The sequence below is a fragment of the Streptomyces sp. NPDC048521 genome, from assembly GCF_043199855.1.
Classification (GTDB): Bacteria; Actinomycetota; Actinomycetes; order Streptomycetales; family Streptomycetaceae; genus Streptomyces.
Map to the genome: position 1 here is coordinate 271,573 of NZ_JBICWR010000003.1, position 111,561 is coordinate 383,133.

A 111,561-nucleotide genomic window follows, 5' to 3' on the forward strand; every position below is an offset into this window, starting at 1 on the left:
TGTTCCCATCCCGGGCCGTCACGTGCAGCGCCTCCACCTCCGCCGGTTTCCCCACGCCGCCCAAGCAGGCCGGGCTGCAGCGCCTCCACGCCTCCACGCCCACCAGCACCAGCACCAGCACCCAGCCGGGCCAGAGTGACCGCTCCGCCCCCGACCTACACCCGCGCCCAGGTGTTCCGGTCCCGGGCCATCGCGTGCAGTGCCTCCACGTCCGCCGGTTTCAGTACCCCGCCGAGGCGGGCCAGGCCGTCGAGCTCCGGGTCCTGGAGGATGCGTACCCGCCGGGGCTCGGCGGTCACGGTCAGGTGGGCCGGGCCCGCCAGGGCCAGCACCGGGTGGACCTCGGCGGTCAGGGCGTAGGAGGCGCGGTCGGCGTCGGCGCGCAGACGGCGCAGCACCGGCTCGGCCTCGTGGCGGCCCAGGGTGACCATCGGGTCGGCGACCAGGACCCGGGTCTTGCGGGCGTACAGGGAGTGCACGGCGAACAGGCCGCCGGAACCGATCAGCAGGTGGTGGATGCGGTCGCCGCCGGGGAGCGGCACCGAGTGCAGGGTGTGCCAGCCGGCGCCCTCCAGCCGGTCCAGGGCCTCGCCGACGGTCTGCTCGGCGGCCAGGGCGCGCCGGCGCGGGTCGGGACGCAGCCGGTGGGCGGGGCCGGGGTCGCGGTCGAGGGCGACGAGCAGGGCCTCGCCGGGGCGGTTGGGCGCCAGGTCGTCGTCCGGGTGCAGGGTCAGCCGGGCGAGTTCCGCCGGGGTCGGGACCGGGGGCGGGCCCACGGTCACCTGGCCGGTCAGGAATGGTTTCAGGGCCGCGAGCACGTCGTCCCGGCCGTCCTCGGCGAGCAGGTTGACCCGGCCCGTCTCCCGGTCGTACCAGGCGACGTTGCTTCCGTCCGGGCGGCAGACGTACAGCCGTTCCCGGCCGTGCCGAAAGGCCGGCACCACGCGCAGTCCGCTCATGCGCCATCACCCCTCGACCATGGGAACAGGCGGGGTGCTCCCGGGGCAAGACCGGTTACCTTGGATGACGGCCCTGTGTGGGGAGTTGGGGAGGCGCCGTTGCGGACCCGCGGAAAGCAGCCCGACGTACCGGCTCCGGAGCGCCCGTGGAACGAGATCGTGCCCGGCCTGTGGATGGGCGGGTACGAGTTCCGGGGCCGTTCGGGGCGGCTGGAGTTCGCCGTCGTGCGCGACGAGTTCGATGTGGTGCAGTCGCTGCTGCGGCTGCCGGGGTACGGGCCCGATCCGGGTGTGGAGCACCATGTGTGGCCGATTCCGGACGGTCCGCTGGACGGGACGCAGCTCGCCGGGGTGATGCGGCTGGCCCGCGCGGTGAACGAGACGCTGGACGCCGGCCGCGGGGTGCTCGTGCGCTGCTACCACGGCTACAACCGCTCGGGCCTGGTCATCGCGCACGCCTTGGTCCAGCGCGGGCGCTCGCCCGAGGAGGCGATCCAGCTGATCCGTGCCCGGCGCTCGGCGTGGGCGCTGCACAACCAGCTGTTCGTGGAGTACCTGCGGGCGGGCCTGTCCACCGTGCGGCTGCTGGAGGAGCTGGCCGAGTAGCCTCTCTCCCGGCAGCGCCACCGGATGCGCGAAAGGGACTTGCCCGAGGATCCGGGAACACTTCCCTGCGAACCCCCGGATTAAGGTGGAGGGGGATCGACCCCGACGCCCCAGGAGCACCGTGCCACCCCGTCGTCCCGCGCGCGCCGCCTTCGCCGTGGCCGCCGTCGCCCTGCTGTCGGCGACGGCGGCGGCCTGCGGGGACACCGGCGGGCTGCGGGACGCCGGCGCCACCCCGACCGCCGACAGTCCCGTCCGGCTCTGGCCGGACCTCAGGCCGGCGTCCAGCCCGGCCTACCCCTACGACGTGGCGACCCGGGCGACCGTCAAGGGGCTGGCGCTCCCCGGTGACGACATCCGGAAGGTCGATCCGGTGGACGTCGTCGAGGCGGAGATCGCGGCGCATCCCGACGACTACGGTTCCAAGGGCCCGTACCACGCGACCGTGGACCGGACGAAGGAGTGCCGCCCGGGCGGGGACAAGGCGCGCTGCCCGCTGCTGAAGCCGTACTACCGGGACCTCACCGGGGACGGCCGGGCCGACCTGACGCTCGGCTTCCGGCTCTACCCGACCAATCAGACGGCGGTGCGGGTCTACACCGTCGAGAACCACAAGCTGGTGCAGGTGCTGGCCGACAACGACGCGATCATGGGGGTGGAGCTGGCCGGCCGGGCGCTGATCGAGCGCTCCCCGGCCGACATCTCCGGCTACGAGTACCGCACCACCTGGCTGTGGGACCCGGAGCAGCGCGCGATGGTGTTCTCCCGCGACGAGTACCTGCACACCGGTGACGGCCGGCACGGCAGGACGCCGGCCCCGTCGCCGTCGGTCAGCCCCTCCGCGAGCGTGCGATGAGGCTCGCGCTGCCTCAGTGGGCCGGGACGCTCGCCGTGAAGGCTGCCGCGTTCATCACGGTGATGTGCTGCGCGCTGGCCGCGCTGCTCGGTGTCCTGGTGCATGTCTCGGTGACCAACCAGACCGTCGGCCAGGCCCGCGACCTCGCACTGTCCCGGCTCGCGGACGCCACCGATGCGTACGAGGCCGGGGACCGGCTGCTGCCGGGCGCCGGGGTGGACCCCGAGGGGCTGCCCGCGACGCTGCGGGCGCTGGCCGTGAGCGGCAGGCGCGGCACGATGGTCTCGGCGCACGCGGGGCACCCGATCATGTGGGCGGCGGGCCCGGCGGCCGGGCACCGGGCGCTCGCCGTGGAGGTCGACTACGCGCAGCAGTCCCGCACCATTGCCGGGCTCGACCAGGCGATCCTGTGGTCCTCCGGGCTCGCGAGCGGGGTGACCGTGGTGGTCGGCGTGTTCGCGGTGACCCGGGTGACCCGGCGGTTGCACGGCACCGCGCGCGTGGCCCGGCGGATCAGCGCCGGTGACCTGGACGCCCGGGTGGACGATCCCCGTACGAAGGACCCGACCCGCCCGCAGGACGAGGTGGCCGTGGTGGCGGCGGCCCTGGACTCCATGGCGTCGTCCCTGCAGAGCAAGCTGCTGAGCGAGCAGCGGTTCACCGCCGACGTGGCGCACGAGCTGCGCACCCCGCTGACCGGGTTGCACGCGGCGGCCGAGCTGCTGCCGCCGGGCCGTCCGACGGAGCTGGTCCGGGACCGGGTGGCGGCGCTGCGCACGCTCACCGAGGACCTGCTGGAGATCTCCCGGCTGGACACCGGCCGGGAGAAGCTGGAGGTGGACACCGAGGAACTGGGGGCGCTGGCCGGGCGGGTGGTCCGGGCGTCCGGCACGGACACCGAGGTGCGGATCGTGCGGGACGCGCGGGTGGAGACGGACCGGCGGCGGCTGGAGCGGGTGCTGGGCAATCTGGTGGCCAACGCGCACAAGCACGGTGCCCCTCCGGTGGTGCTGACGGTCGACGGGCCTGTGGTGACCGTGCGGGATCACGGGGCCGGCTTTCCGGAGTACCTGGTGGCGCACGGGCCGCAGCGGTTCCGTACGGAGGGTGGGGCCAAGGGGCACGGGCTCGGTCTGACCATCGCGTCGGGGCAGGCGGAGGTGCTGGGGGCGCGACTGTTCTTCGGGAACGCGGTGGACGGGGGCGCGGTCGCGACGCTGACGTTGCCTTCGGCGGATTAGCGGGGTGGGCCGGGGCCGCGCGGGTGCGACGCGGGGTGCGGGCCGTGCGTGGTCGATCGCGCCGTTCCCCGCGCCCCTTCCGGGCGCTTGCCCCGGGCGGCCCAGTCGAGACGCTGACGCTGCCTCCGGTGCATCAGCGGCGCGGGCCGAGGGCGCGCGGGTGCGACGCGGGGTGCGGGCCGTCGGTGGTCGATCGCGCCGTTCCCCGCACCCCTTCCGGGCGCTTGCCCCGGGCGGCCCAGTAGGGCGCGCAGCTCGGCTGGAGCACTCCTAATGTGGCGGTTAATCAGGATTCGCCCGCTTTCCGGAGGTACTCCATGCCCCTGTACTCCTCCCTTGCCCGTGGTCTCGCCACAGCCGCGGTCGGCGGGGTTCTGGTCACCGGCGTCGCGGTCGGTCCGGCCGTGGCCGACAACGGTGGGGACAACGGCGATCCGGGCGTCACCCAGCAGGACAACGGCGGTCAGGGTAATGCGCCCACCGACAACACCGATCCGGGGAGCCTGAACGGAACCGGCCGCTACCAGGGGGGCGTCACGGCGCGAGGGGGCCTGTGGCTGCGCGACCGTCCGGACCGGGGCAGCCGGCGCGTGCGGTTGGTCCGCGAGGGCCAGGTCGTCTCGATCTACTGCAGGACCAGAGGCGACCTGGTGGGCGGCAACTCGCTCTGGTACCTGCTCACGGACGGCACCTGGGCCTGGGGGTCGGCCCGTTACATCGCCACCTTCGGACCAACGCCACGCTGGTGCTGACGGGCACAGCACACAAGACGCCCCATTTGGGTAAGTTCCGGGCATGACGAAGGCCGGAACCACCGTGGCGGCGGCCCAGGCTCCCGCGTCCGCCGTACGCCTCCCCCGGCGCCGAGGCATCGAACTGGCCCTGATCGTGTTGGCCGTCCTGCTGTCCGTGTACGGCTACTGCGCGGTGGGGCTGGCACGGTCCGGCACCGTGCCGCCCGGTGCCGTCGGCTACGGGGCCGGGCTCGGCGTGCTCGCCCTGTTCGCGCACATCGCCGTCCGCATCCGGGCGCCGTACGCCGACCCGCTGCCGCTGCCGATCGGCGTGCTGCTCAACGGGCTCGGCCTGGTGCTGATCTACCGGCTGGACCTGGAGACCCCGGGCGACCGGGCGGCCCCCACCCAACTGGTGTGGTCCACGCTGGGGGTGGGGCTGTTCATCGCCGTCGTCCTGATGCTGCGCGACCACCGGTTGCTCCAGCGCTACTCCTACGTGTGCGTGGTCGCGGCCCTGGCCCTCCTGCTGCTGCCGATCCTCTTCCCGGCGGTCAACGGTGCCCGCATCTGGATCCGGATCGCCGGTTTCTCCTTCCAGCCGGGCGAGTTCGCGAAGGTGCTGCTCGCGGTGTTCTTCGCCGCGTATCTGGCCGACAACCGCAACGCCCTCGCGTACACGGGCCGGCGGGTGTGGTGGATGCAGTTCCCGACCGGGCGGGTGCTCGGCCCGATCGTGACGATCTGGCTGCTGAGCGTGGGAGTGCTGGTCCTGGAGCGGGACCTGGGCACCTCCCTGCTGTTCTTCGGGCTGTTCGTGGTGCTGTTGTACGTCGCCACCGGCCGCACCGGCTGGATCGCGGTCGGGCTGCTGCTGGCGGTGCTCGGCGCCTTCGCCGTCGGCCGTCTCGAGCCGCACGTGGGCGGCCGGATCGAGGACTGGCTGCACCCCTTCGCCACCATCGAGGCCGGGCAGGGCCCCAACCAGCTCTCCCAGTCCCTGTTCGCCTTCGCGGCGGGCGGCCTCCTCGGCACGGGCCTCGGGCTGGGGCACTCCATCCTCATCGGCTTCGCCACCAAGTCGGACTTCATCCTGGCCACCGCGGGCGAGGAGCTGGGCCTGGCGGGGCTCGCGGCGATCATCCTGCTGTACGCCCTGCTGGTGGAGCGCGGCTACCGGGCGGGCCTCGCCCTGCGCGAGCCGTTCGGCCGGCTCCTGGCGGTGGGGCTGGCCTCGATCGTGGCCTTGCAGGTGTTCGTGATCGCGGGCGGGGTCACCGGGCTCATCCCGCTGACCGGCATGGCGATGCCGTTCCTCGCCCAGGGCGGCTCCTCCGTGGTCACCAACTGGGCGATCGTGGCGCTGCTGATCCGGGTGAGCGACTCGGCACGCAGCCAGTACGACGGACGGGAGGCTCCATGACCGAGTACGGCGGCGGCCGGCCGATGGCCCGCTACATCCGGCACGCCTGCGCGTTCTGCGCCCTGCTGCTGGCGGCCCTGCTGGTCAACGCCGCCCGGGTGCAGCTCGTGCAGTCCGGCGTCTACGACGACAACCCGGCCAACCGCCGTGCCACGATCGCCCGTTACCAGCAGCCGCGCGGCAACATCGTGGTCGGCGGCGAGCCGGTCACCGGGTCCGTGGACACCGGCGAGCAGCTGCGCTACGAACGCACCTACCGCGACGGGCCGTTGTACGCCCCGGTCACCGGCTTCGCCTCGCAGAAGTACGGCACCGCCTTCCTCGAGCACGCGGCGGACGGAGTGCTGTCCGGCACCGATCCGATGCTGTCGCCGCTGCCTGTGTGGAACGACGTGACGCGCAAGCGCAGTCCGGGCGGGGACGTCGTCACGACGCTGAACCGGCGGGCGCAGGAGGCGGCGTACCGGGGGCTCGCCGGGCGCAAGGGTGCGGTGGCCGCGATCGAGCCGGCCACGGGACGCGTCCTGGCGCTGGTGACCAGCCCGTCGTACGACCCCGCTGAGCTGTCCGGCAACGGGGAGGCGGTGGCCTCGGCGTGGGAACGGCTCAACCACGACCCGGAGAAACCGATGCTCAACCGGGCGGTGCGGCAGACGTATCCGCCGGGGTCGACGTTCAAGGTGGTCACCGCGGCGGCGGCGCTGGACGCGGGCGTGGTCACCGATCTGGACGCGCGGACCCACTCCCCCGACCCGTACCGGCTGCCGGGCACCAGGACCCGGCTGACCAACGAGGCCGACGGCTGCAAGGACGCCTCGCTGCGGACGGCCTTCGAGTGGTCCTGCAACACGGTGTTCGCCAAGCTGGGCGTAGACGTGGGGGTGCGGGACATGGCGGCCATGGCGGGGGCGTTCGGGTTCAACGACTCCGGCCTGCGCATTCCCTTCTCCGTCTCGCCCAGCACCTTCGACCGGCACGTGGACAAGGCGCAGCTGGCGCTGTCCTCGATCGGGCAGTACAACACGCGGGCGACGCCGTTGCAGATGGCGATGGTCGCGGCGGCCGTCGCGGGCGACGGCCGGCTGCGGTCGCCGTATCTGGTGGAGCGGACCACCCGGCGGGGCGGCGAGACGATCGCCGGGTCCGGGGCGCATCCGGCGCGGGAGGTGATGCGGCCGTCCACGGCCGCCCGGCTGAAGGAGCTGATGACCGATGTGGTCGAGGAGGGCACCGGCACCCGGGCGGCCATTCCCGGTGCCACGGTGGGCGGCAAGACCGGCACCGCCCAGCACGGGGTCGGCAACTCCGGTGTGCCGTACGCCTGGTTCGTCTCATGGGCGCAGGCCGACGGCGCCCTGGAACCGGGGGTGGCGGTCGCGGTGGTGGTGGAGGACGCCTCGGCGAACCGGGGCGAGATCAGCGGCGGCGGGGACGCGGCGCCGATCGCGCAGGGGGTGATGCGGGCGGTTCTCGGCCTGTGAGACGGGGGGTACCGGGACGACCGGGGCCGACCTACCGTTCGGTCATGACGGATACGGCAGCCTCGTACGAACTCGCCCAGGTCAACATCGCTCGCCTCAAGTTCCCCCTGGACTCGCCCGAGTTGAAGGACTTCGTCGACGGACTCGACCCCGTGAACGCGGCGGCGGACGCCTCCGACGGCTTCGTCTGGCGCCTGCAGAGCGACTCCGGCAACGCGACCGACATCCCCGTCCTCGGTGACGAGTGGCTCATCGTCAACCTGACGGTGTGGCGGGACACCAACGCGCTCACGGCGTTCATGTACCAGGGCCTGCACCGGGAGTTGCTGGCCCGGCGCAGGGAATGGTTCGAGCGGCTCGAGGAGGCGGTGACCGCCCTGTGGTGGGTGCCGGCCGGCCACCGCCCGACGGTCGCCGAGGCGGAGGACCGGCTGCTGCACCTGAGGGCGCACGGCGCGACACCGTACGCCTTCACCCTGCGGACGTCCTTCCCGCCCGGGGAGACCGGTAACGCCGGCGAGACCGGTAACGCCGGGGAGGCGGTGGCGGTCAGCCGATCGGCTTGACCGCCTCCGAGCGGATCCTGAGGGTCTGCTTCGCGAGCGCCTCCAGGTCCACCTCCGACGGGTCCTGCGTCACGCCCTCCGTGGTCACCTCGGCGACCGTGGCGCCCGTGTTGCCGTCGGCCCAGGCGCACATCGGCAGGGTGACCTTCGTGCCGACCTGGTTCTGGGTCAGCACCTCGCAGCTGATCGTGACGTCCAGGTCGAACTCCTTCGGGGGAACGGCGACCTTCGCCCCGGCACCCTGGGCGGCGCCCTTCATCATGTTCCGGCGGGCCGCGTCGGTGTTCTTGAACCGGCCGTACATGCCCGACACCACCAGGGTGCCCTTGCTCTCGTCACCGCCCAGGGTGTAGCTGCCGACGACCCCGTGCATGTCCTTGGCGTCCCAGGCCCCGTCGGCCTCGTCCTCGATCTTCTTGCCCTCGGAACCGGAGAGGTCCTGGGCGAGTTCGTACTTCCCGTCGACCAGCGTCTTGGGCAGGGTGAGCTTGTTCTCGGCCTCGGGGAAGCCGCTCTCGGCCACCACCCCGATCAGGACGAGCACCGCGACACCGGCCGCGATCACACCGCCCACGATCCCGAGGATCAAGCCGACCCGGCGCTTCTTCGGAGGCGGGGCCGGCGGCGGCGCGCCCCACGCGGGGTACGGCTGCTGAGGTTGGGGCGCCCCCGGCGGGTACGGCTGCTGCTGGGGGTACGGGGAGCCGTACGGGCCGGGGGCGGCCTGCGGGGGCTGCTGACCGTAGGGGGGCTGGCCGTACGGGGGCTGCTGACCGTAGGGCGGCTGCTGACCGTAGGGGGGCTGCGGCTGGTTCGGATGCTGCGGCTGCTGCGGCGGCGGAGGCATGGACACGCCAGCACGCTACTGCACACGGGTGAAGGGACCGGCACCGCGCCCCGCTCCGGTCAGGGCTCCCCCGCCGCCGAGTCGATCGCCTCCCGCACCTCGGCCACCCGCTCCCGCTCCTCCACGGCGAACCGCTCGGCGTCCAACCGCTCGGCCAGCTCCTCGTCCTGCGCCATCAGCAGGTCCAGGCTGGAGTCGCCCATCTCGAAGACGCCCATGTCGACATAGGCCTGCTGCAGCCGCTTGCCCCACAGGCCGATGTCCTTGACGCAGGGCACGATGCGGCTGAACAGCAGTCTGCGGAACAGCTGGAGGAACTCCGAGCGCTCGCTCAGCGCCTCGGCCTCGGCCTTGGGGATGCCGAAGTTCTCCAGCACCTCCACCCCGCGCAGCCGGTCGCGCATCAGGTAGCAGCCCTCGATGACGAACTCCTCGCGCTCACGCAGCTCGGCGTCGGTGAGCTGCCGGTAGTAGTCCCTGAGCGCCATCCGGCCGAAGGCCACGTGCCGGGCCTCGTCCTGCATGACGTACGTCAGGATCTGCTGGGGCAGCGGCTTGGTCGTGGTGTCCCGGATCATGCCGAAGGCGGCCAGCGCCAGGCCCTCGATCAGCACCTGCATCCCCAGGTAGGGCATGTCCCAGCGACTGTCGCGCAGGGTGTCGCCCAGCAGCGACTGGAGGTTGTCGTTGATCGGGTAGACCAGCCCGATCTTCTCGTGCAGGAACCGGCCGTAGATCTCGGCGTGCCGGGCCTCGTCCATCGTCTGGGTCGCGGAGTAGAACTTGGCGTCCAGGTCGGGCACCGACTCCACGATCCGCGCCGCGCAGATCATCGCGCCCTGCTCGCCGTGCAGGAACTGGCTGAACTGCCAGGAGGCGTAGTGCCGGCGCAGTTCGCCCTTGTCCTTGTCGGTGAGCTTGTCCCAGTACCTGGTGCCGTACAGGGACATGGCCTCCTCGGGCGTGCCGAGCGCGTCGTACGGGTCGACCTCCAGGTCCCAGTCGATGCGCTTGTTCCCGTCCCACTGCTTGTCCTTGCCCTTCTGGTACAGGGCGAGCAGACGGTCGCGGCCGTCGTCGTACTCCCAGCTGAACCGGGCCGCGCCGCTCGCGGGCACCTGCCAGGGGGAGTCTCCCGGGTCGTAGGCGTACAGGTCTTGGGTCGGCATACCTCGCAGGCTCACACGTAGACGCGGAGTCAACAAGTCGTGCGCAAGGGATTGACGGCCTTGCTGACAGGCAGTCTCATAAGAGGCAGGACGACTACCCCCGGGTAACGAGGTGAGGGAGCCATGACGACCCTGACGGAAGCCGACGCGCTGGACGGTCTGCGCGACGCGCTCGGCCTGCTCAAGGACCGGGAGCAGGTGGCCGAACGGCTGCTCGTCTCTTCCGCCAAGCACTCCTTCGACCCGGACAAGGAGCTGGACTGGGACGCGCCCTTCGAGGAGGGCAAGTGGTTCTGGCCGCCGGAGCTGGTGTCGCTGTACGACACCCCGATGTGGAAGCGGATGAGCGAGGAACAGCGCATCCTGCTCTCCCAGCACGAGGCCGCCGCGCTGGCCTCGCTCGGCATCTGGTTCGAGATCATCCTGATGCAGCTGCTCGTCCGGCACATCTACGACAAGGCGGCGACGAGCGCGCACGTGCGGTACGCGCTCACCGAGATCGAGGACGAGTGCCGACACTCGAAGATGTTCGCGCGGCTGATCTCTCACGGCGGCACGCCCTGGTACCCGGTGAGCCGCGTCCACCAGAACCTCGGCCGGCTGTTCAAGACCATCTCGACGACCCCCGGCTCCTTCACGGCCACCCTGCTCGGCGAGGAGGTCCTGGACTGGATGCAGCGGCTGACATTCCCCGACGAGCGGGTGCAGCCGCTGATCCGGGGCGTCACGCGCATCCACGTGGTCGAGGAGGCGCGCCACGTCCGGTACGCCCGTGAGGAGCTGCGACGCCAGATGGTGACCGCGCCGAAGTGGTCGCAGGAGTTCACCCGGGTCACCTCCGGGGAGTTCGCCCGGGTCTTCTCGGTGGCCTTCGTCAACCCCGACGTGTACACGAACGTCGGCCTCGACAAGCGGGAGGCCATGGCCCAGGTGAAGGCGAGTGCGCACCGGCGGGAGGTCATGCAGACGGGCGCGAAGCGGCTGACCGACTTCCTGGACGACATCGGGGTGCTGCGGGGAGTCGGGCGGCGGCTGTGGCGGTCGTCGGGGCTGCTGGCCTGACGCGGCCCGCGGGTGGTGGGCCGCCCGCGCTCCTGAGGTCGGGGGCGCCCCTGGCCGGAAGGGGTACGGGGATCTGCGCGACCAGCCACAACGGACCGGCGGACGACGACGGCTCGGGCCGGGCAGCGATTAGGCTGACGGCCATGACCCCGTCGGCCACCCCCGCCTACCGTCGGCTGAGCGTCGAGGAGCGCCGAAGTCAGCTCCTCGACGCCGCCCTGTCCCTCTTCGCGCACCGCGCCCCCGAGGACGTGTCGCTGGACGACGTGGCGGAGGCGGCCGGGGTCTCGCGCCCGCTGGTGTACCGGTACTTCCCCGGCGGCAAGCAGCAGCTGTACGAGGCCGCGCTCCGCTCCGCCGGCGAGGCACTCCAGCACTGCTTCGACGAACCCCGCGAGGGCCCGCTGCTGCCCCGGCTGTCCCGCGCCCTCGACCGGTATCTGACCTTCGTGGACGGGCACGACACCGGCTTCAGCGCGCTGCTGCAGGGCGGCAGCGTGGTGGAGACCTCCCGGACGACCGCCATCGTGGACGGGGTGCGCCGGGCCGCCGCCGAGCACATCTTCAGCCACCTGGGCGTCAGCGACCCCGGGCCCCGTCTGCGTATGACCGTCCGGATGTGGATCACGGCGGTGGAGGCGGCCTCGCTGATCTGGCTGGACGAGGACAAGCAGCCCCCGGTGGAGGAACTGCGCGACTGGCTGGTGGAGCAGTTCGTGGCCGTCCTCACGGTCACCGCGGGCCGTGACCCGCAGACCGCCGCTCTCGTCGGCGCGCTCGCCGAGGAAGGCTGAGACCGGAGCCGTGAAGAGCCAGGACACCCCCTTCGAAGGCGGCCCGCTGGACGGACGCGTGCTGCCCGTCCTGCTCGGCCCGACCGGGCACCCCCCGAAGACGTACCGCGTTCCAGTCCCGGACCCCGAAGGCGGCCCGCCCACGGTGCTGGTCTACCGCCGGGTGCCGCGCGGGCACAGCAGGCGGCTGGGGCTGATCCAGGGGTGGAAGTACGTGTACGACCCCGACGACACCTCCGGTGGCAGGCTCAGGTGGCCCTGGTCGAAGCCGCACATCGCGCCGTCCGGCAAGCCGGATGACGCGAACGGGTGAAAGCGTTGCGCCGAACCGCGCAGACTGGGCGCACAACCCGCACCGACACGTCTGATTATCACGTTGCGACGAGAGCCGGAGAGCCCGCTCTCCCCGCAACGGAGGTGATGACGTGTCAGGAAGGCTCCTGCGCCTGGCCTGTACGGCGGCTGTGGCGGCCCAGGCCGTCCTCGCGCCCGTGCCGGCGGTGGCCGCACCGGAACCGGAGCGGTCCGTCGCCCAGCTGCTGACGGACCTTCAGCAGCTGTACCGGCAGACCGAACAGGCCACCGAGACCTACAACGCCACCGCCGAGAAGCTGAAGCGGCAGCGCGCCGAGGTGTCCCGCCTCGACGGCGAACTGGCCCGCGCCCGCCTCGCCCTGCGCGGCAGCCGGACCGACGCCGGCCGCCTGGCCCGGCAGCAGTACCAGAACAGCACCGGACTCGGCCCCTACGTCCGCCTGCTCCTCGCCCGCGACCCGCAGCACGCGCTGGACGAGGGCCATGTCATCGGCGAGCTGACGCGCGAGCGGGCCCGGACGGTGGCACGGCTGACCGCCACGGAGAAGCGCAAGGACGCCCTGGCGCGCGCGGCCCGCAAGGCGCTCGACACCCAGCTCACCCTCGCCGACCAGCAGAAGAAGCAGCGCGACGGCGTCCACGCGAAACTCGCCGACGTGGAACGCCTGCTGGCCGCCCTCACACCCGGCCAGCTGGCCGCGATCGCCCGGCTGGAACAGCAGGGGGTCACCGAGGCCCAGCAAAGACTCACCACCGCGGGCGCCCTCCCCGCCGACCGTCCCGCCTCCACCGAGGGCGACCGCGCCGTCCACTACGCCATGGACCAGCTCGGCAAGCCGTACCGGTGGGGCGCGGAGGGCCCTTCGGCGTACGACTGCTCGGGCCTGACCTCACAGGCCTGGACCCACGCCGGCACCCCGATCCCGCGCACCAGCCAGGAGCAGTGGCGGCAACTCAGACGGGTCCGGCTGACGGAGCTGCGCCCGGGCGACCTGGTCGTCTATTTCCCCGAGGCCACGCACGTGGCGATGTACGTGGGCGGCGGCAGGGTCGTACAGGCACCGAGACCGGGCGAGCGGATCAAGGTCTCCCCGCTGGCGTCCTACCCGATCCTCGGCGCGGTCCGCCCTGACGCCGCCCCAGGGACCGGCCCCGAGGGGCGCGGAGTGGCGCACGACCGGCCAAAGCCGACCTGAAACCGCCGACGCGCCCGCGCCCCCGACGGCGATCAGGCCACGGAAGCCAAGTAGGCCGCCGTCTTCTCCGGGTCGTAGAAGAAGTTCTCGAAGTCCGACGGATCGTTGAACGCGTTGGCGAACCGATTCGCCACGGGCTGCAGCTGCCCGGCGGCGCCGATGAGGTTCAGCACGTGCTCCGGCGGGGGCGCCAGCATCGCGTTCGTCCACTTGGTGACGTGCTGGGCCGTGGCCCAGTACCGCTCGAAGGTCTGCCCCATCCACTCCTCGTCGAACGGCTTGTCCCCCCGCTCCAGGATGGACGCGAGGTAGGAGGCCGCGCACTTGGAGGCGGAGTTGGAGCCCTGCCCGGTGATCGGGTCGTTGGCGACGACCACGTCCGCCACGCCGAGGACCAGACCGCCGCCGGGCAGGCGGCCGACGGGGTTGCGGACGGTGGGGGCGTAGCGGCCGGCCAGCGTGCCACCGGCGTCGGTCAGTTCGACCTTCGTCGCCCGCGCGTACTCCCAGGGCGTGAACTTCTCCATGAGTTCCAGGGTCAGGGAGAGGTGCTCCGCGGGGTCCTTGACGCCGTTGAAGACGTCGAGCGGGCCGCCGGGTATGCCCTCCCAGAACAGGATGTCGGCGCGGCCGGACGTGGTCAGCGTCGGCATGACGAACAGCTCGCCGACCCCGGGGACCAGGTTGCAGCGGACCGCGTCGAACTCCGGGTGCTCCGGGCGCGGGCCGAGCCCGTGGACGTACGCCACCGCGAGGGCGCGCTGCGGCTCGGTGTACGGGGAGCGCTCCGGGTCGCGGGCGAACATCGACACCAGCTCGCCCTTGCCGGCCGCGACCAGGACGAGGTCGTAGGTGCGGGAGAAGTAGTCGAGGTCGCCGACCGCCGCGCCGTGGATGACCAGCTGGCCGCCGCGCTGCGCGAAGGTCTCCATCCAGCCGGCCATCTTCACCCGCTGGTCGACCGACTGCGCGTACCCGTCCAGCTTGCCCACCCAGTCGATCGCCCGCTGGGTGGGCCCCGGGTCGTGCGAGCCGGGGGCCGCGACCGAGACGCCGAGTCCTTCGATCTTCGGGGCCTGGGACTCCCAGAAGTTCAGCTGGAGATCGCGCTCGTGCTGCAGTGCCGTGTCGAACATGCACTGCGTCGACATGACCCGGCCGGAGCGGATCTCGTCCGCGGTCCGGTTCGACATGAGGGTGACCTCGTAGCCGTGCGACTGCAGGCCGAGGGCGAGCTGGAGTCCGGACTGGCCGGCTCCGACGACGAGTATCTTCCGCATGCGGGTGGTGCCTCCTACGGGTGAGGACTACTCGGGGGTTTCGTCCAGCGCGTGGGCCACCAGGGCCAGGAGGGTCTCGATGACCGAGATCCGCCGTCGCGCGTCCATGATCATGACAGGGATGTGCCCGGGTATCGTCAGCGCCTCCCGTACGTCCTCCGGTTCGAACCGCTCGCTGCCGTCGAAGTGGTTGACCGCGACGACGTACGGCAGTCCGCAGCTCTCGAAGTAGTCCAGCGCCGGGAAGCAGTCCTTCAGACGCCGGGTGTCGGCCATGACGACGGCGCCGATCGCGCCGCGCACCAGGTCGTCCCACATGAACCAGAACCGCTGCTGGCCCGGCGTGCCGAACAGGTAGAGCACCAGGTCGTCGTCGAGCGTGATGCGGCCGAAGTCCATGGCCACGGTGGTGGTGAGCTTGCCCGGCGTGGCGGACAGGTCGTCGGTGCCCTCGCTGGCCTCGGTCATCAGCGCCTCGGTCTGCAACGGCGTGATCTCCGAGACGGAGGTGACCAGCGTGGTCTTGCCGACGCCGAAGCCCCCGGCCACCACGATCTTCGTGGCGATGGGGGCCCGGGTGCGGTCCGTCTGCCAGGACTTCAGGTCCTCGTCGGGCTCGGCGTACCCGGCGGCGAGGGGGTTGCCTCCGGCGGCGGAGGCGGCGGCGTCAGAGACGGCGGAGTCCACTCAGCACCCTTTCCAGCAGAGCGCGGTCCGGGCGGCCGGTGCCGTGACCGGTTCCGGTGCCGTACACACGGATCTTTCCCTGGTCCGCGAGATCACTCAGGAGTACGCGGACCACGCCGAGCGGCATCTTCAGCAGCGCGGCGATCTCGGCCACCGTGCGCATACGGCGGCACAGTTCGACGATGGCCCGCATCTCCGGCATGACCCGGGTGGTGAGGGAACCATTCGTCAGTTCCTTGCGCTCCTCGGGGGCCTCCAGCGCGGCCACGAACGTCTCCACGAGGAGGACATGACCGAAGCGGGTACGGCCGCCGGTGAGCGAGTACGGGCGGACGCGCGCCGGTTTGCGCTCGCCGCCGCGGACGGGGAGCTTCGGTGTGCCGCTCATCGGGCGCTCCCCGCCGACTCGGACGACTGCGACTCCAGCGACTGCCGCAGTTCCGTACGGAGTTCGGGGGTGAGGACGTGACCGGCGCGGCCCACGAACAGGGCCATGTGGTACGCCACCACGCTCATGTCGCACTCGGCGGAACCGTGCACGCCGAGCAGCGAGCCGTCGCTGATCGACATCACGAACAGGCTGCCCTCCTCCATCGCGACCATCGTGTGCTTGACCCCGCCGAACTCCATCAGCTTCGCGGCGCCGACCGTGAGGCTGCCGATGCCGGAGACGATGGTGGCGAGGTCGGCGGAGGAGCCCCGGGGCCCGCTCTGCTTGACTCCGCGGGCCTGGCGGGCCTGCTCCGTGCGGCCCGGGTCGGACGAGAGCAGGAGCAGACCGTCGGAGGAGACCACGGCGACGGACTGGATGCCGGGTACTTCCTCGACCAGGTTGGTCAGCAGCCAGTGCAGGTTGCGGGCTTCACTGCTCAGTCCGTAGGTACTGGGCGCGGTCAACTGCTTGCCTCCTCGGCTGTGCCCCCCGTGGTTTCTTCGGCTTGTGCATAGGCGGTCGGCCGCTGGTGGCCGGCCGTCTGTTCGGCGATCTCCGTCTCTACGTCGCGGTAGCCGGCCTGCGCGCCTTGGCGGAAGCCGCCGAGCCTGCGGCGCAGGGCGTCGGCGTCGATGCTTGAGCTGCGCGGGCGGGGCGGGGCGGCGGGTGCGGTGATCTTGGGGGTGCGCTTGGGGAGGCCCTTGCTGGTGACCGGCTCCTCCTCGGTCGCCTCCGGCGCCTCGGCGGGCACGGCCCTGGCCTCGGCTTCGTCTTCGGCGCGGTCCTCGTCGCCCCCCGCGGCACCCGTGCGGCTTTCGTCGTCGCGCGCGGGCGACGTCTGGGGGGCGCCGGCCGCCGGGTCCGGGGACGGCGTCCGCGCTGCGTCGGTGGCGTGCCCGGTCGCGAGGTCCGGGAGCAGCAGCTCCATCGTGGTCTCGGCGTAGGTCTCGGCCGAGGCCTTCGGGCGGGTCTCCGTGTCCTCGCCGCCCTGCTCGGCCTGCTGGTGCACGTCGCTGTCCGGCGACCCGTCGGACGCGGACGCCGCCGTGTCCTCGGCCGCCCCGCCGAACGCGTCCCGCACGGCCTGATCGGCCCAGCCGGCGTCCGTGCCCCGCACGTCCTGCTCGGCCGAGTGGCCGGCGGCGTCCGGGGGCGTGGGCTCAGCGGAATCGTCCTGGGCGTCCTTCTCCGGCGGGGTGCCGGGGGCATCGCCCTCCGCCCGTTCGCCGGACGCAGCCCGGTGGTCGTCTTCCGCCGAACCGCCGGAGGCGTTCCGTACCGCCTGTTCCGCCAGGGCGACCAAGGGGTCACCCTCCTTGGTGCGGCCGTGGAGGACGTTGGAGTTGGCCTCGGCGTGGGCGCCGGGGAGGGAGAAGGTGCCTGTGCCGCCCGGGACCGTGCTCTGGGGCGGGAGAGTGGCCGACGGCGCCTCGGCGAGCAGCGGTGCGGGCAGGACCACGACCGCGGCGATGCCGCCCTGCTTCTGCTGGCGCAGCTGGACGCGGACGCCGTGCCGGTGGGCGAGGCGGGCGACGACGTAGAGGCCGAGCCCGAGGCCGTCCTCGCCCTCCTGGTCGTAGGGGGACTCGGGGTCGAAGTCGGTGAGGCGGGCGTTGAGGCGGTCCAGACGGTCCCCTGCCATGCCGATGCCCTCGTCCTGCACCGACAGCATGACCTCGCCGGACTCCAGCAGCCAGCCGGAGACCTCCACGGACAGGTCCGGCGGGGAGAACGAGGTGGCGTTCTCCATCAGTTCGGCCAGGAGGTGGGAGAGGTCGTCGGCGGCGAAGCCCGCGACATGGGCGTGCGGGGGCAGGGCGGCGATGCGGACGCGTTCGTAGCGTTCGATCTCGCTGACCGCCGCGCGGACCACGTCGACCAGCGGGACCGGGCCGTGGTGCTGCTGGACGTGCTCGGTGCCGGCGAGGACCAGGAGGTTCTCGCTGTGCCGGCGCATGACCGTGGCGAAGTGGTCGAGCTTGAAGAGGGTGGCGAGGCGGTCGGGGTCCTGCTCGCGCTCCTCCAGGCCCTCGATGACCGCGAGCTGGCGCTCGACCAGGCCGAGGGTGCGCAGGGCGAGGTTGACGAACGTGGAGCCGATGCTGGTGCGCAGGCGGTCCAGCTGGGCGGCGGAATCGGCGAGTTCGGCGCGGAGTTCCTCGCGGGCGTCGGCCATCTTCTGGCGCTGACCGACCAGGTGCTTGCGGTCCGTCTCCAGGGTCACCACCCGCTCGTGCAGCGCCGCGGCGTGCGCGTGCAGGGCGTTGACCGAGCGGACCACCTGGGCGAACTCGTCGTTGCGGCCGGTGAAGGTGATCGGTTCCTGGGCCGCCGGGTCCTCGGCCTCGGCGAGGCGGGCCGAGCCGCGGCGCAGGACCGACAGCGGGCGGGTGAGGGTGCGGGCCATGGCGGTGGCGATGCCGATCGCCACCAGCATCAGGGCGCCGAGGACGGCGATGCGGATCTCCAGGGCGGTGACGTCGTCGTCCCGGAGCTTCTCGAGATCCTTGGTGCGGTGGTCGTAGAGCGCGGACTCGGCGCCGCGCATCAGGTCGACGCGGGCGGACAGGGCCGCGTCCAGCTTCTTGGTGCTGGTGGTCAGCTCGCTGTCGGTCAGCGTCGGCTGGTCGGTGAGCGTGGCGAGGTACTTCTCGGCGGAGTTGACCTCGGGGCCGGTGACCGTGGAGTCGTAGGAGTTCACGGCCGCCTTGGGGGCGGTCCCGCGGAAGTCGCCGAGGGCCGCGTCGGCGCGCAGGCGGGCCTGCTGGGCAGCGGCCGTGAGGGCGTCGCGCTGCTTCTTGTCCGCCTCGGTCGTGGTGGCGGTCGTGGTGGGCAGGCCGGTGACGGGGCTGATCACCGTCTGGGTGCTCGACGGGACGTTCAGCGCGGCCAGCAGCAGACCGCGGGCGGCGGCGGACTGCTGGACGGCGGAGTCCAGCTCGGCGAGCGCGTAGGTGCCGGAGCCGGCCCTGGGGGGCATCTGCTCGGCCAGTTGCCCGGCGAGCCGGTGCAGCTCGGTGATCGTCGCCGAGTAGGCCTGGTGGGTCTGGAGGGCGGTGCTCTTGCCGGTGAGCGCGGACCGGCGGACGGCGGCGATCGCGTCGAGGTCGGTGCGCAGGCTCGCCGGGGTGTCGGTGTCCGCGCGCAGGTCCTCGACCTGCCGGTCCACGCGGGCGCTGCGGTCCTCGGCGGGCGCCTTGGACTTGGGGCGGCCGGCCGCGATGTAGGAGGTGACCTCGTCGCGCTCGTCGGCGAGCGCGTGGGCGAGGACGAGCGCGTCCTGGGTGCGGACGGCCAGCGTCACCAGGTCCTGGGATTCGCTGACGTCCTGGGACGCGGTGAGCAGGGCGGGCGCCCCGGCCCCCGCGACGGCGGCGGCGACCACGGCGACGGCGACGATCAGCCGGGTGCGCACATGGGTGGGGCGGCCGGTGCCCACGGGGGTCTGCGGGTCGGTCCCCGCGGGGGCCGTCTGCCTGCCTGTGCGCCGAGGCCGCTTCTTCTGCACCGGTGCTCGCAATCCTGAACTCGTATACCCAAGGGCCCGGGTGGCGCCCCGTCATTTCGGTGCCAAGCGGTGCGTACACCCGGTTCGTACGGTTCCCGACCCTCCCAGCGCTGGTGGGCAGTGGTCGCGCATCACCTGACCCGCCACCCGAAGGAGTGAACATCGGCAGGGAGTTGGCGAGCAAGTTCTCCCGGCGCGTGCGGGCCTCCTGCGCGGTGGGCCGGTTGGACGCGAGCGGCAGGCTTTGGCAATATTCGCCACCACGCTTTCCCGGAAAGGATCATTCCCTCCCAAATCAGGCCGCTGACCTGCGGGTCGTGCGTGTTCGACGGCACTTGCCAGCCTTTGGCGAAGCCTGTGAAGGCCTGGTGCAGACTGGCCGGATGCGAACTGATCTCGTCTCGGAACCCGGCAGCGCCGCCCGCCCCAACGAGGACTTCGCCGGTGTCGGACTCCCCGCATCGGGACAGGGAGGTTGCGCGATCGTCCTGGACGGAGTGACTCCGCCCAGCGGTGGAACGGGCTGTCTGCATTCCGTCCCCTGGTTCACCGCGCGGCTCGGCGGCGCACTGACCGAACTGACCCTTTCGGGCCGAGATCTGACGCTCCCGGAGGTCCTCGCGCGGGCGATCGGACGCACCGCCGAGGCCCATGCCGACACCTGTGAGCTTTCTCACCCGCGCACCCCGCAGGCAACCGTGGTCCTGACCCGCTGGTCCGCCGACACGGTCGAGTACCTGGTGCTGTCCGATTCGGCGTTGCTGCTGCGGGGCCCCGACGGCACGGTCACCCCGGTGCTGGACGACCGGCTCGACCGGCTCCCCCGTACCGCGCTCGCCACCGACGCCCGGGTGGACGCCACCCTGCGCAACAAGGAGGGCGGCTTCTTCACGGCCGCCGCCGACCCCTCGGTGGCCGCCCGCGCGGTCACCGGCACCCTGCCCCGGCGCGAGGTTTGCGCGCTGGCCGCGCTGACGGACGGCGCGGCCCGCTGGACGGAGAAGTTCCACGAGGGCGACTGGACGGCCCTGTTCGACGTGGTCGCGAAGGAGGGGGCCCGGTCGCTGGTCGAGCGGGTACGGGAGCTGGAGACGGCGGACCGGGAGGAGCGGGTGTTCCTGGGGCGGAGCAAGACGCACGACGACGCGACGGTGGTGTACGTGGAGCTGTGAGGCTCCTTCCGGGGGGTGCGGCCGGCCTATTTCTCCATGACGCCGTTCAGCTCGTGCAGCAGGCGCGCCAGTTCGGAGACCTCGTGGCGGTCCCAGTGGGCGAGCTGGCTGACGTAGCGGGCGCGGCGGGCCTCGCGGACCTTGCCGACCCGGCCGCGGCCCTCGTCGGTGAGGGTGACGAGCCAGGCGCGGCCGTCGGCGGGGTCGGGCTGGCGGGTGATCAGGCCCAGGTCCTCCAGGGCGCGCAGCTGGCGGGACATGGTGGCCTTGCCGACGCCGATGTAGGCGGCGAGTTCGGTGGCCCGCTGGCCGCCCAGCTCGTCCAGCCGGATGAGCAGTCCGTACGCGGAGGACTCCAGGTCGGGGTGGACCGCGCGGGCCATCTCGCCCTGGTTGGCCCGGGCGCGCCGGAGCAGCACGGTCAACTCGCGCTCCAGTGCCAGGAACTCCTGGTCCGCACCACTGGGCGCCACCTGTCCGGTGACGCGATGTGCGTCGCCGTTTCCGTCCTCGTGCACGTCAGCACCTCTGCTCGGTTTCGCGGTCCTGAAAGTTTCCGTCAATTGTCGTCATCGCCGCAGCTCCGTAAGTATTTCGCAGGCGTAGACCAACGGCGGTCTCCGGACCCCTTCCCACGCCCTCATCTACGTGCGTAGCTTCTTTGTCAGGCAATAAATGGCATGCCCACGCCAGTGGTGCGGCCCCCCGCCTCAACGGTCACTGCCACGGTCCCCCACCTCACTCCCGGAGGCACGTCATGCCCGTGCACAGACCCGGCCCCATCCGCCCACGCCCCCTCGCCGTCCTCGTCACGGCCCTGCTCGCGGCGCTCGCCCTCACGGTCCCCCTCACCTCCGCCCAGGCCGCGACCACGCCCAGCCGCGGCTCCGCCTACATGGGCATGGGCGTCGCCGCGCACGACGGCCAGAACGGCACGCCCAGCACGGGTGACGTCACCCAGACCGAGGGCGTGGACGTCTCCGGCCACCAGGGCAACGTCGCCTGGTCGACCCTGTGGAACAGCGGGGTGCGCTGGGCGTACACGAAGGCCACCGAAGGCACGTACTACACGAACCCGTACTTCGCGCAGCAGTACAACGGCTCCTACAACGTGGGCATGATCCGCGGCGCCTACCACTTCGCGACCCCGGACACCACCAGCGGCGCGACCCAGGCCAACTACTTCGTCGACCACGGCGGCGGCTGGTCCCGGGACGGCAAGACCCTGCCCGGCGTCCTCGACATCGAGTGGAACCCCTACGGCGCCGCCTGCTACGGCAAGACCGCCGGCCAGATGGTCAGCTGGATCGCCGACTTCCTCAACACCTACAAGGCGCGCACCGGCCGGTACGCCGTGATCTACACGGCCACCAGCTGGTGGACCCAGTGCACCGGCAACTACGGCGGCTTCGCCGCGAACAACCCGCTGTGGATCGCCCGGTACGCCACGGACCCGGGGACGCTGCCGGCCGGCTGGTCGTACTACACGATGTGGCAGTACACCTCCTCCGGCCCGACCGTCGGCGACCACGACAAGTTCAACGGAGCGCTGGACCGGGTGCAGGCCCTGGCCCTCGGTTAGTGCGACACCGTCCCGGCCGGGAGCCCGGGGTCGCCCCCCGGACCAGCACAGCAACGGAGCACCGAACCGAGCCCAGGCCCCGGCCCCCGGCCGCATCACCGTCCCGACCGGGGCCCCCAGGGTCGCCCCCCGGACCAGCACAGCAACGGAGCACCGGACCGGGTGCAAGCCCGGCCCTGCGTCGGTCGTCCGGTGCCGTGGCCCCTGTCGTGCGCGGCAGGGGCCACAGGGCTGCGGGGAGATGCCGTGACGGTCCCGGGTCTTCTCCGGTCGTGCCCCTCCGCAGCGCCCGCGATGCCCGTACCCGGCCGGCGTCATGCCGGGCCTGCCGAAGATCGGCGTACCGGCGCCGCTCCCGGTCGCCACGGGCGGCATCCGCTCTTCGTCCGTCCCTGCGTTGGTGCTCCGCGCCGGCCGGGATCATGCTGGTCAGGGAGAGCCTGCCGAGCAAGGGCGAGATGAGCGGCGATGGAGCGACAGTCGACGTACACGGCCACGGCCACCATCGATGAGCACGGCATCCTCACCAGCTGGAGCGAGGGCGCCCGGCGGCTGCTCGGCTACGACTCCTCGGCGGTCGTCGGACGGCCCGCCAGCGCGCTGCTCGCCGCCGAGAGCGCGGCGGCCCGGCGGGCGCCGGCCGGGCAGGAACGCTGGAACGGCACCGTCCCGCTCAGGCACCGGGACGGCCGGTCCCTGGAGCTGGGCGTGCTCGCGCACCGGCGGACCTCGGACACCGGGATCACCGAGTGGCTGGTGGTGAGCGCCGTGACGGCCCGTTCGCAGCCGCCCCGGGGCGAGCCCCTGGAGGAGTGGACCTTCCTGCAGTCGCCCTTCCCGCTGGCCATCTTCGACGCGGATCTGCGGCTGGTCCGCGCCAACCGCCGGATGGAGCACGCCCTCGCCCTGCCCGAGGCGGCGATGCGCGGGCTGTCTCTCGCCCACATCGTGCCCGGTGCGGCGAGCGAGGAGACCAACCACTCGATGCGGCTGGCGCTGGAGTCCGGACGGCCGCAGGAGGTGCGCCTGCGCCTCGGCCCGGGCCTGGGCCACGCCACCGTCCTCACCCCGCTGAAGGACGCCGACGGCAGCGTGCGGGCCGTCTGCCTGTCCACGCAGCAGCCCGCCCAGGACTCGGCCGCCCGGCAGCGCCCCTCGGGCGAGACCGCCTCCCGCGTCGGTACGGTGGCGGACCAGGCCCGCGCCGCGCAGGAACTCGGCGAGGTCACGGTCCCCCGGCTGGCCGACGTCATCGCGGTCGACCTGCTCGACTCGCTCCCCACCGACGCCGAGGAACCCGTCCCGCAGCCGGGCCCGGTCGTGCTGCGCCGCGCCGCCCTGCGGGCGTTCCCGGCCGGTGACGGGCCCGCGTACGGCACCGGCGTGGGCGAGGCGATCGTCTGCCCGGCGGACTCCCCTCCGGTGCACTGCCTGGCGGCGGGCCGCCCGCTCCTGTACGACACGACGGACCCGGCCGTCGTCGCGTGGGCGGCACTGGACCCGGGCGCCGCGTGGCTGCGGGCGTCCGGCGCCCATTCGCTGCTCGCGGTGCCGCTGCTCGCCCAGGGCGGCACCCTCGGCGTGGCCCTCTTCGGCCGCCACCGAGGCCGGGAGCCGTTCGGCCCGGAGGATCTGCGGCTCGCCGAGGAGTTCACGGCCAAGGCGGCCATCGGCATCCAGCAGGCCCGCGCCCACTCGCGGGCCCGCACCACCACCATGGCCCTGCAACGCAGCCTGCTGCCGCACAAGCTGCCCGACCAGGGGGCCCTGGAGATCGCCACCCGCTATCTGCCCGCCGCGACCCGGGCCGGGGTGGGCGGTGACTGGTTCGACGTCATCCCGCTGTCCGGGGCCCGGGTGGCGCTCGTCGTCGGCGACGTGGTGGGCCACGGCATGCGCGCCTCCGCCACCATGGGCCGGCTGCGCACGGCGGTGCGCACCCTCGCGGACGTCGATCTGCCGGCCGACGAACTCCTCACCCACCTCGACGATCTGGTCCTGCGGCTCGCCGCCGACGAGGGCAGCGCGGACCCGTCCGCCGAGACCGCCGGCGGCATCGGCACCACCTGCCTGTACGCGGTCTACGACCCGGTCTCGCGCCGCTGCACCCTGGCCCGGGCCGGCCATCCGCCGCCCGCCGTGGTCACCCCGGACGGCACCGTCCGCTTCCTCGACGTGCCCGCGGGACCGCCGCTCGGGCTCGGCGGCCTGCCCTTCGAGGTCTTCGAGACGAAACTTCCCGAGGGCAGCCTGCTCGCCCTCTACACCGACGGGCTGTTCGAGGCCCGCGACCACGACATCGACGAGGCGCTGGACAAGATGTTCCGCGCGCTGGGCCGCCCCGCGACGTCGCTGGACTCCGTCTGCGACCGGGTGCTCACCGAGCTGCTGACCCACCGCCCCGACGACGACATCGCCCTGCTGGTGGCCCGTACCCGGGCCCTGCACGAGGACCGGGTCGCCTCCTGGGAACTGGACAACGCACCCACCGTCGTCTCCCTCGCCCGCCACTACGCCGGCGACCAGCTGTCCGCGTGGGGGCTGGACGAGGCCGCGTTCACCACCGAGCTGATGGTCAGCGAGCTGGTCACCAACGCCATCCGCTACGGCCGCCCGCCCATCCAGCTCCGGCTGATCCACCACGACACCAAGCTGATCTGCGAGGTGTACGACTCCAGCGGCACCACCCCGCACATGCGGCGGGCCCGGATCTTCGACGAGGGCGGCCGGGGCCTGCTGCTGGTCGCCCAGCTCGCCGAGCGCTGGGGCACCCGGCACGACCGGGTCGGCAAGACGGTCTGGGCGGAGCAGTCGGTCGCGCCGGTCTGACAGGGGTCACGGCATGGCGAAGGCCCGGTCCTCCCTCACGGGGGCCGGGCCTCCACTCATCCCATGACGTCCGTCACGCCGCCACGGGAACCTCCGGCGCCGCGCCGTTCGCGGCCGGCGCGAGCGCCAGCTCCAGGACCTGGCGGACGTCGGTCACGGCGTGGACGTCGAGCTTGTCCAGCACCTCGGCCGGGACGTCGTCCAGGTCGGGCTCGTTGCGCTTGGGGATGATCACGGTGGTCACCCCGGCGCGGTGGGCGGCGAGCAGCTTCTGCTTCACGCCGCCGATGGGCAGCACCCGGCCGGTCAGCGAGACCTCGCCGGTCATGGCCACGTCCGTGCGGACCAGGCGGCCGGAGAGGAGGGACGCGAGGGCCGTCGTCATCGTGACGCCGGCGCTCGGACCGTCCTTCGGGACCGCGCCCGCCGGGAAGTGGATGTGCACGCCCCGGTCCTTCAGGTCGGCCACGGGCAGCTCCAGTTCGGCGCCGTGACTGCGCAGGAAGCTCAGCGCGATCTGCGCCGACTCCTTCATCACGTCACCCAGCTGACCGGTCAGGGTCAGGCCGGCCGCCCCGGTCTCCGGGTCGGCGAGGGACGCCTCGACGAAGAGCACGTCGCCACCGGCGCCGGTGACCGCGAGACCGGTGGCCACACCGGGGACGGCCGTACGGCGCTCGGCCGGGTCCTGGGCGGACTCGGGCACGTGGTGCGGGCGCCCGATCAGGCCGCGCAGATCCTCGTCCCGGACGGTGAAAGGCAGCTTCCGCTCGCCCAGTTCGTGCTGGGCGGCGACCTTGCGCAGCAGTCGCGCGATGGACCGCTCCAGGGTCCGCACGCCCGCCTCGCGGGTGTACTCGCCGGCGAGCTTGCGCAGCGCACTCTCGTCGAGGGTGACCTCGTCCTTGTCCAGGCCGGCCCGCTCCAGCTGGCGCGGGAGCAGGTGGTCACGGGCGATGACGACCTTCTCGTCCTCGGTGTAGCCGTCCAGGCGGACGATCTCCATGCGGTCCGCGAGCGCCTCCGGGATGGCCTCCAGGACGTTGGCCGTGGCGAGGAAGACCACGTCCGACAGGTCGAGTTCGACCTCCAGGTAATGGTCCCGGAAGGTGTGGTTCTGGGCCGGGTCCAGGACCTCCAGCAGAGCCGCGGCCGGGTCGCCGCGGAAGTCCGAGCCCACCTTGTCGATCTCGTCCAGCAGGACCACCGGGTTCATGGACCCGGCCTCCTTGATGGCGCGCACGATCCGGCCGGGCAGCGCGCCGACGTACGTACGCCGGTGGCCGCGGACCTCGGCCTCGTCCCGGACGCCGCCGAGGGCGACCCGGACGAACTTGCGCCCCATCGCGTGCGCGACGGACTCACCGAGGCTGGTCTTGCCGACGCCGGGCGGGCCGACGAGGGCCAGCACGGCACCGCCGCGCCGCCCGCCGATGACGCCCAGGCCCCGCTCGCTGCGCCGCTTGCGCACCGCCAGGTACTCGGTGATGCGCTCCTTCACGTCCTCGAGCCCGGCGTGCTCGGCGTCGAGGACGGCCTTGGCGCCCTGGATGTCGTAGGCGTCCTCGGTCCGCTCGTTCCAGGGCATCTCCAGGACGGTGTCCAGCCAGGTGCGGATCCACGAGCCCTCGGGCGACTGGTCGGAGGCCCGCTCGAGCTTGTCGACCTCCTTCAGGGCGGCCTCGCGGACCTTCTCCGGCAGGTCGGCGGCCTCCACGCGGGCCCGGTAGTCGTCGGACTCCTCGCCCTCCTTCTCGCCGTTCAGCTCGCGCAGTTCCTTGCGGACGGCCTCGAGCTGACGGCGCAGCAGGAACTCGCGCTGCTGCTTGTCGACGCCCTCCTGGACGTCCTTGGCGATGGTCTCGGCCACGTCCTGCTCGGCGAGGTGGTCGCGCAGCTGCTGCGTGGCGAGCTTGAGGCGGGCCACCGGGTCGGCGGTCTCGAGCAGTTCGACCTTCTGCTCGGTGGTGAGGAACGGCGAGTAGCCGGAGTTGTCGGCGAGCGCGGAGACGTCGTCGATGGCCTGGACGCGGTCCACGACCTGCCAGGCGCCGCGCTTCTTCAGCCAGGTGGTGGCGAGCGCCTTGTACTCCTTGACGAGTTCAGCAGCCTGGCCCGGCAGCGGGTCGGGCACGCTCTCGTCGATCCGGGCGCCCTCGACCCAGAGCGCGGCACCGGGGCCGGTGGTGCCGGCGCCGATCCGCACCCGGCTCCGGCCGCGGATCAGAGCCCCCGGGTCACCGTCGGCCAGCCGGCCGACCTGCTCGACCGTGCCCAGCACACCGGTCTTGGCGTACGTCCCGTCGATGCGCGGCACCAGCAGCACCCTGGGCTTCCCAGGCTCCGACCGGGCGGCGGCCTGTGCGGCCTCCACCGCGGCCCGCACCTCGGAGTCGCTCAGGTCCAGCGGAACCACCATCCCGGGCAGCACGACCTCGTCGTCGAGCGGCAGCACGGGCAGTACGAGCGTGAACGCCGTGGACTCAGCAGCCATGATCTCCCCTTAGGCAGTCAACTTGAGCTATGCCGACTCAATGCTTGGCGCTCCGCTGATGTTCCCGAAGTCCTGTTCGCTGTGGGCGATCAGCGGACGACGTGACTGTTCCTGCAGGTCACTGGCGTTGTCGCGCCCCAGGGGTTGGTTCTCTGCCTCAGGAAGTACTGCGGCCCAGCGGCGCCGTGGCGGTCCGCTGCCGACGCCGGACCAGGGGCCAACCGGCGACACCGAGCGAAAGGGCGATGAGGTGGCCCCAGTTGGTCATCGGGTCCCGGAAGGCGATCAGGTCGTTCAGGAGCGCGCCGCCCGCGAGGAGGAGCAGGAGTCCGCGCGACCACGGTCGGAGCAGGCCGGCCAGGGCGCCGACGCTGGCGGCGACACCGAAACTGATGCCGTAGTCGAGGCGGTGCAGCGAGGTCTGAGGAAGGTGTCCGACCAGGACGGCCAGGCCGACGGGAACCTCGGTGGCGAGCGTGGCCACGACGTGTCCGGCGAGGAACACGCAGGCCGCGCGAGCCCCGCCGATCCGCCGCTCCAGCGCGCCGAGCACCAGCACGAAGGCCGGCGCGTACGGCGAGACGATCCCGCCCGCGATCCACACCGCGCTCGCCAGCAGCACCAGTACGGGCGTGCGCAGCAGGTGGGCCACGTCGGTACTGGAGTTCTCGTAGAGAGTGTGCACGAGTCCGGGGTCGGCCAGGTCCGCGACCGTGGAGGTGACGACCAGGACGGCCGCGTAACCGAAGGTGAACGGCGTGCCGACCGGAGTGGGCAGCAGACGCCACCAGCGCGGCGCGGGGACGGGCGGACACGCCTCGGCCGCTGCCGGGGCGGGCGGACACGCCTCGACCGGTGCCGGAGCCGCCGGACGCCCCTCGACCGGCGCCGGGACGACCGAACACGCCTCGACCGGTGCCGGAGCCGCCGGACGCCCCTCGACCGGCGCCGGGACGACCGAACACGGCTCAACCGGTGCCGGAGCCGCCGGACGCCCCTCGACCGGCGCCGGGACGACCGAACACGGCTCAACCGGTGCCGATGCGGCCGGACGCCCCTCGACCGGCGCCGATGCGGGTGGCGCCGTGCCGCGCTGGCGTGGCATGCCGTCCAGCAGCCCGCCCGCCCCGGGGACCGGGAGGCCGTCGGTGCCGGCGGGAAGGGGCGTGCCCCGCGGGGGCGGTGACGCGGCCGTCGCAGGGCCCGTCGCGATGCGGTCCACGGTGAGGCGCTCCTTCCGTCGCGCCCCACCCTTCGCGTTCACCGGGCCGCTGTCTATGACGGACGCCACGCGAGAGCGGATGCACAGCAACCTCTCAGGTGCCGCCCGCGCCCGCCGGCCCGTCATCCGTAATTCCCGTGAACGTCAAGCCACGTTCGAGCAGGATGGACGCATGACTGCCGCGTACGACTCACCCGTGGTCCTGGACCGGCGCGACGGCCCGTACGGCGAGGTGGTGCTGCGCAGACACGGTGCGCTGCTGCAGATCATCGCCAACGGCTGTTTCCTGATGGACACCTCCGACGGACGCTCGGAGCGACTGCTCGTCGACGCCGCGTGCGCCGCCCTGGACGGGCGCCCGGCGCCGGACGTGCTGATCGGGGGGCTGGGCGTGGGGTTCTCGCTCGCGCACGCGGCCGCCGACCCGCGCTGGGGGCGGATCGTCGTCGTGGAGCGGGAGCCCGCCGTCATCGACTGGCATCGCCACGGGCCCCTGTCAGAACTGTCCGCCGCCGCGCTCGCCGATCCCCGCACCGACATCGTGGAAGCCGATCTCGTGTCGTACGTCAATGAGACATCGGACACGTTCGACGCGCTGTGTCTCGACATCGACAACGGGCCGGGCTGGACCGTCACGGAGGACAACGACGGTCTCTACGAAACCGCTGGACTCGCCGTCTGCGCAAGGGTGTTGAGGCCGGGCGGGGTACTCGCGGTGTGGTCGGCGAAACCGTCTCCGGAATTTGAAGGAACCTTGTGGAATGCCGGGTTCCGGCAGGTGCGTACCGAAGAGGTGCCCGTTGCCCGGGGCGTTCCGGACGCCGTGCACCTCGGCGTCCGACCTGGATAGCGACAGCGCCGTGAGTCCCCGTAATGTGCTGCCCTGACGCGGATCATTCAAGCGTCAATCGCAGTCATGGGATCACCCCACGGATTCCGGAAAGCAACAGGGGCGGGCGATGGAGCAGACACACACCTCCCAGAGCGGCGCGGCGACGACCACCCCGGGCGCACAGCGCCGGGTGCTGGTCGTCGAGGACGACCCGACGATCGTCGACGCCATCGCGGCCCGGCTGCGCGCCGAGGGATTTCTCGTGCAAACGGCGTCCGACGGTCCGGCCGCTGTCGACACGGCCGAGGCCTGGCAGCCCGACCTGCTGATCCTGGACATCATGCTGCCCGGCTTCGACGGGCTCGAGGTCTGCCGGCGGGTGCAGGCGCAGCGGCCCGTGCCGGTGCTGATGCTCACCGCGCGGGACGACGAGACCGACATGCTGGTCGGGCTCGGGGTCGGCGCCGACGACTACATGACCAAGCCGTTCTCGATGCGGGAGCTGGCGGCACGCGTGCACGTGCTGCTGCGGCGCGTGGAGCGGGCCGCGCTCGCCGCCGCGACGCCGCGCAGCGGGATCCTGCGGCTCGGTGAGCTGGAGATCGACCACGCGCAGCGCCGGGTGCGGGTGAAGTCGGAGGACGTCCATCTGACGCCCACCGAGTTCGACCTGCTGGTGTGCCTGGCGAACACCCCGCGCGCGGTGCTCTCCCGCGAGCAGCTGCTGGCCGAGGTGTGGGACTGGGCGGACGCCTCCGGCACCCGCACGGTCGACAGCCACATCAAGGCGCTGCGGCGGAAGATCGGCGCCGAGCGGATCCGCACGGTGCACGGCGTGGGCTACGCCCTGGAGACGCCGACCCCATGAGCGCTGCCGGGCGCCAGGCCGCACGGAGGAGCCCCGGGGGGGAACCCTGGGGCGGCGTACGCCCGTTCTCGATCAAGACCAAGCTGGGCGCGCTGGTCGTCATCTCGGTGCTGATCACCACCGGTCTGTCGATGATCGCGGTGCACACCAAGACGGAGCTGCGCTTCATCACGGTCTTCTCGATGATCGCCACGCTGCTGATCACGCAGTTCGTGGCGCACTCGCTCACCATGCCGCTGGACGAGATGAACACGGTCGCCCGGTCGATCTCCCAGGGCGACTACACGCGCCGGGTGAAGGAGAACCGCCGGGACGAACTCGGCCATCTGGCCGGGACGATCAACGTCATGGCCGATGAGCTGGAGGCCCAGGACCGGCAGCGCAAGGAATTGGTGGCGAACGTCTCGCACGAGCTGCGCACCCCGATCGCCGGGCTGCGCGCGGTGCTGGAGAACATCGTCGACGGGGTCACCGAGGCCGACCCGGAGACCATGCGCACGGCCCTGAAGCAGACCGAGCGGCTCGGCCGGCTGGTGGAGACACTGCTGGACCTGTCCCGACTCGACAACGGCGTCGTACCGCTGAAGATGCGGCGGTTCGAGGTGTGGCCGTACCTGTCGGGCGTGCTGAAGGAGGCCAACATGGTCGCCTCCGCGCGCGCGGGCATCGCCTCCGGCTCCGGCAGCCACACGCGTACGGACGTCCATCTGCACCTCGACGTCTCGCCGCCGGAGCTGACCGCGCACGCGGACCCCGAGCGCATCCACCAGGTCGTCGCCAACCTGATCGACAACGCGGTCAAGCACAGCCCGCCGCACGGCCGCGTGACGGTGAAGGCGCGGCGCGGTCCGCAGCCGGAGTCGCTGGAGCTGGAGGTCCTGGACGAGGGCCCCGGGATCCCCCGGTCGGAGTGGCACCGGGTGTTCGAGCGGTTCAACCGGGGCGCGGTGACCCGGCCGCACGGACCGGGCAGCGACGGCGGTACGGGACTCGGGCTCGCGATCGCCCGGTGGGCGGTGGATCTGCACGGCGGCCGGATCGGTGTGGCCGAATCGGAACGGGGCTGCCGGATCATCGTCACCCTCCCGGGACTGTCTTCCGTCCCGAGTTGACGTAGGGTTCCAACCGGAAGCACAAGATCCACGACGGCCGCTGCCGTTCCCGCGCAGCTGGACACGTGTGATCGGAGGCAGGCCCGCGCCACCCGTCGAACGAAGGCGCGCCGGGCCGGTGCCGGTGCACCCTCTCACCTGCGGAACTACGCTTGTTTCCCGCCATATCAAGCCCTGAAACAAGATTTTCGGTGTGACTTACGCGACGATGAACGGGCCCGACCTGACCTTCGCGGTCTTGGAGGCGTAGCCTTTATTCCCGCTGTCCATCACCTTGTGAAGCGGAAGAGGGCGGTTGCCGCCGTGTCGCCACAGTCCCCCAGTAACTCGAGCTCCCCCAGCCTTCGGCCGGGCGGTGCCCCCACGACCGACGACCGAGCCGGGAAGAACCCCGCTGCCGCGTTCGGTCCGAACGAGTGGCTCGTAGACGAGATCTATCAGCAGTACCTCCAGGACCCGAATTCTGTAGACCGCGCCTGGTGGGACTTCTTCGCCGATTACAAGCCGGGCGCTCCTGCCACCCCGGCTCCGGCGGGTACTGCGGCCGCGGGGGCCGCAGGGACCACCACCACGGCCCCACAGGCCCAGCCCGCGGCCCCGGCCCCCCAGGCCGCCGCCCCGGCGCCCGCGGCCCCGAAGCCCGCAGCGGCTCCGGCCCCCGCTCCCGCGGCGAAGGCCGCGGCCCCCGCCCCGGCCAAGCCGGCGCAGCCCGCACAGGCGCCCGCTCAGCCGAAGGCGAAGGCCGCTCCCGCCGCCGAGGCCCCCGAGGGCCCGGAGCTGATCACGCTGCGCGGCCCCGCCGCCGCCGTCGCGAAGAACATGAACGCCTCGCTGGAGCTGCCGACCGCCACCTCGGTCCGCGCGGTCCCGGTGAAGCTGCTGTTCGACAACCGCATCGTCATCAACAACCACCTCAAGCGCGCCCGCGGCGGGAAGATCTCCTTCACGCACGTCATCGGGTACGCGATGGTGCAGGCCATCAAGGCCATGCCGTCGATGAACTGGTCGTTCGGCGAGAAGGACGGCAAGCCGACCCTCGTCAAGCCGCCGCACGTCAACCTCGGCCTGGCCATCGACCTGGTGAAGCCCAACGGTGACCGCCAGCTCGTCGTGGCCGCCATCAAGAAGGCCGAGACGCTGAACTTCTTCGAGTTCTGGCAGGCCTACGAGGACATCGTCCGTCGCGCCCGCGACAACAAGCTGACGATGGACGACTTCACCGGTGTCACGGTCTCCCTGACCAACCCCGGCGGCCTCGGCACCGTCCACTCCGTGCCGCGTCTGATGCCCGGCCAGTCAGTGATCATGGGCGTCGGCTCCATGGACTACCCGGCGGAGTTCCAGGGCACCAGCCAGGACACCCTGAACAAGCTCGGCATCTCGAAGGTCATGACGCTCACGTCGACCTACGACCACCGGGTGATCCAGGGCGCCGCCTCCGGCGAGTTCCTGCGCCAGGTCGCGAACCTGCTGCTGGGCGAGAACGGCTTCTACGACGACATCTTCGAGGCGCTGCGGATCCCGTACGAGCCGGTCCGCTGGCTCAAGGACATCGACGCCAGCCACGACGACGACGTCACCAAGGCCGCCCGTGTCTTCGAGCTGATCCACTCCTACCGGGTCCGCGGTCATGTCATGGCCGACACCGACCCGCTGGAGTACAAGCAGCGCAAGCACCCCGACCTGGACATCACCGAGCACGGGCTCACGCTGTGGGACCTGGAGCGCGACTTCGCGGTCGGCGGCTTCGCCGGCAAGTCGATGATGAAGCTGCGCGACATCCTCGGTGTCCTGCGCGACTCGTACTGCCGCACCACCGGCATCGAGTTCATGCACATCCAGGACCCCAAGCAGCGCAAGTGGATCCAGGACCGCGTCGAGCGCCCGCACGCCAAGATGGAGCGTGAGGAGCAGCTGCGGATCCTGCGCCGGCTGAACGCCGCGGAGGCCTTCGAGACGTTCCTGCAGACGAAGTACGTCGGCCAGAAGCGCTTCTCGCTGGAGGGCGGCGAGTCCGTCATCCCGCTGCTCGACGCGGTGATCGACTCCGCCGCCGAGTCCCGCCTGGACGAGGTCGTCATCGGCATGGCCCACCGTGGCCGCCTCAACGTCCTCGCCAACATCGTCGGCAAGTCCTACGCGCAGATCTTCCGCGAGTTCGAGGGCAACCTCGACCCGAAGTCGATGCACGGCTCCGGTGACGTCAAGTACCACCTGGGCGCCGAGGGCACCTTCACCGGCCTGGACGGCGAGCAGATCAAGGTCTCGCTGGCCGCCAACCCGTCCCACCTGGAGACGGTCGACCCGGTCATCGAGGGCATCGCCCGCGCCAAGCAGGACATCATCAACAAGGGCGGGACGGACTTCACCGTGCTGCCCGTCGCGCTGCACGGCGACGCGGCCTTCGCGGGCCAGGGCGTGGTGGCCGAGACCCTGAACATGTCGCAGCTGCGCGGCTACCGCACCGGCGGCACGGTCCACATCGTCATCAACAACCAGGTCGGCTTCACCGCGGCCCCCGAGTCCTCGCGCTCCTCCATGTACGCCACCGACGTGGCCCGCATGATCGAGGCCCCGATCTTCCACGTGAACGGCGACGACCCCGAGGCCGTCGTCCGCGTCGCGCGGCTGGCCTTCGAGTTCCGCCAGGCGTTCAACAAGGACGTGGTGATCGACCTCATCTGCTACCGCCGCCGCGGTCACAACGAGTCGGACAACCCGGCCTTCACCCAGCCGCTGATGTACGACCTGATCGACAAGAAGCGCTCGGTGCGCAAGCTGTACACCGAGTCCCTGATCGGTCGCGGCGACATCACCCTGGAAGAGGCCGAGCAGGCCCTCCAGGACTACCAGGGTCAGCTGGAGAAGGTCTTCACGGAGGTCCGCGAGGCCGTCACGACCCAGCAGGCCCCCGGCCCCGTGTCGGACCCGCAGGCGGAGTTCCCGGTCGCCGTGAACACCGCGATCTCCTCGGAGGTCGTCAAGCGCATCGCCGAGTCCCAGGTCAACATCCCGGACTCCTTCCACGTGCACCCGCGCCTGCTGCCCCAGTTGCAGCGCCGTGCGGCGATGGTCGAGGACGGCACGATCGACTGGGGCATGGGCGAGACCCTCGCGGTCGGCTCCCTGCTGCTGGAGGGCACCCCGGTCCGGCTGTCCGGCCAGGACTCCCAGCGCGGCACCTTCGGCCAGCGCCACGCGGTCCTCATCGACCGCGCGACGGGCGAGGAGTACACCCCGCTCCAGTACCTCGCCGAAGACCAGGCGCGCTACAACGTCTACAACTCCCTGCTGTCCGAGTACGCGGTCATGGGCTTCGAGTACGGCTACTCGCTGGCCCGCCCCGACGCGCTCGTGATGTGGGAGGCGCAGTTCGGTGACTTCGTCAACGGCGCCCAGACGGTGGTCGACGAGTACATCTCGGCGGCGGAGCAGAAGTGGGGCCAGACGTCCGGCGTCACCCTGCTCCTGCCGCACGGCTACGAGGGCCAGGGCCCGGACCACTCCTCGGCCCGGGTCGAGCGGTTCCTCCAGCTCTGCGCCCAGAACAACATGACGGTCGCCATGCCGACCCTGCCGTCGAACTACTTCCACCTCCTGCGGTGGCAGGTGCACAACCCGCACCACAAGCCGCTGGTGGTCTTCACCCCGAAGTCGATGCTCCGCCTGAAGGCCGCCGCGTCGAAGACGGAGGAGTTCACGTCGGGTCAGTTCCGTCCCGTCATCGGGGACACGACGGCGGACCCGGCCGCGGTCCGCAAGGTCGTGTTCGTGGCCGGCAAGCTGTACTACGACCTTGAGGCCGAGCGGCAGAAGCGGGGCGTGACGGACACCGCGATCATCCGCATCGAGCGGCTGTACCCGCTGCCGGGTGCCGAGATCCAGGCGGAGGTCAACAAGTACCCGAACGCCGAGAAGTACCTGTGGGCGCAGGAGGAGCCGGCCAACCAGGGTGCCTGGCCGTTCATCGCGCTCAACCTGATCGACCACCTGGACCTGGCGGTCGGCGCGGACGTCCCGCACGGCGAGCGCCTGCGGCGCATCTCGCGTCCGCACTCCTCGTCCCCGGCGGTCGGCTCCGCGAAGCGGCACCAGGTGGAGCAGGAGCAGCTGGTCCGTGAGGTGTTCGAGGCGTAGGGCCTCCGGCACGCACGCAGCAAGGGCCCGGCCCCGAGTCCCCACGGACTCGGGGCCGGGCCCTTGCTGCGCATACGCTGGAGCCGTAGAACCCTTGGCCCATGGCCGACCCACAGGAGAGCATCTGTGTACTTCACCGACCGAGGCATTGAAGAACTGGAGAAGCGGCGCGGTGAGGAGGAGATCACCTTCGAGTGGCTCGCCGAGCAACTGCGGACGTTCGTCGACCTGAACCCGGACTTCGAGGTACCGGTGGAGCGTCTGGCGACCTGGCTCGCCCGGTTGGACGACGAGGACGAGGAGTAGGTCCGTCCGCGATCTGTGCGGGGCGCCGGTACGGCGCCCCGCTTTTGCATGCCGGGACTCACCCGAAAGAGTGCCTTGACTTCCCCCATCCGCGATATATCGTGTTTCTCAGTGGACACGATATGGCGCGTCGCGCCTGGTCCCGTCGAGGAGGTCCCCCCATGTCCGAGTGGTCCGTCGCCGAGCCCCAGAAGCTGACCTTCGACACCACCGTGAGCGACCTGCACGTGCGCATCGTCAACGGAACGGTGAACGTGGTGGGCACGGACGAAGGTTCCGCCCGCCTGGAGGTCTCGGAGATAGAGGGACCGCCCCTGGTGGTCACCGAAAAGCGCGGCACCCTCACGGTGGCCTACGACGACCTGCCCTGGAAGGGCTTCCTGAAATGGCTCGACCGCAAGGGCTGGCGCCGCAGCGCCGTCGTCTCCCTGGCGGTCCCGGCCGGCACGCGCGTGGAGGTGGGCGTGGTCGGCGCCGGCGCGGTCGTCTCCGGCATCCGCGGCCCGGCGGTGATCAAGGGCGTGACCGGCGACACCACCCTGGTCGGCGTCGCGGGCCCGGTCCGGGCGGACACCGTCTCGGGGAACCTGGAGGCCCAGGCGGTCACCGGCGACCTGCGCTTCCACTCCGTCTCGGGAGACCTGACCGTGGTCGACGGTTCCGGACCCTCCGTCCGCGCGGACTCCGTCAGCGGCTCCATGATCGTCGACCTGGACCCGGACGGCCCGACGGAGGTCAGTCTCACCAGCGTCTCCGGCGAGATCGCCATCCGCCTGCCGCACCCGGCGGACGCCGAGGTGGAGGCCAACACGGCGAGCGGCACGATCTCCAACGCCTTCGACGGACTGCGGGTGCACGGCCAGTGGGGCGCCCACAAGATCACCGGCCGGCTCGGCGCGGGCACCGGCAGGCTCCGGGCCACCACGGTCTCCGGTTCGATCGCCCTCCTGCGCCGCCCGCCCCGCGACGACGAGGAGGAGAGCGCCTTCTGGGAGGCCGAGCCCCCACGGAACTCCGGCACCGGCGCCACACCCGACCCGGTCGACGACGCGTCGGCCGCTCCGGGGGACAATTCCGTCTCCGGCCGGGGCACCGGCGCCACCGACGCCCCGGCCGACGGCACGACCGACAAGAAGGTGCTCTGACATGCCCCCCGTCTTCGCCCACGGCCGCCTCCGCCTGTACCTGCTCAAGCTGCTCGACGAGGCCCCGCGCCACGGGTACGAGGTCATCAGGCTGCTGGAGGAGCGCTTCCAGGGGCTGTACGCCCCCTCGGCGGGCACCGTCTACCCCCGCCTGGCCAAGCTGGAGGCCGAGGGCCTGGTCCGGCACACCACCGAGGGCGGCCGCAAGGTGTACTCCATCACGGACGCCGGCCGCGCCGAACTGGCCGACCGCAGCGGTGAGCTGGCCGACCTCGAACTGGAGATCCGCGAGTCGGTCGCGGAACTGGCCGCCGAGATACGGGCCGATGTGCGCGGCGCGGCGGGCGACCTACGCCGTGAGATGCGGGCGGCGGCCTCCGAGGCGCGCCGGGGCGGCACGGCGGCAGGGGCCGCGGCGGGCCCCTTCGGGGAGCGCGCCGACCTGGACGACAAGGAGGCCTGGCGCGCCGCCAAGGAGGAGATGCGCCGGGTCAAGCAGGAGTGGAAGGAGCAGGCCCGCCGCGCCAAGGACGAGAGCCGCCGGGCCCGCGAGGAGGCCCAGCAGGCCCGCCGGCAGGCGCAGGAGGCCCAGGCGCGGGCCCGGGCGCAGGCACAGGAGGAGATGCAGCGGATCGCCCGGCGGGTCCAGGACCGGGTCCAGGACCATTTCGCGCGCGGCGACTGGCCGACCGGCGTCCGTGAGGGCCTGACCGAGCTGGCGAAGGAGTTCGGCGAGTTCGGAAAGGACTTCGGCAAGGAGTTCGGCAAGGAGTTCGGCAAGGACTGGTCCTTCGGCCGCGCCCCCGAGGGCACGACCAGGTCCACGCCCGCGACCGAACCCCACTACTCCGCCACCCCGGAGGACTTCCCGGCCGCGTACGAGCCTTCCTGGGCCCACGAGGACGTCACCGGCGACCCGGCCCGCGATCTGGACCGCCTCCTGGACCGCTTCCGTGACGACATCCGCGACACGGCCCGCGACCACGGCATCACCGCCGACCAGTTGCGCGACGCCCGCCGCCACCTGTCGACGGCCGCGGCGCACATCGGGGCGATACTGCGGGCGCCGAAGGCCTGACCGACGGGAGCGGGACTGCGACCGGCCGGCGCTCAGCCGGCCTTCGCCTCCCCCTCGCCGTACAGCACCCGGGTCACCGACGCGTACGTCACCCCCTGATCGGCCAGCACCTCGGCCGCCACACCCGGCAGGACCGTGAGCGCCAGCAGCAGGTGCTCGTCGCCGATGTGCCGGTCGCGGTGGGCGAGGGCGATGCGCAGGGACCTCTCCAGGACGTCCTTCGCGCCCCGGCTGAAGCTCGGCCGGCGCCCCGACCACCGGTGAGCGTCCTTCCGGTCGCCGGACATCGCCCCGACCCCGTGCGCCTCCTCCACCCGGGCCACGATCTGCGAGACGTCGATGCCCAGTTCCGCCAGCGCGTCCGCGTCGGCCCGGGTCAGTCCGGCACGTCGCCGCGCCTCCGCCAGGGCCTGCCGCACCGGCTCGCGCCGCTCGGCGAGCCCGAGGGCGGCAAGCGCGAAGGATGCCCGGCTGCCGTCGCGGTCGAGGAGCGCGAGCAGCAGGTGCTCGGGCTCGACGGTCTGCGCCCGGCCCCCCTCCGCATGGGCGAACGCCTCCTTGACGACCGTCCTGGCGTCCTTCGTGAACCGCTCGAACATCAACGCCTCCCGTACTTCTTGTGCACGGCCTGCCTGCTGACACCCAGCTCCGCGGCGATCTCCTGCCACGACCAGCCCTGATTGCGCGCATTGCGCACCTGCACCGCCTCCAGCTGCTCCAGCAGCCTGCGCAGCGCGGCCACGGCCCGCAGTCCCACCCGCGGGTCACGGTCACCGGCTCGCTCGGCGAGATCGGTTGCCTCCGTCATGATGTCAACCTACGTTGACACGCCTGCCGTTGTCAACCACAGTTGACACCCGGGCCGTGGAAAAGGCGGGCCCGGCATCCCGGGCCCGCCTGTCGGCTCTGTCCGCCTGCAGGGATCTCACAGGCGCGGCGGACTTCAGGGGGTGGTGAGCACGATCTTCCCGAACTGCCCCCCGGAGGCCAGCCGCTCGAAGCCCTCACGGGCCCGGTCCAGCGGCAGCTCCTCGTCGATGACGGGCCGTACACCGGTGGCGGCGCAGAAGGAGAGCAGGTCCTCGAGCTCGTCCTTGGTGCCCATGGTGGAGCCGACCACCTTCAGCTCCAGGAAGAAGATCCGGGTCAGCTCGGCGTGCGAGGGCCGGTCGCCGCTGGTGGCGCCGGAGATGACGATCGTGCCGCCGGGCCGCAGCGACTTCACCGAGTGGGACCAGGTCGCGGCGCCCACGGTCTCGATGACGGCGTCGACCCGCTGCGGCAGCCGCGCTCCTGGCTCCACCGCCTCCACGGCCCCGAGTTCCAGGGCCCGCTTCCGCTTCGCCTCGTCCCGGCTGGTGGCGAAGACCCTGAGGCCCGCCGCCTTGCCGAGCACGATCGCGGCCGTGGCGACACCGCCGCCCGCGCCCTGCACGAGGACCGAGTCGCCCGGTCGTACCCCGGCGTTGGTGAAGAGCATCCGGTAGGCCGTCAGCCACGCGGTCGGCAGACAGGCGGCCTCGGCGAAGGACAGTTCCTTGGGCTTGGGCAGGACGTTCCAGGTCGGTACGGCGACCTGTTCGGCGAAGGTGCCCTGGTAGCGCTCGGTGAGGATGGAGCGCGGCTCGTTCGGGCCGACCCCGTGGCCGGTCTGGCCGATGACGGAGTGCAGGACGACCTCGTTGCCGTCCTCGTCGATGCCGGCGGCGTCACAGCCGAGGATCATCGGGAGCCGGTCCTCCGGGAGGCCGACGCCGCGCAGGGACCAGAGGTCGTGGTGGTTGAGGGAAGCGGCCCGCACCGTGATGGTGCTCCAGCCGGGACGGGCCTCGGGAGCCGGACGCTCCCCCAACTCGAGGCCGGTGAGCGGCTGGTCGCGGTCGATTCGGGCGGCGTAGACAGCGAACATGGGCTCGACGATAGGTGGAGCGCCCAGCCGACGGAACCGCGGGGCCCTGTGACACATGCCCTCTTGCGCACGGGCACCCGTACAGCGCAGCGCGGCAGCGACGAGCTTTGAGAAGCACCCTCGTCACCGCCTGACGGCACGGGCGGGTGGGCAGAAAAATGGTCCCGCCCACCCGGACGGGACCATTTCGGCCGACGTCAGCGCCGGGCGACTCCTTCAGCCCGAGCGGCCGCGGCCACCGCGGCGGTCACCGCGGGAGCGACGCGCTCATCGAACGGCGACGGAATCACGTAGTCGGCGGCGAGGTCGTCCCCGACCACCGAGGCCAGCGCCTCCGCCGCGGCGATCTTCATGCCCTCCGTGATCCGCGTGGCCCGCACCTGCAGCGCGCCCGCGAAGATCCCGGGGAAGGCCAGCACGTTGTTGATCTGGTTCGGGAAGTCCGAGCGCCCGGTCGCGACGACCGCCGCGTACTTGTGCGCCACCTCCGGGTGGATCTCCGGGTTCGGGTTGGCCATCGCGAAGACGAAGGCGCCTTCGGCCATGGAGGCGACGGCCGCCTCCGCGACCGTACCGCCGGAGACGCCGATGAAGACGTCCGCGCCCGCGAGGGCGTCCTCCAGCGTGCCGGTGAGGCCGGCCTTGTTGGTGAAGGAGGCCAGCTCGCGCTTGACCGGCGTCAGGTCCGCCCGGTCCGCCGACACGACACCCTTGCGGTCCGCCACGGCCACGTCCCCGATGCCGGCCTCGACCAGCATCTTGGCGATGGCGACACCGGCCGCGCCGGCGCCCGAGATGACGGCCCGCAACTGCCCGATCTCACGTCCGCTCAGCCGCGCCGCGTTCCGCAGCGCCGCGAGCGTCACGACGGCCGTGCCGTGCTGGTCGTCGTGGAAGACCGGGATGTCCAGGCGCTCCTGGAGCCGGCGCTCGATCTCGAAGCACCGGGGCGCCGAGATGTCCTCCAGGTTCACTCCGCCGAAGGAGGGAGCGAGCCGGACGACGGTCTCGACGATGTCGTCCACGTCGGTGCAGTCGAGCGCGATCGGCACCGCGTCGACGCCGCCGAACTGCTTGAAGAGGATCGCCTTGCCCTCCATCACGGGGAGGGAGGCCTGGGGACCGATGTCCCCGAGTCCGAGCACGGCGGTGCCGTCGGTCACGACGGCGACCACCGAGGACTTCCATGTGTAGTCGTTGACCAGCTCCGGCTGTTCCGCGATCGCGGTGCACACGCGAGCGACGCCGGGCGTGTACGCGAGGGAAAGGTCGTCCTTGTCCCGGATCGGCACGGTGGCCTGCACGGCCATCTTGCCGCCGCGGTGCAGCGCGAACGCCGGATCGAAGGAATCGAGGGGCTCGGCCCCGCCGTCCTGATCCGTACTGCCGTCGCTGCGAGGATTGACGATCTCCGCTGCCACTTTGTTGTACCCCTTAGCTATGCATGGTTTGAGGGTCGACCACTCCTGGTGAGGGGTGGGCGGGCACCGCGTACGGCTCGATTGCGGATACGTACGAGCACATACGCGACGGGCGCGCCGCACACGCGCCCTGAGCCCCGGATGAGGGGTGTAAAGACCTTTCTTACCGGACGGACGGCACTCACGACGAGTCCATTAGGTGCAAGGTCACATCGCGGAAGCGGAAAGGCACGCCGAGGTGACGCGCGGCCGGCGGCACCGCGACCCGGCGTCCAGGCCATGCCAAGGTGGCGCGGAGTGGTGACGAGGGGCCCGAACGGTGCGAAAGGGACAGCGTCCCGGATGATCACATCGTGAGACGCACTGAAGATTTTCCGGCCGGAAGGCTGGATTCCCGCAGATGGTTCGGTGGCGATGGACCGAGGATGTACCGACCTGATGCGGTTCGGGGGTCACCCGTTATCCGATTTTGACATAGCGACTCCCCTGAATGGCGTAGTCCGAATGGCAAGATGCGGTAAACCCACGAGGTCGCGACACCCGAAGGTGTGTGTTTCCGTCGACCCATCGGCAACTCTTCCCATCCGCCGGAGGAACCACGATGACCGCAAGCTCCACCCGTCGTACCACCGCCGCGCACTCCCGTTTGGCAGCGGTCGGTGCGATCGCGGTCGCAGGCGCCCTGCTGCTCACCGGCTGCGGTGACCAGACCAAGGACAAGAACAAGGACTCCGGCAGCGCGTCCGCCACCAGCGCCCCGCTCGCCGACAAGCTCCCGCAGGACATCCGGAGCGCGGGTGTCATCAAGGTCGGATCGGACATCGCCTACGCGCCGGTGGAGTACAAGGACTCCTCCGGCAACGTCGTCGGCCTGGACCCCGACCTGGCGGCTGCCATGGGCAAGCAGCTCGGCGTGAAGTTCCAGTTCGAGAACGGCACCTTCGACGGCCTGCTCACCGGTCTGCGCTCGGACCGCTACGACATCGCGATGTCGGCCATGACGGACAACAAGAACCGTCAGGAGGGCGTCGACCCGGACACCGGCAAGAAGGTCGGCGAGGGCGTCGACTTCGTCGACTACCTGACCGCCGGCGTCTCGATCTACACGCGCAAGGGCGACACCCAGGGCATCACGAACTGGACGGACCTCTGCGGCAAGAAGCTCGCCGTCCAGCGCGGCACCACCTCGGAGGACCTGGCCAAGCAGCAGGCCAAGAAGTGTCCGGGCGGCAAGAAGCTCAGCATCGAGGCCTTCGACGACAACCAGCAGGCCCAGACCCGTCTGCGCTCGGGCGGTGCGGACGCCGTGTCCGCCGACTTCCCGGTCGCCGCGTACGCCGTGAAGACCTCCGGCGGCGGCAAGGACTTCGAGATCGTCGGCGAGCAGGTCGAGGCGGCCCCGTACGGCATCGCGGTCTCCAAGAAGGACACCCAGCTGCGGGACGCCCTGCAGGCGGCGGTGGGCGCGATCATCAAGAACGGCGAGTACCAGCACATCCTCGAGAAGTGGGGCGCCCAGGACGGCGCCGTCAAGGAGTCCGTGATCAACGGCGGCAAGTGACCCGCGGAATCACGAGCGGCCACTGAGAGGCAACACCCGTGACTGACATCAAGAAGACGGCAGGGGAGCCGGGCACTCCCCCGGCCGGCCCGGAGGCCATCAAGGCCATCCCGGTCCGGCACTACGGACGATACGTTTCCGCCGTCATCGCGATCGCGATCCTCGTCGCGATCATCTACGCGTTCGGCCAGGGCCGGATCAACTGGCACGCGGTACCGGACTACTTTTTCGACGACCGGATCCTGACCGGTGTCGGCAAGACCCTCCTGCTGACGGTCCTGTCCATGCTGATCGGCATCGTCGGCGGCGTCCTCCTGGCGGTGATGCGGCTGTCGAAGAACCCGGTGACCTCCTCGATCGCCTGGTTCTACATCTGGTTCTTCCGCGGCACGCCGGTCCTGGTCCAGCTGTTCCTCTGGTTCAACCTGGGCCTGGTCTTCGAGTACATCAACCTGATGCCGTTCTACAAGGACTACTGGTCGAACTTCATGACGCCGCTGCTGACGGCGCTGCTCGGCCTGGGTCTGAACGAGGCGGCGTACATGGCCGAGATCTGCCGGGCCGGTCTGCTCGCGGTGGACGAGGGCCAGACCGAGGCGGCCCACGCCCTGGGCATGAGCCACAGCAAGACCCTGCGCCGGGTGATCATCCCGCAGGCGATGCGCGTGATCGTCCCGCCCACGGGCAACGAAGTGATCAACATGCTGAAGACGACCTCGCTCGTGGCGGCCGTCCAGTATCCCGAGCTGTTCCGTTACGCCCAGGACATCGGCCAGAACTCCGGCGCCCCGGTGGAGATGTACTTCCTCGCCGCGGCCTGGTACCTGATCATGACCTCGGTGCTGAGCGTCGGCCAGTACTACATCGAGCGTTACTACGCCCGCGGCTCCAGCCGCCAGTTGCCGCCCACTCCGTGGCAGAAGGTGAAGACCAACATGCTCTCCCTGGGCCGGCCGAAGGGAGGCATGGCATGACCGACAAGCTGAGCAAGAGCGACACCGCCCCCGAGGGGACGGCCCCCATGGTCAAGGCGGAGGGCGTCCACAAGTCCTTCGGTCACGTCGAGGTGCTCAAGGGCATCGACCTGGAGGTGAAGCCGGGCGAGGTGTTCTGCCTCATCGGCCCCTCCGGCTCCGGCAAGTCGACCTTCCTGCGGTGCATCAACCACCTGGAGAAGATCAACGCCGGGCGGCTGTACGTCGACGGCGAGCTGGTCGGCTACCGCCAGCAGGGCGAGAAGCTGTACGAGCTGCGTGACCGCGAGGTCGCCATGAAGCGCCGGGACATCGGCATGGTCTTCCAGCGCTTCAACCTGTTCCCGCACATGACGGCCGTGGACAACGTCATGGAGGCGCCGGTCCAGGTGCGGGGCACGAGCAGGGCGCAGGCTCGGGAGCGGGCCATGCAGTTGCTGGAGCGCGTGGGTCTGGCCGACCGGGCCGGGCACTACCCCTCGCAGCTCTCCGGCGGTCAGCAGCAGCGCGTGGCGATCGCCCGGGCCCTGGCGATGGACCCGAAGCTGATGCTGTTCGACGAGCCGACCTCGGCGCTGGACCCGGAGCTGGTCGGTGACGTCCTGGACGTCATGCGCGACCTCGCCGAGTCCGGTATGACGATGGTCGTCGTCACCCACGAGATGGGCTTCGCCCGCGAGGTGGGCGACAGCCTGGTGTTCATGGACGACGGTGTGGTGGTCGAATCCGGCCACCCGCGGGACGTCCTGACCGACCCGCAGCACGAGCGGACGCAGTCGTTCCTGTCCAAGGTGCTCTGACGCTTCGCCGGGGAAGGGCGGTACGGGTTCTCCGTACCGCCCTTCCCCATGCCGCCGGGGCAGCAGGCCGGGCTTCCCGGGTACCCCCACCGGAACAGCGCCGCGGGTCTGCCCCCTGCGAAGGGGCCTACTTCAGTGCCAGCAGCAAGGTGTCCGACGGCGAGCACCACACCGGCCGGGCCTCGCCGAAGCCCTTCTCGCGCAGTACGCGCGCGTGCCAGGCCGCCGAGGGCGTGTCCCCGTCGGCGTGCTCGCCGTAGATCTCGAAGCGCCGGGCGGTCGGCTCGGCGAGGACGGGGTCCTCCGCCGCGAGCTGCCACCACTCGGCCCAGTCCAGGGCCCCGTCCCGCTTGGCCTGATCCATGCGCGCGTGGCGCTGGGCGCGCTCGGCCGCGTTGATCCGGGGCGTCGTCTCGTCGATCATGTGGTCCGCGTTCATGAAGACACCGCCGTCGCGGACGAGTTCCGCGACCTGACCGTAGAGGGCCGCGAGGGGTTCGCTGTGCAGCCAGTGCAGGGCCGTGGCGGTCAGGACGGCGTCGTAGGAGTCGTACGGCAGCTTCGCCCGCCAGTCGGGGTCCTTGAGGTCGGCGGTGACGAAGGAGACCCGGTCGTCGCCCTCGAAGGTGCCGCGCGCGATGGCGAGCAGGGCCGGGTCGAGGTCGACGCCGGTGCTGGTGGCCTCGGGGAAGCGGGCGAGCAGCCGGGCGGTGATGCTGCCGGTGCCGCACGCCAGGTCGAGCACGCGCGGGGCGGTGCCCACGAGCGCCTCCACCATGTCGAGCATGGTCCGGAAGCGTTCCTCGCGGTCCGGCATGTACCACTCCTGCTGCCGGTCCCAGCTCTCCTGCCAGGCCGCCCAGTCGGTTCCGGTGCTCGTGGTCATGGAAACCCCTCTCCCCTCGCTGCGCGTAATACCCTGGATACACGACCGGCTGTTACCCGACCGCAGACAAGACCATAAAGCGCCACCGTAAGGACTACAAGTGGAACTGGCCTATTACTCGGATTACGCCGTACGTCTGGTCAACAGCGAGGAACCGGCACGGGGCAAGGACGCCCTGACCTCGGTCGGGGCCGTCCGCGACCTGTTCGGCGCGAATTCGTCGGCGGCCCGCCGCGCCACCGACGCCGACGTCACACGCTTCCGCTCGGTCCGGGCCCGGCTGCGCGCGGTCTTCGAAGCGGCCGACAAGGGCGACGAGACCCTCGCCGTGGACCTGCTGAACTCGCTGCTGCTGGAGTTCCCGGTGAGCCCGCAGATCTCCGGGCACGACTACCGCGACGAGGACGGCCGCCCGCTGTGGCACATGCACCTGGCCGACCACCCGTCCAACGCCACCGCCGGCTACGCGGCGATCGCGGCGATGGGCCTGGCCTTCCACCTGACCGAGTACGGCGTGGACCGCCTCGGCCTGTGCGAGGCGCCCCCGTGCCGCAACGCCTACCTCGACACCTCCACCAACCGCTCCCGGCGCTACTGCTCCGACCGCTGCGCGACCCGCGCCAACGTGGCCGCCTACCGGGCCCGCAAGCGCCTGGAGGCCGACCGTTCGGAGAAGAGCGGCCTCGCGGCCGAGAGCGCCCAGCGCACCAGCGTCAGCGGCGAGCGCTGACCCGCGGGCACGGGCCGGTACCTGAAGCGCGCCTTGCCCAGAATGAGTTCGTCCGGCACGACCCCGTAGTCGGTGCTGTCCCCGCCCGCGTACGGATTGTCCCCGAGCACCCACCAGCCGCCCTCGCGCCGCTCCACGGCACGCTTGACGACCAGCAGGTCCTGCTGGAACGGATGACGCAGGACCACGATGTCCCCCGGACGGATCACGGCCCCGTACTGCAGCAGCAGCCGGTCACCGTGCTGGAGCGTGGGCACCATGGACGGGCCCGTCACCTCGGCCAGCCCCAAGGGCGCCACGGCCCTCCCCCGCTCGGTCTCCTGCGACAGCTCCGGCATCCCCGGCACCTCCCCGGTCCGTTCCTCCACCAGTCTCAGTCTCACCCTGGACTTTTGTCCTAAGCCCTAGGGGGCACCCGAGAAATCGCCTTCCTCAGGGAGTAATGTCGCACCTGAGAAGACGATCACGAGGAAGGAATGCTCCATGCTTTCCCGCCTGTTTGCCCCCAAGGTCAAGGTCAGCGCCCACTGCGACCTGCCCTGCGGCGTGTACGACCCGGCCCAGGCCCGCATCGAGGCGGAGTCGGTGAAGGCCGTCCAGGAAAAGATGGCCGGCAACGACGACCCCCACTTCCAGGCGCGCGCCACCGTCATCAAGGAGCAGCGCGCGGAGCTGGCCAAGCACCACGTCTCCGTGCTCTGGAGCGACTACTTCAAGGCCCCGCACTTCGAGAAGTACCCGGAGCTGCACCAGCTGGTCAACGACACCCTGAAGGCCCTCTCGGCCGCCAAGGCGTCCACCGACCCGGCGACGGGCCAGAAGGCGCTGGACTACATCGCCCAGATCGACAAGATCTTCTGGGAGACCAAGAAGGCCTGATCCTGGATCATGCCGCTCGACCTGCGACGCCTTTGGTCGCATGGTCTTCCTGCCCGCACCCGGTCCGCCCGGCCGCCGAGAACGGCGTCCAGGGCAGACCGGGTGCGGTCTTTTGCCGGCGGTTCTGCGTGGTGCGGTCCTGTGCCAAGCTGAGGGGGTGACCGCCCTGGAGGACCTCAGACGGCTGCGCCGCGTGCGCGACCGCATGGACCGCGAGTACGCCGAGCGGCTCGACATGACGGAGCTGGCCCGCGACGCCCTGATGTCCCCCGGTCACTTCCAGCGCAGCTTCCGCAAGGCCTTCGGCGAGACCCCGTACAGCTACCTCATGACCCGCCGGATCGAGCGGGCCAAAGCGCTGCTGCGCCGGGGCGACCTCACCGTGACCGAGGTGTGCCTCGCCGTCGGCTGTACCTCGCTCGGCTCCTTCAGCTCCCGCTTCACCGAGCTGGTCGGCGAGACGCCGAGCGCCTACCGGGCCCGCGACCACGAGGCGAGCGCGGTGATCCCGTCCTGCGTGGCCCGTACGTTCACCCGCCCGCGCCGCCGGGCCTGGTGAGCTCCCGCGTGTCACGGACCGAAGAGGCCCGACGGGGGGAAGAGGCCTAGCGTGGCCCCATGGACGTGAAACTCAAGCAGTGTTTCATCGCGGTGGACGACCACGACAAGGCCCTGGCCTTCTACCGTGACGTGCTCGGCCTGGAGGTCCGCAACGACGTGGGCTTCGAGAACATGCGGTGGGTGACCCTGGGCTCACCGCTCCAGCCGGACGTGGAGATCGTGCTGGAGCCGCCCGGCGCGAACCCGGACGCCTCCCCCGCCGACCGGCAGGCGATGGCCGAACTGCTCGCCAAGGGCATGCTGCGCGGCGTCATCTTCACCACCGAGGACTGCGACGCGCTGTTCGAGCGGGTACGTGAGTCCGGAGCGGATGTGCTGCAGGAGCCGACGGACCAGCCGTACGGGGTGCGCGACTGCGCCTTCCGTGACCCGGCCGGGAACCAGCTGCGCTTCCTCCAGCGGCCCGCGCAGTGACTTCCCCCCGGGTTCCGGGGGCTTCACGCCTACACTCCCGAATGATCATTCGCTGGACGTACGCCTTCGTCGACCGGCCCGCCGCGCGCCTGCACCAGGCACGCGCCTTCTGGACGGCCGTCACCGGCACCCGGCTGTCCGAACCCCGTGGCGACCAGGGCGAGTTCGTGATGCTGCTGCCCGACGAGGCCGACGGGGCGGACGCGTGCGTCAAGCTCCAGGGCGTCGCCGAGGAAGACGGCGGCGCCCATGTCGACCTCTGCACCGAGGACGTAAGGGAGTTGACCGCGGCCGCCCGCGAACTCGGCGCGGGCCTCGTGGCGGACCACGGCGACTGGGCCGTACTGCGGTGACCCGGAGGCCAGTTGTTCTGCGCCGTGCCCTGGCACGGGGAGACGGTACGGCCGCCGGTGGTGGCGGGCAGCCGCCTGGACCAGGTGTGCCTCGACATCCCGCCGTCCGCGTACGGCGCCGAGGCCGCCTTCTGGTCCCGGCTCACCGGCTGGGAGCGGCAGGCGGGCTCGCGGCCGGAGTTCACGGTACTGAGACCGCCGGCGGGCCTGCCCGTGCGGCTGCTGCTCCAGCGGCTCGACGACGAGCGGCCGGCCTCCGCCCATCCGGACCTGGCCTGCGCGGACATCGCCGCGGTCCGCGCGCGACACGAAGAGCTGGGGGCCGTCCTCGTGCGCCGGGGCGCCCACTGGACGGTGCTGCGCGATCCGGCCGGCGGTACGTACTGCCTGACCGGCCGGGACCCGGAGACGGGCGGACTGCCGGGTGCCGGTCAGCGGACCGTCGACACGTAGACGCACGGGGACGCGGATGTCGACGGGATCCTCCCGGGGCCTGCCGAGGGCCCGGCGAGCAGCCGGCGACGTACGGCGGCTGCGGCCGCCCCTCACGTCGGGCCGGGCCGACGAACCGTCCGCGTTCTCCGGGTGCGCGCCCTTCGGCCGGGCGTCCTGCCGGAGCACGAGCGCGAGTGCTCCCCGACGGCCACGGCCCACGCCGTCACCGGCGTCGCGCGCCCCCCGGCCGGCTCATCCCCAGGGCTCCACGTCCACCACGGCGTCGGCCGGCACCGGCCCGTACACGTGCGGGAACTCCTCCCCGCCCGGCCGCGCGGCCTCGTACTTCACCGGGACTCCGACCCGGGCCGGGTCGACGACCAGCACGACCAGCTCGTCCGGGCCGTCGTAGTCGCCATAGAGGAGAGCGGCTGTGCGCGGCAGCTGCTCACGGGTGGAGAAGTGGATGAAGCCCTCCTCCTGGAGAGTGCGGCCACGCGTCGACACCTCGTAGGCGCCGTGCTCACGCGCCGCCTCCCACAAGGAGCGCTCGGTGACATGGAAGATGCGGGGCAGTTTCGGCATGCGCCCACGCTACGGCCCGGCCCGGCGGAGCGTCCGCGGACGGCGCTCTCCCGTCCTGGGCCGGGATCACTTCCCGGCGGGCTCCTCGGGCTGCCGCCGTGCGGCCGGGGCGGCGGGTTCGGCGGATGGAGTGGCCGGTTCGGTGGGTGGGGCGGCGGCTTCGCCGTGGGCCGGGCAGTCGGGGTTGCGGCACGGGCCGCGACCCCAGACCGGCACCCAGGCGCCCAGCGTCTTGTGCCGCCCGACAATGGTTTCGACGGGCTGTCCGCAGAGGGGACAGACGGATCGCTCCCTGTCCATGTCCTCAGGGTAGAGCGGCTGCGGGCTCAGTGCTTCCCGGCGTGCGCCGGGACGCTCAGCGCTTCCTCGCGTACGTCCGCACGACGACGCCGTTCGTGAAGGTGCGCACCCCGTCGAGGGTGAACTCCTTGATGTCGAGTCCCGTGCCGAACATCGGCATGCCCGTGCCGTAGACGATCGGGTAGGACTTGATGACCAGTTCGTCGATCTCGTCGAGCAGTTCTCCGGCGACGCATGAGCCGCCGCACAGGTAGATGTCCAGCCCGCCGTCCTCCGCCTTGAGCGCCCGGACCCGGCCGGCCAGGTCCTCGGCGATGATCTCGACGTTCGGGTCGGGCGACGCGCCCAGGCTGCGGGAGGCGACGTATTCGCGCAGGTGGCCGTAAGGGCTGGTGATGCCCTCCTTGAGGGCCAGGTCGTAGCTGGCCCGGCCCTGGATCACGGTGTCGAACCGCTTGTTCTCCACACCGTCGAGGCCGAACTGTGCGCGGCCTTGGGTGGGCAGGGTCTCGGGGAACTCCGTCTTGAGGAAGTCGAGGTACTCCTCGTCCAGGAAGCGGAGCATCGCCGAGGCGTCGCCGTGCTCGTCGCCGATGAAGCCGTCGAGCGAGCAGGCGATGAAGTACGTGAGCTTTCGCAAGCTGATCCTTAGGGGTAGAGGTTCGGTGCGACCAGTTGACCACTCCGCTTGTAGTGCTTCATTTGTAGTACTCCAACTGGGGTGAGCGCAAGGCGTTTTCGGCGCACAGCGGCGGGCCCCGCACACCACAGGGGTGTGCGGGGCCCTCCTGGCCGGAGTCCCCGGTGACCGCGCGGGGTCAGGAGCCGCGCGGGCCCGGGGCTCCGGGGTTCTTCCCGGCTGCCGGTGCCGCAGCGCTCAGCCGCTGCGCCGGGTCACGAACTCGGCGAGCGCCAGCAACCCGCCCGCCGCCTCGGGGTCGGGCACCGCGCGGGCCAGTTCCTGCACGGCGCGGGCCATCCGGTCGGCCGCCTCCGCCTGGGCCCAGTCCCGTCCACCGGCCCACTCCACGAACTGTGCCGTGCGGGCGATCTCCCCGGCCGCCTCCGACTCCTCCTTGACGTACGGCATCCGGTACAGCGCGGCGAGTTCGGCCGCCGCCGGCGTGCCGGAGGTGAGCGCCGCCACCACCGGCAGGGACTTCTTGCGGGCGGCGAGATCCGCGCCGACCGGTTTGCCGGTGTGCCGCGAGTCTCCCCATATGCCGATGACGTCATCGATCAACTGGAAGGCGAGCCCCGCCTGCCGGCCGAAGCCGTCCAGCGCGTCCGCCTGTTCCTCCCCGGCACCCGCGTACAGCGCGCCGATGGCGCAGGCGCAGCCCAGCAGCGCGCCGGTCTTCGCCTCGGCCATGGCGAGCACTTCCTCGAGGGTGACCTCGTCCGGCGCACGACGCTCCAGGTCGGTGTCGGTGTGCTGGCCGGCGCACAGCTCCACCACGCACGCCGCGAGCCGGGCCGCGGCCGGGACCGAGGCCGGGTGCGGGTCCTCGGCGAGCAGCCGCAGGGCGAGTGCCTGCAAGGCGTCCCCGGCGAGGATCGCGTCGGCGTCGCCGAACACGGTCCAGGCCGTGGGCCGGTGCCGCCGGGAGGTGTCCCGGTCCATCACGTCGTCGTGCAACAGCGTGAAGTTGTGCACGAGCTCGACCGCCGCTGCCGCGCGGACGGCCGCCGCCCGGGCCGCGGAGCCGCCGGCCGCAGCGGCCGCGGCGAGGACGAGCGCGGGCCGTATCGCCTTGCCGGCGTTGCCCGCCGACGGGGTGCCGTCCGCGTGCTGCCAGCCGAAGTGGTACAGCGCGATCCGGCGCATGGAGCCGGGCAGCGACTCGACGGCCGCGCGCAGCTCCGGGTCGACCAGGGCGCGGGTGCCCTCCAGCAGCGCCACCGCCTCCTGCCCGTCGGGCGGACCCGCAGGGCCGTCGCCGGCCGTCCCCCGCCGCGCCCCCGCCGTGCCGGGGCGCGGTACGCCGGGGGCACGCTGTCCTGTCTCCGTCATGAACTCGGCCATGCCTCCCCCTCACCAGATCCGCGGAGGCCTGCGTCGCCGACCCGGCCGGACACGTACCCCGAGGGTGTACCCGCCCCGGTGGGCGGGGACACCGCCGCGACGTGCGGAAACGTCACCTCCATCGGCCGATCTCGACGTTCTCCAGCACGCCGAGCGCGTCGGGCACCAGGACGGCGGCCGAGTAGTAGGCCGTCACCAGGTACTTGATGATGGCCTGCTCGTTGATGCCCATGAACCGGACGGACAGGCTCGGCTCGATCTCGTCCGGGATGCCGGACTGCCTCAGGCCGATGACGCCCTGCTCCGACTCGCCGGTGCGCATGGCGATGATGGAGGTCGTACGGGCCTCGCTGATCGGGATCTTGTTGCACGGGTAGATCGGCACACCGCGCCAGGTGGGGATGCGGTTGCCGGCGATGTCGATCGTCTCCGGGACCAGGCCCCGCTTGTTCAGCTCGCGCCCGATCGCGGCGATGGCGCGCGGGTGGGCCAGGAGCAGCTTCGTGCCCCGGCGGCGACTGAGCAGCTCGTCCAGGTCGTCCGGGCCGGGCACGCCGTCGTGCGGCTGGATCCGCTGGTCGTACTCGCAGTTGTGGAGGAGACCGAACTCCCGGTTGTTGACCAGCTCGTGCTCCTGGCGCTCCTTGAGCGCCTCGACCGTGAGCCGCAGCTGCTGCTCGGTCTGGTTCATCGGCTGGTTGTAGAGGTCGGCCACGCGTGAGTGGATGCGCAGCACGGTCTGGGCGATGCTGAGTTCGTACTCGCGGGGCCGGGACTCGTAGTCCACGAACGTGTGCGGGATGTCGGGCTCGCCGGAATGACCGGCCGCCAGCTCGACCGCCTTCTCGCCGTACTTGTTGGTCCGCTGCTCGGGGATCGCGCGCACCCGCTCGAGGTGCTCCCGCAGCGAGTCGGAGCGCTCCGCCACCTGCTCGAAGTCCTGCCGGCTGAGGGTCAGCACCGTGGTCGCGGTGTCCGCGCGGACGGTGTACTCCCAGATGGCGTCCGGGTCGAGCAGCGCCTGGTCGCCGAAGTGGGCGCCGTCGGCGAGCACTCCGAGGACGGCGTCGCCGCCGTACGGGCCGGTGCCGACCTTCTCCACCCTTCCGTGGGCGAGCAGGTACACCTCGTCGGTCCGGTTGCCGAAGTCGGCGATCACCTCGCCGGGCGCGAATTCGCGCTGGTGGCAGCGCCGGGCCAGCTCCGACAGCACCTCCTCGTCCTCGTACGACCGCAGGACCGGCAGCTCGCCGAGTTCGGCCGGGATGACCTCCACCTGGTCCCCGGTCTTCACGAAGGTGATGCGGCCGTCGCCGACGGCGTAGGTCAGGCGCCTGTTCACCCGGTACGTGCCGCCCTGGACGTCCACCCAGGGGAGCGTGCGCAGCAGCCAGCGGGAGCTGATCTCCTGCATCTGCGGAACGGACTTGGTGGTGGTGGCCAGGTTCCGCGCAGCCGCCGTCCCGAGGGACTGCTGCGGCTTGCCCTGATCCGTGCGGACCTCTTCGCCTACCGACATAAGGAAATGCCCTCTCATGTATGCCCGGCGCCGAATCGCACACCGGTCTCGCGTTCAAGGCTTCCATTACGCAGCGCACACGCACCATTACCCGAAAGAGCGGGAATGGATCATCGCACTACTGGGCAGAAAGAGGGATCTTGCCCAACACCGCCCTCGATGCCCGACCTGTCCGGATCGGCTCGCACACTGTGCGAACGATGTGGTCCGACAGGTCCCGTTTCGGTAGAAGCACCGGTACGCGAGGGCCGCGACCGGCGGCCGTCGGGCACGGCACGAAGGAGTCGGTCATGGCCCCACCCATGTCCGCGGGTGAATTCCTCGACGCGCTGCGGGCGGAGGGCGTCACGGTCGTCGAGGTCGGCGACTGGCGGCACCACAACCGCAACCACAAGGGTCCCTGGGGGCCCGTCCACGGCGTGATGATCCACCACACGGTGACCCGGGGCAGCGCGCGCACGGTGGAGATCTGCCGCGACGGCCACGCGTCGCTGCCCGGACCGCTGTGCCACGGTGTGATCACCAAGGACGGCACGGTCCACCTGGTCGGCTACGGCCGCGCCAACCACGCCGGCCTCGGTGACGACGAGGTCCTGCGCGCGGTCATCGCCGAGAAGAGGCTGCCGCCGGACAACGAGGCGAACACCGACGGCAACCGGCACTTCTACGGCTTCGAGTGCGAGAACCTGGGCGACGGCGAGGACCCCTGGCCCGAGGCGCAACTGAACGCGATCGAACGGGCGGCGGCCGCGGTGTGCCGGCGGCACGGCTGGACGGAACGGTCGGTCATCGGGCACCTGGAGTGGCAGCCGGGGAAGGTGGACCCGCGCGGATTCACGATGGCGTCGTTGCGGGAGCGGATCGCCGAGCGCCTGAAGGGGTAGCGCCGCGGGCAGGGGCGGGCCGTCGCCGGTCGCCCTTCCGTCGCGGCTGGTCCCGCAGGTCCCCGCGCCCCTTCGGGGCGTCTGCGGCACCGGGCGACAATGGCGGGGTGACCAGCACCGCCCCGCTCCTGCCCCGCCTCCCCTCCCCGCTCCAGGAGGTGCGCGACGACCGTTTCGACCGTCGCGGTCTGCGCCTGCTCCTCAAACGGGACGATCTGATCCACCCGGAGCTGGTCGGCAACAAGTGGCGCAAGCTGGTGCCGAACATCGAGGCGGCCGGCGGCCGGGCGCTCGTCACCTTCGGCGGGGCCTACTCCAACCACCTGCGCGCCACCGCCGCCGCCGGCCGCCTCCTCGGCTTCCCCACGGTCGGCGTGGTCCGCGGCCAGGAGCTGGCCGACCGCCCCCTCAACCCCTCCCTGGCCCGGTGTGCGGCCGACGGCATGCGGTTGCACTTCGTGGACCGGGCGACGTACCGGCGCAAGACCGAGCCGGAGACGCTGGCCGGCATCCTGCGGGCGGCCGACGCCGGGGACGCGTACGTCGTGCCGGAGGGCGGCAGCAACAAGGCGGCCGTACGCGGCTGTCGTGCCCTCGGCGAGGAGCTGCGGGGCCGGGCCGACGTGGTCGCGATCGCCTGCGGCACGGGAGGCACGCTGGCCGGGCTGGCGGCGGGTCTGGGGGCCGGGCAGCGGGCGTTGGGGGTGCCCGTGCTCAAGGGAGGTTTCCTGGAGGCCGGGATACGGGGGCTGCAGGAGGAGGCCTTCGGCAGCCGGCGGGGCGCATGGTCGCTCGACGAACGGTTCCACTTCGGGGGGTACGCGCGGACGACCCCCGAGCTCGAGGCCTTCGCCGAGGACTTCGAGGAACGGCACGGGCTGGTGGTGGAACGGCTGTATGTCGCCAAGTTGCTGTACGCACTCGTCCGTCTCGCGGGGGAAGGGGCGTTCGCGCGGGGGACGACCGTGGCGGCTGTGACGACCGCGTGACGTGGTCGTCGCCGGATGCGTCGCTGGTGGGGCAGAGTGCCTTCGCTGCGCGTGCATCGTGACGGCAAGCCGCCGCGGACCTGAGGTGTCGGGGTGGTCGTCGCCCAGGACGCGGCGATGATCGTCCCCGAGAGTGCGGCGGAGGCGGCTGAGGGAGTCCTCGATCAGACGCCGGGCCTCGGCGTAGTGCCGGGGCTCAGGGAGCAGACGCGCCATACGAGGTCGCAGCCGACCGGAGCGTGCCCGGATCCCCGCCCCCGAGAGTCCGCCGCCGACGGAGACGTCTCTTCGCTGATGGGCCGCACCCCTTTGAGGTCACCGGACCACCGTGGGTCCGGCCTGTTCCAGGTGCCGGCCGCCCCGCTCGGCCACGGGCGGTCGACGCCCGCACAGCTGAGGAAGAACCGCCGTGCGGTGTCGGTCATCGACCCTCCCTCCCCCGAGTCTCCCTGTCCCGACCGCGCGCCCCTCCCATGATCCGCCGTCAGCGGTGCCACGGGAGCCGATTCCCGCTCACGCCGACTCCCGGTAGGCCGCGGCCTCCTCCAGGTCCAGCCGGCGCAGCAGCGCCCGCAGCATCTCGTCGTCGATGTAGCGGTGGTCGCGGAGCCTGACGAAGACCTCGCGTTCGGCGCTGATCATCTCGCGGGACAGCCGGCGGTAGGTGTCGTCGACGGACTCGCCGCTGACCGGGTTGGTCTGCCCGAGGCGCTCCCAGACGGAGTTGCGGCGGCGCTCCAGGACCTGGCGCAGCCGGTCGGCCAGCGGTGGGGGCAGGGCGTTGCGCTCGTCGGAGAGCAGTTCGTCCAGGCGGCTCTCGGCGGCCCGGGAGGCCTGCGCCTGCGCGTTGGCCTCGGCGAGCGTCTCGGCCTGCCGGTCGCGGCCGGGGAACCTCATCAGGCGGATCAGCGGCGCGAGTGTCAGGCCCTGCGCGACCAGCGTGCCGATGACGGTGGTGAAGGTCAGGAAGAGGATCAGGTTCCGCTGCGGGAAGGGGCTGCCGTCGCCCGTCGTGAGGGGGATCGAGAAGGCGATGGCCAGCGACACCACACCCCGCATCGCGGCCCAGGAGGTCACCATCGGGGCCCGCCAGGTGGGGTTGTCCTCGCGCTCCCGGATGCGGCGGGACAGCAGGCGCGGAAGGAAGGCCGTCGGGTACACCCATACGAACCGGGCGACGACGACCACGGCGAAGACCGCGACCGCGTACCAGAGGGCGTCGATGCCCTGGTACGCCTGAATGCCCCGGATCACCAACGGCAGCTGGAGGCCGATCAGCGCGAAGACCGCCGACTCCAGCAGGAAGGCGACCATGCGCCAGACCGCCTCCTCCTGGAGCCGGGTGGCGAAGTCGACCTCCCACGCGCGGTGCCCGAGGTAGACCGCGACCACCACGACCGCGAGGACGCCGGAGCCGTGGAACTGCTCGGCCACGGCGTAGGCGACGAACGGGATCAGCAGGGAGAGGGTGTTCTGCAGCAGCGCCTCCTTGAGATGCGTGCGCAGCCAGTGGATCGGCACCATGAGCACCAGTCCGACGACGACACCGCCGACCGCGGCCCGCAGGAACTCGCCGATCCCGCCGGCCCAGGTGGCGCCCTCGCCGACGGCGGCGGCGAGCGCCACCTTGTATGCGGTGATCGCGGTGGCGTCGTTGAGCAGGGACTCGCCCTGGAGGATGGTGGTGATCCGGGACGGCAGACCCACCCGGCGCGCGATCGCGGCGGCCGCGACCGCGTCCGTCGGGGCCACCACCGCACCCAGCACCAGAGCGGCGGGCAGCGGCAGCCCCGGCACGACGAGGTAGGCGACCCAGCCGACGACGAAGGTCGCGAAGAGCACGTACCCGATCGACAGCAGTCCCACGGGCCGCTTCTGCGCCCGCAGGTCGAGGTACGAACTCTCGGTGCCCTCCTTGTACAGCAGCGGGGGCAGCACCAGGGGCAGGACGATCTCGGGGTCCAGCTCGTAGTGGGGGACTCCGGGAAGGTAGGAGACCGCCAGGCCTACGGCCACCAGCAACAGTGGCGCGGGCACCGGCGTGCGGCGCGCGGCTCCCGCGACCGCCGCGCTCCCCGCCACCAGCAACAGCAGCGGCATCACGTGCATGTCCTCGCCCGCCCTCTTTCCGCGCGGTCACCCGCACACCCGTCGTAATCTGGCAACCATGAAACAGTGCACGCACGCCGACGCGCTGCCGCACCCGGAACCGGAGGCGTTGGACCAGACCTGCCCGGAGTGTCTGCGGGACGGCACCCACCCGGTGCAGCTGCGGCTCTGTCTGACCTGCGGCCACATCGGCTGCTGCGATTCCTCGGCGGGGCGGCACGCGACGGAGCACCACGAGAAGTCCGGACATCCGGTGATGCGGACCTTCGAGCCGGGCGAGGACTGGCGGTGGTGCTTCGTCGACCACGTCCTCGTCTGAGCACACTCTCGTCCCGCGTTCGAGTGTGCTCTTGTCCCGCGTTCCCGCCCGGCCGGGTTTTCGTGTGACACTGCTTGGGGCCGCGGCCGCACGACGATTCGAGCGTCTGACGTCTGGGTACGTCAACCCGGCGCGTGCTCTTCCCATTTGGGCCCGCAGACCCCCTAGACACGGAGCGTATCCACAGCTTTACTGTGAGTGACGCCAGGGGGTCGGGGTCCCGGGGACAGGAACGTTCGGAGCGCGATAGCGTCACCGCGGAACCACGTACGCGTTACCCCGGGGGGCGACTCTCGGCCCCGTAGAGCTTGCACCACATGGAGGTGAGGGTGTCCCAGATCGCAGGCGAGCCCGCGGCGAACCAGGACTTCGTGGAAGTCCGGCTTCCGGCTGCGGGTGCCTACCTGTCGGTGCTGCGGACGGCCACGGCCGGTCTGGCGGCCCGCTTGGACTTCACCCTGGACGAGATCGAAGACCTGCGCATCGCCGTGGACGAGGCCTGCGCGATCCTGCTCCAGCAGGCCGTGCCCGGCTCCGTGCTCAGCTGCGTCTTCCGGCTCGTCGACGACTCGCTGGAGGTCACGGTCTCGGCGCCGACCACGGACGGCCACGCCCCCTCGCGGGACACCTTCGCCTGGACCGTGCTCTCGGCCCTCGCGGGCAAGGTCTCGTCCGCCGTCGACGAGGACAAGACCGTGTCGATCAGCCTCTACAAACAGCGCGGCGCGGGCCCCGGGCCGGCGTGAGGAACGGGGACGATCCGGTGCGGGACGAAGAGCGCGGCACACGCGAGCTGCCGACCGAGGACGGGGGAGTCCCCTGGACGGCAGGAGCCGAGACGTCCGAGGAGGCCCCTCGGGACGGTTCCCGGCGCATGGCGGACGGCATCGACGGCATCCCCGAGCAGGCCAGGCCGCACCCGGAGGACGACTCCGCACGGGGCGGCGGCGACGGTGCCGTGCAGGGCGCGCCGTCGCGGGGACGCGGTGGGGTCACTCCCGCCGGCCGCGCGAAGGCGGGGCCTCGGGGAAGGGCTACGGGCGGGACGATGAGCGAGCACGAGCGGTACGCCGAGGACGACGCGCCGGGCAAGGAGGCCGTGAAGGCCGCGGCGCACGACCCGCAGGACCGCAGCGGGGCGCGGACGATGTTCGTCGAGCTGCGCAAGCTGGACGCGGGCAGCGCGGAGTACGCGGAGTTGCGCAACCAGCTGGTCCGTATGCACCTGCCGCTCGTGGAGCACCTGGCGCGCCGGTTCCGCAACCGCGGCGAGCCGCTGGACGACCTCACCCAGGTCGCCACGATCGGCCTGATCAAGTCCGTCGACCGGTTCGACCCGGAGCGCGGCGTGGAGTTCTCCACGTACGCCACCCCGACCGTCGTCGGCGAGATCAAGCGGCACTTCCGCGACAAGGGCTGGGCGGTCCGCGTGCCGCGCCGGCTGCAGGAGCTGCGGCTGGCGCTGACCACGGCGACGGCCGAGCTGTCCCAGCTGCACGGCCGCTCCCCCACGGTCCACGAGCTGGCCGAGAAGCTCGCCATCTCCGAGGAGGAGGTCCTGGAGGGCCTGGAGTCCGCGAACGCGTACTCCACGCTGTCCCTGGACGTCCCCGACACCGACGACGAGTCCCCGGCGGTCGCCGACACCCTCGGCGCGGAGGACGAGGCGCTGGAGGGCGTGGAGTACCGCGAGTCCCTCAAGCCGCTGCTGGAGGATCTGCCGCCGCGTGAGAAGCGGATCCTGCTGCTGCGCTTCTTCGGGAACATGACCCAGTCGCAGATCGCTCAGGAGGTCGGCATCTCCCAGATGCACGTCTCCCGGCTGCTGGCCCGCACGCTGGCCCAGCTGCGGGAGAGGCTGCTGGTGGAGGAGTAGGCCGCCTGCCTACTCGGCGCGGCCCGGTCCCTTGATGCCGAGGGCCCGGGTCGTCTCGCCGTTGACCAGGAGCACCAGCGCCGCCACGGCGACCACCGCCAGGGCGATACCGGCCGGGATGGCCACACTGTCGGCCTGGAGCAGGTTGTAGGCCACCGGAAGGGCCATGATCTGCGTGATCACCGCAGGCCCACGGCTCCAGCCGCGGCGGAGCAGCAGCCCGCGCGCGGCGAGCAGCGGCAGCAGCGCGAGCACGACCAGCGTGATCCCGAGGGTCACGGCCTGCTGCCGGTCGTCCGGGTCACCGGTGAGTCCGAGGACGAGCACCCACAGGCCGCCGGCCACCAGGGCGATCCCCTCGATCGCGACCAGCACGGCCGCGTACGTCAGCCGCCGCGGACGCGGCCCGTCGGCGACGGTGTCGGCGGTGTCCGGGACGTGGTTCTGCTCGCTGCTCACCCCAGCAGGGTAGCCCGCCCGGCGCGGCGCCCTCCCGTGCCCCGCACCCGGTGAGTGTCCAGGCTCACGCGTGCTTCTCTTACCCGATCCCTACCTCGGTCTGGGCCGGGTACCACCCAGTAGGTACGCTGCCATGCATGCGTGCACTTCTCGTGGTCAATCCGGCGGCAACCACCACAAGCGCACGCAGGCGTGATGTCCTGATCCACGCGCTGGCGAGCGAGATGAAGCTGGAGGCGGTCACCACCGAGTACCGCGGCCACGCGCGCGATCTCGGCCGGCAGGCGGCGGAGAGCGACGACATCGACATGGTGGTGGCTCTCGGCGGCGACGGCACCGTCAACGAGGTGGTCAACGGCCTCCTGCACGCCGGCCCCGACCCGGAGCGGCTGCCCGGTCTGGCCGTCGTCCCCGGCGGCTCCACGAACGTCTTCGCCCGCGCCCTGGGCCTGCCCAACGACAACGTCGAGGCCACCGGCGCCCTGCTGGACGCCCTGCGCGAGGGACGGGAGCGGGTCGTCGGTCTCGGGCTGACCTCCGGCACGCCCGGCACCGAGGACGAGGCGGTCCCGGACCGCTGGTTCACCTTCAACGCCGGGCTCGGCTTCGACGCGGGTGTGGTCGGCCGGGTCGAGCAGCAGCGCGAGCGCGGCAAGAAGTCGACCCACGCGTTGTACGTACGTCAGGTGGTCCGGCAGTTCCTCGGCGAGCCGAACCGCCGGCACGGCACGATCAGCCTCGAACGGCCCGGCGAGGACCCGGTCGAGGATCTTGTCGTCGCCATAGTCTCGAACACGTCCCCTTGGACGTATCTCGGCAATCGCCCCATGTACACGTCGCCTAAAGCCTCGTTCGATACCGGCATCGACGTACTGGGTCTCAGCCGTCTGTCGACCGCCGCGGTTGCCCGGTATGGCACCCAGTTGCTCACTTCGTCCCCCGAGCGGGGACCCCATGGCAAGCACGCCGTCTCGTTGCACGACTTGGACCAGTTCACCTTGCATTCGAAGGTGCCTCTGCCCCTGCAGATGGACGGTGACCACCTAGGGCTGCGTACGAGCGTGACGTTCACAGGCGTACGCCGTGCACTGCGTGTGATTGTGTGAGCGGAAGGGGCGAAAGTCCTTTCACTCGAACGTTTAGGCCAGGATCCACCCCATGGAAGTACGGCTGTGACCTAGTCGACACCGAGGAATCAAAAAAAACTTTCCGGAAGGGGTTGTATCCGCCGCTGAGGTTTGCGAGTCTCTACGTGGCGATCGGGACGGCCCGCAACACCGGCCTCCACTGATCACCAGAACCCCTCTTCACACACAGGACCACGCCGGGGAAGACTCGGCGGTCGGCCCTTCACTTGTTGAGGGATTCGTGAAAGCGTTCACATTCACAAGCAACTTGCACGTAATACCAAGGAGAGGTAGCAGCCATGGACTGGCGTCACAACGCCGTTTGCCGCGAGGAAGACCCCGAGCTCTTCTTCCCCATCGGCAACACCGGTCCTGCGCTGCTGCAGATCGAGGAAGCCAAGGCCGTCTGCCGTCGCTGCCCGGTGATCGAGCAGTGTCTGCAGTGGGCGCTCGAGTCCGGTCAGGACTCCGGCGTCTGGGGTGGTCTCAGCGAGGACGAGCGTCGCGCGATGAAGCGCCGTGCCGCCCGCAACCGGGCTCGTCAGGCCTCCGCCTGACACTCCCACCCCTGCTGACAGCCTGAGCTTGGCGGCGCGTACAGCGAGTACGCATCTCCCGCCCCCGAGCCGCAGCGCGCAGTACCCCCGATGCGCATAGCTTCGAGCTTAAGCCCCGGATCACCAAGTGGTCCGGGGCTCAATGCTGTTCGGCAGACGTCGTCACTTCTGCGCCCGCACCGGAATGTCCAGGATGACCCGTGTCCCTCGTTCCGGCGCCGGGACCATGTCGAAGGTGCCGCCCAACTCGCCCTCCACCAGCGTCCGTACGATCTGCAGGCCGAGGTTGCCCGAGCGGTGCGGGTCGAAGCCCTCGGGCAGGCCGACGCCGTCGTCCTGGACGGTGACCAGGAGGCGGGCCTCCTTCGCGGTGCCGCCGCGGACCGCGGAGACCTCGACCGTGCCGGTGTCGCCCTGCCGGAAACCGTGTTCCAGCGCGTTCTGCAGGACCTCGGTGAGGACCATCGACAGCGGGGTGGCGACCTCGGCGTCGAGTATCCCGAACCGTCCGCTGCGCCGGCCGGTCACCTTGCCCGGCGAGATCTCGGCGACCATCGCCAGCACCCGGTCGGCGATGTCGTCGAACTCCACGCGCTCGTCCAGGTTCTGAGACAGCGTCTCATGCACGATGGCGATGGAGCCGACCCGTCGTACGGCCTCCTCCAGGGCCTCCCGGCCGCGCTCGGAGTCGATGCGCCGGGCCTGGAGGCGCAGCAGGGCGGCGACCGTCTGGAGGTTGTTCTTCACCCGGTGGTGGATCTCCCGGATGGTCGCGTCCTTGGTGATCAACTCGCGTTCGCGGCGCCGGAGTTCGGTGACGTCCCGGCACAGCACCAGGGAACCGATGCGGGTGCCCTTGGGCTTGAGCGGGATGGCCCGGAACTGGATCACCCCGTCGTTGGCCTCGATCTCGAACTCGCGCGGTGCCCAGCCGCTGGCCACCTTGGCGAGCGCCTCGTCCACCGGGCCCCTGGTCGGGGCGAGTTCGGCGGTGGTCTGCCCGAGGTGGTGGCCGACCAGGTCGGCGGCGAGGCCGAGGCGGTGGTAGGCGGACAGGGCGTTCGGGGAGGCGTACTGGACGATGCCGTCCGCGTCCAGCCGGATCAGGCCGTCACCGACGCGCGGCGAGGCGTCCATGTCGACCTGCTGGTCGGGGAAGGGGAAGGATCCGGCCGCGATCATCTGGGCGAGGTCCGAGGCGCTCTGGAGGTACGTCAGCTCCAGGCGGCTCGGGGTGCGGACGGTGAGCAGGTTGGTGTTGCGGGCGATCACGCCGAGGACGCGGCCCTCACGCCGTACGGGGATGGACTCGACCCGCACGGGGACCTCTTCACGCCACTCCGGGTCGCCCTCGCGCACGATCCGGCCCTCGTCGAGCGCCGCGTCCAGCATGGGTCGGCGGCCGCGCGGGACGAGGTGGCCGACCATGTCGTCCTGGTAGGAGGTCGGGCCGGTGTTGGGGCGCATCTGGGCGACCGAGACGTACCGGGTGCCGTCGCGGGTGGGGACCCACAGGACCAGGTCGGCGAAGGAGAGGTCGGAGAGCAGCTGCCACTCCGAGACCAGCAGGTGGAGCCACTCGAGGTCGGAGTCGCCGAGGGCCGTGTGCTGGCGTACGAGTTCGTTCATGGAGGGCACGGTGCGAGCGTACCGGGGCCTCGCGGGTGGCCGAAAAACACCCGCGGGCCGCGGCGCCTGGAAGGGACCCTCAACCCTCCCGGCACCGCAGCCCGGAGCATCATCGGCCGCGGGGTGTGCGGTCCCGGCCGGCCGAAGGTCGAGGAGCCGGAGCAGTCAGGGCAGAGAGCACCGGTTCCTCGATCCGCCTTCCTGTGCGGGGAAGACGGACGCTTGTTCACTTGGATTGTGGACTAGACCACGAAGGCGTGTCCATGGGGCGACGGCGCGCACCGAAGAATGGCACGCGATGCCACGCAGCCTAGCCCGCCCCGGTCAGCCGTGGGGCCAGATGGCCATGGCAATTTCCGCAACTGCTTCCAGTTCCTCCCGGCTCGCGCCGTCGCGCGCCTGCTGGGACATGCCCTGGAAGACGGCACCGACATGGCGGGCGAGCGCCGCGGCGTCGGTACCGTGGGGAAGCTCACCGGTGGCGATGTCCGCCGCGATGCGGCTCTCGATGGCGGCGATGTTGCTGTTGCGCTGCTCGCGGAGTGCGGCCTCGACCTCGGGGGTCGTGCAGTTGGTGGCCGCGTGGATCACCAGGCAGCCGTGGGGATGGTCGGGGTCGGTGAACTCCGCGGCGGCCTCGCGCAGCAGCCGGCCTACGGCGGCGCGGGCGGTGGGCTCCTGTTCCAGGGCGCGCCGGGCGAAGGAGCCGTGGCCGGCGCCGTAGACGCGGACGACCTCGTCGAAGAGGGAGCGCTTGTCGCCGAACGCCGCGTACAGGCTCGGGGCGCCGATGCCCATGATCCGGGTCAGGTCGGAGACCGAGGTCGCCTCGTAGCCGTGCTCCCAGAAGGCGCGGACGGCCTTCTCCAGGGCGGTCTCACGGTCGAAGGAGCGGGGGCGGCCGCGGGTCCTGGGCGGCTTCACCGCAGGTTCGGCCGCCTGCCTGACCTGGGATGCCGTGTCCTCGATACGCACCATGGGGGGCATTTTATAGCGGACCCTAGAAAAATGTCGGCGGCTTGGGGTACGGTCTTTTTGTAGCGACCGCTAGACAATGCGAAGGGGGTATCGGCATGGGTGTGCTGAGCGACAGGACCGCGCTGGTCACGGGGGCGAGCAGGGGGATCGGGCGAGGCATCGCCGAGCGGCTGGGGCGCGACGGGGCACGGGTCGCGGTGCACTACGCGAGCAATGAGGCGGCAGCCGAGGAGACGGTCGCGGCGATCGAGGCCGCCGGCGGCTCGGCGTTCCCGCTCCGAGCGGAACTGGGCACGCCCGGGGACGCCGAGAGGCTGTGGGAGGAGTTCGACCGGCACGCGGACGGGCTGGACATCCTCGTGAACAACGCGGGCATCGGCACGAGCCGCCCCTTCGAGGAGCTGGACGAGCGGGAGTACGACCGGCTGTTCGCGGTGAACGCGAAGGCGCCGTTCTTCGTCACCCGGTTCGGGGCGCGGCGGATGAGGGACGGCGGGCGGGTGGTGAACATATCGTCCGGACTCGCCCGGACCGCGGCCATGCCCGAGCTCATGGCCTATGCGATGACGAAGGGAGCGCTGGACGTCTTCACCCGCGACCTGTCCAAGGTGCTGGGCCCCCGCGGGATCACGGTGAACTCCGTAGCCCCCGGCATCGTGGACACCGACGTCAACGCCGACTGGCTGCGCGCGAGCGACGAGTCGTGGCAGGGCGCGGCCGCGTACTCGGCGCTGGGCCGGGTGGGCACCCCGGCCGACATCGCCGACGTGGTGGCCTTCCTCGTCTCACCGGACGGGCGGTGGGTGACCGGGCACTGGCTGGACGCGACGGGAGGTTCGCTCACCTAGGAACGGCGGCCCGGGAAGGGCTTCCTGGGGCGCGCCGCCGGGACCGGATTCTGTTAGATTGGTCTAAACCACATGGCGTTAGTCCCAGACCTCTCCCAGATCCCAGCCCTCTTCAGAACGGCAGGCCCAGCGTGGAAGTTGTCATCGTTCCGGACGCCGCGGCGGGCGGCGAGCTGATCGCAGAGGCCATGGCCCGGCTGCTGCGGCGCAAGCCCGACGCCCTGCTCGGCGTGGCCACCGGCTCCACCCCGCTGCCCGTCTACCAGGCGCTGACCGCCAAGGTGCGCTCCGGCGCCGTGGACGCCTCGCGGGCGCGGATCGCGCAGCTCGACGAGTACGTGGGACTGCCCGCCGACCACCCCGAGTCCTACCGCTCGGTGCTGCGCCGGGAGGTGCTCGAGCCGCTCGGGACAGACATGGACGCGTTCATGGGCCCGGACGGCACGGCCGAGGACGTCCAGGCGGCGTGCGAGGCGTACGACCGGGCGCTGGTGGAGGCCGGCGGGGTCGACCTGCAGTTGCTCGGCATCGGGACCGACGGGCACATCGGGTTCAACGAGCCCTGCTCCTCGCTCGCCTCGCGCACCCGGATCAAGACCCTGACCGAGCAGACCCGGGTCGACAACGCCCGCTTCTTCGACGGCGACATCGAGCAGGTCCCGCACCACGTCATCACCCAGGGCATCGGCACGATCCTGGAGGCCCGGCACCTGGTGCTGCTGGCGACCGGCGAGGGCAAGGCGGACGCGGTCGCCGCGACCGTCGAGGGCCCGGTCGCGGCGGTCTGCCCGGCCTCCGCGCTCCAGCTCCACCCGCACGCCACGGTGGTCGCCGACGAAGCGGCGGCGTCCAAGCTGAAGCTGGCGGACTACTTCCGCCACACGTACGCCAACAAGCCGGACTGGCAGGGGATCTAGCCGGCGGGGCGGCCGCGCCGGCACCGGCGGTGGGCGGGTGGCGGGGCCCGGGTGCCGCCCCCACGCGGTCCGCGACCCGATGGACTAGACCAACAGCGGGTGCACGGGTATACAGAGGAGATCACGGAGCGTGCGGGTGGACTCCTGACCACGAAGCCGTGCCACGATGTGAGCCGTGGCCGATGCCAGGTCGGTCGCTTTCGGCATCCGGAGCCGGGAAGGCAGAGCATGAGCACCGACGTCAGCAGTGCGGAGAACGAGGCCGGCACGACCGTCCGTACCGCGCGCGTGCCCAAGTACTACCGCTTGAAGAAGCACCTGCTCGACATGACGGAGACGCAGGCGCCGGGCACGCCGGTCCCACCCGAGCGCACGCTGGCCGCAGAGTTCGACACCTCCCGCACCACCGTCCGCCAGGCCCTGCAGGAGCTGGTCGTGGAGGGCCGGCTCGAACGCATCCAGGGCAAGGGCACCTTCGTCGCCAAGCCGAAGGTCTCCCAGGCGCTGCAGCTCACCTCGTACACCGAGGACATGCGCGCCCAGGGCCTGGAGCCGACCTCGCAGCTGCTGGACATCGGCTACATCACCGCCGACGAGCGGCTCGCCGAGTTGCTGGACATCACCGCAGGCGGGCGCGTGCTGCGCATCGAGCGGCTGCGCATGGCCAACGGCGAGCCCATGGCGATCGAGACCACCCACCTGAGCGCCAAGCGGTTCCCGGCGCTGCGCCGGTCCCTCGTGAAGTACACGTCCCTGTACACCGCGCTCGCCGAGGTCTACGACGTCCACCTCGCCGAGGCCGAGGAGACCATCGAGACCTCCCTGGCCACCCCCCGCGAGGCGGGTCTGCTCGGCACCGACGTGGGCCTGCCGATGCTGATGCTCTCCCGGCACTCGCTGGACCGCGAGGGCCAGCCGGTGGAGTGGGTGCGGTCGGTGTACCGGGGTGACCGGTACAAGTTCGTGGCACGGCTGAAGCGGCCCGCGGAGTAGGCAGGGCCCACGGTCACCGAATTCGGGATACCGATATACGGACGAGGTCTTCCGCTGGCCTGATCCTGTCACCTAGATTGCCTGCGCATTACACAGGTGACCAGCAAGGGGACGGAGCCGCAGCATGTCGGAAACGCCTGAAGTGAGACCACCGGTGGTAACACCGGTCCGAGTGATCATCGGTCTGTGTCTCGTCGCGCCCTTCGTGGCGATGCTGTGGGTCGGCTCGTACGCCAAGACGGACCCCCAGTTCATCGGGATCCCGTTCTTCTACTGGTACCAGATGCTCTGGGTGCTGGTGTCCACGGCGCTCACGATGATCGCGTACAAGCTGTGGCAGCGTGACCAGCGCTCCCGCGAGCACGCGCAGGGGGGTGCCGCGAAGTGAAGGACGGCGTCAACGGCGTCGCACTCGGCGTCTTCATCTTCTTCTTCCTGGCCGTCACGGTCATGGGCTTCCTGGCCGCGCGCTGGCGCAGGGCCGAGAACGAGCACTCCCTGGACGAATGGGGTCTGGGCGGTCGGTCGTTCGGCACCTGGATCACCTGGTTCCTGCTCGGTGGCGACCTGTACACGGCCTACACCTTCGTCGCCGTACCGGCGGCGATCTACGCGGCGGGCGCGTCCGGCTTCTTCGCGGTGCCGTACACGATCCTGGTCTATCCGCTGATCTTCACGTTCCTGCCCCGCCTGTGGTCGGTGTCGCACAAGCACGGCTATGTGACGACCTCGGACTTCGTGCGCGGCCGGTTCGGCTCCAAGGGCCTGTCGCTGGCCGTGGCGATCACCGGCATCCTCGCGACGATGCCGTACATCGCGCTCCAGCTCGTCGGCATCCAGGCCGTCCTGGACGTGATGGGCGTCGGCGGCGGCGAGAACACGAACTGGTTCGTGAAGGACCTCCCGCTGCTCATCGCCTTCGGTGTGCTGGCGGCCTACACCTACTCCTCCGGCCTGCGCGCGCCTGCGCTGATCGCGTTCGTCAAGGACACGCTGATCTACATCGTCATCACGGTGGCGATCATCTACATACCGATCAAGCTGGGCGGGTTCGACGACATCTTCGCCAAGGCGGGCGAGAAGTTCTCGACCACGGGCGTGGGCGGTGTCGTACCGGCGCCGGCGGGCCAGTGGACGTACGCCACACTGGCACTCGGCTCCGCGCTGGCGCTGTTCATGTACCCGCACTCGATCACCGCGACCCTGTCGTCCAGGAGCCGTGAGGTGATCCGCCGCAACACCACGATCCTGCCGCTGTACTCGCTCATGCTGGGTCTGCTGGCGCTGCTGGGCTTCATGGCGATCGCGGCCGGGGTGAAGGTCACCAACGGGCAGTTGGCGATCCCGCAGCTGTTCGAGGACATGTTCCCGGACTGGTTCGCGGGCGTGGCCTTCGCGGCGATCGGCATCGGCGCCCTGGTGCCGGCGGCGATCATGTCCATCGCGGCGGCGAACCTCTTCACCCGCAACATCTACAAGGACTTCATCAAGCCGGACGCCACGGCCGCGCAGGAGACCCGCGTCTCCAAGATCGTGTCGCTGCTGGTGAAGGTGGGCGCGCTGATCTTCGTCCTCACCATGGACAAGACGGTCGCCATCAACTTCCAGCTGCTGGGCGGCATCTGGATCCTGCAGACCTTCCCGGCCCTGGTCGGCGGCCTGTTCACCCGCTGGTTCCACCGCTGGGCGCTGCTGGCCGGCTGGGCGGTCGGCATGGTGTACGGCACGGTCGCCGCGTACGGGATCGCCTCCCCGACGCAGAAGCACTTCGGCGGCAACGCCAAGGAGATCCCCGGCATCGGCGAGATCGGCTACATCGGCCTCACGGCCTTCGTGCTGAACGTCCTCGTCACCGTGGTCCTCACGGTGGTCCTGAAGGCCCTGAAGGCCCCCGAGGGCATCGACGAGACCAAGCCGGAGGACTACTCGGCCGACGCGGGCGACCCGGGTGTCCAGGTGGAGCTTCCGCCGGCCACGGCAGGCGCCGGTCACTGAGACGCGCCCCGCAGGGACGCGGTGAACCGCGCGACCAGCCATCCCCGACCCCGGAGCGGGCCGCAGTCGTCGACCGACGACCGCGGCCCGCTCTTCGTCACTCTCCTCACCTACGAGTTGACCCTCTGAAGCCGCGGCGACACAACATCTGGGGGTGACACGGCGGACCGGCACTAGATGTATGCTCATGCTCGCTGTCGCCGCAGGGGAATCCGGTGCGAATCCGGAACTGTCCCGCAACGGTGTACTTGCGTGCATCCGCACGCCTGTCCAGTCCGAGGACCTGCCGTCAGCGCGCCCGGCCGTCCGGTCCGGGTGCCTTGAGACGTCCGGGCCTCGTGGAGTGGGCCGGTGGACGCGACGCCGTGTGCGCTCGTGGCTGCCCCCTGCCCTCCGCCAGGCCCCGTGCCGAGCGAGGGAGAGCCCCACGTGACCATCGCGCCAGCCGATCCGGCTTCAGTCAGCGAGCCGGAGACGGACGGTCCCGGTGCCGCGCTGCTGCGGACCCTGACCGAGCTGACCGCCGACCTCCCCGACGCCGACCCCGGCCGGGTCGCCGCCGCCGCGCTGCGGGGCCGGTCCGCACGGGCTGCCTCCGAGATCACCGCGGAGTTGCGCGAGCTGGCCACGGAGGCGGCCGCAGGCCTGATCTCCGAGGACCCCGCCTACTCGAGGCTGGCCGCCCGCCTGCTGACCCGGGCCATCCGGGACGAGGCCGCCTCGCAGGGCGTGACGTCCTTCACCGAGTCCGTCGGCGTGGGACACCGGGAGGGGCTCATCGCGGACCGGACCGCCGCGTTCGTGCGGCTGCACGCCGAGCGGCTCGACGCGCTGATCGACACGCACGCCGACGACCGCTTCGGCTACTTCGGCCTGCGCACCCTGTACAGCCGCTACCTGCTGCGGCACCCGATCACCCGCAAGGTGATCGAGACGCCCCAGCACTTCCTGCTGCGGGTGGCCGCCGGCCTCGCCGAGGACGACACCGTTCGCTCCGTGGACGAGGTCGCCGCGCTCTACGCCCTCATGAGCCGGCTCGACTACCTGCCCTCCTCCCCCACGCTCTTCAACTCCGGTACGCGGCACCCGCAGATGTCGTCCTGCTACCTGCTCGACTCCCCGCTGGACGAGCTGGACTCCATCTACGACCGCTACCACCAGGTCGCCCGCCTCTCCAAGCACGCCGGCGGCATCGGTCTGTCGTACTCCCGGATCCGTTCGCGCGGTTCGCTGATCCGCGGCACCAACGGGCACTCCAACGGCATCGTCCCGTTCCTGAAGACCCTGGACGCCTCGGTGGCCGCCGTGAACCAGGGCGGCCGGCGCAAGGGCGCGGCCGCGGTGTACCTGGAGACCTGGCACTCCGACATCGAGGAGTTCCTGGAGCTGCGCGACAACACCGGTGAGGACGCCCGCCGCACGCACAACCTGAACCTGGCCCACTGGATCCCGGACGAGTTCATGCGCCGGGTCAACGCCGACGAGCAGTGGTCGCTGTTCTCCCCGGCGGACGTGCCGGAGCTGGTGGACCTGTGGGGCGAGGAGTTCGACGCCGCCTACCGCAGGGCCGAGGCCGACGGCCTCGCGAAGAAGACGATCCCGGCCCGCGACCTGTACGGCCGCATGATGCGCACGCTCGCACAGACCGGCAACGGCTGGATGACCTTCAAGGACGCCGCCAACCGCACGGCGAACCAGACGGCGACCGCGGGCCATGTGGTCCACTCCTCCAACCTCTGCACGGAGATCCTGGAGGTCACGGACGACGGCGAGACGGCGGTCTGCAACCTGGGGTCGGTCAACCTCGGCGCCTTCGTGACCGCCGGGGACATCGACTGGGAGCGGCTGGACGAGACGGTCCGCACGGCCGTCACCTTCCTCGACCGGGTCGTGGACATCAACTTCTACCCGACCGAGCAGGCGGGCCGTTCCAACGCCAAGTGGCGCCCCGTCGGCCTGGGCGCGATGGGTCTGCAGGACGTCTTCTTCAAGCTGCGCCTGCCCTTCGACTCCCCCGAGGCGAAGGCCCTGTCCACCCGGATCGCCGAGCGCATCATGCTCGCCGCGTACGAGGCCTCGGCCGACCTCGCCGAGCGCAACGGCCCGCTGCCGGCCTGGGAGAAGACCCGTACGGCCCACGGCGTGCTGCACCCCGACCACTACGGCGTCGAGTTCACCTGGCCGGAGCGCTGGGCGGCGCTGCGGGCGCGGATCGCGGCCGTCGGGATGCGCAACTCGCTGCTCCTCGCCATCGCCCCGACGGCCACCATCGCGTCCATCGCGGGCGTGTACGAGTGCATCGAGCCGCAGGTGTCCAACCTGTTCAAGCGCGAGACGCTGTCGGGCGAGTTCCTCCAGGTCAACTCGTACCTGGTGCAGGACCTGAAGCACCTCGGCGTGTGGGACGCGCGCACCCGGGAGGCACTGCGTGAGTCCAACGGCTCGGTGCAGGGCTTCGCCTGGATCCCCGAGGAGGTGCGGGCGCTCTACCGCACGGCGTGGGAGATCCCGCAGCGCGGCCTGATCGACATGGCCGCGGCCCGCACCCCGTTCCTGGACCAGGCGCAGTCCCTGAACCTGTTCCTGGAGACGCCGACCATCGGCAAGCTGTCCTCGATGTACGCGTACGCCTGGAAGTCGGGTCTGAAGACGACGTACTACCTGCGCTCCCGACCGGCCACGCGCATCGCCCGCGCCGCCCAGGCGCAGGCCCCCAGGACGATCCCCGTCCAGCAGGCCGCCGACCCCGACGCGGTCGCCTGCTCCCTGGAGAACCCCGAGTCCTGCGAAGCCTGCCAGTGATTCCCGCCCGCCACCCGACCACCACCCCTGGAGGACGGCGCTCCGCGCCGACTGCGATGACGAACCAGAACCTTCTCGACCCCGGCTTCGAGCTGACTCTCCGCCCGATGCGCTACCCCGACTTCTACGAGCGCTACCGGGACGCCATCAAGAACACCTGGACCGTCGAGGAGGTCGACCTCCACTCGGACGTCGCCGACCTCGCGAAACTGACGCCGGCCGAGCAGCACCTGATCGGCCGTCTGGTGGCGTTCTTCGCGACGGGTGACTCGATCGTCGCGAACAACCTGGTGCTCACGCTGTACAAGCACATCAACTCCCCGGAGGCGCGCCTGTACCTGTCGCGCCAGCTGTTCGAGGAGGCCGTGCACGTCCAGTTCTATCTGACGCTGCTCGACACCTACCTGCCCGACCCGGACGACCGCGCCGCCGCCTTCGCGGCCGTGGAGAACATCCCGTCCATCCGCGAGAAGGCCGAGTTCTGCTTCCGTTGGATGGACTCGGTGGAGAAGCTGGACCGGCTGGAGTCCAAGGCCGACCGCCGGCGCTTCCTGCTCAACCTCATCTGCTTCGCCGCGTGCATCGAGGGGCTGTTCTTCTACGGCGCCTTCGCGTACGTCTACTGGTTCCGCAGCCGGGGTCTGCTGCACGGCCTGGCCACCGGCACCAACTGGGTGTTCCGCGACGAGACGATGCACATGTCCTTCGCCTTCGACGTGGTCGACACCGTCCGCAAGGAGGAGCCGGACCTCTTCGACGACGAGCTGCAGCAGCAGGTCACCGACATGCTGCAGGAGGCCGTCGAGGCCGAGCTGCAGTTCGCGCGCGACCTGTGCGGTGACGGCCTCCCGGGCATGAACACCGACTCCATGCGGCAGTACCTCGAGTGCGTCGCCGATCAGCGCCTGACGCGTCTCGGCTTCGCCCCGGTCCACGGCTCGGAGAACCCCTTCTCCTTCATGGAGCTGCAGGGCGTTCAGGAGCTGACGAACTTCTTCGAGCGCCGCCCGTCGGCGTACCAGGTCGCGGTGGAGGGCACGGTCGACCTGGACGAGGACTTCTGACCCCTCCTTCCTCCCCGGGCCTCCTGGGCCTCCCTGAGCTGCCGGTCGACGCGCCGGTCGTGCACGATGCCGAGCACGGACGGGAGGACCAGGAGGACCAGGATCCCGAGGGTGACGAGCATTCCGATCAGGCCTTCGATCTGGTTTCCGTTCATGACACCACTGTCCCGCCGGATACTCCTTACCGGGAGTGGCAGGACTGCCGCACATCTTCAAATTCCTGCCACTGTGGAGGCACACTGGCAGCATGCTGAAGAACGTGGTGGCCGTGCTCCTGGACGGAGTGAACCCCTTCGAGCTGGCTGTGGTCTGCGAGGTGTTCGGCACCGACCGCAGCGATGAGGGCCTGCCGGTGTACGACTTCGCGGTCGCCTCGGCCGAGGGCCCCACGCTGCGCTCGCACGCGGGCTTCTCCCTCCAGGTCGAGCACGGCCTGGAGCGCCTGGAGTCGGCCGACCTGATCGCCGTACCGGCCTGCGCCCGCTACGACACCCGTACCTTCCCGCCCGAGCTGCTCCAGGCCCTGCACCGCGGGGTGGACCGCGGCGCCCGGGTGCTGAGTGTCTGCTCGGGCGTCTTCGTGCTCGCCGCGGCCGGGCTGCTGGACGGCCGGCGCTGCGCCGTGCACTGGCACCACGCGGACGAGCTGGCCCGCCAGTACCCGAGGGTGACCGTCGAGCCGGACGTCCTGTACGTGGACGAGGACCCGGTGATCACCTCCGCCGGCACCGCCGCGGGGATCGACGCCTGTCTGCACCTGGTGCGCAAGGAGCAGGGCCCGGAGGTCGCCAACAAGATCGCCCGCCGGATGGTGGTACCGCCGCACCGGGACGGCGGGCAGGCGCAGTACATCGAGCGGCCCCTGCCCAAGACCTCCTGCGACACCGTCGGGGAGGTCCTGGCGTGGATGGAGGCCCACCTCGACCAGGAGGTGACCGTCGAGCAGCTCGCCGCCCGCGCCCACATGGCGCCGCGCACGTTCGCCCGCCGCTTCCAGCAGGAGACGGGGACCACGCCCTACCGGTGGATCCTGCGTCAACGGGTGCTGCTGGCGCAGGAGTTGCTGGAAGGCACGGACGAGACGATGGACGCCATCGCCTGGCGCACCGGGTTCGGTACGGCGGCCGCGCTGCGGCACCAGTTCGTCCGGGCGCTCGGGACGACTCCGAACGCCTACCGGCGCGCGTTCCGGGGCCCGCAGGCCGCCTGAGCGCGCGCCGGTACCAGGTGGCCTACCAGGGCAGCGGCCGCAGCAGCAGGTTGTGCGGACGGAGCGTGATGCCCACCCGGGTGCTGTCGTTCGACCCGCTGACCTGCTCGAAGCGGTACTTCGCCGAGATCGCCGCGGTGATCAGGGTCAGCTGGGTCATGGAGAAGTGGTCGCTGGGGCACTTGCGGTTGCCCACGCTGAACGGGCTCATGGCGTACTTCGGTACCTCCTTGGCCCGCTCGGGCAGCCAGCGGTCGGGGTCGAAGTCGAGGTGCCGGGCGTAGGAGCGCGCGTCGCGCTGGACCGCGTACGGGCTGTAGACGATGTCCGCCCCGGCCGGAATGCGATAGCCGCCGAGCGCGGTATCGGTCACCGCGCGCCGTGTCAATATCCATACGGCCGGCCTCAGCCGCATGGCCTCGACGACGACATTGTTGGTGTGCGTGAGGGCGCGAACGTGCTCGAATCCGACCGGTCGGCCGTGGGTCACGGATTCGACCTCGGTCCGTACCTTCTCGGCGTGTTCCGGATGTTCCGCGAGGACCTGCAGCAGCCACATGATCGTGGACGCGACAGTTTCGCTGCCGGGGGTGAGTATCGCGACGACCTGGTCGTGGATCTCCTGTTCCCCTATGGGGTCACCATTGTCGTCCTTCGCCTCCAGCAATGCCGTCAGCAAATCGTCCGGCTTTTGACCAGATGCCCTCCGCTCGGCGACGATCTCGTCCACCAGCAGATGCAGATCGGCCAGGGCCCGGTTGAATTCGCGGTTGGCCGGAAACGGCAGCCGGTACAGCGGTCCGAGCGGGACCACCATCCTGCGGTACATCCCCCGGAAGACGGTGGCGAGGTCGATGCTCAGCCGCTCGGCGCGCTCGTCCATGTACTCGCCGCGCAGCAGGCAGCGGGCGGCGATGCGGACGGCGACCCGGAAGGACTCGGAGGTGCAGTCGACGGTCTCGCCGGGCCGCCAGCGCTCGGTCAGGGCGTGCGCCTCCTCCTCCATGACCGGCCCGTAGTTCGGTATCGCGTCCAGCCGGAACGCGGGTTGTATGGTGCGCCGTTGCCGCCGGTGCCGGGGTCCGTTGGCGGTGGCCACGCCCTCCTTGCCGAGCAGGCCTTCGAGGGACTCCCACAGCGGGCCGGCGATCTTGAAGTCGGGGCTCAGGGCCAGCGCGCCGGTGAGCGCCGGCGTGGTGACGGCGTACACCGTCTTGGGGCCGAGCCTGAGGCGTACGACGTCACCGTGCTCGCGCAGCCGTGACATGAAGGAGAGCGGGTCGCGGACCAGTTTCAGGCCGTGTCCTAGGCCTGGTAGGGCGCCCCCGGCCAGGGGCGGTTCGCGCAGTTCGGTGGCCTCGTCGGTCGCGGGCTTCACAGACTCGACGGTCATTTCTCACCTGCCGCTTCGTTGGTGACGTACGGGGGCGTGGACCGGTCGTCCCAGCTGTCGACCATGTACCGGCCGGACTCGTGGTGGAACCAGTAGACGGAGCTGAACCAGTTGCGCATGTTGCCGACACAGGTGTGGACCGCGGCGCTCAATTCCTTGCCCTCGACCGTGCCGTCGGCGATCTCGTCAGCGAATCGCAGGGCTTCCTGCTCGACTTCGAGGAATTCACTGACGCATTCCTCGACGCGTTGCCTGACTTCGTCCACGGCTTCTTCGAGAGTCAGCCCCTCATGAGTGATGAGACTGATTCCGAGATTGTGGACCTCGTCGCCCGCTATTTCCTTCGGCAGCGAGCACAGATCGTTGTACCAGGCGGCGAATTCCTGGCTCAGCAGCGCGGCCCGGCGATAGGCCGGGTTCTTCCGCACGTGGTCCGGGAGTTCACACCCGGCACTCGGTTCCAGCAGATCCGTCCATATCCAGTGCGCGAAGGTGTGCCGGCGCAGGGCGAGGTATTCCTCCACGCCGGGCACGTATCCCTGGATGCGGTTGCGGAACTCGCGGTCGTAGGCCTCGATCACCGCGTGGAAGTGCCGGGCGAACCGCTGGTTCCAGGTGTGCGGCAGGAAGCCGTACAGCCGCAGCACGCTGTCGGCGAAGGCAGCGACCAGTGGGTCGGGGTGGTGCAGATGGTGCTTGGGTGCGTCGAGCGCCGCGTGCAGGCGGTACCTCAGCCGCCGCCAGTCACCCGTCCGGCCGTGCACGACGTAGCGGTCGTGGCGGTCGTCCCAGACGAAGAACCACGCACTGTAGTCGGCTATGGCCTGCAGGACCTCGTCCGGGGCGCCCGTGTAGAAGCCCGCCATGAGGTCGGTGTAGCACAGTCCATCGGCATGTTCCTGCACCTTGTCCGCCGGCATGAGCCGCTTTTCGAGCAGCCAGCTCCGCGTCTTCTCCTGGAGCCGCGGCCAATACGGATGCAGTTGCCGGGGAAAGGCGGACTCGATCACCGGGAGTACCAGTGAGGGTGGGACTACGACCGCCGTCGGTGTCGCTGTGGTGCTGTGTGGGAAAGCTTGCACAGAACAAACCCCTCTCAGCCGCCAGGAGCGCACGCCCTCCCGTTGTGCCGGGCGTGCGCCGTTGCGTATCCCGCACTTCCATTCAGCACCACAACTGACCGTCGTGGGAACGGATTTGCTCCACTCACTACCCCATGGTGCCGAGAATCTCCCCTCGCGTGACCGATTAAGGATCACCAGGAGCGCGGAAGGGATCCGGTGTACGACGCACGGACGAGCGAACCGGGACGTACGAAGGGCGCCCGACCGGGAGTGATCCCGGCCGGGCGCCCCAACGGTCCGGCGTCGTCTAGTCGTTGGCGACCACGGGATAACGTGGCTCGTTCTCGGCCATCTGCCGCAGGGCGTCCTTGCGGTCCCGCTTGGACAGGCGGTCGATGTAGAGGTAGCCGTACAAGTGGTCGGTCTCGTGCTGCAAACAGCGTGCGAAGTAGCCAGTGCCGCGGACCTTGATCGGGTTGCCCTTCTCGTCCTGGCCGGTCACCTCGGCGTAGTCGGGGCGCGCGAGCGGCGCGTACGCGGTCGGCACGGACAGGCAGCCCTCGTTGCTGTCGTCCAGCCGGCGCTTGTCGGCGGGCAGGTCGACGAGCTTCGGATTGCACACCACGCCGACGTGCCGGACACCCTCGTCGTCGGGGCAGTCGTAGACGAAGACCTTCAGGTCGACACCGATCTGGTTGGCGGCCAGGCCCACGCCCTCGGCGGTGCGCTGGCTGGCGAACATGTCCGCGACCAGCTGCTGCAGCTCCTCGCCGAACTCGGTGACGTCCTTGCACTCCTTGTGCAGCACCGGGTTGCCGACGACGGTGATCGGGCGCGAGGTCCCTCGCTCCCGCCAGGCCGTCTCGCGCTCCTCGCAGTCCTCCGTGTCGACGACATAGCCCTCGTCATCGACGGGGAGCACGCCCGCGTGCTGCTGATCGGTGTCCTGCTGCGCCATGACCGACGTACGCCTTCCTGCACAAAAACTGGGAGTAGATGCTGATACAGGGTACGGGGAGGTGCCCCGGAGGGGGCGGCGACCAGCCACCGCGAAGCCGCGACCGGACGCGGTCCTCAGCACACCTCTTCGAGATCCCGCCAGTCCCGGGAGTCCGGACTGTCGGCGACCCACCCGTCCAACAGCCCCCGCACGAGGGAAGCCGGCGCCGCGAGCCCGCACTCCCGCTCCGGCACCCACAGCTGTCCGTCCGTGCGATGACCGAGCGGCCCGGGATGACCTGGCTCACTGTGGTCATGCGGGTCGAGGTGCACCCCCTCACCCTCGTCGGAGGGCATACGGGACTCGCTGCACATCCGGCACAGCAGCCGCACCGACGACGACCAGTCCTCCGCGGCGAACCCCGCGTCGGCGGCCAGCTGCTCCAGCGCGTCCCGATCCGCCTCCGTGGCCGCCTCCAGCAGGACCACCCAGGTGGGGACGGGGGACGGCGCCCACAGCTCGATCTCGTCGAAGACCGGGTAGGAGTGGCCGGTGGACGTCGTGCGCTCGCCGTGCGGGACGCCGTCGTGCAGGACCACCTCGCCCCAGCGCCGCCCGGACGAGGGAAGCGGGATGGACAGCACCTCGATCCGCGCCGGGTCCAGCCTGCGGCCCCACACCACCTCGGCCTCGCCCTCCGGGGAGAGCCGTACGGCCGCGCTGCCCAGCTCCATGCCGACGGGTTCGCCGGAGACGCCGGCGCCTCCCTGGGCCTTCGACCGGGAGGTGCCGGGCACCTTCAGTCCGTACGCCTGCCAGGCGCGGCGGGCCAGCGGCCAGTCCTGCAGGGCGGTCGCGGCGATGCCGACGTTCCACCAGTCGGGGGCGCCGGTCTCCCGGTCCAGGAGGGCCACGGCGCGCAGTCCGGCCGCGCGGGCCTGCTCCCAGTCGTGCCGGAACTTGTGCAGCAGCGCGAGGTTGAACCAGGACTCCGAAAGCCAGGGCTCCAGGTCGGCGGCGCGTGTCAGCAGTTCGCCCGCGTCCTCGTACCGGCCGTCACCGATCAGCGTGAACGCGCGGTCGGTGGCCTGCCGCCAGGAGGCGGAGGGCCGGTGCCGTCCCTTGCCGAAGATCCTCACGATTCCCGCCTGCCAGTTCCATTTCCGCACAGTGGGCTGGCTTGTGCCCCCGGACACCCTCTCCCTCGCATCCAACCACGTGCGGCGGGAAAGGCGCTCATTACCCATGGGTTACCCAGCCATGGGCGGGGTCAGACAGTGCCGTGCGTCTCCCGCCGCCCTCGGCCGGCCCGCTCTCGCGCCAGCCCCGGGGCTGGGCGAGGACCCGGGCGAGCGACTCCACGACCTCGGGAGCGTAGTCCCCGGCGGTGCGTAGGCGCAGTTCCTCCAGCGCCCGCAGCGGCCCCTCGGGCCCGGCGTCCCGGGTCTTCTCCTCGTAGGCGTTCACGACGCGGACGATCCGTGCGGCGACCGGCTGCTCGGCGCAGGGGTCGGCCTGCCGCTCCACGACGACGGCGACGGCCGCGTCCACGCCGGTCTGCCGGACCACGGCCCCGCCGAGCAGGGCGATGCGCCGTTGCTCCTCGACCGGCAGGCCGGCGGTGGCGCCGGCCGGGACCGGGTCGACGAGGCTGAGCTGTCCGATGTCGTGCATGAGGGCCGCGTACTCCAGCACGGTCAGCTCGGCTCCGGTCAGGCCCAGGTCCCTGCCGACGGCGAGGCTGAGCGCGGCGACGCGGCGGGCGTGCCCGGTGGGCGTGCATCCGGCGATCTCGGTGGCACGGGCCAGGGAGGCGATGGTCTGCCGGTAGGTGGCATGGACGGCGGCGTAGCGGCGGACGGAGAGCTGGGTGAGCAGCAGGGGCAGGCAGAACAAGGGCAGCGCCCACAGTCCGGCGGCGGCGACCGCGAGCGCCATCACCGCGCCGGTCGCGCACACGGCGGAGCCGATGCCGAGCAGCCCGCGCAGTTCCTCGCGCAGCAGCGGGCCGAACGGCCAGCGGGTGCGGCAGTGGGCGAGGGCGGCGGCGAGGACGGCGTCGCACAGGGCGGTGAGGGCGAGCAGGGCGATGAGGAGCAGAGCGTAGGCGGGCCCCTCCCAGGAGGCGAACACGCCCCGGTTGTAGAGGGGTTGGAAGCAGAGGGCGGCGAAGCCGACGGTGAGGACGCGGCGGGCCAGGTGGTCGAGGGTGGGGGTGCGGCCGGACCAGATGTGCGGGACGGCGCCGAGCAGGGCGGCGATGAGGACGACGGTGACGACCTGGGCGGCGTCGTGCTCGGTGGGCCGTCCGGCGTCGGCGCCCAGCAGGGCGTACGACAGTGCTCCGGCGGCGCCGAGGGGCGCGGCCTGCCGTACCGTGGCGCCGCTCCAGCGGGTGAGTTCGCCGACGGCTATGAGCACCCCGAAGGCGAGCGCGACGCCCCGGTCCTCGAGGCCGGTCCACAGGGTGACGGCGAGGGAGCCTGCGGCGGTCAGGGCGGCGGCGCCGTGGATGAGCCGCAGGGCGGTCATCGGGGCGTCCCGGTGCTGGGGATCCGCTCCTCCGACGCCGTGTCGTGCGACGGCTCGTCGGCGGTGACCGTGGGGTGCCAGCCGTAGGCGCGCAGGGCGCGGACGAGCGCGGTGACCATGCGGGGGTCGAACTGGGCCCCGGCGCAGCGCTCCAGCTCGGTGACGGCCGCCTCGACCGGGCGGGCCCTGCGGTAGGAGCGGGTGGAGGTCATCGCGTCGAAGGCGTCCGCGACGGCGACGATGCGGGCGCACTCGGGGATCTGCGTGCCGGACAGGCCGTACGGGTAGCCGCTGCCGTCGAGGCGTTCGTGGTGGTGCAGGATCGCCGCGCGGGCCTCGCCGAGGAAGGAGATCCCGCGGACGATCTCGTGGCCGTACTCGGGGTGCAGTTCGATGATCCGCCGCTCCTTCGGGGTGAGCGGTCCGTCCTTGCGCAGCAGCCGGGTGGGGACGCCCAGCTTGCCGACGTCGTGCAGGATGCCGGCGAAGCGCAGCACTTCGACCCGTTCGTCGTCCATGCCGAGTTCGCGGGCGATCATCACGGAGGCCTGTCCGACGCGTTCGCTGTGGCCGCGCGTGTAGCCGTCCTTGATGTCGACGGCCTGGACGAGGGCGCGGATGGTGGCCTGGTGGGCGGCGCGTTCGCGGTGGTACTGGGCGAACACCCACGAGGAGACGTACATCGGCAGCAGCACCAGCAGCGCGGCGACCGGGCCGTACGGGCTGCGCCACAGCACGGCCATCATCAGCCCGGCGAGTCCGTGCACCGCCACCGGGGCGAGCGAGCGGGACAGCAGGCCGCGCCAGGCCCGGCGCAGCGGCACGCGCTCGGCGACGGCGAGGATGCCGCCGTCGAGGACGGTGAGGATCACGCAGAAGGCGAGCACGGCGGCACCCGCCGGCAGCAGCGCGTAGGGGAAGTCGCAGGCGACGACGGCGTCCCGGCCGCCGAGCGCCCGGTGCACCGCACCGGCGCCCCACACGGCGAGCGAGGGCTGCGCGGCCCGCCAGACGCGGCGTGGCAGCGCGGGCCGGTGCTCGACGGGGCAGAGCAGGGCTGCGGGCAGCGGGAGGAGCGCGGCGGCCGACGGGGGCAGCAGGAACGCTCCGGCCAGCAGCACCGGATAGAAGGTGCCACCGAAGCGACGCCGTACCGCGTGCTCGCAGGCCGCGTAGACCGCCGCGAGCAGGGCGACCACCCACCAGGGGGCGTGCGTCTGCGGCAGGGGCAGAACGCAGAGCACGGCCAGCAGGGCGACACAGGCGACGTAACCGCGTGCCCTCGCCGGTAGTGCGTCCATCGCGTCCCTCCCCCGACCAGGCCTTCCAGGCTCGGAGCCTAGGACGGGATGTCGGGGGTGCGGGGCCTATGACCTGAGGATTAGCACGTTCGGGTGATGACCCGGCGTTCAGCTCTCCGGAGCGGTGGCGCTCACGTCGTGCTCGGGCACGGTCTGCCCGGAGCGGATCAGCTGGATCCGCCCCATGACCTTGGCCCGTAGGTCGGCGGGTACGTCGTCATGACCGCAGCACCGCTTGACCAGCTTCTTCACGGCCTGCTCCAGGCCGTACTTCTCCAGGCACGGCGAGCATTCCTCGAAGTGGTGCTGGAACTTGTCGCGATCGACGTCCGGCATCTCACTGTCGAGGAACTCGTACAGGTGGTCGAGGACCTCACTGCAGTCCGTCTCGTGCGGCTCTCCGCAGCTCATGAGCCCGAGCCTTTCGCTTCGTTCGACTCTCCGGCGCCGGCCGGGACCAGTCCGCGCTCACGGGCGTAGTCCTCCAGCATGCCGCGCAGTTGACGGCGGCCCCGGTGCAGCCGGGACATCACCGTACCGATGGGTGTCCCCATGATGTCCGCGATCTCCTTGTACGCAAAGCCCTCTACGTCCGCGAGATAGACGGCGATGCGGAACTCCTCGGGGATCGCCTGCAGCGCTTCCTTCACGTCGGAGTCGGGCAGGTGGTCGAGCGCCTGCGACTCGGCGGAGCGCAGACCCGTCGACATGTGCGACTCGGCGCGCGCGAGCTGCCAGTCCTCGATCTCCTCGGCCGCGCTGCGCTGGGGCTCGCGCTGCTTCTTGCGGTACGAGTTGATGAAGGTGTTGGTGAGGATCCGGTACAGCCACGCCTTGAGGTTGGTGCCCTCGCGGAACTGGTGGAAGGACGCGTACGCCTTGGCGTACGTCTCCTGCACCAGGTCCTCGGCGTCGGCCGGGTTGCGCGTCATGCGCAGCGCGGCCGAGTACATCTGGTCGAGGAATTCGAGCGCGTCCCGCTCGAAGCGCGCACTGCGCTCCACGGTGGACTCGGAGGAAGCCTCCGCGCTCACGCCCTGGCCCTCGGGCAGCTCCGCCTGACCGTTGTCGGTCCCTGCGTCGGTCCCAGTGACCGGACCCACCTCCTCAAGATCCCGGGCGGGACCGAAACCGATCCCACTCGATTCGGAGGATAGAACACGACCCGTGCCTCCCGCCGCTCGAATAGGAGCGATCTTGGCCGCGTGCAGCACCGTCCAGTCCAGGTCGGAGCTGCGCTGGCGGCTCGGGCATACGGTCGAACCCATGCGGCGGACTTCCTCTCCTACGACGGCGGTGCCGAACCCTCAGCACTTCTGTCCGCCTCAACAGCGGGCCGCCGCACGGCATTCCCGGCAGTCACCCGAGTGACGCGATCCACTCCGCGACACCGCCGGTGATGATCTCCAGGGCCTGCTCCTGCGTGGCGTTCGCGCGCTTGGGGACGGCGAAGCCGTGATCGCCGTGGGGCACCTCGATGAGACCGAAGTCGCCCTCCGGGAACTCCTCGGGCTTCCCGAAGGGGTCGTTCCCGCCCTGCACGACCAGTGTGGGCACCCCCGCGCCCAGCAGTTCCTCGGCACGGGACTTCTCCGGCTTGCCCGGCGGGTGCAGCGGGAAGCTCAGCGCGAGCACGGCGTGCGCGCCCAGTTCGGTGGCGGTACGGCAGGCGACCCGGGCGCCGGCGCTGCGCCCGCCGGAGATCACCGGCAGGCCGGGCTTCGCGAGCGCGGGCCACACCCCGCGCCACCCGGTGTCCAGGGTCTTCGGCGCGGGCGCGACCTTCTTGCCCGCGACCCGCCACGGCTGCTCGACGAGGGCGACGGTCACCCCGTGGGCGGGAAGTGCCCGCGCGAGGGCCTGGAGGTCGCGCGCCTCGATGCCACCGCCCGCCCCGTGACTCGCGGCCAGCACCAGCCGTGCCGTCCGCGCCCGGTGCCAGGTGACGCGTGCGGTCCCGGCTTCGGTCTCGATCGTCTCGATCGTGTGGGAGATCACGCTAGAAGAGTGTGCCCTCTTCCGGTGCCTCCAACTCCTTCAGCAGCTCCGGACCGTTGTTGCGGACGTTGCTGACGGCCGTGGAGACCGGGTAGGCGCGCATCAGGCCGGCCGGGGGCGGGGCCAGCAGCTCGCGCAGGTCGTCCGGGTCGGTGCGGGAGGGGTCCAGCCACGCGTCCCAGCGGTCCGGGGTGAGCATCAGCGGCATCCGGGGGTGGATCTCGGCGAGGGAGTGCGGGCCCTCGGCGGGGGCGACGGCCAGGGGCGTCTGCTCCGCCTCCGTGGTGATCACCGAGCAGGTGACCCACCAGGCCTGCGGATGGTCGTCGGGCAGGGTCCGGTCGCGCCAGAACTCGTAGAGCCCGGCCATGGCGAACACCGAGCCGTCGGCGGGCAGCACGAAGTACGGCTGCTTGCGCGGCCGCTTCTTCTTGCCCTCGACCTCCAGGTCCCGCTCCTGCTGGCCGGTGACCCACTCGAAGTAGCCGTCGGCGGGCAGGATGCAGCGGCGGGCGGCGAAGGCGCGGCGGTAGGCGGGCTTCTCGTGGACGGTCTCCGCACGGGCGTTGATCATCCGGGCGCCGCCCTCGGGCGTCTTGGCCCAGGAGGGCACGAGGCCCCATCTGAGCCGGCGCAGCTGGCGAACCGGACCCGGTGAGTCCGCGTCTTTCAGGGGACGGTCGAGGACGGCGTAGACCTCCTTGGTCGGAGCCACGTTGTAGTCCGGCTCCAGGGTCTCCTCGGGCTCCCACTTGTCGACCTCGAAGATTCCCGCGAGATCCTCGGGCCTACGACTCGATGCATACCGTCCGCACATACGTGCCACACTGCCAGATTCCGTACGACGACAGGGAGCCACCAGCAGATATGGACAGCCTCGCCGCCCTCGCGCTGCCCGACCTCTGGGACCGGCTCACCGGCACCCAGCCCGATCCCGATCTGTGGGTGGTGCTGGCCACACTGTCCGCCGCACTCGCCGTGGTGGTCCCGCACCCGCTGTGGCGGATAGCCCGCAACGCGATCACCATCGCGCACGAGGGCGGCCACGGTCTGGTCGCCCTGCTCACCGGCCGGCAGCTCACCGGCATCCGCCTGCACTCCGACACCAGCGGGCTCACGGTCAGCCGGGGCAAGCCGTACGGCCTCGGCATGATCCTCACGGCCGCCGCGGGGTACACGGCACCCTCGCTGCTGGGCCTGGGCGGGGCCGCCCTGCTGGCCGCCGGGCGCATCACGCTGCTGCTGTGGGCGGCGACCGCCCTGCTGGTGGTGATGCTGGTGATGATCCGCAACGCGTACGGCGTGCTGACGGTCGTCCTCACGGGCGGCGCTTTCCTGCTGGTGTCCTGGCTGGCGGGACCGCAGGTGCAGGCGGCGTTCGCGTACGCGGTGGTGTGGTTCCTGCTGTCCGGCGGGGTACGGCCGCCGTTCGAGCTCCAGGCCAAGCGGTCGCGGGGAGGGGCCGGGGACTCGGACGCGGACCAGTTGTCCCGGCTGACGCACGTGCCGGCGGGCCTGTGGCTTTTCCTGTTCCACGCGGTGTCGCTGTGCTCGCTGATCGGCGGCGGGCGCTGGCTGCTGGAAGGTTGATACCGGGCCCTCCTTATACAGTGGCCCCATGGCCCCGAACACCACCCCTACCGCCCTCTGGCCCGCCCCGCACGCGAGCGGAGCCGTCGACGCGACGGTCCACGTGCCGGGGTCCAAGTCGGTCACCAACCGCGCTCTCGTCCTGGCCGCTCTGGCCTCCGAGCCCGGCTGGCTGCGCCGCCCGCTGCGCTCCCGCGACACGCTGCTGATGGCCGGTGCGCTCAGGGCCATGGGCGTGGAGATCGAGGAAGGGGTCGGCCCCGACGGCACCGGCGAGGCCTGGCGGGTGCTGCCCACGGGTCTGCGCGGTCCGGCCACGGTCGACGTCGGCAACGCCGGCACCGTCATGCGCTTCCTGCCCCCGGTGGCCGCGCTGGCCGACGGCCCGATCCGCTTCGACGGGGACCCGCGGTCGTACGAGCGCCCCCTGAACGGGGTGATCGACGCGCTGCGCGTGCTCGGCGCCCGGATCGACGACGACGGGCGGGGCGCGCTGCCGCTGACCGTGCACGGCGGCGGGGCCCTGGACGGCGGTCCGGTCTCGGTCGACGCCTCCTCGTCCTCCCAGTTCGTCTCGGCGCTGCTGCTGTCGGGGCCCCGCTTCAACCAGGGCGTCGAGGTCCGGCACACCGGCGCGACCCTGCCCTCCATGCCGCACATCCGGATGACGGTGGACATGCTGCGCGCGGTCGGCGCCCAGGTGGACACCCCGGAGTCGGGCGGCGAACCGAACGTGTGGCGGGTGACGCCGGGCGCGCTGCTCGGCCGGGACCTGACGATCGAGCCGGACCTGTCGAACGCGCAGCCGTTCCTGGCCGCGGCCCTGGTCACGGGCGGCAAGGTGCTGATCCCGGACTGGCCGGCCCGTACCACCCAGCCGGGTGACCGGCTGCGGGAGATCTTCACCGAGATGGGCGGTTCCTGCGAACTCACCGACCTGGGGCTGGTCTTCACCGGTTCGGGCGCCATCCACGGCATCGACGTCGACCTGGGCGACGTCGGCGAGCTGACCCCGGGCATCGCGGCGGTCGCCGCACTCGCCGACTCCCCCTCGACCCTGCGGGGCGTGGCCCATCTGCGGCTGCACGAGACGGACCGGCTGGCCGCGCTCACCAAGGAGATCAACGAACTCGGCGGTGACGTGACCGAGACGGCCGACGGCCTGCACATCCGCCCGCGCCCGCTGCACGGCGGCACCTTCCACACCTACGAGGACCACCGCATGGCGACCGCCGGCGCGATCATCGGCCTGGCGGTCGAGGGCGTGCGGATCGAGAACGTGGCGACGACGGCGAAGACCCTGCCGGACTTCCCCGAGCTGTGGACCGGGATGCTCGGGCAGTAGGGACGTCACACCATGCGCCGCTACGGCAAGCACACCGACGAGGACGACATCCGCAGCCGCCCCAACCGCAAGGGCAACCGGCCGCGGACAAACATCCGGCCCAAGCACGAGGACGCGGCCGAGGGCATGGTCCTCACCGTCGACCGGGGGCGGCTGACCTGCCTGGTCGAGGACCGGGTCGTCATGGCGATGAAGGCACGTGAGCTGGGCCGCAAGGCGGCCGTCGTCGGCGACCGGGTGGCCCTGGTCGGCGATCTGTCGGGCCAGAAGGACACGCTCGCGCGGATCGTGCGCATCGCGGAGCGCACGTCGGCGCTGCGGCGCACGGCCGACGACGACGATCCGTTCGAGCGGGTGGTCGTCGCCAACGCCGACCAGCTGGCGATCGTCACGGCCCTGGCCGACCCCGAGCCGCGCCCGCGGCTGATCGACCGCTGTCTCGTCGCGGCCTTCGACGGCGGCCTGGAGCCGCTGCTGGTGCTGACCAAGTCGGACCTGGCCCCGCCGGACGAACTGCTGGAGCTGTACGGCGCCCTCGACATCCCGTACGTCGTCACCAGCCGGGAGGAGCTGGAGAACGGCACCGCGGTGGCCCGGGTGCGGGAGCAGCTGGACGGCAGGGTCACGGCGTTCGTCGGGCATTCCGGCGTGGGCAAGACGACCCTGGTGAACGCACTGGTGCCGCAGGACCAGCGCCGTTCGACGGGCCATGTCAACGCCGTGACGGGACGCGGCCGGCACACCACCACCTCGGCGCTCGCGCTGCCGCTGCCGGGCGGTGCCGGCTGGGTCGTCGACACCCCGGGCGTACGGTCCTTCGGCCTGAACCACGTGGATCCGTCCCGGGTGATCCACGCCTTCCCCGACCTGGAGCCGGGTACCGAGGGCTGCCCGCGCGCGTGCAGTCACGACGAGCCGGACTGCGCGCTGGACGCGTGGGTCGAGGAAGGTCACGCGGACCCGGCGCGGCTGTACTCCCTGCGCCGGCTGCTGGCCACGCGGGAGCGCAAGGAAGGCGACTGAGCACCGCGTTGTTTGCCCGGGCGGGACTCCGGCAAGTGCATAATCGCACCGAGCCGGAGATCCGGACCAACGGGAGGACAGCACATGGCGTGGCTGCTGGTCATAGTGGCCGGATTTCTGGAGACCGGTTTCGCCGTGTGCCTGAAGCTGTCGCACGGGTTCACCCGTCTGTGGCCGACGATCGCCTTCGCCTCGTTCGCGCTCGGCAGTTTCGGCCTGCTGACCCTCTCGTTGAAGAAGCTCGACGTCGGCCCCGCCTACGCCGTGTGGACCGGGATCGGCGCGGCCGGCACCGCGATCTACGGCATGGTCTTCCTCGGTGACCTGGTGTCCACCCTGAAGATCGTCTCCATCAGCTTGGTCATCATCGGCGTGATCGGCCTGCAGTTGTCGGGCTCCGCCCACTAGGGCCGACAACCGAGTTCGCCGGCCGCCCGCTGGTGGCCTGCCCCGCCGCGGCGCCGCGCGCGGATCGCTCACCGGCTCGGGCTCCCCGCGCCCACGTACTTCGTGAGCCGCTGTTCTGCCCTTCCGGCGCGGCCCGTACGAACCCTGACCGTGCCGCCCGTCGACGGACGGGTCAGACCCCCTGCCGTGGGAGCACCGCTCGCACCAGTTCGGCCATGCCGCCCTCCCCCGGCGGCGCCGCCACGCAGGACAGGGCGAGGCGTACGACCAGTTCGCAGGAGAGGGCCAGCTCGACGGTGTCCGCCCGGGCGGCGGTGCCGGCAGGCGCGGCGGTGTCCGCCTGAGCGGCGCCCTGCCCGGCCGGCATGGCGCCGGGCCCCGTCAGTGCGCTCACCGCGCGGTCCCGCACGGCCCGCAGGAAGTCGCGGGGCGTCGGCAGCGGTCCGTCGGCCCGGCGCTGCGCGGGGACCGCGGAGGAGCACGGCACACCGGCGAGCGGCGGCTTCGGCAACCGCTCGCTCCAGGAGCCGGTGAGCAGAGCCCGTACCAGCGCGTTGTCCCGGGCGGCGGCGGCCGTCCACTCGGCGGTGGCGGTGAGCCGCTCCCCGGGTTCGGCGGAACTGGCGAGCGCCCGCTCCACGCCGGCGAGGTAGCCGTCGGCCTCTCGCCGGACCAGGGCCCGGGCCAGCCCGTCCTTGCCGCCGAACTCGTTGTACAGGGTCTGCCGGGACACCCCGGCCGCCGCGGCCACGTCGACCATCCGCACCGCGGACCACGGCCGGCGCGCGAGAGCCGTACAAGCGGCGTCCAGTAGCGATTCCCGGGCAGCAGGCATCCTCGCCTCCCTGGGGGCGGACCGACTCTGCGCCCAGATTTGACGCGCTTGTATGCACTGTCAAGGGTTCGCGGCGGTACGGGGGTGGGCTTCGGCCGTTGGGGTGATCGCCGTCGAACCGCGGGCCCACCCCGGCTGCGGGTACGTCGTGGCCGGTCGCGCGGCGCACCCCTTCGGGGCCCTCCGACACGGCGCACCCTCGTCCCGCCCGCCCCTGGTGGCCCCCGTGCCCACCCGGCAGATACCGTTCGTCACATGCCGGACTACCTCGACGACCTGCGCCTCGCCCACGTCCTCGCGGACGCCGCCGACGCCGCCACCATGGACCGCTTCAAGGCGCTCGACCTGAAGGTGGAGACGAAGCCGGACATGACCCCGGTGAGCGAAGCGGACAAGGCGGCGGAAGAACTCATCCGCGGCCAGCTCCAGCGCGCCCGCCCGAGGGACGCGGTCCTCGGCGAGGAGTACGGCGTCGAGGGCACGGGCCCCCGCCGCTGGGTGATCGACCCGATCGACGGCACCAAGAACTACGTCCGCGGCGTCCCCGTCTGGGCGACGCTGATCTCCCTGATGGAGGCTGGTGAGGGCGGCTACCGACCCGTCGTCGGCGTCGTCTCCGCCCCCGCCCTCGGCCGCCGCTGGTGGGCCGCGCAGGGCCATGGCGCCTTCACCGGCCGCAACCTGACCTCCGCGACCCGCATTCACGTCTCCCGCGTCGGCAAGCTCGCGGACGCCTCGTTCGCGTACTCCTCCCTCTCCGGCTGGGAGGAGCGGGACCGCCTCGACGGCTTCCTGGACCTGACCCGCCAGGTGTGGCGCACGCGCGCGTACGGCGACTTCTGGCCGTACATGATGGTCGCCGAGGGCTCCGTGGACATCTGCGCCGAGCCGGAGCTGTCCCTGTGGGACATGGCCGCCAACGCGATCGTCGTCACCGAGGCGGGCGGCACCTTCACCGGCCTCGACGGCCGCCCGGGCCCGCACAGCGGCAACGCCGCCGCGTCCAACGGCCTGCTGCACGACGAGCTGCTCGGGTACCTGAACCCGCGCCACTGAGCGCCCGCAGTCCTCCGCGCACTCCCTCAACTGCCGCCACGCGCCCTCTTGTTGACCCTCCCTTTACCTGGCACTCTGGGCCCACCCCCACTTGTGAACTTGTGCAGTGCCGAACAGGCGCCTCCGGCGCCGGGCCTGAACTTGCGCAGGGATTCCTAGGAGGTGGCCCCTTCATGCTCGTCCGTGACGCCATGAGCACCGTGATACTCACCCTCGGACCCGCCCATACCCTCCGCCAGGCAGCCGGCCTGATGTCCGCACGCCGCGTCGGCGCGGCCGTGGTCCTCGACCCGGACGCCGGCGGCATAGGCATCCTCACCGAACGCGACATCCTCAACTCCGTCGGCCTCGGCCAGAACCCGGACACCGAACGCACCCACGCCCACACCACCACCGACGTCGTCTTCGCCCACCCGACCTGGTCCCTCCAGGAGGCCGCCCGCGCCATGACCCACGGCGGCTTCCGGCACCTGATCGTGCTCGACGGCGGCGACGTGGCCGGCATCGTCTCGGTCCGCGACATCATCCGCTGCTGGCTCCCGGCGCCCGCACCCACGCCCGCACCCGTGCCCTGAGCATGCGAAGCGGGCCGGACCCCGGAGCACCTCGGGGTTCGGCCCGCCCAGTCGCGAAGGCGGCCGGATCAGCCGCGCAGCGCCTGCACCGCCGCCTCCAGCCGCTTGCCGAAGTCGGCGTCGGCGTTGCGGAAGTTGCCGATCGCGCGCTCGACGATGTCCTCGCGCGAGACCTGCGAGATCGCGCCCGCGAGGTTGGCGACCAGACGCTCCTTCTCGGCCTCCGACATCAGCCGGTAGAGGTTGCCCGCCTGCACGAAGTCGTCGTCCTCGGCGTGCACCGGCGTCGGGTGGTTGCCGGTGCCGGCCGTGAAGCCGTCGAACGGCTGCCACAGCGGACGGCCGGTCTGCTGCGGCCCGCCGAAGCTGTTCGGCTCGTAGTTCTTCGCACCACCGTGGCGGCCGTCGTAGAGATGGCCGTCCCGCGAGTTGGTGCGCGCCTCGGTGGCGTGCGGGCGGTTCACCGGCAGGTGGTCGGCGTTGATGCCGACGCGGTAGCGGTGCGCGTCGCCGTAGGCGAAGAGACGCCCCTGGAGCATCTTGTCGGGCGAGGGGCCGATTCCGGGCACGAAGTGCGCGGGGCTGAAGATCGACTGCTCGACCTCGGCGAAGATGTTCTGCGGGTTGCGGTTCAGCTCCAGCTTGCCGATCTCGATGACCGGGTAGTCCGCGTGCGGCCACACCTTGGTCAGGTCGAACGGGTTGAAGCGGTACGTCGCCGCGTCGGCCGCCGGCATGATCTGCACGCCCACGGTCCAGCTCGGGAACTCGCCGCGCTCGATCGCCTCGCGCAGGTCACGCTGGTGCGAGTCGGGGTCCTTGCCCGCGAGGACGTCGGCCTCCCCGGCGGTGAGGTTCTTGATCCCCTGGTCGGTCTTGAAGTGGTACTTGACCCAGAAGACCTCGCCGGCCGCGTTGTTCCACTGGTAGGTGTGCGAGCCGAAGCCGTCCATGTGGCGGTACGACGCCGGGATGCCACGGTCGCCGAACAGCCAGGTCACCTGGTGCGTGGACTCCGGCGACAGGCTCCAGAAGTCCCAGACGTTGTCCGCCTCGGTGGAACCCGTGTAGGGGTCGCGCTTCTGCGTGTGGATGAAGTCGGGGAACTTGATCGCGTCCCGGATGAAGAACACCGGGGTGTTGTTGCCGACGAGGTCGTAGTTGCCCTCCTCGGTGTAGAACTTCAGCGCGAAGCCGCGCGGGTCGCGGACGGCGTCCGCCGCGCCGAGGTTGCCGGCCACGGTCGAGAAGCGCAGGAAGACCTCGGTCTCCTTGCCGGCCTCGGAGAGGAACGCGGCGCGCGTGTACTTCGTGACATCGGCGGTCACCGTGAAGGTGCCGTAGGCACCGGCGCCGCGGGCGTGCACCACACGCTCCGGGATGCGCTCACGGTTGAAGTGGGCCAGCTTCTCCAGGAGCAGCTGGTCCTGCACGAGCACCGGGCCGCCGACGCCTGCGGTCTCGCTGTTCTGGTTGTCGGCTACCGGGGCACCGGCCTCCGTGGTGAGCGGTCCCTGCGTCACGTGCGCCTCCTGCGTCATTGCTGACTGGTCCTGTCCCATGGCCAAAGCCGTTGTCGATCCTACAATGGACTTTGTCTAAGTCAAACTCCGATCCAATCTCACACTTGTTCCCAAGCTGGTCTTGGCTGCTGTTACGCTGGTAGCTATGAGCGACCTTCTGGAACGGCTGCGTGGACGCGGATGGCGGATGACCGCGCAGCGACGCGTGGTGGCCGAGGTCCTCGACGGCGAGCACGTCCATCTGACGGCCGACGAGGTCCATGCGAGGGCTGTCGCGAAGCTGCCGGAGATCTCCCGGGCGACCGTCTACAACACGCTGGGCGAGCTGGTCTCGCTCGGCGAGGTGCTGGAAGTCACGACGGACAAGCGCGCCAAGCGGTACGACCCGAACGCGCACCGCCCGCACCACCACCTGGTCTGCGCCCGGTGCGGCTCGATCCGCGACGTGCACCCGACGGGCAACCCGCTCGCCGACCTCCCCGACTCCGAGCGCTTCGGCTTCACGGTGTCGGACGTCGAGGTGACGTATCGCGGCCTGTGCCCGAACTGCACGAGCGCGTGACCGAGGGGGCGTAAGCCCCCTTTTTTTGCGCTCACACACGGGGAAACGTGCGCTCACACACGGGGAACGACCAAGGGCCGGAATCCATCTCTGGATTCCGGCCCTCGGCCTTCAGTAGCGGGGACAGGATTTGAACCTGCGACCTCTGGGTTATGAGCCCAGCGAGCTACCGAGCTGCTCCACCCCGCGTCGGTGAACACGACACTACGCGAGAGCGGCACCGAGAAGCAAATCCGTTGGCCGCCGCCGCGGGCGGTCGCCCCGCCGGGGCGGCACGGGTGGGCACAGCGACACCCCACCGGGCACGGCGAGCCCCCCGCCCGCCCCGCACAGGCACAGGGCACCTCCCGGCCGACGGCACCTCACGAAGACGGCACCCCCCCGGTCGACGGCACCTCACGCCGACAGTTCCTCCCGCAGCGCGTCCCGCAACCGCCCCGCTCGCTCAGCCACCTCCGCCGGCCCCAGGACCACCGCCCGGTCCGCCCACTTCTGCCCCTCCGCCAGCTCGCCGCGACGCGCGTAGACCAGGGCCAGCCGCAGCGCCGCCCGACCGTGCCCGGCGTCAGCGGCCCGCGTCCACCACACGGCGGCCTCCGGCTCGCTCCCCTCGCGCGCCAGCAGCAGCCCCAGGTTGAAGGCGCCGTTGCGCGAGCCGGCCTCCGCCGCCGCCCGGTACCACCGCGCCGCCTCCACCACGTCACCCCGGGCGGCAGCCAGCATGCCCACCCGCACCTGCGCCCGCCGGTGCCCCTGGGACGCGGCCCGCTCGTACCACTCCTCGCACTCGGTCTTCTCGTGCACGACCTCCCCCAGCTCGTGCGCGGGCTCCGGCGGCCGCCGCGCGTCGAGCAGGGTGGCCAGCCGGTATGCGGCCTCCGCGCTCCCGCCACCGGCCGCGCACCGCAGGTGCCGTTCGGCCTCCTGCTCGTCGCCCTCGCGCAGCCGGGCGATCCCGACCTGCAGCGCGGCCTCGGTGTGCCCGGCGGCTGCCGCCCGCTCGTACCAGCGCAGCGCCATCTCCGCGTCCCGCGCGGTGCCCCGCCCGGCGTACAGGATGCCGAGGTTGAACGCGGCGTCCACGCTGCCGGCCTCGGCGGCCTTGGAGAACCACGGCTCCGCCCCGGTCGTGTCGCCGCCCTGGAGCAGCAGGATGGCCAGCGCGTTGGCCGCCTCGCGGTGACCGGCGTAGGCGGCCCGCCGGTACCACTGCTCGGCCTGCGCGGTCCGCCCCTGCTCGGCGCAGAGCAGCCCCAGGTTGTAGGCGCCGTTGTCGTCCCCTGCGTTCAGCGCCGCCCGGTACCAGCGCTCGGCGGTCTGCGTCTCGCCGCGCTCGGCGTGCAGGGCGCCGAGCGCGTTGGCCGCGTTGCCGTCGCCCTCCTGGGCCGCGCGCAGCCACCACACGGCCGCGCTCTCGGTGTCGCCGGCGTCCCGCAGCAGGAAGCCGAGGGCGCAGGCGGCGCGCGTCTCGCCGTCCTTGGCGGAGGTCAGGTACCAGCGCCCGGCCTCCTTCAGGTCCCCGCGCTTCTCCAGGATCGCGCCGAGGTGCAGCGCGGCCCGCCGGTGGCCGCGGGCGGCGGCCTGCCGGTACCACTGCTCGGCCTCTTCGACAGCGTTGTCGGTCCCGGTCTCGTCCTCTTGTCCGGCTCTGCGATCAAGCGCGCGCGCCAGCCGGTAGGCGGCCTCCCGGTGACCGCGCTCGGCCGCGACCCGCATCCACTGCTCGGCGCCGACGTCCCCGCGGTGCTCCAGCAGGTCGGCGAGCGCGTAGGCGCCGAGGGTGTGGCCCTGCTCGGCGGACTGGCGCAGCCAGTACTCGGCGGCCGGTTCGTCCCCGCGCTCGCGGTAGTGGCGGCCCAGCGCGTGCGCGGCGGCGGCGGAACCGGCGACGGCGGCGATCCGCCACCAGCCGGCGGCCTCCTCGGCGTAGCCGCGCTGGTGCAGGAGGACGCCCAGGTTGTTGGCGGCGGCCCGGTCACCGGCCGCGGTGGCGGCACGCAGGTGGGGTTCGGCTCCGTCGAGGTCGCCACGGCGCAGCAGCATGGCTCCGAGGACGCTCATGGCCTCGGTGTCACCGGTCTCGGCGGCCAGCCGAAGGCGCAGCTCCTCGGCGGCCTCCCCCATGTCGTCCCGTTCGTCGCGGGACGCCTCCCCACCGGAAGGCTGCACAAATCGCCCTGTCCCGTACAGAGTTGCCTTGTCCCCCATAACGTCCATCGTCGCACCACCTGCAACCTGGGTATACCCGGTATACCGCAGCCCGTGAGGTCACTTGAGCGTTTTGTCGACATGCCCACAGGGAGACAAGTCAAACACAGAAGCCCCAACTCCCCACGGCGGCGCGGCCATCCCTCCCCTCCGGACATGAGTTCGCACACCACGAAGGCCCGGATCCCTGTAGGATCCGGGCCTTCGACTGCAGTAGCGGGGACAGGATTTGAACCTGCGACCTCTGGGTTATGAGCCCAGCGAGCTACCGAACTGCTCCACCCCGCGCCGTTGCCCTGCAACCGTACCACGGCGCGGAGTGCCCTTGATCAACTTTCGGTCTTGTCGCTGCTCTTGGCCGCGTCCTTGTCCGCGCTCCGGTCCGTGTTCTTGTCGGTGCCCTTGCCGGAGTCCTTGTCGGCGGTTCCGCCGGCGTTCTTGCCGTTGCCGGCCTTGCTCTCCGCCTCCCGGGCCCGCTCGAGCGCGGCCTTGAGGTCCTTCTGTGCCTTGTCGTACGCGGTCCAGTCCGGTCCGTCCGGCTGCTTCAGGGCCTCCTGCCCCGCCTCGAAGGCCTTCTGGGCGTCGTCCAGAGCCTGTTGGACGGTCGGGTTGTTGGACGGCGGCGGGTTGGTGGTGCCGGTGTCCGGTGGTGTGGTGGTCGATCCCTTCGCGCCGAAGACCTTGTCGAGCGCCTCGCCGAGCGTGTTCTCGAACGCGGTCTTGCCTTCGTAGGTGACCAACACCTTGCGCAGCAGCGGGTACTTGAGTCCGCCACCGCGTACGTAGACCGGCTCCACATAGAGCAGTCCGCCGTCCAGTGGCACGGTCAGCAGGTTGCCGTACTCGACCTCCGAGTCACCGCCCTTGAGGAGCTTGATCGCGGCGGCGATGTCCTGTTCGGAGTTGAACTGGCTCTGGACCTGTTTGGGTCCGTCGACGGTCGTACTGGTCGGCAGCTTCAGGATTCTGATCTTGCCGTAGTCGCTGCTGCCGGCCTCGGCGTCGACCGACATGAACGCGCTCAGGTTGTACCGGCCGTTCGGGGTGAACGTCGTCGACAGCGAGAACGCCTGCTCGGTCTGGTCCGGCATCTTCATGCTGAGGTAGTACGGCGGCACCGCGTTGCCCGACTTGTTGGTCGGGTCGTCCGGCACCTGCCAGACCTCGCTGCCGGTGAGGAACGTCTGCGCGTCCGTCACGTGGTAGCGGGTGAGCAGCTCGCGCTGGACCTTGAACAGGTCCTGCGGGTAGCGCAGATGGTCCAGCAGGTCCGCGGAGATGGCGCCCTTCGGCTTCACCGTGCCGGGGAAGGCCTTCATCCAGGTCTTCAGCACCGGGTCCTGGGTGTCCCACTGGTAGAGCTTGACGTCACCGCTGTAGGCGTCGACGGTCGCCTTCACCGAGTTGCGGATGTAGTTGACCTGGTTCTGCTGGGCCACCACCGCGCGCGAGTTGTTCGTCGCGGTCAGCGAGTCGGCCGTCGTGTCACCGAGAGTCGTACGGGAGGCGTACGGATAGCCGTTGGTGGTGGTGTACGCGTCGACGATCCACTGGATGCGGTGGTTCACGACCGCCGGGTAGGCGTCACCGTCGATGGTCAGCCAGGGGGCGACCGCCTCGACCCGCTCCTTGGGCGTGCGGTTGTACAGGATGCGCGAGCCCTTGCCGATCGCGCCCGAGTACAGGATCTGCGGCTCGTTGAACGCCACCGCGTACGCCGCCCGGTTGATCGGGTTGTCGAGGTTGACCCCGCTCTTGCCCGGGTAGCTGGTGGTCTTCTCACCGTTGTCGTCGGAGTAGTCGATCTCCTTCTGGGGACCGCCGACGATGGAGTAGGTGGTGGTCTTCTCGCCGTAGTAGATCCGCTGCTGGTACGTGCCGAGGTCACCCCGCGAGGGCAGGTCGTACTCGGTGAAGACCGGCTCGCCGTTGGCGTTGGCCTCGGTGCCCTTGGCGGCGACCGCGCCGTAGCCGTGCGTGTAGCGGAAGTGGTCGTTGATCCAGTTGTTCTTCGGGATGCCGTCCAGGTTCAGCTCGCGCAGGCCGATGACCGTGTCCTGGTCCTTGCCGTCCTTGGTGGAGTACCGGTCGACGTCGAGGTTGGTCGGGAACCCGTAGTAGTTCTTCATCTGCTGAAGCTGCTGGAACGTCGGCGAGACGATGTTCGGGTCCATGATGCGGATGCTGGCCGCGTCGTTGGCGTCGTTGCGGAGCTTGGTCTTGTCCGAGGTGGTGGACTTGCCCGCGTACTCGGTGACCTGCGCGTCGCCGATGCCGTACGCCTCGCGGGTCGCCTTGAGGTTCTTCTGGACGTACGGCGCTTCCTTGGCCTGCTCGTTGGGCTGGACCTGGAACTTCTGCACGATCGCCGGGTACAGGCCGCCGATCAGGATCGCCGAGAGGACCATCAGGCCGAAGCCGATGACCGGCAGCTGCCAGGTGCGCCGCCACAGGGTGGCGAAGAAGAGCAGCGCGCAGATGACCGCGATGCAGAACAGGATCGTCTTGGCCGGCAGATAGGCGTTGGCGTCGACGTAGCGCAGGCCGGTCCAGTTGTCGGTCGCCTTGAAGTCGCTGGACTTGACGGCGAGGCCGTACCGGTCCAGCCAGTAGGCGACCGCCTTGAGGGCGACGAAGATGCCGAGCAGCACCGACAGGTGCCCGGTCGCGGCGGCCGTGGCCCGGGCGCCCGGACTGGTCACGCGCAGCCCGCCGTACAGGTAGTGGGTGAGCGCGGCGGCGATCAGGCACAGGATGGCGGCGGCGAAGCCGAAGCCGAGCAGGAACCGGTACCAGGGCAGATCGAAGGCGTAGAAGGAGATGTCGAGGTGGAACTGCGGGTCCTTCTGGTGGAAGGGCACGCCGTTGACCCACATCAGCCAGGTCCGCCACTGGCTCGACGCCGAGGCGCCGGCGATGAGGCCGACGAGTGCGGTCACCGCGAGCAGCAGCCACTTCTTGTACGGCGCGATGCCCATCCGGTACCGGTCCAGGCTCTGCTGCTCCATGGACATGGCGCTCAGCGGGGGCCGCAGCCGGTGCGCGAGCCAGATGTTGACGCCGACCGCCACCGCCATCAGCAGGCCGAAGACGAAGAACAGCCCGATCTTGGTCCACAGGGTGGTGGTGAACACGGACGAGTAGTGCACCGACCGGTACCACAGCCAGTCCGTCCAGAAGCCCGCGAACATGGTGAACACCATGCCGAGGACGGCCAGGACGCCCAGTGTCATGAGCAGGGTCCGGACGCGCCGGGACGGGCGGCCTGCTCTGATCCGTGGCCCCGACGGGCCTCCGCCGCGGTCCGGCATCTGGAAAGCCAAGGTGCGCACCTCGAAGTCGCTGTCGATCCGTCAGGCCCTCGTGTTCGCGGGCCCGCCGTGGCCCCCCGTGTTCGCGGGCCCACACCTATGCAACTTACTCACGGTTTACTCGGTTCCCGATTCCGGCCGGGAACGAGGCAGGATTGTGACCATGTCCAACACTCCCATGGCAGCGAGCCCGCTCACCCGGGCCGTACTCGAGATCGACGAGTACGCCTCCGGCCTCGGCTGGGACCAGCCCGCTCGCCTCTTCGCCCTTGTCGACACCGCACGGCTGCGGGTCCAGGAACCCTCGCTCGCGGCCCAGCTGGGCCTCGAGGACGAGTCCGAGACCACCGGTCTCACCCCGATCGAGCAGGACGAGATCCCGTCCGGCAAGCCGCTGGACGAGTTCCTCGGCACCATCGCCTGGCCCGACGCGGTGGTCGGCTGCGCGCTGACGGTGGAGCGCCTGATGCTGCCGCCGTCGGCCGAGGCGCAGGTCCCGCAGAACCTGAGCGAGGACAAGCTGGCCCAGTGGGTGGCCGAGCACCCCGAGCGCCAGGAGGTTCGCATGACGGTCGCGGTGCTGCGCGACGGCAGCCGTGAGTCGGCGCTGCGGCTGCGCGAGAAGGACTCCCCGACGGAGGTACTGACCGGCCCGGACCTGGTGCCGGGCCTCGCGGAGGCCCTGTCCGCGACGTTCGCGGACTGACGTCCCGGCGGTACGGCGATGGGGGCGCCCCAGACCTGCGGGGCGCCCCCAGCCGTGTCACCGCCCGTTCAGCCCTTGGTGGTGCACTTCGGCAGCTTTGCCGTGTCCCCGCCGCGGATGTCCTTCAGCGCGTCGAGCGCGTCCCCGATCGTCTTGACCTTGACGAGGGTGAGGCCGCTCGGGGTGTCCTGGGCGGCCGCCGCGCAGTTGTCGGCCGGCGTCAGGAAGTACCGGGCGCCCTTGTTGCGCGCGCCGACGGTCTTCATCTGGACGCCGCCGATCGGCCCGACGGTGCCGTTGTCGTCGATGGTTCCGGTGCCGGCGACGAACGTGCCGCCGGTGAGGTCGCCCGGGGTGAGCTTGTCGTAGATCCCGAGGGCGAACATCAGACCGGCGCTGGGGCCGCCGACGTCGGCGAGCTTGATGTCGATGGTGAACGGGAAGGTGTGGTCGGTCCCGGCGGAGATCCCGACGATGGCACGCTTGGCGCCGCTGTCGTCGGAGGTCGTGGTCGTGATCGTCACGTCCTGCGTCCTGGTCGCCGTCTTGTTCGCCTTCTCGGCGGCGGCCTGCTCCTTGGCGGGGACGACGGTGAAGACGACGTCCTGTCCCGGCTTGTGCTTGGTCACCAGCTTGGCGACGTCGGCCGGCTGCTTGACCGCCGTGCCGTCCACGGCCTTGATCACGTCACCGGCGTGCAGCTTGCCCTCGGCCGGGGAGGCCTTGACGACGGTGGAGACGATCACCCAGGACTTCACCGGGATGCCCAGCTTCTTCAGGGCGGCGACCTTGGCGCTCTCCTGGGACTGGCTGAACTCCTCGGCGTTCTCCTGGGTGGACTGCTCCTCCGTCTTGCCGTCCGGGTAGAGGGTGTCGTGCGGGACGATCTTGCTGTCGTGCGCCAGCCAGCCGTAGACGGCCTCCACCAGGTTCATCCGGAAGTCCGCGCTGGTCACCCGGACGGTCGTCATGTTCAGGTGACCGTCCGCCGGGTAGGTCTTGTGCCCGGAGATCTGCAGCACCGGCTCGCCGTCGTGCTCCCCCAGCGTGTTCACGGTCGGGCCGGGAGACATCTCCGAGTACGGCACGGGGATGAGCACTCCCGCGCACAGGAGCGCGATCAGCATCAGGGTGGAGGCGAGCATCGTCGCGGTGCGGCGTGGCATGCCACGACCCTACGGGACACCGCTGTCAGCACACCGTCAGGGCACCCACGTCACGCGCCCTGCGCACCCTCAGTCGGACTTCTCCATGGCCGCGCGGAAGCGGGCGTACCCGTCCAGCTCGGGACCGTCACTGCGCACCTTGCGGGTCCGATTGGCCCAACTGCCCCACAGCCCGGCAGCAATCGCAGCCACGAGCGGAATCAGCAACCAGGCAAGCGCCGCCATGCCGACCTCCCAACCCCATGAGCGTCCGCAACTGACTGATCAGCAGATTAACCATCCGCACTGACAACGCTCACGTGAGGGTGCCGGTTACGCAACCCGAGGGGTCCGTGCGCCGAACGGGACAGGAGTCTTCAGGCGCCCGACCGGCCCGGGGGGCCCGCCGACCGGGGAGTCAGCAGGCGCCGACCCACTCCTCCGTACCGTCGGAGAACTTCTGGTGCTTCCAGATGGGCACTTCGTGCTTGAGGTCGTCGATCAGCTTGCGGCAGGCGTCGAAGGCCTCCGCCCGGTGCGGACAGGCGACGGCCACGACGACGGCGAGGTCCCCGACCCGCAGGTCCCCCACCCGGTGGACGGCGGCCAGCGCGCGCACCGGGTGGTCCGCGACGACCTTCTCGGCGATCCGCCGCATCTCGGCCTCGGCACTCGGATGGCAGGAATACCCGAGCGCGTCCACGTCGGCGCCCCCGTCGTGGTTCCGCACGGTCCCCACGAACAGCGCGATGCCCCCGGCCGCCTCGTCCCCGACGGCCTGGAACACCTCGTCCACGGAGAGCGCGGTCTCCCGGATGCCGATCAGCTTGATGGGATCCTGAGCCGCCTGCTCACCGGGGTGCTCGTTCGTGTGTGCCATGTCCCCCATCCTGCCGCACGCCTCCGGCATCCCGGAATACGACGTTCGCCAGTCCCGCGCGCGGGCCCGTTCGGAGTCTTCTACAGATACTTTCCGACGTGGCCCTCGCGCCTCACACGCGCCGCCGCGCCTTCCGGGCCCGCCGTACGACGGCCGCCGCGCCCAGCAGGGCCACCGTCGCCCCCGCCGCTCCCGCGGCCGTCGCGTCCTTGCGGCCGAGCCGCCGCCCGGCGACCGTGTGCCGCCCGGAGACCTCCTCCAGCAGCTCCGCGAGCACTTCCTCGTTGGTCCACTTCGGCCGCCACCCGGCGTCGTGCAGCCGGCTCCCGCTGACCACCCAGGGGTACATGGTGTAGGCCAGATCGCCCGCCGGAGAGGGCGTGAGCCCGATCCGGTGCAGCCGCGCCGCCGCGCCGAGGGCGACCGCGGACGGCAGCTCCATCCGCCGGATACCGCTCAGCTCCTCGACCTCCTCCTGCTCCAGCCACCCGTCGCAGCCGACGGCCAGTTCCCCGTCGACCTTCTCCAGGACGGCGTACTCCAGCGCACCGCAGAGATCCTCCACGTGGCAGAACTGCCACGCGGGCCGTGACCCGGCCACCACCAGCAGCCGGGGCGACTCGAAGTAGCGGGTCAGCGCGGTGTCCGTGCCCCCGACCAGGACGGCCGGCCGCACGACGGTGACGTTCAGCCCCGGGTGCGCCCGAGGAGCCCGCCGCGCCAGCCGCTCGATCTCCAGCAGGTCCCCCACGCCGGTGGCCTCGGCCGTCGCGCGCAGCTCGGCGTCCTCGGAGAGGGGCAGCTCGTTGTCCGGCAGCGCCCCGTAGACCATCGCGGAGGTGCACAGCACCACCCGGTGCACCCCGGCCGCCGCGGCGGCCGTCAGCACGGTCTGCGTCCCCCGGACGTTGTAAGCGGTGCGAGCCGCCGGATCGGTCTCCAGGTCGAGGTCGAGGGCGAGGTGCACGACCACGTCCGCGCCCCGCAGCTTGTCCGCGATCGCCGGGTCGCGTACGTCGAGGATGTGCCACTGGGCGTCGGCGCACTCCCCGCGCCGCTCGTCGATGGCGACGACCTGCTTGATCTCCTCGGAGGCGGCGAGCCGCTCGGTGAGCAGGGCGCCGACCCCGGTGGCGGCGCCGGTGACCGCGACGACGGGCCCGCGCACGGCGGGAGGGGTTGAGAGGTTTCGCGCTGCGCGAACCTGTGGATCTGGGGAACTCACCGGGCGTCTCCAGAGGTTGTCTTCAGTACGAGCGCGAGTGACGCGTGCGTACCAGGTGCATCCATCCTGCCGCAGGCTTTCCGTGGGCGAAGCACCGAGGCCCGATCGGGTCCGGGTGTCTACGCTGGGTGGTGACGTCGGGCAGCCGCGCCGCCGGGAGAGAACCGGTGGCCTTACCAGCCGAGGAATCCCGTGAGTGACACCCCATTCGGATTCGGCCTTCCGCCGGAGGAGCCGGAAGACGGCGACGAGGGCAAGAAGAAGGACCAGCAGAGCGGCGGTGGGCAGGGACCGGCCAATCCGTTCGGTTTCGGTGGCCTGCCCGGAGCCGGAGGCTTTGGCGGCCCCGGGGCCGACAATCCGCTCGCAGCCATGTTCGGTTCCCTGAACCCCACCGACCTGGGCGCCGCGTTCCAGCAACTGGGCCAGATGCTCTCCTACGAGGGTGGCCCGGTGAACTGGGACATGGCCAAGCAGATCGCCCGCCAGACGGTCGCCCAGGGCGCTCCGGACGGCACGAAGGACGCCAGTGTGGGCCCGGCCGAGCGCAAGGCGGTCGAGGAGGCCGTCCGCCTGGCCGACCTGTGGCTGGACGATGCGACGTCCCTGCCGTCGGGCTCCGCCTCGGCGGTCGCCTGGTCCCGCGCGGAGTGGGTCGAGGCGACCCTGCCCGCGTGGCAGGAGCTGGTCGACCCGGTCGCCGAGCGGGTCGGCGCGGCCATGGGCGATGTCCTGCCGGAGGAGATGCAGGCCATGGCGGGCCCGCTGATCGGCATGATGCGCTCGATGGGCGGCGCGATGTTCGGCACGCAGATCGGGCAGGCCGTCGGTGTGCTCGCGGGCGAGGTCGTCGGCTCCACCGACATCGGCCTGCCGCTGGGCCCGGCCCGCAAGGCCGCGCTGCTGCCGGCCAACGTCGAGACCTTCGGCAAGGACCTCGGTGTCCCCCAGGAGGAGGTGCGGCTCTACCTGGCCCTGCGCGAGGCCGCGCACCAGCGCCTGTTCGCGCACGTGCCGTGGCTGCGCTCGCACCTGTTCGGCGCGGTCGACGGCTACGCGCGCGGGATCAAGGTCGACACGGCCAAGCTCGAGGACGTGGTCGGCCAGTTCGACCCGCAGAACCCGGAGCAGCTGCAGGACGCCCTGCAGCAGGGCATGTTCCAGCCGGAGGACACGCCCGAGCAGAAGGCCGCGCTGGCCCGTCTGGAGACCGCTCTGGCCCTTGTCGAGGGCTGGGTGGACGCGGTGGTCCACGCGGCCGCGAAGCCGCGCCTGTCGTCGGCCGACGCGCTGCGCGAGACCCTGCGCCGTCGCCGCGCGACCGGCGGCCCGGCGGAGCAGACGTTCGCCACGCTGATCGGCCTGGAGCTGCGCCCGCGCCGGCTGCGCGACGCCTCCCGCCTGTGGGCCTCGCTCACGGACGCCCGCGGGGTCGACGGCCGGGACGCCCTGTGGCACCACCCGGACATGCTGCCGACCGCGACCGACCTGGACGACCCGGACGGTTTCGTCCACCGCGAGCAGCTGGACTTCTCCGAGCTGGACAAGATGCTCGGCGAGGCCGCGGGTGGCGCGCAGGGCAAGCCCGACCTGCGCAAGAAGGACGACGAGGCCGAGGGCGACGACACCGAGTGAGCCTGTACGACGACGCGGTCCTCGTCCTGAAGGAGTACGAGGACCAGGAAGAACTGCGCCAGACCTACCTGGACCACCTGGCGGCCCACCCGGACGGCATGTGGAAGGCCTGTAAGAACGGCCACCTCACGGCGAGCGCGCTGGTCATCGACCCGGCGCACGGGCGGGTGCTGCTGACCCTCCACAAGAAGATGCGGATGTGGCTGCAGATGGGCGGCCACTGCGAGCCGACCGACGTCACTCTGGCGGGGGCCGCCCTGCGCGAGGCGACGGAGGAGTCGGGCATCGCGGGGCTGACCCTGCTGCCCGGGGGCCCGGTGCGCCTGGACCGCCATCACACGCCCTGCGCCTGGCACCTCGACGTCCAGTACGCGGCGCTCGCTCCGGCCGGTGCCGTCGAGGCGATCAGCGACGAGTCCCTCGACCTGCGCTGGTTCGCCTACGACGAGGTGGCGGACGTGGCCGACGCGTCCGTGGTACGCCTGCTCGACGCGACGCGCACCCGACTCTGAGCGTGTAAGGGGCGACCGCATGGGCGGTCGCCCCTTACGTCTGCTCTCCGGACGGTCAGCTCCAGACGTTGCCTTGGTTCTGTCCGCGCGCCCCCTGCTGCCCCATGCCGAACTGGGCGGCGAGGCCCTGGCCGATCTGCGCGTTCTGCGGCGGCAACAGCTCGCTGGGCTGCACCAGCGCGAACCCGGAGCCCATGAAGCTCAGCTCCCAGCCCTCACCGGTGCTGCCGCGCCGGCGCCAGACGCCGGACGCGTGCGTCTGGGCCTGCATCTGCACGCGCAGGCCCGTCGACCAGGCGACGATGGCGTCGGCGTCGCAGTTGACGTACTTGTCGGGCGTGACCTGCATCAGCAGCGGCGCGCCCGAGGTCATCAGGGCGATCTTGCCGCGCCCGGTGATGTTCAGCTGGTACTTCCCGGAGCCGGAGATGCCGTACAGGCTGTCGACGGCGATGACCTCGTGGTGCAGCGACGAGTCCATGGCGAGGACGTACGAGCTGTCGACGGTCAGCCCGTCCTGCTCGACGTCCATGACGTGCACGTACTGGGCGAGGTTGGCGAGGTAGACCGTGCCCTGTCCGTGGCAGCGCATCAGGTCCAGGCCCTCACCGGTGTGCGCACGCGCGCGTGCCTGGTTGTTGCTGCGGTACTCGGCGTCGAACTCGACGAGTCCCTGGTAGGCGACCATGGTGCCCTTGCGGGCGAGGATGTCGTCGTGGCCCTCGAGGGTGACGCGGAGCATCTGCTTGTTCTGCAGGCTCCAGCGCTCCTGGGTCTGCAGGTCGTTGTGCGCGAAAAGCGGGCTCTGCATGTGTTCTGGCTCCCCCTCAGCCCCGGATCCGGAGGCGGTCGGTGCTGTCCTCGCTGGGCTGGACGACGACGATGCCCTGGCCGGAGAAGGCCATCTGGTAGGCCTCGCCGCTGCCCCGGCCGATCAGTGACTGCGCCTTGAAGCTGCGCTTGCCCTTGACCTTCAGGTTCGGGGACCAGGCGACGAGCGCGTCCGGGTCGACGTACGTCTCGTCCTCGCCGCCGCCGCAGTCCACGACGATCGGCTTGCCCCGGGAGGTCAGCGCGACCCAGCCCTGCCCGGAGATCTTCGTGTTCCACAGCCCCTGCCCGGCGAACTTCGCGAGCCCCTTGACGCGCTCCACACCCCAGGTGAGGTGGGCATCGAAGGCGAGCAGGTTGGTGGCGTTGACGGAGATGCCGTCGCCGTTGAGGTTGATCACGACGACGTCGGCGCCGTAGTCGGCGAGGTAGAGCAGGCCGTCGCCGGAGCACTTCATCAGCGGGGCGCCCTCGCCGGTGACCCAGTCGCGGGCGATCTGGCGGACGGCCGGCGGGTTCGGTTCGTACTGGATGAAGCCTTCGTAGGCGACCATCGACCCCACGCGCGCGAGGAGGTCGTTGCCGGTCTGCATGGCGACCTTCAGCATGTGGTTGCCGTGGTTCTCCATGCGGGCGGTGACGGGTGCGGGGGCGTAGCCCGCGAGCGGCTGGTTCATGACGGGCTCCCTCAGACCTCGTACGGCTGGACGACGATGAAGTTGCCGGGCGCGCCCCGGAACTGCAGGTTGACGCTCTCCCCGGTGTCGCCCGGATAGGCGTTGCGGCGCATCCGGACCTGGCTGGAGACGATCACCTGGGAGGCGGCCGACCAGGCGACCACCGCGTTGCAGTCGGCGAACGTCGTGGGCGTCACGGGCAGCACGACGGGCGTGCCGTGCGTCTTGACGACGATCGTGCCGGTGCCCTGGAACTGCATCGTGAACAGCGCGCCGCCCGGGATGCCGTGCCCCTCGATGCGGCGGACCTCGTACTGCAGGCTCTCGTCGAAGGCGAGGACGTTCTCGGCGGAGACGCAGATCGCGTCGCCCTGCAGCTCCACCGGGTGCAGATGGGTGGAGTTCTCGGCGAGGAACACCTGGCCCTGGCCGGTGCAGCGCATCAGCTGCATCTCCTGGCCCGTGGCGTTGCCGACGATCCGCCCGGCGAACCCGGCGCCCTTGTAGCTGAAGTCGACCTTGCCCTGGTAGAGCACCATGCTGCCCTGCCGAGCCAGCACGGGCTGGCCGCCGATGCCGAGGTCGACCCGGATCAGCTTCTTGTTCTGCTGCGTCCAGCGCTGCCCGGTGGGCGTCTCCTTGAACGCCTGGAGCGCCGCCGTCACGCCGGCGCCGCCCTGAGGGGCGCCCTGGGGCACTCCGTAGGGGGCGGCCTGCGGGCCGGGGACCTGGCCGTAGCCCGGGGGCATCGGCGCGCCGGGCTGACCGCCGTGCGGCGGCTGCGGCGGCTGGCCGTAGGGCGCGGGCGCCGGGGCCGGCGGCGGAACGGTGCCGGCGGCGGGCGGGGTGAGAGGGGCGACGACCGTCGGCGCGGCGTGCAGGTTCGGCGCGGGTGCCGGGGGCGGGGTGTGGCCGGGCGGCGGCGCGAAGCCCTGCGGGGCGGGGTACGGGGCCGGGGCGGGTGCGGGGGCGGCCGGGGCGCCGAACGCGGGCGCGGCGGCCTGGGCGGGCGGGGCGAAGCCGGGCGCGGCGCCGGACTGCGGCTGCTGGGGGGCGGCGGGCGCCTCCTCCTCCAGCACCTCACCGCCGAAGTTCTTCAGCAGCGCTTCCAGGCCGCCGTCGAAGCCCTGTCCGACGGCGGCGAACCGCCAGCCGTCCTTGAAGTAGAAGTCGCCGAGCATCACGGCCCGCTCGGTGGAGAACTCCGAGCCGTCGAAGGAGTAGCGGGCGACCTCCTCGCCGCCGGCCACGATGCGCAGGTATCCGGGAGCGATCTGCGACATCTGGCCCGCGCCGTCGACGGTCGCCGTGAAGGACAGCTTGCGGATCTGCGCCGGGATCCGGTCGAGCGTGACCCGGAACGACTCCGTGTCTCCCGCCTGGGCACCCAGCAGCTGGATGGACTCCTCCGGGGACTTCGGCTGGTTGAAGAAGACGAAGTACCGGTCGTCCGACAGGCGCTCGTCGGCGTCCAGACCGAAGCAGCTGATGTCGAAGGTCAGTCCGGGTCCGGAGATCTGCACGCCTACGTACAGATCCGTGCCCGCCGTCAGGTCACTGATCCTGGCCTTGTGGCCGCGTTGGAATTCCCTGGCCATGCGTTACGACCGTCCCCCATCCCGAATGTGAGTGCGTCGCGCCAGGCTAACGGCAACGGCGGACATCGGCCCCGGTCGGACCCGGTCGGTACAGACCCGGTACACAACCGCACCGGACCGCTCAGCCGGGCCGGCCGCAACGCTCACTCGTCCCGCGCGCCGGGCGCGTGCGGCAGCCGTTCGGCCGCGACCACCCCTTCGAGATAGCCGCGGGCCCGCTCCGTGCGCGGATAGGCCTCCAGCAGCCGCCAGAAGTCGGGGCCGTGGCCGGGGACCAGCAGATGGGCCAGCTCGTGGCAGAGGACGTAGTCGATGACGTACTCCGGCATGCCCTGCAGGCGGTGCGAGAGCCGGATGCTGCCCTCCGCGGGGGTGCACGAACCCCAGCGGGTGTTCTGATTGGTGACCCAGCGCACGGAGGCGGGCCGGGCCCGGCCGCCGAGGTACTGGTCCGACAACCGCTCGGCGCGCTCGGCCAGCTCGGCGTCGCCGAGCAGCCGCTTGCTCTCCTGGGCGGCGAGTTTCTCGAGCATGACGGTCACCCAGCGCTGCTCCTCCGCCTTGGACATCCGGGCGGGGATCAGCACGACGGTGCGATCGCCCTCGCGGTACGCGGAGACCGTCCGGCGGCGCCGGGCACTCCTGCGGACCTCGATCGCGCTCGCCCCCGAGCCGCGGGGCGGCTGGCTCGTCGTGCTGCGCTGTGGCTTTCCGGCGCGGTGCAGTGGGTCGGCGGGCACGCCCCGACGTTACCCGCTGGGCGTGGGCAAAGTCCCGGCTCCGGGACGGTTCGACGCTGATCCCCCACCATGCGTTTGATTCGTAGGACGGATCCGTAAGCCGGTTTTGTACTACTTTGCCCCGACTGATTTGTATGACGAACATCCCCTGCCTGTGGACAACCTGCGGCACCCGGCGCACGGTCCAGGCATGCTGGCAGGCGTCGGCGGGGACCGTGACCGGTTCCGTCGGCGAACGGACGTTCCGGGATGTTCCTAGGGATACGGGGGCCAGACATGCATCCGATGGTGAAGCCGGCGCTCCGGCGCGGCTGGCGCGATCTCGACACCGTGCAGTTCGGGATGACCCCGGCGCACGCGCTGACGCTGGGGCCGATGGACACGGCGACGGGCAGCTTCCTTGAGCTGCTCAACGGCACTCGGGGACTGCCGCTGCTGCGCGAGGAGGGCCGCCGGATGAACCTGCCGGACGGCCGTGTCGACGCGCTGGTGGAACGGCTGGCCCGCGCGGGCCTCGTCGACGACGCGCGCGGCGGCGGACCGGCCGCGGACGCCCTGCGGGAGAAGGAGGACGTCCTGCAGCGGCTGCGCCCCGACCTCGCGTCGCTGACCCTGACCACCTCCGAGCCGGGCGACGCGCTCGCCCGGCTCGCCGCTCGCCGTGCACTGCGGGTGCAGGTCCGGGGCGCCGGTCGGGTCGGCGCGGTGCTGGCGTCGGTGCTGGCGGGCGCCGGCGTCGGCGAGGTCGACGTACGCGACGTGGGCCGCGTGGAGCCCTGGGACGTGGCACCGGGCGGGCTGCCCGCCGAGTCCCTCGGCGAGCGCCGGGACGCGGCGGCGCGGGCCGCCGTCCGCCGCGCGGCGCCGGACCGCCCGCCGCGCCGCCCGCACTCCCCCGGCTCCGGCGCCGAGGACCCCGGCCTTTCCCTGGTGATCCTCACACCCCGGGACGACGTGGCCGTGCACGCACCCGATCCGTCCACCGCCGAACCGCTCATGGCCTCCGGAACGCCCCACCTGTACGCCGGTGTCGTGGAGGGCACGGGCGTCGTCGGTCCGCTCGTCCTGCCCGGCGAGTCGAGCTGCGCCGGCTGTCTGCAGGAGAACCGCACGGACCGGGACCCGGCCTGGCCCCGGCTGGTCTCCCAGTGGCGGTCCGGCCGGGCCCGCCAGGTCGGTGCCTGCGATCTCACGCTGGCCACGGCGGTCGCCGGACTGGCCGCGGCGCACGCCCTGGCCTTCCTCGACGGCGAGTCGCCATCCGGCATCGGGGTCCGCTGGGAGGTGTCCGTACCCGGCCTGAACTGGCATTCCCGGCCGGTCTGGCCACATCCGGCATGCGGATGCGGTGCGGCGGAGAGAGGTAAAAAGGAGCACTCCTCAACCGGAGGGCAGCCACGCGCGACAATGGCGGTGCAACGGCCGTCGCCGGAGCGACGACGCGAGGCAGGCGCAGCGCGGCCGACTGGGACTTGGAGGGCGCATGTCTGATCTTCCCCGGAAGGCGGTCACCCGGACCGCCAAGCTCGCCGCGCTCCCGCTCGGCTTCGCCGGCCGGGCGACCTGGGGGCTGGGCAAGCGGATCGTGGGCGAGTCCGCGGAGATCGTCGGCCGGGAGCTGCAACAGCGGACGGCGGAGCAGCTGTTCAAGGTGCTCGGGGAGCTCAAGGGCGGCGCGATGAAGTTCGGGCAGGCCCTGTCCGTCTTCGAGTCCGCGCTGCCCGAGGAGATCGCCGGCCCCTACCGCGCGGCCCTGACCAAGCTCCAGGAGGCGGCACCGCCGATGCCGACCCGCACGGTGCACGCCGTGCTGGCGGAGCGGCTGGGGCCGGACTGGCGCGACCTGTTCGAGGAGTTCGACGACAAGCCGGCGGCCGCGGCCTCGATCGGCCAGGTGCACCGGGCGGTGTGGCACGACGGCCGCGAGGTGGCCGTCAAGGTGCAGTACCCGGGCGCCGGCGAGGCCCTGCTGTCCGATCTCGGCCAACTGAGCCGTTTCGCTCGGCTGCTGGGGCCGCTCATCCCGGGCATGGACATCAAGCCGCTCATCGCGGAACTGAAGGACCGCGTCTCCGAGGAGCTGGACTACGGGCTGGAGGCCCAGGCCCAGAACGCGCACGCCGAGGAGTTCGCGGACGACCCGGACGTGGTGGTCCCCGCGGTGGTGCACCAGTGCGAGCAGGTCCTGGTGACCGAGTGGATCGACGGCATCCCGCTGTCGGAGATCATCGCGGGCGGCACCCAGGAGCAGCGCGACCGGGCCGGTCAGCTGCTCGCCCGCTTCCTGTTCTCCGGCCCGGCCCGCACCGGCCTGCTGCACGCCGACCCCCATCCCGGCAACTTCCGTCTGCTGCCCGGTGGCCCGGCCGGTGAGGACGACTGGCGCCTGGGCGTCCTGGACTTCGGCACGGTCGACCGGCTCCCCGGCGGACTGCCCCTGCCGATCGGCGTCTCGCTGCGGTTGACGCTGGACGGCGACGCCGAGTCGGTCTACGAACTGCTCTGCGAGGAGGGGTTCGTGAAGGAGTCCATAGAGCTGGACCCCGACGCCGTCCTGGACTACCTGCTGCCGATCATCGAGCCGGCCCGGGTGGAGGCGTTCACCTTCACCCGCTCCTGGATGCGCAGCCAGGCCGCCCGCATCGCCGACCCCCGCTCCCCCGCCTATCAGCTGGGCAAACGGCTCAACCTGCCGCCCGCCTACCTGCTGATCCACCGGGTGACCCTCAGCACGATCGGGGTGCTGTGCCAGCTGGGCGCCACGGTACGGCTGCGCGAGGAACTGCAGGAGTGGCTGCCGGGCTTCCTGCCCGAGGACGACCCGGCCGAGGAGGAGCCGGCCGGCGCATGACCGACAGCCACCGCCACCGGCCTGCCGAGGCCCTGCCCCGCGGCTGACGCCCCGGCGTCGGCCGGCCCCCGGGGCCGGCCGACGGTGACCGCATGGGATCGCGTTGCCGTCGGCACCGGCACCGTACCGACGAGCTCCCCCCGGTCGCCGGAAAGGGGGCTCACGGACTCACCACCAGGACGAGTCCAGTCGGCCCTCGATCGCCCGGAGGTTCTGCCTGGAACACCTTTCGCAGAAGTACCGGCGGATGCCGTTCTCCACGGAGCAGATCCAGGTGACCGGCTGGGGTCCGTCGGCGGGGGTGCAGCAGCGGGCGCAGACGACAGGGCCCTGCTCCGGGGTGGAGCCGCCCTGATCGCTGTCCCCGGGAAGACTCGTCACCCGGCGACGATGACCCCGCGCCGGTGGTTCGCCGCGCACAACGCACTGCGGGGGCCGGTCCGTTCGACCGGACCGGCCCCCGCGGAGAAGACTTCACCTCCCCGGGCCGGGAGGTCCACCGCTTCTCAGGTGTGCTGATTACTGCATGACGGCCATGGCGAGCGCGCGGCGGGCGCGCATCGAGGCGCGCTCGGCCCGGCGCTGCATCCGCTGGGCGACCGCCAGGCGCATGGCCCGGCGTTCGCTCACGGCCTCATGGAGGCGCTCGTGCATATGCGCACGAGCCAGGGCTTCTTGCATGAGTTGCATCTCTCGGTTCCTGTTCTGACGCGCTTCGGTAGCGCCGGTGGTGGTGAAGTCTGGGGTCGCGGAGCCGGTGGGCTCGCTGGTGGACGGCTTCATCGGGGCCTGCTTCTTGGGGTCGTGCGTGAGGGGGCGATCGATCGTTCCTGCGGTGTTCATGCTGTGACCGGGTTCTTCCGCGGGCGACCACGCGGCCGCTTCCGGGCGACGACGACACCCTGGACGAACAGCTCGCCACCCCAGACGCCCCAGGGCTCACGCCGCTCCTTCGCGCCGGCGAGGCAGGCCTCCATCAGCGGGCAGGTGCGGC

At 71.3% G+C, this 111,561-nt stretch carries 107 protein-coding genes, 2 tRNA genes, 1 pseudogene and 1 riboswitch (1 of these 111 only partly in view); of the genes and pseudogenes, 56 read left to right on the top strand and 54 right to left on the bottom strand.

Features of this window, described 5'->3' with window-relative positions; all coding sequences use genetic code 11:
- Nucleotides 1-155: 155 nt before the first annotated feature.
- Nucleotides 156-959 carry a nuclease-related domain-containing protein gene (locus ACGFRF_RS08765; protein ID WP_393737902.1) on the bottom strand — a complete coding sequence of 268 codons (804 nt, stop codon included), beginning with the start codon at nt 957-959 and terminating at the stop codon, nt 156-158.
- Between the two features lie 99 nt (nt 960-1,058).
- Between ACGFRF_RS08765 and ACGFRF_RS08770 the strand changes: the two genes are divergently transcribed.
- The 7 genes from ACGFRF_RS08770 to ACGFRF_RS08800 all read left to right on the top strand — a co-directional run bounded on the left by ACGFRF_RS08770 (nt 1,059) and on the right by ACGFRF_RS08800 (nt 7,866).
- Nucleotides 1,059-1,565 carry a protein phosphatase gene (locus ACGFRF_RS08770; protein ID WP_393737903.1) on the top strand — a complete coding sequence of 169 codons (507 nt, stop codon included), beginning with the start codon at nt 1,059-1,061 and terminating at the stop codon, nt 1,563-1,565.
- 121 nt (nt 1,566-1,686) lie between these two features.
- Nucleotides 1,687-2,421: a hypothetical protein gene (locus ACGFRF_RS08775; RefSeq protein ID WP_393737904.1), complete on the top strand. Its 735-nt coding sequence runs from the start codon at nt 1,687-1,689 to the stop codon at nt 2,419-2,421.
- On the top strand, nt 2,418-3,662 hold the full coding sequence (locus tag ACGFRF_RS08780; protein WP_393737905.1) for an ATP-binding protein: 1,245 nt from the start codon (nt 2,418-2,420) through the stop codon (nt 3,660-3,662). The genes ACGFRF_RS08775 and ACGFRF_RS08780 overlap by 4 nt, the downstream gene beginning before the upstream one ends.
- 317 nt (nt 3,663-3,979) lie before the next feature.
- Nucleotides 3,980-4,414 (top strand): SH3 domain-containing protein, encoded by a 435-nt coding sequence (locus tag ACGFRF_RS08785; protein WP_393737906.1) that lies wholly within the window; start codon nt 3,980-3,982, stop codon nt 4,412-4,414.
- A 43-nt stretch (nt 4,415-4,457) separates the two neighbouring features.
- A complete protein-coding gene (locus tag ACGFRF_RS08790; RefSeq protein ID WP_393737907.1) occupies nt 4,458-5,819 on the top strand; it encodes an FtsW/RodA/SpoVE family cell cycle protein in 1,362 nt (453 codons plus the stop codon).
- A 23-nt stretch (nt 5,820-5,842) separates the two neighbouring features.
- Nucleotides 5,843-7,300 carry a penicillin-binding transpeptidase domain-containing protein gene (locus ACGFRF_RS08795; RefSeq protein ID WP_393738302.1) on the top strand — a complete coding sequence of 486 codons (1,458 nt, stop codon included), beginning with the start codon at nt 5,843-5,845 and terminating at the stop codon, nt 7,298-7,300.
- Between the two features lie 44 nt (nt 7,301-7,344).
- Nucleotides 7,345-7,866, top strand: a complete 522-nt coding sequence (locus ACGFRF_RS08800) for a DUF3291 domain-containing protein (protein ID WP_393737908.1) — start codon at nt 7,345-7,347, stop codon at nt 7,864-7,866.
- Here the strand turns inward: ACGFRF_RS08800 and ACGFRF_RS08805 are convergent.
- Nucleotides 7,850-8,719, bottom strand: a complete 870-nt coding sequence (locus ACGFRF_RS08805; protein ID WP_393737909.1) for a hypothetical protein — start codon at nt 8,717-8,719, stop codon at nt 7,850-7,852. The two genes, ACGFRF_RS08800 and ACGFRF_RS08805, sit on opposite strands and share 17 nt — an antisense overlap.
- Before the next feature lie 53 nt (nt 8,720-8,772).
- Nucleotides 8,773-9,882, bottom strand: coding sequence for a ferritin-like domain-containing protein (locus tag ACGFRF_RS08810; protein ID WP_393737910.1), 1,110 nt, complete (start codon nt 9,880-9,882; stop codon nt 8,773-8,775).
- A 123-nt stretch (nt 9,883-10,005) separates the two neighbouring features.
- Here ACGFRF_RS08810 and ACGFRF_RS08815 point away from each other — a divergent pair, with 123 nt between their 5' ends.
- From ACGFRF_RS08815 to ACGFRF_RS08830, 4 genes are all read left to right on the top strand, one after another.
- Nucleotides 10,006-10,944 carry a diiron oxygenase gene (locus ACGFRF_RS08815; protein ID WP_393737911.1) on the top strand — a complete coding sequence of 313 codons (939 nt, stop codon included), beginning with the start codon at nt 10,006-10,008 and terminating at the stop codon, nt 10,942-10,944.
- Nucleotides 10,945-11,087: 143 nt separating this feature from the next.
- Complete coding sequence (locus ACGFRF_RS08820) at nt 11,088-11,738, top strand: TetR/AcrR family transcriptional regulator (protein WP_393737912.1); 651 nt, start codon at nt 11,088-11,090, stop codon at nt 11,736-11,738.
- A gap of 10 nt (nt 11,739-11,748) precedes the next feature.
- Nucleotides 11,749-12,051, top strand: coding sequence for a hypothetical protein (locus ACGFRF_RS08825; protein WP_393737913.1), 303 nt, complete (start codon nt 11,749-11,751; stop codon nt 12,049-12,051).
- Nucleotides 12,052-12,163: 112 nt separating this feature from the next.
- Complete coding sequence (locus tag ACGFRF_RS08830) at nt 12,164-13,249, top strand: NlpC/P60 family protein (RefSeq protein WP_393737914.1); 1,086 nt, start codon at nt 12,164-12,166, stop codon at nt 13,247-13,249.
- Nucleotides 13,250-13,281: 32 nt separating this feature from the next.
- Here the strand turns inward: ACGFRF_RS08830 and ACGFRF_RS08835 are convergent, their stop codons facing one another.
- From ACGFRF_RS08835 to ACGFRF_RS08855, 5 genes are read right to left on the bottom strand one after another with little or no spacing between them, the layout of a single operon-like run.
- Complete coding sequence (locus ACGFRF_RS08835) at nt 13,282-14,529, bottom strand: styrene monooxygenase/indole monooxygenase family protein (RefSeq protein ID WP_393737915.1); 1,248 nt, start codon at nt 14,527-14,529, stop codon at nt 13,282-13,284.
- A gap of 27 nt (nt 14,530-14,556) precedes the next feature.
- Nucleotides 14,557-15,216 carry an ATP/GTP-binding protein gene (locus tag ACGFRF_RS08840; RefSeq protein WP_393737916.1) on the bottom strand — a complete coding sequence of 220 codons (660 nt, stop codon included), beginning with the start codon at nt 15,214-15,216 and terminating at the stop codon, nt 14,557-14,559.
- Nucleotides 15,197-15,604 (bottom strand): DUF742 domain-containing protein, encoded by a 408-nt coding sequence (locus ACGFRF_RS08845; protein WP_393737917.1) that lies wholly within the window; start codon nt 15,602-15,604, stop codon nt 15,197-15,199. Before ACGFRF_RS08845 ends, ACGFRF_RS08840 begins: the two co-directional genes overlap by 20 nt.
- On the bottom strand, nt 15,601-16,113 hold the full coding sequence (locus tag ACGFRF_RS08850; protein ID WP_393737918.1) for a roadblock/LC7 domain-containing protein: 513 nt from the start codon (nt 16,111-16,113) through the stop codon (nt 15,601-15,603). The genes ACGFRF_RS08845 and ACGFRF_RS08850 overlap by 4 nt, the downstream gene beginning before the upstream one ends.
- Nucleotides 16,110-19,157 carry a nitrate- and nitrite sensing domain-containing protein gene (locus ACGFRF_RS08855; RefSeq protein ID WP_393737919.1) on the bottom strand — a complete coding sequence of 1,016 codons (3,048 nt, stop codon included), beginning with the start codon at nt 19,155-19,157 and terminating at the stop codon, nt 16,110-16,112. Before ACGFRF_RS08855 ends, ACGFRF_RS08850 begins: the two co-directional genes overlap by 4 nt.
- Nucleotides 19,158-19,540: 383 nt before the next feature.
- Here ACGFRF_RS08855 and ACGFRF_RS08860 point away from each other — a divergent pair, with 383 nt between their 5' ends.
- Nucleotides 19,541-20,329, top strand: coding sequence for a protein phosphatase 2C domain-containing protein (locus tag ACGFRF_RS08860; RefSeq protein WP_393737920.1), 789 nt, complete (start codon nt 19,541-19,543; stop codon nt 20,327-20,329).
- Between the two features lie 26 nt (nt 20,330-20,355).
- Here the strand turns inward: ACGFRF_RS08860 and ACGFRF_RS08865 are convergent, their stop codons facing one another.
- Nucleotides 20,356-20,847 carry a MarR family winged helix-turn-helix transcriptional regulator gene (locus ACGFRF_RS08865; RefSeq protein ID WP_393737921.1) on the bottom strand — a complete coding sequence of 164 codons (492 nt, stop codon included), beginning with the start codon at nt 20,845-20,847 and terminating at the stop codon, nt 20,356-20,358.
- A 239-nt stretch (nt 20,848-21,086) separates the two neighbouring features.
- Here ACGFRF_RS08865 and ACGFRF_RS08870 point away from each other — a divergent pair, with 239 nt between their 5' ends.
- Nucleotides 21,087-21,911 carry a lysozyme gene (locus ACGFRF_RS08870; protein ID WP_393737922.1) on the top strand — a complete coding sequence of 275 codons (825 nt, stop codon included), beginning with the start codon at nt 21,087-21,089 and terminating at the stop codon, nt 21,909-21,911.
- A 468-nt stretch (nt 21,912-22,379) separates the two neighbouring features.
- A complete protein-coding gene (locus ACGFRF_RS08875) occupies nt 22,380-24,740 on the top strand; it encodes a SpoIIE family protein phosphatase (protein ID WP_393737923.1) in 2,361 nt (786 codons plus the stop codon).
- Between the two features lie 73 nt (nt 24,741-24,813).
- Here ACGFRF_RS08875 and lon read toward each other — a convergent pair whose 3' ends face one another.
- Nucleotides 24,814-27,234, bottom strand: a complete 2,421-nt coding sequence (gene lon / locus ACGFRF_RS08880; protein WP_393737924.1) for an endopeptidase La — start codon at nt 27,232-27,234, stop codon at nt 24,814-24,816.
- Between the two features lie 157 nt (nt 27,235-27,391).
- Nucleotides 27,392-28,456 carry a rhomboid-like protein gene (locus ACGFRF_RS08885; protein ID WP_393737925.1) on the bottom strand — a complete coding sequence of 355 codons (1,065 nt, stop codon included), beginning with the start codon at nt 28,454-28,456 and terminating at the stop codon, nt 27,392-27,394.
- A gap of 172 nt (nt 28,457-28,628) precedes the next feature.
- Between ACGFRF_RS08885 and ACGFRF_RS08890 the strand changes: the two genes are divergently transcribed.
- The 7 genes from ACGFRF_RS08890 (at nt 28,629) to ACGFRF_RS08920 (ending at nt 37,934) form a co-directional block, all read left to right on the top strand.
- Entirely contained in the window at nt 28,629-29,306 is a 678-nt protein-coding gene (locus ACGFRF_RS08890) for a spermidine synthase (RefSeq protein WP_393738304.1), read from the top strand.
- A gap of 109 nt (nt 29,307-29,415) precedes the next feature.
- The gene (locus ACGFRF_RS08895) at nt 29,416-30,156 is read left to right on the top strand and encodes a response regulator transcription factor (RefSeq protein ID WP_031163266.1); all 741 of its coding nucleotides are present in this window, start codon (nt 29,416-29,418) and stop codon (nt 30,154-30,156) included.
- Entirely contained in the window at nt 30,153-31,268 is a 1,116-nt protein-coding gene (locus ACGFRF_RS08900; RefSeq protein WP_393737926.1) for an ATP-binding protein, read from the top strand. Before ACGFRF_RS08895 ends, ACGFRF_RS08900 begins: the two co-directional genes overlap by 4 nt.
- 303 nt (nt 31,269-31,571) lie before the next feature.
- Nucleotides 31,572-35,405: a multifunctional oxoglutarate decarboxylase/oxoglutarate dehydrogenase thiamine pyrophosphate-binding subunit/dihydrolipoyllysine-residue succinyltransferase subunit gene (locus ACGFRF_RS08905; protein WP_393737927.1), complete on the top strand. Its 3,834-nt coding sequence runs from the start codon at nt 31,572-31,574 to the stop codon at nt 35,403-35,405.
- A gap of 126 nt (nt 35,406-35,531) precedes the next feature.
- On the top strand, nt 35,532-35,711 hold the full coding sequence (locus tag ACGFRF_RS08910; RefSeq protein WP_152776632.1) for a DUF6104 family protein: 180 nt from the start codon (nt 35,532-35,534) through the stop codon (nt 35,709-35,711).
- Between the two features lie 161 nt (nt 35,712-35,872).
- Complete coding sequence (locus ACGFRF_RS08915) at nt 35,873-36,856, top strand: DUF4097 domain-containing protein (protein WP_393737928.1); 984 nt, start codon at nt 35,873-35,875, stop codon at nt 36,854-36,856.
- A gap of 1 nt (nt 36,857) precedes the next feature.
- Nucleotides 36,858-37,934 carry a PadR family transcriptional regulator gene (locus ACGFRF_RS08920; protein ID WP_393737929.1) on the top strand — a complete coding sequence of 359 codons (1,077 nt, stop codon included), beginning with the start codon at nt 36,858-36,860 and terminating at the stop codon, nt 37,932-37,934.
- A 32-nt stretch (nt 37,935-37,966) separates the two neighbouring features.
- Here ACGFRF_RS08920 and ACGFRF_RS08925 read toward each other — a convergent pair whose 3' ends face one another.
- The 4 genes from ACGFRF_RS08925 to ACGFRF_RS08940 all read right to left on the bottom strand — a co-directional run bounded on the left by ACGFRF_RS08925 (nt 37,967) and on the right by ACGFRF_RS08940 (nt 41,264).
- Complete coding sequence (locus ACGFRF_RS08925) at nt 37,967-38,533, bottom strand: Clp protease N-terminal domain-containing protein (RefSeq protein ID WP_393737930.1); 567 nt, start codon at nt 38,531-38,533, stop codon at nt 37,967-37,969.
- Nucleotides 38,533-38,742 (bottom strand): HTH domain-containing protein, encoded by a 210-nt coding sequence (locus tag ACGFRF_RS08930; protein WP_073889424.1) that lies wholly within the window; start codon nt 38,740-38,742, stop codon nt 38,533-38,535. Before ACGFRF_RS08930 ends, ACGFRF_RS08925 begins: the two co-directional genes overlap by 1 nt.
- Nucleotides 38,743-38,877: 135 nt before the next feature.
- The gene (locus tag ACGFRF_RS08935) at nt 38,878-39,843 is read right to left on the bottom strand and encodes a zinc-binding dehydrogenase (RefSeq protein WP_393737931.1); all 966 of its coding nucleotides are present in this window, start codon (nt 39,841-39,843) and stop codon (nt 38,878-38,880) included.
- A gap of 197 nt (nt 39,844-40,040) precedes the next feature.
- Nucleotides 40,041-41,264, bottom strand: a complete 1,224-nt coding sequence (locus ACGFRF_RS08940) for an NADP-dependent malic enzyme (protein WP_393737932.1) — start codon at nt 41,262-41,264, stop codon at nt 40,041-40,043.
- A 601-nt stretch (nt 41,265-41,865) separates the two neighbouring features.
- Here ACGFRF_RS08940 and ACGFRF_RS08945 point away from each other — a divergent pair.
- From ACGFRF_RS08945 to ACGFRF_RS08955, 3 genes are read left to right on the top strand one after another with little or no spacing between them, the layout of a single operon-like run.
- A complete protein-coding gene (locus ACGFRF_RS08945; protein WP_393737933.1) occupies nt 41,866-42,825 on the top strand; it encodes an ABC transporter substrate-binding protein in 960 nt (319 codons plus the stop codon).
- Nucleotides 42,826-42,863: 38 nt separating this feature from the next.
- On the top strand, nt 42,864-43,799 hold the full coding sequence (locus ACGFRF_RS08950; protein ID WP_393737934.1) for an amino acid ABC transporter permease: 936 nt from the start codon (nt 42,864-42,866) through the stop codon (nt 43,797-43,799).
- Complete coding sequence (locus ACGFRF_RS08955; RefSeq protein WP_393737935.1) at nt 43,796-44,599, top strand: amino acid ABC transporter ATP-binding protein; 804 nt, start codon at nt 43,796-43,798, stop codon at nt 44,597-44,599. The genes ACGFRF_RS08950 and ACGFRF_RS08955 overlap by 4 nt, the downstream gene beginning before the upstream one ends.
- Nucleotides 44,600-44,726: 127 nt before the next feature.
- On the opposite strand, the gene ACGFRF_RS08960 is transcribed toward ACGFRF_RS08955, so the two are convergent.
- Nucleotides 44,727-45,485: a class I SAM-dependent methyltransferase gene (locus tag ACGFRF_RS08960; protein ID WP_393737936.1), complete on the bottom strand. Its 759-nt coding sequence runs from the start codon at nt 45,483-45,485 to the stop codon at nt 44,727-44,729.
- Nucleotides 45,486-45,585: 100 nt separating this feature from the next.
- On the opposite strand from ACGFRF_RS08960, the gene ACGFRF_RS08965 reads away from it, so the two are divergent.
- Nucleotides 45,586-46,215 carry a CGNR zinc finger domain-containing protein gene (locus ACGFRF_RS08965; protein WP_393737937.1) on the top strand — a complete coding sequence of 210 codons (630 nt, stop codon included), beginning with the start codon at nt 45,586-45,588 and terminating at the stop codon, nt 46,213-46,215.
- Here ACGFRF_RS08965 and sodX read toward each other — a convergent pair.
- On the bottom strand, nt 46,119-46,553 hold the full coding sequence (sodX, locus tag ACGFRF_RS08970; protein ID WP_393738306.1) for a nickel-type superoxide dismutase maturation protease: 435 nt from the start codon (nt 46,551-46,553) through the stop codon (nt 46,119-46,121). The two genes, ACGFRF_RS08965 and sodX, sit on opposite strands and share 97 nt — an antisense overlap.
- Nucleotides 46,554-46,698: 145 nt before the next feature.
- On the opposite strand from sodX, the gene sodN reads away from it, so the two are divergent.
- From sodN to ACGFRF_RS08990, 4 genes and pseudogenes are all read left to right on the top strand, one after another.
- Nucleotides 46,699-47,094 (top strand): superoxide dismutase, Ni, encoded by a 396-nt coding sequence (sodN, locus tag ACGFRF_RS08975; protein WP_014674929.1) that lies wholly within the window; start codon nt 46,699-46,701, stop codon nt 47,092-47,094.
- 205 nt (nt 47,095-47,299) lie between these two features.
- Entirely contained in the window at nt 47,300-47,653 is a 354-nt protein-coding gene (locus tag ACGFRF_RS08980) for a helix-turn-helix transcriptional regulator (RefSeq protein ID WP_393738308.1), read from the top strand.
- A 59-nt stretch (nt 47,654-47,712) separates the two neighbouring features.
- Nucleotides 47,713-48,129, top strand: coding sequence for a VOC family protein (locus ACGFRF_RS08985; protein WP_393737938.1), 417 nt, complete (start codon nt 47,713-47,715; stop codon nt 48,127-48,129).
- 41 nt (nt 48,130-48,170) lie between these two features.
- Nucleotides 48,171-48,935, top strand: a pseudogene (locus ACGFRF_RS08990) (VOC family protein).
- A gap of 234 nt (nt 48,936-49,169) precedes the next feature.
- Here the strand turns inward: ACGFRF_RS08990 and ACGFRF_RS08995 are convergent.
- The 5 genes from ACGFRF_RS08995 to ACGFRF_RS09015 form a co-directional block, all read right to left on the bottom strand.
- A complete protein-coding gene (locus tag ACGFRF_RS08995; RefSeq protein WP_393737939.1) occupies nt 49,170-49,502 on the bottom strand; it encodes a DUF952 domain-containing protein in 333 nt (110 codons plus the stop codon).
- Nucleotides 49,503-49,568: 66 nt separating this feature from the next.
- Entirely contained in the window at nt 49,569-49,802 is a 234-nt protein-coding gene (locus tag ACGFRF_RS09000; protein WP_393737940.1) for a hypothetical protein, read from the bottom strand.
- Between the two features lie 55 nt (nt 49,803-49,857).
- The gene (locus tag ACGFRF_RS09005) at nt 49,858-50,442 is read right to left on the bottom strand and encodes a dihydrofolate reductase family protein (RefSeq protein ID WP_393737941.1); all 585 of its coding nucleotides are present in this window, start codon (nt 50,440-50,442) and stop codon (nt 49,858-49,860) included.
- A 237-nt stretch (nt 50,443-50,679) separates the two neighbouring features.
- Nucleotides 50,680-51,828 (bottom strand): family 2 encapsulin nanocompartment cargo protein polyprenyl transferase, encoded by a 1,149-nt coding sequence (locus ACGFRF_RS09010; RefSeq protein WP_393737942.1) that lies wholly within the window; start codon nt 51,826-51,828, stop codon nt 50,680-50,682.
- A 112-nt stretch (nt 51,829-51,940) separates the two neighbouring features.
- On the bottom strand, nt 51,941-53,347 hold the full coding sequence (locus ACGFRF_RS09015) for a family 2B encapsulin nanocompartment shell protein (RefSeq protein WP_393737943.1): 1,407 nt from the start codon (nt 53,345-53,347) through the stop codon (nt 51,941-51,943).
- 290 nt (nt 53,348-53,637) lie between these two features.
- Between ACGFRF_RS09015 and ACGFRF_RS09020 the strand changes: the two genes are divergently transcribed.
- A complete protein-coding gene (locus ACGFRF_RS09020) occupies nt 53,638-54,231 on the top strand; it encodes an N-acetylmuramoyl-L-alanine amidase (protein ID WP_393737944.1) in 594 nt (197 codons plus the stop codon).
- 107 nt (nt 54,232-54,338) lie between these two features.
- A complete protein-coding gene (locus ACGFRF_RS09025; RefSeq protein WP_393737945.1) occupies nt 54,339-55,220 on the top strand; it encodes a 1-aminocyclopropane-1-carboxylate deaminase/D-cysteine desulfhydrase in 882 nt (293 codons plus the stop codon).
- A gap of 513 nt (nt 55,221-55,733) precedes the next feature.
- On the opposite strand, the gene ACGFRF_RS09030 is transcribed toward ACGFRF_RS09025, so the two are convergent.
- Entirely contained in the window at nt 55,734-57,329 is a 1,596-nt protein-coding gene (locus ACGFRF_RS09030) for a Na+/H+ antiporter (protein WP_393737946.1), read from the bottom strand.
- 58 nt (nt 57,330-57,387) lie between these two features.
- Here ACGFRF_RS09030 and ACGFRF_RS09035 point away from each other — a divergent pair, with 58 nt between their 5' ends.
- The 3 genes from ACGFRF_RS09035 (at nt 57,388) to ACGFRF_RS09045 (ending at nt 59,524) form a co-directional block, all read left to right on the top strand.
- Nucleotides 57,388-57,648 (top strand): UBP-type zinc finger domain-containing protein, encoded by a 261-nt coding sequence (locus ACGFRF_RS09035; protein WP_393737947.1) that lies wholly within the window; start codon nt 57,388-57,390, stop codon nt 57,646-57,648.
- A 329-nt stretch (nt 57,649-57,977) separates the two neighbouring features.
- A complete protein-coding gene (locus tag ACGFRF_RS09040; RefSeq protein WP_009190566.1) occupies nt 57,978-58,394 on the top strand; it encodes an anti-sigma regulatory factor in 417 nt (138 codons plus the stop codon).
- Nucleotides 58,395-58,411: 17 nt separating this feature from the next.
- Nucleotides 58,412-59,524, top strand: a complete 1,113-nt coding sequence (locus ACGFRF_RS09045; RefSeq protein ID WP_393737948.1) for an RNA polymerase sigma factor SigF — start codon at nt 58,412-58,414, stop codon at nt 59,522-59,524.
- Between the two features lie 9 nt (nt 59,525-59,533).
- Here ACGFRF_RS09045 and ACGFRF_RS09050 read toward each other — a convergent pair whose 3' ends face one another.
- Complete coding sequence (locus ACGFRF_RS09050) at nt 59,534-59,983, bottom strand: hypothetical protein (RefSeq protein ID WP_393737949.1); 450 nt, start codon at nt 59,981-59,983, stop codon at nt 59,534-59,536.
- A 137-nt stretch (nt 59,984-60,120) separates the two neighbouring features.
- On the opposite strand from ACGFRF_RS09050, the gene ACGFRF_RS09055 reads away from it, so the two are divergent.
- Together ACGFRF_RS09055 and ACGFRF_RS09060 are read left to right on the top strand one after the other, a co-directional pair.
- Nucleotides 60,121-61,089: a diacylglycerol/lipid kinase family protein gene (locus ACGFRF_RS09055; protein WP_393737950.1), complete on the top strand. Its 969-nt coding sequence runs from the start codon at nt 60,121-60,123 to the stop codon at nt 61,087-61,089.
- Nucleotides 61,090-61,409: 320 nt separating this feature from the next.
- Nucleotides 61,410-61,667, top strand: a complete 258-nt coding sequence (locus ACGFRF_RS09060; protein ID WP_003992873.1) for a WhiB family transcriptional regulator — start codon at nt 61,410-61,412, stop codon at nt 61,665-61,667.
- Between the two features lie 162 nt (nt 61,668-61,829).
- Here the strand turns inward: ACGFRF_RS09060 and ACGFRF_RS09065 are convergent, their stop codons facing one another.
- Complete coding sequence (locus ACGFRF_RS09065) at nt 61,830-63,296, bottom strand: sensor histidine kinase (protein WP_393738310.1); 1,467 nt, start codon at nt 63,294-63,296, stop codon at nt 61,830-61,832.
- A 324-nt stretch (nt 63,297-63,620) separates the two neighbouring features.
- Nucleotides 63,621-64,274, bottom strand: coding sequence for a TetR/AcrR family transcriptional regulator (locus ACGFRF_RS09070; RefSeq protein ID WP_393737951.1), 654 nt, complete (start codon nt 64,272-64,274; stop codon nt 63,621-63,623).
- 95 nt (nt 64,275-64,369) lie between these two features.
- Here ACGFRF_RS09070 and ACGFRF_RS09075 point away from each other — a divergent pair, with 95 nt between their 5' ends.
- From ACGFRF_RS09075 to ACGFRF_RS09105, 7 genes are all read left to right on the top strand, one after another.
- Nucleotides 64,370-65,122, top strand: a complete 753-nt coding sequence (locus tag ACGFRF_RS09075; protein WP_393737952.1) for an SDR family oxidoreductase — start codon at nt 64,370-64,372, stop codon at nt 65,120-65,122.
- A 131-nt stretch (nt 65,123-65,253) separates the two neighbouring features.
- Nucleotides 65,254-66,039: a glucosamine-6-phosphate deaminase gene (gene nagB, locus ACGFRF_RS09080; RefSeq protein WP_393737953.1), complete on the top strand. Its 786-nt coding sequence runs from the start codon at nt 65,254-65,256 to the stop codon at nt 66,037-66,039.
- Nucleotides 66,040-66,267: 228 nt separating this feature from the next.
- Nucleotides 66,268-67,032 carry a GntR family transcriptional regulator gene (locus ACGFRF_RS09085; protein WP_393737954.1) on the top strand — a complete coding sequence of 255 codons (765 nt, stop codon included), beginning with the start codon at nt 66,268-66,270 and terminating at the stop codon, nt 67,030-67,032.
- 124 nt (nt 67,033-67,156) lie between these two features.
- Nucleotides 67,157-67,420, top strand: a complete 264-nt coding sequence (locus ACGFRF_RS09090; protein WP_393737955.1) for a DUF3311 domain-containing protein — start codon at nt 67,157-67,159, stop codon at nt 67,418-67,420.
- On the top strand, nt 67,417-69,027 hold the full coding sequence (mctP, locus tag ACGFRF_RS09095) for a monocarboxylate uptake permease MctP (RefSeq protein ID WP_393737956.1): 1,611 nt from the start codon (nt 67,417-67,419) through the stop codon (nt 69,025-69,027). The genes ACGFRF_RS09090 and mctP overlap by 4 nt, the downstream gene beginning before the upstream one ends.
- Nucleotides 69,028-69,198: 171 nt before the next feature.
- A riboswitch (cobalamin riboswitch) is annotated at nt 69,199-69,333 on the top strand.
- Between the two features lie 123 nt (nt 69,334-69,456).
- Nucleotides 69,457-71,829: a ribonucleoside-diphosphate reductase subunit alpha gene (locus tag ACGFRF_RS09100; RefSeq protein WP_393737957.1), complete on the top strand. Its 2,373-nt coding sequence runs from the start codon at nt 69,457-69,459 to the stop codon at nt 71,827-71,829.
- 56 nt (nt 71,830-71,885) lie between these two features.
- Complete coding sequence (locus ACGFRF_RS09105) at nt 71,886-72,893, top strand: ribonucleotide-diphosphate reductase subunit beta (protein ID WP_393737958.1); 1,008 nt, start codon at nt 71,886-71,888, stop codon at nt 72,891-72,893.
- Here ACGFRF_RS09105 and ACGFRF_RS09110 read toward each other — a convergent pair.
- The gene (locus ACGFRF_RS09110; RefSeq protein WP_393737959.1) at nt 72,806-73,048 is read right to left on the bottom strand and encodes a hypothetical protein; all 243 of its coding nucleotides are present in this window, start codon (nt 73,046-73,048) and stop codon (nt 72,806-72,808) included. The two genes, ACGFRF_RS09105 and ACGFRF_RS09110, sit on opposite strands and share 88 nt — an antisense overlap.
- A gap of 92 nt (nt 73,049-73,140) precedes the next feature.
- Between ACGFRF_RS09110 and ACGFRF_RS09115 the strand changes: the two genes are divergently transcribed.
- Nucleotides 73,141-74,103: a GlxA family transcriptional regulator gene (locus ACGFRF_RS09115; RefSeq protein ID WP_393737960.1), complete on the top strand. Its 963-nt coding sequence runs from the start codon at nt 73,141-73,143 to the stop codon at nt 74,101-74,103.
- Between the two features lie 22 nt (nt 74,104-74,125).
- Here the strand turns inward: ACGFRF_RS09115 and ACGFRF_RS09120 are convergent, their stop codons facing one another.
- From ACGFRF_RS09120 to ACGFRF_RS09165, 10 genes are all read right to left on the bottom strand, one after another.
- A complete protein-coding gene (locus ACGFRF_RS09120; protein ID WP_393737961.1) occupies nt 74,126-75,496 on the bottom strand; it encodes a cytochrome P450 in 1,371 nt (456 codons plus the stop codon).
- On the bottom strand, nt 75,493-76,578 hold the full coding sequence (cyc1, locus tag ACGFRF_RS09125) for an epi-isozizaene synthase (protein ID WP_393737962.1): 1,086 nt from the start codon (nt 76,576-76,578) through the stop codon (nt 75,493-75,495). Before cyc1 ends, ACGFRF_RS09120 begins: the two co-directional genes overlap by 4 nt.
- A gap of 289 nt (nt 76,579-76,867) precedes the next feature.
- A complete protein-coding gene (def, locus tag ACGFRF_RS09130) occupies nt 76,868-77,518 on the bottom strand; it encodes a peptide deformylase (RefSeq protein ID WP_393737963.1) in 651 nt (216 codons plus the stop codon).
- A 116-nt stretch (nt 77,519-77,634) separates the two neighbouring features.
- A complete protein-coding gene (locus ACGFRF_RS09135) occupies nt 77,635-78,639 on the bottom strand; it encodes a tetratricopeptide repeat protein (protein ID WP_393737964.1) in 1,005 nt (334 codons plus the stop codon).
- Nucleotides 78,640-78,739: 100 nt separating this feature from the next.
- Complete coding sequence (locus tag ACGFRF_RS09140; RefSeq protein WP_393737965.1) at nt 78,740-80,032, bottom strand: HD-GYP domain-containing protein; 1,293 nt, start codon at nt 80,030-80,032, stop codon at nt 78,740-78,742.
- Complete coding sequence (locus ACGFRF_RS09145) at nt 80,029-81,333, bottom strand: HD-GYP domain-containing protein (protein WP_393737966.1); 1,305 nt, start codon at nt 81,331-81,333, stop codon at nt 80,029-80,031. The genes ACGFRF_RS09140 and ACGFRF_RS09145 overlap by 4 nt, the downstream gene beginning before the upstream one ends.
- Before the next feature lie 108 nt (nt 81,334-81,441).
- Nucleotides 81,442-81,744 carry a mycothiol system anti-sigma-R factor gene (gene rsrA, locus ACGFRF_RS09150; RefSeq protein WP_393737967.1) on the bottom strand — a complete coding sequence of 101 codons (303 nt, stop codon included), beginning with the start codon at nt 81,742-81,744 and terminating at the stop codon, nt 81,442-81,444.
- Nucleotides 81,741-82,436, bottom strand: coding sequence for an RNA polymerase sigma factor SigR (gene sigR, locus ACGFRF_RS09155; protein WP_393737968.1), 696 nt, complete (start codon nt 82,434-82,436; stop codon nt 81,741-81,743). The genes rsrA and sigR overlap by 4 nt, the downstream gene beginning before the upstream one ends.
- A gap of 256 nt (nt 82,437-82,692) precedes the next feature.
- Nucleotides 82,693-83,331, bottom strand: a complete 639-nt coding sequence (locus ACGFRF_RS09160; protein ID WP_393737969.1) for an alpha/beta family hydrolase — start codon at nt 83,329-83,331, stop codon at nt 82,693-82,695.
- Nucleotide 83,332: 1 nt separating this feature from the next.
- On the bottom strand, nt 83,333-84,148 hold the full coding sequence (locus ACGFRF_RS09165; RefSeq protein ID WP_393737970.1) for an SOS response-associated peptidase: 816 nt from the start codon (nt 84,146-84,148) through the stop codon (nt 83,333-83,335).
- A gap of 50 nt (nt 84,149-84,198) precedes the next feature.
- Here ACGFRF_RS09165 and ACGFRF_RS09170 point away from each other — a divergent pair, with 50 nt between their 5' ends.
- The 4 genes from ACGFRF_RS09170 to ACGFRF_RS09185 all read left to right on the top strand — a co-directional run bounded on the left by ACGFRF_RS09170 (nt 84,199) and on the right by ACGFRF_RS09185 (nt 87,697).
- Nucleotides 84,199-84,921, top strand: coding sequence for a M50 family metallopeptidase (locus ACGFRF_RS09170; protein WP_393737971.1), 723 nt, complete (start codon nt 84,199-84,201; stop codon nt 84,919-84,921).
- Nucleotides 84,922-84,949: 28 nt separating this feature from the next.
- On the top strand, nt 84,950-86,266 hold the full coding sequence (gene aroA, locus ACGFRF_RS09175; RefSeq protein WP_393737972.1) for a 3-phosphoshikimate 1-carboxyvinyltransferase: 1,317 nt from the start codon (nt 84,950-84,952) through the stop codon (nt 86,264-86,266).
- A gap of 12 nt (nt 86,267-86,278) precedes the next feature.
- Nucleotides 86,279-87,289: a ribosome small subunit-dependent GTPase A gene (gene rsgA, locus ACGFRF_RS09180; RefSeq protein WP_393737973.1), complete on the top strand. Its 1,011-nt coding sequence runs from the start codon at nt 86,279-86,281 to the stop codon at nt 87,287-87,289.
- A gap of 84 nt (nt 87,290-87,373) precedes the next feature.
- Nucleotides 87,374-87,697, top strand: coding sequence for a DMT family transporter (locus tag ACGFRF_RS09185; protein WP_393737974.1), 324 nt, complete (start codon nt 87,374-87,376; stop codon nt 87,695-87,697).
- Nucleotides 87,698-87,869: 172 nt separating this feature from the next.
- Here ACGFRF_RS09185 and ACGFRF_RS09190 read toward each other — a convergent pair whose 3' ends face one another.
- Nucleotides 87,870-88,532, bottom strand: coding sequence for a TetR/AcrR family transcriptional regulator (locus ACGFRF_RS09190; protein ID WP_393737975.1), 663 nt, complete (start codon nt 88,530-88,532; stop codon nt 87,870-87,872).
- 255 nt (nt 88,533-88,787) lie between these two features.
- On the opposite strand from ACGFRF_RS09190, the gene hisN reads away from it, so the two are divergent.
- Together hisN and ACGFRF_RS09200 are read left to right on the top strand one after the other, a co-directional pair.
- Entirely contained in the window at nt 88,788-89,588 is an 801-nt protein-coding gene (gene hisN, locus ACGFRF_RS09195) for a histidinol-phosphatase (RefSeq protein ID WP_393737976.1), read from the top strand.
- A gap of 173 nt (nt 89,589-89,761) precedes the next feature.
- On the top strand, nt 89,762-90,163 hold the full coding sequence (locus ACGFRF_RS09200) for a cyclic nucleotide-binding/CBS domain-containing protein (protein WP_393737977.1): 402 nt from the start codon (nt 89,762-89,764) through the stop codon (nt 90,161-90,163).
- A 68-nt stretch (nt 90,164-90,231) separates the two neighbouring features.
- On the opposite strand, the gene ACGFRF_RS09205 is transcribed toward ACGFRF_RS09200, so the two are convergent.
- Entirely contained in the window at nt 90,232-91,686 is a 1,455-nt protein-coding gene (locus tag ACGFRF_RS09205) for a catalase (RefSeq protein WP_393737978.1), read from the bottom strand.
- Between the two features lie 145 nt (nt 91,687-91,831).
- Between ACGFRF_RS09205 and ACGFRF_RS09210 the strand changes: the two genes are divergently transcribed.
- On the top strand, nt 91,832-92,248 hold the full coding sequence (locus ACGFRF_RS09210; RefSeq protein WP_393737979.1) for a Fur family transcriptional regulator: 417 nt from the start codon (nt 91,832-91,834) through the stop codon (nt 92,246-92,248).
- 115 nt (nt 92,249-92,363) lie between these two features.
- On the opposite strand, the gene ACGFRF_RS09215 is transcribed toward ACGFRF_RS09210, so the two are convergent.
- The 4 genes from ACGFRF_RS09215 to ACGFRF_RS09230 all read right to left on the bottom strand — a co-directional run bounded on the left by ACGFRF_RS09215 (nt 92,364) and on the right by ACGFRF_RS09230 (nt 97,767).
- A tRNA-Met gene (locus ACGFRF_RS09215) sits at nt 92,364-92,437 on the bottom strand.
- A gap of 207 nt (nt 92,438-92,644) precedes the next feature.
- A complete protein-coding gene (locus tag ACGFRF_RS09220; protein ID WP_393737980.1) occupies nt 92,645-94,465 on the bottom strand; it encodes a tetratricopeptide repeat protein in 1,821 nt (606 codons plus the stop codon).
- Between the two features lie 205 nt (nt 94,466-94,670).
- Nucleotides 94,671-94,744 (bottom strand) — tRNA-Met (locus ACGFRF_RS09225).
- A gap of 41 nt (nt 94,745-94,785) precedes the next feature.
- Nucleotides 94,786-97,767, bottom strand: coding sequence for a UPF0182 family protein (locus ACGFRF_RS09230; protein ID WP_393738312.1), 2,982 nt, complete (start codon nt 97,765-97,767; stop codon nt 94,786-94,788).
- A 163-nt stretch (nt 97,768-97,930) separates the two neighbouring features.
- Between ACGFRF_RS09230 and ACGFRF_RS09235 the strand changes: the two genes are divergently transcribed.
- A complete protein-coding gene (locus ACGFRF_RS09235; protein WP_393737981.1) occupies nt 97,931-98,473 on the top strand; it encodes a PPA1309 family protein in 543 nt (180 codons plus the stop codon).
- A gap of 68 nt (nt 98,474-98,541) precedes the next feature.
- Here ACGFRF_RS09235 and ACGFRF_RS09240 read toward each other — a convergent pair whose 3' ends face one another.
- The 4 genes from ACGFRF_RS09240 to ACGFRF_RS09255 form a co-directional block, all read right to left on the bottom strand.
- On the bottom strand, nt 98,542-99,639 hold the full coding sequence (locus ACGFRF_RS09240) for a PDZ domain-containing protein (protein ID WP_393737982.1): 1,098 nt from the start codon (nt 99,637-99,639) through the stop codon (nt 98,542-98,544).
- Nucleotides 99,640-99,708: 69 nt separating this feature from the next.
- Nucleotides 99,709-99,831: a hypothetical protein gene (locus tag ACGFRF_RS09245; protein WP_393738346.1), complete on the bottom strand. Its 123-nt coding sequence runs from the start codon at nt 99,829-99,831 to the stop codon at nt 99,709-99,711.
- Nucleotides 99,832-100,036: 205 nt separating this feature from the next.
- Nucleotides 100,037-100,498 carry a molybdenum cofactor biosynthesis protein MoaE gene (locus tag ACGFRF_RS09250; RefSeq protein WP_393737983.1) on the bottom strand — a complete coding sequence of 154 codons (462 nt, stop codon included), beginning with the start codon at nt 100,496-100,498 and terminating at the stop codon, nt 100,037-100,039.
- Between the two features lie 112 nt (nt 100,499-100,610).
- Nucleotides 100,611-101,723, bottom strand: a complete 1,113-nt coding sequence (locus ACGFRF_RS09255) for an SDR family oxidoreductase (protein ID WP_393737984.1) — start codon at nt 101,721-101,723, stop codon at nt 100,611-100,613.
- Between the two features lie 192 nt (nt 101,724-101,915).
- Between ACGFRF_RS09255 and ACGFRF_RS09260 the strand changes: the two genes are divergently transcribed.
- Nucleotides 101,916-103,358 (top strand): zinc-dependent metalloprotease, encoded by a 1,443-nt coding sequence (locus ACGFRF_RS09260; RefSeq protein WP_393737985.1) that lies wholly within the window; start codon nt 101,916-101,918, stop codon nt 103,356-103,358.
- The gene (locus ACGFRF_RS09265; RefSeq protein ID WP_393737986.1) at nt 103,355-103,870 is read left to right on the top strand and encodes an NUDIX hydrolase; all 516 of its coding nucleotides are present in this window, start codon (nt 103,355-103,357) and stop codon (nt 103,868-103,870) included. Before ACGFRF_RS09260 ends, ACGFRF_RS09265 begins: the two co-directional genes overlap by 4 nt.
- A gap of 55 nt (nt 103,871-103,925) precedes the next feature.
- On the opposite strand, the gene ACGFRF_RS09270 is transcribed toward ACGFRF_RS09265, so the two are convergent.
- The 4 genes from ACGFRF_RS09270 to ACGFRF_RS09285 all read right to left on the bottom strand — a co-directional run bounded on the left by ACGFRF_RS09270 (nt 103,926) and on the right by ACGFRF_RS09285 (nt 107,716).
- Nucleotides 103,926-104,681 carry an AIM24 family protein gene (locus ACGFRF_RS09270; protein WP_393737987.1) on the bottom strand — a complete coding sequence of 252 codons (756 nt, stop codon included), beginning with the start codon at nt 104,679-104,681 and terminating at the stop codon, nt 103,926-103,928.
- Between the two features lie 16 nt (nt 104,682-104,697).
- Nucleotides 104,698-105,378 (bottom strand): AIM24 family protein, encoded by a 681-nt coding sequence (locus tag ACGFRF_RS09275; RefSeq protein ID WP_393737988.1) that lies wholly within the window; start codon nt 105,376-105,378, stop codon nt 104,698-104,700.
- Nucleotides 105,379-105,389: 11 nt separating this feature from the next.
- Nucleotides 105,390-106,976: a TerD family protein gene (locus ACGFRF_RS09280; RefSeq protein ID WP_393737989.1), complete on the bottom strand. Its 1,587-nt coding sequence runs from the start codon at nt 106,974-106,976 to the stop codon at nt 105,390-105,392.
- 143 nt (nt 106,977-107,119) lie between these two features.
- Nucleotides 107,120-107,716 carry a M48 family metallopeptidase gene (locus tag ACGFRF_RS09285; protein WP_393737990.1) on the bottom strand — a complete coding sequence of 199 codons (597 nt, stop codon included), beginning with the start codon at nt 107,714-107,716 and terminating at the stop codon, nt 107,120-107,122.
- A 276-nt stretch (nt 107,717-107,992) separates the two neighbouring features.
- On the opposite strand from ACGFRF_RS09285, the gene ACGFRF_RS09290 reads away from it, so the two are divergent.
- A complete protein-coding gene (locus ACGFRF_RS09290) occupies nt 107,993-109,207 on the top strand; it encodes a TOMM precursor leader peptide-binding protein (RefSeq protein WP_393737991.1) in 1,215 nt (404 codons plus the stop codon).
- Entirely contained in the window at nt 109,200-110,567 is a 1,368-nt protein-coding gene (locus ACGFRF_RS09295; RefSeq protein ID WP_393737992.1) for an ABC1 kinase family protein, read from the top strand. The genes ACGFRF_RS09290 and ACGFRF_RS09295 overlap by 8 nt, the downstream gene beginning before the upstream one ends.
- Nucleotides 110,568-110,735: 168 nt before the next feature.
- Here ACGFRF_RS09295 and ACGFRF_RS09300 read toward each other — a convergent pair whose 3' ends face one another.
- The 3 genes from ACGFRF_RS09300 to ACGFRF_RS09310 all read right to left on the bottom strand — a co-directional run.
- A complete protein-coding gene (locus tag ACGFRF_RS09300; protein ID WP_393737993.1) occupies nt 110,736-110,948 on the bottom strand; it encodes a hypothetical protein in 213 nt (70 codons plus the stop codon).
- Nucleotides 110,949-111,086: 138 nt separating this feature from the next.
- Nucleotides 111,087-111,410, bottom strand: coding sequence for a hypothetical protein (locus ACGFRF_RS09305; protein WP_393737994.1), 324 nt, complete (start codon nt 111,408-111,410; stop codon nt 111,087-111,089).
- Nucleotides 111,407-111,561, bottom strand: partial view of a WhiB family transcriptional regulator gene (locus ACGFRF_RS09310; RefSeq protein ID WP_037660091.1) — the 3' portion only. It continues 214 nt past the right edge of the window; only the last 155 of its 369 coding nucleotides appear in the window; its start codon lies beyond the right edge, outside the window; it ends in the stop codon at nt 111,407-111,409. Before ACGFRF_RS09310 ends, ACGFRF_RS09305 begins: the two co-directional genes overlap by 4 nt.

Bases quoted from the DNA above. Each gene is read 5' to 3' on its own strand.
- ACGFRF_RS08795 (WP_393738302.1), top strand. From the start codon at position 5,843: ATGGCCCGCTACATCCGGCACGCCTGCGCGTTCTGCGCCCTGCTGCTG.
- ACGFRF_RS09035 (WP_393737947.1), top strand. From the start codon at position 57,388: ATGAAACAGTGCACGCACGCCGACGCGCTGCCGCACCCGGAACCGGAG.
- ACGFRF_RS08790 (WP_393737907.1), top strand. From the start codon at position 4,458: ATGACGAAGGCCGGAACCACCGTGGCGGCGGCCCAGGCTCCCGCGTCC.
- ACGFRF_RS08900 (WP_393737926.1), top strand. From the start codon at position 30,153: ATGAGCGCTGCCGGGCGCCAGGCCGCACGGAGGAGCCCCGGGGGGGAA.
- def (WP_393737963.1), bottom strand. From the start codon at position 77,518: ATGGCGCAGCAGGACACCGATCAGCAGCACGCGGGCGTGCTCCCCGTC.
- ACGFRF_RS09105 (WP_393737958.1), top strand. From the start codon at position 71,886: ATGACGAACCAGAACCTTCTCGACCCCGGCTTCGAGCTGACTCTCCGC.
- ACGFRF_RS09065 (WP_393738310.1), bottom strand. From the start codon at position 63,296: ATGAACGAACTCGTACGCCAGCACACGGCCCTCGGCGACTCCGACCTC.
- ACGFRF_RS09000 (WP_393737940.1), bottom strand. From the start codon at position 49,802: ATGGACAGGGAGCGATCCGTCTGTCCCCTCTGCGGACAGCCCGTCGAA.
- ACGFRF_RS09190 (WP_393737975.1), bottom strand. From the start codon at position 88,532: ATGCCTGCTGCCCGGGAATCGCTACTGGACGCCGCTTGTACGGCTCTC.
- ACGFRF_RS08765 (WP_393737902.1), bottom strand. From the start codon at position 959: ATGAGCGGACTGCGCGTGGTGCCGGCCTTTCGGCACGGCCGGGAACGG.
- ACGFRF_RS08915 (WP_393737928.1), top strand. From the start codon at position 35,873: ATGTCCGAGTGGTCCGTCGCCGAGCCCCAGAAGCTGACCTTCGACACC.
- ACGFRF_RS09140 (WP_393737965.1), bottom strand. From the start codon at position 80,032: ATGACCGCCCTGCGGCTCATCCACGGCGCCGCCGCCCTGACCGCCGCA.
- ACGFRF_RS08845 (WP_393737917.1), bottom strand. From the start codon at position 15,604: ATGAGCGGCACACCGAAGCTCCCCGTCCGCGGCGGCGAGCGCAAACCG.
- rsgA (WP_393737973.1), top strand. From the start codon at position 86,279: ATGCGCCGCTACGGCAAGCACACCGACGAGGACGACATCCGCAGCCGC.
- ACGFRF_RS08835 (WP_393737915.1), bottom strand. From the start codon at position 14,529: ATGCGGAAGATACTCGTCGTCGGAGCCGGCCAGTCCGGACTCCAGCTC.
- ACGFRF_RS09170 (WP_393737971.1), top strand. From the start codon at position 84,199: ATGGACAGCCTCGCCGCCCTCGCGCTGCCCGACCTCTGGGACCGGCTC.
- ACGFRF_RS09295 (WP_393737992.1), top strand. From the start codon at position 109,200: ATGTCTGATCTTCCCCGGAAGGCGGTCACCCGGACCGCCAAGCTCGCC.
- ACGFRF_RS08780 (WP_393737905.1), top strand. From the start codon at position 2,418: ATGAGGCTCGCGCTGCCTCAGTGGGCCGGGACGCTCGCCGTGAAGGCT.
- ACGFRF_RS09055 (WP_393737950.1), top strand. From the start codon at position 60,121: ATGCGTGCACTTCTCGTGGTCAATCCGGCGGCAACCACCACAAGCGCA.
- ACGFRF_RS08785 (WP_393737906.1), top strand. From the start codon at position 3,980: ATGCCCCTGTACTCCTCCCTTGCCCGTGGTCTCGCCACAGCCGCGGTC.
- ACGFRF_RS09085 (WP_393737954.1), top strand. From the start codon at position 66,268: ATGAGCACCGACGTCAGCAGTGCGGAGAACGAGGCCGGCACGACCGTC.
- ACGFRF_RS09165 (WP_393737970.1), bottom strand. From the start codon at position 84,148: ATGTGCGGACGGTATGCATCGAGTCGTAGGCCCGAGGATCTCGCGGGA.
- ACGFRF_RS09110 (WP_393737959.1), bottom strand. From the start codon at position 73,048: ATGAACGGAAACCAGATCGAAGGCCTGATCGGAATGCTCGTCACCCTC.
- ACGFRF_RS08875 (WP_393737923.1), top strand. From the start codon at position 22,380: ATGGAGCGACAGTCGACGTACACGGCCACGGCCACCATCGATGAGCAC.
- ACGFRF_RS09200 (WP_393737977.1), top strand. From the start codon at position 89,762: ATGCTCGTCCGTGACGCCATGAGCACCGTGATACTCACCCTCGGACCC.
- rsrA (WP_393737967.1), bottom strand. From the start codon at position 81,744: ATGAGCTGCGGAGAGCCGCACGAGACGGACTGCAGTGAGGTCCTCGAC.
- ACGFRF_RS09145 (WP_393737966.1), bottom strand. From the start codon at position 81,333: ATGGACGCACTACCGGCGAGGGCACGCGGTTACGTCGCCTGTGTCGCC.
- ACGFRF_RS08820 (WP_393737912.1), top strand. From the start codon at position 11,088: ATGACCCCGTCGGCCACCCCCGCCTACCGTCGGCTGAGCGTCGAGGAG.
- ACGFRF_RS09015 (WP_393737943.1), bottom strand. From the start codon at position 53,347: ATGTCGGTAGGCGAAGAGGTCCGCACGGATCAGGGCAAGCCGCAGCAG.
- ACGFRF_RS09280 (WP_393737989.1), bottom strand. From the start codon at position 106,976: ATGGCCAGGGAATTCCAACGCGGCCACAAGGCCAGGATCAGTGACCTG.
- ACGFRF_RS09250 (WP_393737983.1), bottom strand. From the start codon at position 100,498: ATGGCACACACGAACGAGCACCCCGGTGAGCAGGCGGCTCAGGATCCC.
- ACGFRF_RS09090 (WP_393737955.1), top strand. From the start codon at position 67,157: ATGTCGGAAACGCCTGAAGTGAGACCACCGGTGGTAACACCGGTCCGA.
- ACGFRF_RS08935 (WP_393737931.1), bottom strand. From the start codon at position 39,843: ATGTTCGCTGTCTACGCCGCCCGAATCGACCGCGACCAGCCGCTCACC.
- sodX (WP_393738306.1), bottom strand. From the start codon at position 46,553: ATGCCGGAGCTGTCGCAGGAGACCGAGCGGGGGAGGGCCGTGGCGCCC.
- ACGFRF_RS09030 (WP_393737946.1), bottom strand. From the start codon at position 57,329: ATGCACGTGATGCCGCTGCTGTTGCTGGTGGCGGGGAGCGCGGCGGTC.
- ACGFRF_RS09115 (WP_393737960.1), top strand. From the start codon at position 73,141: ATGCTGAAGAACGTGGTGGCCGTGCTCCTGGACGGAGTGAACCCCTTC.
- ACGFRF_RS08960 (WP_393737936.1), bottom strand. From the start codon at position 45,485: ATGACCACGAGCACCGGAACCGACTGGGCGGCCTGGCAGGAGAGCTGG.
- ACGFRF_RS08890 (WP_393738304.1), top strand. From the start codon at position 28,629: ATGACTGCCGCGTACGACTCACCCGTGGTCCTGGACCGGCGCGACGGC.
- ACGFRF_RS09060 (WP_003992873.1), top strand. From the start codon at position 61,410: ATGGACTGGCGTCACAACGCCGTTTGCCGCGAGGAAGACCCCGAGCTC.
- ACGFRF_RS08920 (WP_393737929.1), top strand. From the start codon at position 36,858: ATGCCCCCCGTCTTCGCCCACGGCCGCCTCCGCCTGTACCTGCTCAAG.
- ACGFRF_RS08930 (WP_073889424.1), bottom strand. From the start codon at position 38,742: ATGACGGAGGCAACCGATCTCGCCGAGCGAGCCGGTGACCGTGACCCG.
- ACGFRF_RS09230 (WP_393738312.1), bottom strand. From the start codon at position 97,767: ATGCCGGACCGCGGCGGAGGCCCGTCGGGGCCACGGATCAGAGCAGGC.
- ACGFRF_RS08955 (WP_393737935.1), top strand. From the start codon at position 43,796: ATGACCGACAAGCTGAGCAAGAGCGACACCGCCCCCGAGGGGACGGCC.
- ACGFRF_RS08980 (WP_393738308.1), top strand. From the start codon at position 47,300: ATGGACCGCGAGTACGCCGAGCGGCTCGACATGACGGAGCTGGCCCGC.
- ACGFRF_RS09290 (WP_393737991.1), top strand. From the start codon at position 107,993: ATGCATCCGATGGTGAAGCCGGCGCTCCGGCGCGGCTGGCGCGATCTC.
- ACGFRF_RS09075 (WP_393737952.1), top strand. From the start codon at position 64,370: ATGGGTGTGCTGAGCGACAGGACCGCGCTGGTCACGGGGGCGAGCAGG.
- ACGFRF_RS08945 (WP_393737933.1), top strand. From the start codon at position 41,866: ATGACCGCAAGCTCCACCCGTCGTACCACCGCCGCGCACTCCCGTTTG.
- ACGFRF_RS08800 (WP_393737908.1), top strand. From the start codon at position 7,345: ATGACGGATACGGCAGCCTCGTACGAACTCGCCCAGGTCAACATCGCT.
- ACGFRF_RS09270 (WP_393737987.1), bottom strand. From the start codon at position 104,681: ATGCAGAGCCCGCTTTTCGCGCACAACGACCTGCAGACCCAGGAGCGC.
- ACGFRF_RS09305 (WP_393737994.1), bottom strand. From the start codon at position 111,410: ATGAACACCGCAGGAACGATCGATCGCCCCCTCACGCACGACCCCAAG.
- ACGFRF_RS09010 (WP_393737942.1), bottom strand. From the start codon at position 51,828: ATGGCCGAGTTCATGACGGAGACAGGACAGCGTGCCCCCGGCGTACCG.
- aroA (WP_393737972.1), top strand. From the start codon at position 84,950: ATGGCCCCGAACACCACCCCTACCGCCCTCTGGCCCGCCCCGCACGCG.
- ACGFRF_RS08860 (WP_393737920.1), top strand. From the start codon at position 19,541: ATGCGAACTGATCTCGTCTCGGAACCCGGCAGCGCCGCCCGCCCCAAC.
- lon (WP_393737924.1), bottom strand. From the start codon at position 27,234: ATGGCTGCTGAGTCCACGGCGTTCACGCTCGTACTGCCCGTGCTGCCG.
- ACGFRF_RS08815 (WP_393737911.1), top strand. From the start codon at position 10,006: ATGACGACCCTGACGGAAGCCGACGCGCTGGACGGTCTGCGCGACGCG.
- ACGFRF_RS08985 (WP_393737938.1), top strand. From the start codon at position 47,713: ATGGACGTGAAACTCAAGCAGTGTTTCATCGCGGTGGACGACCACGAC.
- ACGFRF_RS08895 (WP_031163266.1), top strand. From the start codon at position 29,416: ATGGAGCAGACACACACCTCCCAGAGCGGCGCGGCGACGACCACCCCG.
- ACGFRF_RS09020 (WP_393737944.1), top strand. From the start codon at position 53,638: ATGGCCCCACCCATGTCCGCGGGTGAATTCCTCGACGCGCTGCGGGCG.
- ACGFRF_RS09185 (WP_393737974.1), top strand. From the start codon at position 87,374: ATGGCGTGGCTGCTGGTCATAGTGGCCGGATTTCTGGAGACCGGTTTC.
- ACGFRF_RS09240 (WP_393737982.1), bottom strand. From the start codon at position 99,639: ATGCCACGCCGCACCGCGACGATGCTCGCCTCCACCCTGATGCTGATC.
- ACGFRF_RS09275 (WP_393737988.1), bottom strand. From the start codon at position 105,378: ATGAACCAGCCGCTCGCGGGCTACGCCCCCGCACCCGTCACCGCCCGC.
- ACGFRF_RS08995 (WP_393737939.1), bottom strand. From the start codon at position 49,502: ATGCCGAAACTGCCCCGCATCTTCCATGTCACCGAGCGCTCCTTGTGG.
- ACGFRF_RS09210 (WP_393737979.1), top strand. From the start codon at position 91,832: ATGAGCGACCTTCTGGAACGGCTGCGTGGACGCGGATGGCGGATGACC.
- ACGFRF_RS09070 (WP_393737951.1), bottom strand. From the start codon at position 64,274: ATGGTGCGTATCGAGGACACGGCATCCCAGGTCAGGCAGGCGGCCGAA.
- hisN (WP_393737976.1), top strand. From the start codon at position 88,788: ATGCCGGACTACCTCGACGACCTGCGCCTCGCCCACGTCCTCGCGGAC.
- sodN (WP_014674929.1), top strand. From the start codon at position 46,699: ATGCTTTCCCGCCTGTTTGCCCCCAAGGTCAAGGTCAGCGCCCACTGC.
- ACGFRF_RS09120 (WP_393737961.1), bottom strand. From the start codon at position 75,496: ATGACCGTCGAGTCTGTGAAGCCCGCGACCGACGAGGCCACCGAACTG.
- ACGFRF_RS08870 (WP_393737922.1), top strand. From the start codon at position 21,087: ATGCCCGTGCACAGACCCGGCCCCATCCGCCCACGCCCCCTCGCCGTC.
- ACGFRF_RS09235 (WP_393737981.1), top strand. From the start codon at position 97,931: ATGTCCAACACTCCCATGGCAGCGAGCCCGCTCACCCGGGCCGTACTC.
- ACGFRF_RS08925 (WP_393737930.1), bottom strand. From the start codon at position 38,533: ATGTTCGAGCGGTTCACGAAGGACGCCAGGACGGTCGTCAAGGAGGCG.
- ACGFRF_RS08810 (WP_393737910.1), bottom strand. From the start codon at position 9,882: ATGCCGACCCAAGACCTGTACGCCTACGACCCGGGAGACTCCCCCTGG.
- ACGFRF_RS09220 (WP_393737980.1), bottom strand. From the start codon at position 94,465: ATGGACGTTATGGGGGACAAGGCAACTCTGTACGGGACAGGGCGATTT.